The 115,343-nt window shown below is 72.3% G+C and carries 80 protein-coding genes, 3 rRNA genes and 1 pseudogene (2 of these 84 cut by a window edge); 51 read left to right on the top strand and 33 right to left on the bottom strand.

Annotation, left to right across the window (positions count from 1 at the left end; translation table 11 throughout):
• From PS271_RS10365 to PS271_RS10330, 8 genes and pseudogenes are all read right to left on the bottom strand, one after another.
• Positions 1–87, bottom strand: the 5' end (the start) of a protein-coding gene (locus tag PS271_RS10365; RefSeq protein ID WP_398386793.1) for a formimidoylglutamate deiminase. It extends 1,254 nt beyond the left edge of the window; the window shows 87 of its 1,341 coding nt (coding positions 1–87); the start codon lies at positions 85–87; its stop codon lies beyond the left edge, outside the window.
• Positions 84–1,283, bottom strand: coding sequence for an allantoate amidohydrolase (locus PS271_RS10360; RefSeq protein WP_398386792.1), 1,200 nt, complete (start codon positions 1,281–1,283; stop codon positions 84–86). Before PS271_RS10360 ends, PS271_RS10365 begins: the two co-directional genes overlap by 4 nt.
• A gap of 41 nt (positions 1,284–1,324) precedes the next feature.
• On the bottom strand, positions 1,325–2,983 hold the full coding sequence (hutU, locus tag PS271_RS10355; RefSeq protein ID WP_398381664.1) for a urocanate hydratase: 1,659 nt from the start codon (positions 2,981–2,983) through the stop codon (positions 1,325–1,327).
• Between the two features lie 88 nt (positions 2,984–3,071).
• A complete protein-coding gene (locus PS271_RS10350) occupies positions 3,072–4,646 on the bottom strand; it encodes an FAD-dependent oxidoreductase (RefSeq protein ID WP_398381663.1) in 1,575 nt (524 codons plus the stop codon).
• Between the two features lie 89 nt (positions 4,647–4,735).
• Positions 4,736–4,984 (bottom strand): annotated as a pseudogene (locus PS271_RS10345) ((2Fe-2S)-binding protein); the annotation flags it as partial.
• Between the two features lie 27 nt (positions 4,985–5,011).
• Entirely contained in the window at positions 5,012–6,235 is a 1,224-nt protein-coding gene (locus PS271_RS10340; RefSeq protein ID WP_398381662.1) for an NAD(P)/FAD-dependent oxidoreductase, read from the bottom strand.
• A gap of 118 nt (positions 6,236–6,353) precedes the next feature.
• Positions 6,354–6,587, bottom strand: a complete 234-nt coding sequence (locus tag PS271_RS10335; protein ID WP_398381661.1) for a hypothetical protein — start codon at positions 6,585–6,587, stop codon at positions 6,354–6,356.
• 79 nt (positions 6,588–6,666) lie between these two features.
• The gene (locus PS271_RS10330) at positions 6,667–7,848 is read right to left on the bottom strand and encodes a helix-turn-helix domain-containing protein (protein WP_398381660.1); all 1,182 of its coding nucleotides are present in this window, start codon (positions 7,846–7,848) and stop codon (positions 6,667–6,669) included.
• Between the two features lie 43 nt (positions 7,849–7,891).
• Between PS271_RS10330 and PS271_RS10325 the strand changes: the two genes are divergently transcribed.
• Positions 7,892–8,362, top strand: a complete 471-nt coding sequence (locus PS271_RS10325; RefSeq protein WP_398386790.1) for an NUDIX domain-containing protein — start codon at positions 7,892–7,894, stop codon at positions 8,360–8,362.
• A 24-nt stretch (positions 8,363–8,386) separates the two neighbouring features.
• Here the strand turns inward: PS271_RS10325 and PS271_RS10320 are convergent, their stop codons facing one another.
• Entirely contained in the window at positions 8,387–9,349 is a 963-nt protein-coding gene (locus PS271_RS10320; RefSeq protein ID WP_398381659.1) for a SigB/SigF/SigG family RNA polymerase sigma factor, read from the bottom strand.
• 216 nt (positions 9,350–9,565) lie between these two features.
• On the opposite strand from PS271_RS10320, the gene PS271_RS10315 reads away from it, so the two are divergent.
• From PS271_RS10315 to PS271_RS10300, 4 genes are all read left to right on the top strand, one after another.
• On the top strand, positions 9,566–9,940 hold the full coding sequence (locus PS271_RS10315) for an STAS domain-containing protein (protein ID WP_398381658.1): 375 nt from the start codon (positions 9,566–9,568) through the stop codon (positions 9,938–9,940).
• 246 nt (positions 9,941–10,186) lie between these two features.
• Entirely contained in the window at positions 10,187–10,831 is a 645-nt protein-coding gene (locus PS271_RS10310) for an ATP-binding protein (protein ID WP_398381657.1), read from the top strand.
• A gap of 171 nt (positions 10,832–11,002) precedes the next feature.
• Positions 11,003–11,857: an LPXTG cell wall anchor domain-containing protein gene (locus PS271_RS10305; RefSeq protein WP_398381656.1), complete on the top strand. Its 855-nt coding sequence runs from the start codon at positions 11,003–11,005 to the stop codon at positions 11,855–11,857.
• A gap of 10 nt (positions 11,858–11,867) precedes the next feature.
• Positions 11,868–13,781 carry a hypothetical protein gene (locus PS271_RS10300; RefSeq protein WP_398381655.1) on the top strand — a complete coding sequence of 638 codons (1,914 nt, stop codon included), beginning with the start codon at positions 11,868–11,870 and terminating at the stop codon, positions 13,779–13,781.
• Positions 13,782–13,847: 66 nt separating this feature from the next.
• Here the strand turns inward: PS271_RS10300 and PS271_RS10295 are convergent, their stop codons facing one another.
• Positions 13,848–15,386 carry a peptide MFS transporter gene (locus PS271_RS10295; RefSeq protein WP_398381654.1) on the bottom strand — a complete coding sequence of 513 codons (1,539 nt, stop codon included), beginning with the start codon at positions 15,384–15,386 and terminating at the stop codon, positions 13,848–13,850.
• 468 nt (positions 15,387–15,854) lie between these two features.
• Here PS271_RS10295 and PS271_RS10290 point away from each other — a divergent pair, with 468 nt between their 5' ends.
• Positions 15,855–16,535 carry a response regulator transcription factor gene (locus PS271_RS10290; RefSeq protein ID WP_030365213.1) on the top strand — a complete coding sequence of 227 codons (681 nt, stop codon included), beginning with the start codon at positions 15,855–15,857 and terminating at the stop codon, positions 16,533–16,535.
• A 76-nt stretch (positions 16,536–16,611) separates the two neighbouring features.
• Positions 16,612–17,865: a sensor histidine kinase gene (locus PS271_RS10285; protein ID WP_398381653.1), complete on the top strand. Its 1,254-nt coding sequence runs from the start codon at positions 16,612–16,614 to the stop codon at positions 17,863–17,865.
• A gap of 17 nt (positions 17,866–17,882) precedes the next feature.
• On the opposite strand, the gene PS271_RS10280 is transcribed toward PS271_RS10285, so the two are convergent.
• Positions 17,883–18,380 (bottom strand): GtrA family protein, encoded by a 498-nt coding sequence (locus PS271_RS10280; RefSeq protein WP_398381652.1) that lies wholly within the window; start codon positions 18,378–18,380, stop codon positions 17,883–17,885.
• Between the two features lie 149 nt (positions 18,381–18,529).
• On the opposite strand from PS271_RS10280, the gene PS271_RS10275 reads away from it, so the two are divergent.
• Genes PS271_RS10275 through PS271_RS10265 form a run of 3 tightly spaced genes read left to right on the top strand, consistent with a single transcriptional unit; the run spans position 18,530 to position 21,506 of the window.
• Positions 18,530–19,723 carry a 5-(carboxyamino)imidazole ribonucleotide synthase gene (locus PS271_RS10275; protein ID WP_398381651.1) on the top strand — a complete coding sequence of 398 codons (1,194 nt, stop codon included), beginning with the start codon at positions 18,530–18,532 and terminating at the stop codon, positions 19,721–19,723.
• Positions 19,720–20,259: a 5-(carboxyamino)imidazole ribonucleotide mutase gene (purE, locus tag PS271_RS10270; protein WP_398381650.1), complete on the top strand. Its 540-nt coding sequence runs from the start codon at positions 19,720–19,722 to the stop codon at positions 20,257–20,259. The genes PS271_RS10275 and purE overlap by 4 nt, the downstream gene beginning before the upstream one ends.
• 41 nt (positions 20,260–20,300) lie before the next feature.
• Positions 20,301–21,506 (top strand): dipeptidase, encoded by a 1,206-nt coding sequence (locus PS271_RS10265; RefSeq protein WP_398381649.1) that lies wholly within the window; start codon positions 20,301–20,303, stop codon positions 21,504–21,506.
• Positions 21,507–21,551: 45 nt separating this feature from the next.
• On the opposite strand, the gene PS271_RS10260 is transcribed toward PS271_RS10265, so the two are convergent.
• Positions 21,552–22,892: a UDP-glucose dehydrogenase family protein gene (locus PS271_RS10260; protein WP_398381648.1), complete on the bottom strand. Its 1,341-nt coding sequence runs from the start codon at positions 22,890–22,892 to the stop codon at positions 21,552–21,554.
• Positions 22,893–23,085: 193 nt separating this feature from the next.
• Here PS271_RS10260 and PS271_RS10255 point away from each other — a divergent pair, with 193 nt between their 5' ends.
• Both PS271_RS10255 and PS271_RS10250 read left to right on the top strand, forming a co-directional pair.
• Positions 23,086–24,246, top strand: a complete 1,161-nt coding sequence (locus PS271_RS10255; RefSeq protein ID WP_120759547.1) for an acyl-CoA dehydrogenase — start codon at positions 23,086–23,088, stop codon at positions 24,244–24,246.
• Positions 24,247–24,394: 148 nt separating this feature from the next.
• Entirely contained in the window at positions 24,395–25,195 is an 801-nt protein-coding gene (locus PS271_RS10250) for a VOC family protein (RefSeq protein WP_398381647.1), read from the top strand.
• A gap of 43 nt (positions 25,196–25,238) precedes the next feature.
• Here PS271_RS10250 and PS271_RS10245 read toward each other — a convergent pair whose 3' ends face one another.
• Positions 25,239–26,567, bottom strand: a complete 1,329-nt coding sequence (locus tag PS271_RS10245) for an LCP family protein (RefSeq protein WP_398381646.1) — start codon at positions 26,565–26,567, stop codon at positions 25,239–25,241.
• 118 nt (positions 26,568–26,685) lie between these two features.
• On the opposite strand from PS271_RS10245, the gene PS271_RS10240 reads away from it, so the two are divergent.
• Positions 26,686–27,231 (top strand): acyl-CoA thioesterase, encoded by a 546-nt coding sequence (locus tag PS271_RS10240; protein ID WP_356288925.1) that lies wholly within the window; start codon positions 26,686–26,688, stop codon positions 27,229–27,231.
• A 40-nt stretch (positions 27,232–27,271) separates the two neighbouring features.
• Here PS271_RS10240 and PS271_RS10235 read toward each other — a convergent pair whose 3' ends face one another.
• The gene (locus PS271_RS10235; RefSeq protein WP_398381645.1) at positions 27,272–28,789 is read right to left on the bottom strand and encodes an LCP family protein; all 1,518 of its coding nucleotides are present in this window, start codon (positions 28,787–28,789) and stop codon (positions 27,272–27,274) included.
• A 268-nt stretch (positions 28,790–29,057) separates the two neighbouring features.
• Between PS271_RS10235 and PS271_RS10230 the strand changes: the two genes are divergently transcribed.
• Complete coding sequence (locus PS271_RS10230; RefSeq protein ID WP_398381644.1) at positions 29,058–30,074, top strand: glycosyltransferase family 2 protein; 1,017 nt, start codon at positions 29,058–29,060, stop codon at positions 30,072–30,074.
• 66 nt (positions 30,075–30,140) lie between these two features.
• Here PS271_RS10230 and PS271_RS10225 read toward each other — a convergent pair whose 3' ends face one another.
• The 4 genes from PS271_RS10225 to PS271_RS10210 form a co-directional block, all read right to left on the bottom strand.
• The gene (locus PS271_RS10225; protein WP_398381643.1) at positions 30,141–31,973 is read right to left on the bottom strand and encodes an LCP family protein; all 1,833 of its coding nucleotides are present in this window, start codon (positions 31,971–31,973) and stop codon (positions 30,141–30,143) included.
• Positions 31,974–32,125: 152 nt separating this feature from the next.
• On the bottom strand, positions 32,126–33,982 hold the full coding sequence (locus tag PS271_RS10220; RefSeq protein ID WP_398381642.1) for an LCP family protein: 1,857 nt from the start codon (positions 33,980–33,982) through the stop codon (positions 32,126–32,128).
• A gap of 229 nt (positions 33,983–34,211) precedes the next feature.
• Positions 34,212–35,705 carry an LCP family protein gene (locus tag PS271_RS10215; RefSeq protein WP_398381641.1) on the bottom strand — a complete coding sequence of 498 codons (1,494 nt, stop codon included), beginning with the start codon at positions 35,703–35,705 and terminating at the stop codon, positions 34,212–34,214.
• A 176-nt stretch (positions 35,706–35,881) separates the two neighbouring features.
• A complete protein-coding gene (locus tag PS271_RS10210) occupies positions 35,882–36,634 on the bottom strand; it encodes a TIGR03089 family protein (RefSeq protein ID WP_398381640.1) in 753 nt (250 codons plus the stop codon).
• Positions 36,635–36,773: 139 nt separating this feature from the next.
• Between PS271_RS10210 and PS271_RS10205 the strand changes: the two genes are divergently transcribed.
• The 3 genes from PS271_RS10205 to PS271_RS10195 all read left to right on the top strand — a co-directional run bounded on the left by PS271_RS10205 (position 36,774) and on the right by PS271_RS10195 (position 40,374).
• Complete coding sequence (locus PS271_RS10205) at positions 36,774–38,240, top strand: peptidoglycan recognition protein family protein (RefSeq protein WP_398381639.1); 1,467 nt, start codon at positions 36,774–36,776, stop codon at positions 38,238–38,240.
• A gap of 81 nt (positions 38,241–38,321) precedes the next feature.
• Positions 38,322–39,422, top strand: a complete 1,101-nt coding sequence (manB, locus tag PS271_RS10200; protein ID WP_398381638.1) for a mannose-1-phosphate guanylyltransferase — start codon at positions 38,322–38,324, stop codon at positions 39,420–39,422.
• A gap of 49 nt (positions 39,423–39,471) precedes the next feature.
• On the top strand, positions 39,472–40,374 hold the full coding sequence (locus PS271_RS10195; protein WP_398381637.1) for a DNA-3-methyladenine glycosylase family protein: 903 nt from the start codon (positions 39,472–39,474) through the stop codon (positions 40,372–40,374).
• Positions 40,375–40,636: 262 nt separating this feature from the next.
• Here PS271_RS10195 and PS271_RS10190 read toward each other — a convergent pair whose 3' ends face one another.
• From PS271_RS10190 to PS271_RS10180, 3 genes are read right to left on the bottom strand one after another with little or no spacing between them, the layout of a single operon-like run.
• Positions 40,637–41,971 carry a coenzyme F420-0:L-glutamate ligase gene (locus PS271_RS10190; RefSeq protein ID WP_398381636.1) on the bottom strand — a complete coding sequence of 445 codons (1,335 nt, stop codon included), beginning with the start codon at positions 41,969–41,971 and terminating at the stop codon, positions 40,637–40,639.
• Positions 41,968–42,945, bottom strand: a complete 978-nt coding sequence (gene cofD / locus PS271_RS10185) for a 2-phospho-L-lactate transferase (protein ID WP_398381635.1) — start codon at positions 42,943–42,945, stop codon at positions 41,968–41,970. Before cofD ends, PS271_RS10190 begins: the two co-directional genes overlap by 4 nt.
• A gap of 13 nt (positions 42,946–42,958) precedes the next feature.
• Positions 42,959–43,486 carry a cysteine dioxygenase gene (locus PS271_RS10180; RefSeq protein WP_398381634.1) on the bottom strand — a complete coding sequence of 176 codons (528 nt, stop codon included), beginning with the start codon at positions 43,484–43,486 and terminating at the stop codon, positions 42,959–42,961.
• 695 nt (positions 43,487–44,181) lie between these two features.
• Here PS271_RS10180 and PS271_RS10175 point away from each other — a divergent pair.
• The 3 genes from PS271_RS10175 (at position 44,182) to PS271_RS10165 (ending at position 50,247) form a co-directional block, all read left to right on the top strand.
• Entirely contained in the window at positions 44,182–44,445 is a 264-nt protein-coding gene (locus PS271_RS10175) for a WhiB family transcriptional regulator (RefSeq protein ID WP_004952403.1), read from the top strand.
• Between the two features lie 409 nt (positions 44,446–44,854).
• Positions 44,855–48,667 carry a glycosyltransferase family 2 protein gene (locus tag PS271_RS10170; protein ID WP_398381633.1) on the top strand — a complete coding sequence of 1,271 codons (3,813 nt, stop codon included), beginning with the start codon at positions 44,855–44,857 and terminating at the stop codon, positions 48,665–48,667.
• Complete coding sequence (locus PS271_RS10165) at positions 48,664–50,247, top strand: DUF5719 family protein (protein ID WP_398381632.1); 1,584 nt, start codon at positions 48,664–48,666, stop codon at positions 50,245–50,247. Before PS271_RS10170 ends, PS271_RS10165 begins: the two co-directional genes overlap by 4 nt.
• Before the next feature lie 43 nt (positions 50,248–50,290).
• On the opposite strand, the gene PS271_RS10160 is transcribed toward PS271_RS10165, so the two are convergent.
• Positions 50,291–50,800 carry a metallopeptidase family protein gene (locus PS271_RS10160; RefSeq protein ID WP_398381631.1) on the bottom strand — a complete coding sequence of 170 codons (510 nt, stop codon included), beginning with the start codon at positions 50,798–50,800 and terminating at the stop codon, positions 50,291–50,293.
• Positions 50,801–51,071: 271 nt separating this feature from the next.
• On the opposite strand from PS271_RS10160, the gene PS271_RS10155 reads away from it, so the two are divergent.
• The 6 genes from PS271_RS10155 (at position 51,072) to PS271_RS10130 (ending at position 57,518) form a co-directional block, all read left to right on the top strand.
• Complete coding sequence (locus PS271_RS10155; protein WP_398381630.1) at positions 51,072–51,512, top strand: DUF3499 domain-containing protein; 441 nt, start codon at positions 51,072–51,074, stop codon at positions 51,510–51,512.
• Between the two features lie 118 nt (positions 51,513–51,630).
• Positions 51,631–52,989 carry a phosphomannomutase/phosphoglucomutase gene (locus PS271_RS10150; RefSeq protein WP_398381629.1) on the top strand — a complete coding sequence of 453 codons (1,359 nt, stop codon included), beginning with the start codon at positions 51,631–51,633 and terminating at the stop codon, positions 52,987–52,989.
• Positions 52,990–53,650: 661 nt separating this feature from the next.
• Positions 53,651–53,836: a Trm112 family protein gene (locus PS271_RS10145; protein WP_106677533.1), complete on the top strand. Its 186-nt coding sequence runs from the start codon at positions 53,651–53,653 to the stop codon at positions 53,834–53,836.
• A 109-nt stretch (positions 53,837–53,945) separates the two neighbouring features.
• Entirely contained in the window at positions 53,946–55,148 is a 1,203-nt protein-coding gene (locus tag PS271_RS10140) for an SIS domain-containing protein (RefSeq protein ID WP_398381628.1), read from the top strand.
• A 115-nt stretch (positions 55,149–55,263) separates the two neighbouring features.
• The gene (gene manA, locus PS271_RS10135; protein WP_398381627.1) at positions 55,264–56,475 is read left to right on the top strand and encodes a mannose-6-phosphate isomerase, class I; all 1,212 of its coding nucleotides are present in this window, start codon (positions 55,264–55,266) and stop codon (positions 56,473–56,475) included.
• Between the two features lie 74 nt (positions 56,476–56,549).
• Positions 56,550–57,518: a cation diffusion facilitator family transporter gene (locus PS271_RS10130; RefSeq protein WP_398381626.1), complete on the top strand. Its 969-nt coding sequence runs from the start codon at positions 56,550–56,552 to the stop codon at positions 57,516–57,518.
• 54 nt (positions 57,519–57,572) lie between these two features.
• Here the strand turns inward: PS271_RS10130 and PS271_RS10125 are convergent, their stop codons facing one another.
• The gene (locus PS271_RS10125) at positions 57,573–59,489 is read right to left on the bottom strand and encodes a fructose-specific PTS transporter subunit EIIC (RefSeq protein WP_398386788.1); all 1,917 of its coding nucleotides are present in this window, start codon (positions 59,487–59,489) and stop codon (positions 57,573–57,575) included.
• A 525-nt stretch (positions 59,490–60,014) separates the two neighbouring features.
• On the opposite strand from PS271_RS10125, the gene ahcY reads away from it, so the two are divergent.
• The 5 genes from ahcY to rrf all read left to right on the top strand — a co-directional run bounded on the left by ahcY (position 60,015) and on the right by rrf (position 67,956).
• Complete coding sequence (gene ahcY / locus PS271_RS10120; RefSeq protein WP_398381625.1) at positions 60,015–61,472, top strand: adenosylhomocysteinase; 1,458 nt, start codon at positions 60,015–60,017, stop codon at positions 61,470–61,472.
• Between the two features lie 126 nt (positions 61,473–61,598).
• Positions 61,599–62,216 (top strand): hypothetical protein, encoded by a 618-nt coding sequence (locus PS271_RS10115; protein ID WP_398381624.1) that lies wholly within the window; start codon positions 61,599–61,601, stop codon positions 62,214–62,216.
• 626 nt (positions 62,217–62,842) lie between these two features.
• Positions 62,843–64,366 (top strand): 16S ribosomal RNA (locus PS271_RS10110).
• Between the two features lie 277 nt (positions 64,367–64,643).
• A 23S ribosomal RNA gene (locus PS271_RS10105) occupies positions 64,644–67,764 on the top strand.
• Positions 67,765–67,839: 75 nt separating this feature from the next.
• Positions 67,840–67,956: ribosomal RNA gene (rrf, locus tag PS271_RS10100) — 5S ribosomal RNA — on the top strand.
• Together the 16S, 23S and 5S rRNA genes form the textbook arrangement of a ribosomal RNA operon.
• A gap of 118 nt (positions 67,957–68,074) precedes the next feature.
• On the opposite strand, the gene PS271_RS10095 is transcribed toward rrf, so the two are convergent.
• Entirely contained in the window at positions 68,075–69,352 is a 1,278-nt protein-coding gene (locus PS271_RS10095; RefSeq protein ID WP_398381623.1) for a glycerophosphoryl diester phosphodiesterase membrane domain-containing protein, read from the bottom strand.
• Between the two features lie 189 nt (positions 69,353–69,541).
• Here PS271_RS10095 and mtnA point away from each other — a divergent pair, with 189 nt between their 5' ends.
• The 7 genes from mtnA (at position 69,542) to PS271_RS10060 (ending at position 78,274) form a co-directional block, all read left to right on the top strand.
• On the top strand, positions 69,542–70,696 hold the full coding sequence (mtnA, locus tag PS271_RS10090) for an S-methyl-5-thioribose-1-phosphate isomerase (RefSeq protein WP_398381622.1): 1,155 nt from the start codon (positions 69,542–69,544) through the stop codon (positions 70,694–70,696).
• A 142-nt stretch (positions 70,697–70,838) separates the two neighbouring features.
• A complete protein-coding gene (mtrA, locus tag PS271_RS10085) occupies positions 70,839–71,516 on the top strand; it encodes a two-component system response regulator MtrA (protein ID WP_055539974.1) in 678 nt (225 codons plus the stop codon).
• A gap of 1 nt (position 71,517) precedes the next feature.
• A complete protein-coding gene (gene mtrB, locus PS271_RS10080) occupies positions 71,518–73,575 on the top strand; it encodes an MtrAB system histidine kinase MtrB (RefSeq protein ID WP_398381621.1) in 2,058 nt (685 codons plus the stop codon).
• On the top strand, positions 73,565–75,382 hold the full coding sequence (locus PS271_RS10075; RefSeq protein WP_398381620.1) for an LpqB family beta-propeller domain-containing protein: 1,818 nt from the start codon (positions 73,565–73,567) through the stop codon (positions 75,380–75,382). The genes mtrB and PS271_RS10075 overlap by 11 nt, the downstream gene beginning before the upstream one ends.
• 114 nt (positions 75,383–75,496) lie before the next feature.
• Positions 75,497–76,249: a ComF family protein gene (locus PS271_RS10070; protein WP_398381619.1), complete on the top strand. Its 753-nt coding sequence runs from the start codon at positions 75,497–75,499 to the stop codon at positions 76,247–76,249.
• Positions 76,250–76,565: 316 nt separating this feature from the next.
• Complete coding sequence (gene hpf / locus PS271_RS10065; RefSeq protein ID WP_391476051.1) at positions 76,566–77,255, top strand: ribosome hibernation-promoting factor, HPF/YfiA family; 690 nt, start codon at positions 76,566–76,568, stop codon at positions 77,253–77,255.
• Positions 77,256–77,530: 275 nt separating this feature from the next.
• Complete coding sequence (locus tag PS271_RS10060; RefSeq protein ID WP_106677980.1) at positions 77,531–78,274, top strand: response regulator; 744 nt, start codon at positions 77,531–77,533, stop codon at positions 78,272–78,274.
• A 67-nt stretch (positions 78,275–78,341) separates the two neighbouring features.
• Here the strand turns inward: PS271_RS10060 and PS271_RS10055 are convergent, their stop codons facing one another.
• Positions 78,342–79,541 carry a winged helix-turn-helix domain-containing protein gene (locus PS271_RS10055; RefSeq protein ID WP_398381618.1) on the bottom strand — a complete coding sequence of 400 codons (1,200 nt, stop codon included), beginning with the start codon at positions 79,539–79,541 and terminating at the stop codon, positions 78,342–78,344.
• A gap of 113 nt (positions 79,542–79,654) precedes the next feature.
• Entirely contained in the window at positions 79,655–80,245 is a 591-nt protein-coding gene (locus tag PS271_RS10050) for a GNAT family N-acetyltransferase (RefSeq protein WP_398381617.1), read from the bottom strand.
• Between the two features lie 235 nt (positions 80,246–80,480).
• Here PS271_RS10050 and secA point away from each other — a divergent pair, with 235 nt between their 5' ends.
• On the top strand, positions 80,481–83,297 hold the full coding sequence (gene secA, locus PS271_RS10045; RefSeq protein WP_398381616.1) for a preprotein translocase subunit SecA: 2,817 nt from the start codon (positions 80,481–80,483) through the stop codon (positions 83,295–83,297).
• 71 nt (positions 83,298–83,368) lie between these two features.
• Here the strand turns inward: secA and PS271_RS10040 are convergent, their stop codons facing one another.
• A complete protein-coding gene (locus PS271_RS10040; protein WP_398381615.1) occupies positions 83,369–83,857 on the bottom strand; it encodes an Rv3235 family protein in 489 nt (162 codons plus the stop codon).
• Between the two features lie 298 nt (positions 83,858–84,155).
• Here PS271_RS10040 and PS271_RS10035 point away from each other — a divergent pair, with 298 nt between their 5' ends.
• From PS271_RS10035 to PS271_RS10020, 4 genes are all read left to right on the top strand, one after another.
• Positions 84,156–84,659, top strand: coding sequence for a DUF6912 family protein (locus tag PS271_RS10035; protein ID WP_398381614.1), 504 nt, complete (start codon positions 84,156–84,158; stop codon positions 84,657–84,659).
• 76 nt (positions 84,660–84,735) lie between these two features.
• A complete protein-coding gene (locus tag PS271_RS10030) occupies positions 84,736–85,407 on the top strand; it encodes an HAD family hydrolase (RefSeq protein WP_398381613.1) in 672 nt (223 codons plus the stop codon).
• A 342-nt stretch (positions 85,408–85,749) separates the two neighbouring features.
• Positions 85,750–90,738 carry an NAD-glutamate dehydrogenase gene (locus tag PS271_RS10025; protein WP_398381612.1) on the top strand — a complete coding sequence of 1,663 codons (4,989 nt, stop codon included), beginning with the start codon at positions 85,750–85,752 and terminating at the stop codon, positions 90,736–90,738.
• A gap of 133 nt (positions 90,739–90,871) precedes the next feature.
• Complete coding sequence (locus PS271_RS10020) at positions 90,872–92,143, top strand: hypothetical protein (RefSeq protein WP_398381611.1); 1,272 nt, start codon at positions 90,872–90,874, stop codon at positions 92,141–92,143.
• Here PS271_RS10020 and PS271_RS10015 read toward each other — a convergent pair.
• Positions 92,071–92,658, bottom strand: a complete 588-nt coding sequence (locus PS271_RS10015; RefSeq protein ID WP_398381610.1) for a GtrA family protein — start codon at positions 92,656–92,658, stop codon at positions 92,071–92,073. The genes PS271_RS10020 and PS271_RS10015 overlap by 73 nt on opposite strands.
• A gap of 129 nt (positions 92,659–92,787) precedes the next feature.
• Between PS271_RS10015 and manB (PS271_RS10010) the strand changes: the two genes are divergently transcribed.
• The 6 genes from manB (PS271_RS10010) (at position 92,788) to PS271_RS09985 (ending at position 101,562) form a co-directional block, all read left to right on the top strand.
• Complete coding sequence (manB, locus tag PS271_RS10010; protein ID WP_398381609.1) at positions 92,788–93,867, top strand: mannose-1-phosphate guanylyltransferase; 1,080 nt, start codon at positions 92,788–92,790, stop codon at positions 93,865–93,867.
• Positions 93,868–93,950: 83 nt separating this feature from the next.
• Positions 93,951–94,760, top strand: coding sequence for a polyprenol monophosphomannose synthase (locus tag PS271_RS10005; protein ID WP_398381608.1), 810 nt, complete (start codon positions 93,951–93,953; stop codon positions 94,758–94,760).
• A complete protein-coding gene (locus PS271_RS10000; protein ID WP_398381607.1) occupies positions 94,735–96,273 on the top strand; it encodes a hypothetical protein in 1,539 nt (512 codons plus the stop codon). The genes PS271_RS10005 and PS271_RS10000 overlap by 26 nt, the downstream gene beginning before the upstream one ends.
• Complete coding sequence (locus tag PS271_RS09995; protein ID WP_398381606.1) at positions 96,270–97,568, top strand: glycosyltransferase family 87 protein; 1,299 nt, start codon at positions 96,270–96,272, stop codon at positions 97,566–97,568. The genes PS271_RS10000 and PS271_RS09995 overlap by 4 nt, the downstream gene beginning before the upstream one ends.
• 2 nt (positions 97,569–97,570) lie before the next feature.
• Positions 97,571–100,420: a bifunctional glycosyltransferase/CDP-glycerol:glycerophosphate glycerophosphotransferase gene (locus PS271_RS09990; protein WP_398381605.1), complete on the top strand. Its 2,850-nt coding sequence runs from the start codon at positions 97,571–97,573 to the stop codon at positions 100,418–100,420.
• Positions 100,417–101,562 (top strand): glycosyltransferase, encoded by a 1,146-nt coding sequence (locus PS271_RS09985; protein WP_398381604.1) that lies wholly within the window; start codon positions 100,417–100,419, stop codon positions 101,560–101,562. The genes PS271_RS09990 and PS271_RS09985 overlap by 4 nt, the downstream gene beginning before the upstream one ends.
• Positions 101,563–101,667: 105 nt before the next feature.
• Here PS271_RS09985 and PS271_RS09980 read toward each other — a convergent pair whose 3' ends face one another.
• Complete coding sequence (locus PS271_RS09980) at positions 101,668–103,278, bottom strand: glycosyltransferase (protein ID WP_398386786.1); 1,611 nt, start codon at positions 103,276–103,278, stop codon at positions 101,668–101,670.
• 106 nt (positions 103,279–103,384) lie between these two features.
• On the opposite strand from PS271_RS09980, the gene PS271_RS09975 reads away from it, so the two are divergent.
• Positions 103,385–104,983 (top strand): glycosyltransferase family 39 protein, encoded by a 1,599-nt coding sequence (locus tag PS271_RS09975; RefSeq protein WP_398381603.1) that lies wholly within the window; start codon positions 103,385–103,387, stop codon positions 104,981–104,983.
• Positions 104,984–105,019: 36 nt separating this feature from the next.
• Here the strand turns inward: PS271_RS09975 and PS271_RS09970 are convergent, their stop codons facing one another.
• From PS271_RS09970 to PS271_RS09955, 4 genes are all read right to left on the bottom strand, one after another.
• The gene (locus PS271_RS09970) at positions 105,020–105,901 is read right to left on the bottom strand and encodes a carbohydrate ABC transporter permease (RefSeq protein WP_398381602.1); all 882 of its coding nucleotides are present in this window, start codon (positions 105,899–105,901) and stop codon (positions 105,020–105,022) included.
• Positions 105,898–107,256 carry a carbohydrate ABC transporter permease gene (locus PS271_RS09965; RefSeq protein ID WP_398381601.1) on the bottom strand — a complete coding sequence of 453 codons (1,359 nt, stop codon included), beginning with the start codon at positions 107,254–107,256 and terminating at the stop codon, positions 105,898–105,900. The genes PS271_RS09970 and PS271_RS09965 overlap by 4 nt, the downstream gene beginning before the upstream one ends.
• Positions 107,257–107,271: 15 nt before the next feature.
• Positions 107,272–108,630 (bottom strand): ABC transporter substrate-binding protein, encoded by a 1,359-nt coding sequence (locus PS271_RS09960; protein WP_398381600.1) that lies wholly within the window; start codon positions 108,628–108,630, stop codon positions 107,272–107,274.
• A 569-nt stretch (positions 108,631–109,199) separates the two neighbouring features.
• On the bottom strand, positions 109,200–112,886 hold the full coding sequence (locus PS271_RS09955; RefSeq protein WP_398381599.1) for an FtsK/SpoIIIE domain-containing protein: 3,687 nt from the start codon (positions 112,884–112,886) through the stop codon (positions 109,200–109,202).
• Positions 112,887–113,508: 622 nt separating this feature from the next.
• On the opposite strand from PS271_RS09955, the gene PS271_RS09950 reads away from it, so the two are divergent.
• Positions 113,509–115,343: the 5' portion of a serine/threonine-protein kinase gene (locus tag PS271_RS09950; RefSeq protein WP_398381598.1), read on the top strand. It continues 31 nt past the right edge of the window; only the first 1,835 of its 1,866 coding nucleotides appear in the window; it begins with the start codon at positions 113,509–113,511; its stop codon lies beyond the right edge, outside the window.

Here is a 115,343-nt window from a genome sequence, read left to right as displayed (position 1 = left end):
GCCGTCCGGGCCGGACTCGATGACCACGCCCGGCTCGACGCCGGTGTCGAGAAGGGCGTGCTCCGCCCAGTAGGTCTGTGCCGTCAGCGACACGCCAGGCCCTCCAGTACGTCGGCGAGTGCGGTCACCCCGGCCAGGCAGTCGTCCTCGGAGGCCGTTTCGGCGGGTGAGTGCGAGACGCCTGTGGGGTTGCGTACGAACAGCATGGCGGTGGGGACGGCTCCGGAGAGGATTCCGGCGTCGTGTCCCGCGCCCGTACCGAGGACGGGGACGGCGGCGCCGCCCTTGCCCAGGATGCGGCCGAGCTCGTCGCGCAGGGCGTGCTCGAACTCGATGACGGGCGTGAACGACTCCCGCGTGATGCGGACGTCGATGCCGTCGCGCTCGCCGCGCTCCACGGCCGCCTTCTCGATCTCGGCGACCACGAGGTCGAGAGTCTGCTGGTCGGCGGCGCGCGAGTCCAGCCAGCCGCGCACGAGGGAGGGGATCGCGTTGACGCCGTTCGGCTCGACGCTGACCTTCCCGAAGGTCGCCAGGGCGCCGGCCAGCCGCGCCTTCTTGCGCGCGGCGAGGACGGTGTTGGCGTACGTCAGCATCGGATCCCGGCGGTCCTCGATGCGGGTCGTGCCGGCGTGGTTGGCCTCGCCGTGGAAGTCGAACCGCCAGCGGCCGTGCGGCCAGATGGCGGAGGCGATGCCGACGGCGTCGTCCGTGTCCGCGAGGGCCCGGCCCTGCTCGACGTGCAGCTCCACGAAGGCGCCGATGCGGGCGAGGCGCTCGGGATCCGGGCCTATGGCCTCCGGGTCGTAGCCCGCGCGCTCCATGGCCTGCGCGAGGGAGACCCCCTCGGCGTCCCGGAGCGCGTGCGCCTTGTCGGGGCCGAGCTGACCTGCGGTCAGGCGCGAGCCCACGCAGGCCAGGCCGAAGCGGGCGCCCTCCTCGTCGCCGAAGTTGACGATCGCGAGGGGGCGGGACGGCCGCGCGCCGCGGGCGCGGAGCTCGTCGAGCGCGGCGAACGACGAGACGACGCCGAGCGGGCCGTCGAAGGCGCCGCCGTCCGGGACGGAGTCCAGGTGCGAGCCGGTGACGACGGCGTCCCCGGCGGCGGGGTCGCCGAGCCAGGCCCACTGGTTGCCGTTGCGGTCGACCTCGTAGGCCAGCCCGCGGGCTTCCGCCTGGGCGCGGAACCAGGAGCGGCAGTCGGCGTCGGCGGGGGTCCAGGCGATGCGGCGGTATCCGCCGCTGTCCTTGTCCCGCCCGATGGCGCCGAGGTCACGCCACATCTCGTGGAAGCCGGCGCCACCGTTGGCGGGGGCAGGGCTGCTCACTCGCCCTCCCGCATGGGAACCCGCACGCCCCGCTCGGACGCGACCGACTCCGCGATGTCGTAGCCCGCGTCGACGTGGCGGATGACGCCCATCCCCGGGTCGTTCGTCAGGACGCGCCGGATCTTCTCGCCGGCCAGCGCCGTGCCGTCGGCCACCGTCACCTGGCCCGCGTGGATGGAGCGGCCCATTCCGACGCCGCCGCCGTGGTGGAGGGAGACCCACGACGCGCCCGAGGCGACGTTGACCATGGCGTTGAGCAGCGGCCAGTCGGCGATCGCGTCGGAGCCGTCGAGCATGGCCTCGGTCTCGCGGTAGGGCGAGGCCACCGAACCGCAGTCGAGGTGGTCGCGGCCGATGGCCAGCGGCGCGGCGAGCGTGCCGTCGGCGACCATGTCGTTGAAGCGCTCGCCGGCCTTGTCGCGCTCGCCGTAGCCGAGCCAGCAGATGCGGGCGGGCAGGCCCTGGAAGTGCACCCGCTCCCCGGCCATCTTGATCCAGCGGGCCAGGGACTCGTTCTCCGGGAAGAGGTCGAGCATCGCCTTGTCGGTCTTGTGGATGTCGGCCGGGTCGCCGGAGAGGGCCGCCCAGCGGAAGGGGCCCTTGCCCTCGCAGAAGAGGGGGCGGATGTAGGCCGGCACGAAGCCGGGGAAGTCGAAGGCGCGCGCGTAGCCCGCCAGCTGGGCCTCGCCGCGGATGGAGTTGCCGTAGTCGAAGACCTCGGCGCCCGCGTCCTGGAAGCCGACCATGGCCTCGACGTGCCGGGCCATGGACTCGCGCGCCCGGGTGGTGAAGTCGGCGGGCTTCTCGGCCGCGTACGTGGCCATCTCGTCGAAGGAGATGCCGACGGGCAGATAGGCGAGCGGGTCGTGGGCGGACGTCTGGTCCGTCACGATGTCGATGGGCGCGTTCATCGCGAGCAGCTGCGGGACGAGCTCGGCGGCGTTGCCGAGGACGCCGATGGACAGCGGGCGGCGGGCGTCGCGCGCCTCGACGGCCAGCTGGAGGGCGTGGTCGAGCGAGTCGGCCTTCACGTCCAGGTAGCGGTGCTCGATGCGGCGCTCGATCGCGCGCGGGTCGCAGTCGATGCAGATCGCGACACCGTCGTTCATGGTGACGGCGAGCGGCTGGGCGCCGCCCATGCCGCCGAGGCCGGCGGTCAGGGTGATCGTCCCGGCGAGCGTCCCGCCGAACTTCTTTGCGGCGACGGCGGCGAACGTCTCGTACGTGCCCTGGAGGATGCCCTGCGTGCCGATGTAGATCCACGAGCCGGCGGTCATCTGGCCGTACATGGTGAGGCCGAGGTGCTCCAGGCGGCGGAACTCCTCCCAGTTGGCCCAGTCGCCGACGAGGTTGGAGTTGGCGAGGAGGACGCGCGGCGCCCACTCGTGGGTCTGCATGACGCCGACCGGGCGGCCGGACTGGACGAGCATCGTCTCGTCCTGCTTGAGGGTCTGCAGGGTGCGGACCATGGCGTCGAACGAGCGCCAGTCGCGGGCGGCCTTGCCCGTGCCGCCGTAGACGACGAGCTTGTCGGGGTGCTCGGCCACCTCGGGGTCGAGGTTGTTCTGCAGCATGCGCAGGGCGGCTTCCTGCTGCCACCCCAGCGTGCTCAGCTGGTTGCCTCGCGGCGCTCGTACGGGTCGCGGTCCGGACATGGGGCCCTGCCTCCCTGGCGGCTGCTCTCGCTGCTCTGCCCTGCTCTGAATAGAACACTGCACATCTTGGGTGGCTGAATAGCTCTAGTCAACGGGTGCCGGGCGAAACCGGTGGGTCGGGGGTCACATCCCCGGGCTCGTCCGGCGGCCCGGCGCGAGCCTCGTCCGCCGCCGCCGCAGGGGGCTCGTCCGGGGGCCCCGCGAGGTCCCCGAGCCGTACCGGATGGGCCAGCGGCCGCCGGTCCATCGCGTACGGATCGGCGAGGGGGGAGCCCAGGAACGCCGCGGCGAGCTCGGCCGTACTGCGCCCGCACATCCGCCCCTGGCACGCGCCCAGCCCGGCGCGGCACGCGAGCCTGAGCGCCCGCATCCCGTCCGCGCCGCGCGCCACGACGGCGTCCCGCAGCTCCCCGTACGACACCTCCTCGCACCGGCACACCAGCGTGTCCTCGCGCAGCCAGGCGCGCCAGCCGCCGGGTACGGGGTGCGCCCGTGCGAGCGCCCGCCCGAACCGCTGCCCGGAGCGGACGCGGGCGGCGGCGGCCGCGACGCGGGCGGGAGGCGGGGGCGTGAGGCCCGCCCCGGCGCCCGGACCCCCGCCTGCCGCCGCCCGTGCGCGCTCCGCCAGGTCCGCCACCGCCGCCAGGCCCGCCAGCTCGCCCTCCGCCGCGGCGGCCTGCGCGCCCGCGATCCCGGTGAGCTCACCGGCCGCGTACACGCCCGGCACGGTCGTCGCCTGCCGCCCGTCGACGACCACGCGCCCGTCCCGTACGGCGCACCCCGCCGCCAGGGGCAGCTCCAGCTGCGGCGTGAACCCGTAGCCGACGCACACCGCGTCCACGCGCCCCAGGCGCCGCTCGCTGCCCGGGACCGGGTGCCAGCCCGCGTCCAGGCGGGCCACGGTGACGGCCTCGACGCGGTCCCGGCCGTGCGCCGCGACGACCGCGTGCCGGGTGCGGTACGGGACGCGCCCGCGGGCCAGCCCGGCGGCGTACGAGGCGAGCTCCGCGAGCCTGCGGGGGCCGCCGTCGCGCAGGGCGGCGACGGGGCTGCGCAGCCAGCGCGCCGGGTGCCCCGCCTCGTAGACGCCCAGGACCTGCGCCCCGACGTCCAGCAGGGACAGCGTGGCCGGCAGCAGGAACGGGCCGGTCCCCGACACCACCGCCCGCGCGCCGACCGCAGTCCGCTGCCCCTCCGCCAGTGCGCGGGCCGCGCCCGCCGTGACCACGCCCGGCAGCTCCCAGCCGGGGAACGGCAGCACGCGGTCGAAGGCGCCGGTGCACAGGACGAGCGCGTCGGCCGTGAGGGTGCGGGGCGGGCGGCCGCGGTCGTCCGCGGGGCCTTGGTGCAGGTGGACGAGGTGCCGGCCGGGCGCGGGGCCTGGTTCCAGCGCCCAGACGGTGGCGTGGGCCAGGTGCTCGATACGGGGCTGGGTGGCGACGGCGAGTTCCAGCGGGTGGGTGGCGGAGGCCATCACTCCGTCGGTGACGGCGGCGGGCTGCCGCCCGTACCGGCCGCCCACGCGCGCCTCGCTGTCGACGAGCACGACGCGTGCGCCGCACCGGGCGGCGCTCAGCGCGGCCCGGGAGCCGGCGGGGCCGGCGCCGACGACGACCACGAGAGGCGCGAGGGGAGGGGGAGGTAGGTGGGGAGGGCCGCTCATGCGACCTCGTCCGCCTGGTCCGCCTCGTCCGCTGCGCGCGGGGCCCGTACGGTGCCGGTGCCGGGCTCCGTGTCCGCGGGCAGGCGGGCGCCGCGCAGGGTCTCCACCCGGTCGCCGTCGCGCAGTTCGCGCAGGCACGCCCGGACGTCCGGGAGGCCGTTGACGACGAGCAGGCAGTCGTAGCAGACGCCGATGCCGCAGAAGACGCCGCGCGGGCGGCCGCCGAGGCGGGTCGTGCGCCAGGAGCGGCGGCCCGTCGCCAGGAGCAGGGCCGCCACGGTCTGGCCGGGCAGGGCGCGGTGCCGCTCGCCGTCGACGTACACCGTCATCAGTGCCATCCGTTCTCCTTCCGGATGCCGGGGGTGTCAGAGGGGAGGCCGGAAGGGCCGCGCGGACGCGAAGCGGTGGGCCCGGAACGGCTCCGGGTCCACGTGCGGCGGCTCGCCCGCCCAGAGCTCGGCGAGCAGCTCGCCGGTGGCGGGGGCCATGCCGATGCCGGCGCCCTCGTGGCCGGTCGCGTGCCACAGGCCGGGGCGGCGCGGGTCCTCGCCGACGACCGGCAGGTGATCGGGGGTGTACGGGCGGAAGCCGCCGTATGCGCGCATGACGGGCACGCCGCCGAGCACGGGGAAGAGGCGGGCCGCGCCGCGGGCCAGCGCGCGCAGCACGTCGGCGCGCAGCGTCGCGTCGAAGCCGGCGCGGCGGCGGCTGGAGCCGATGAGGACCGTGCCGGCCTGCGTCGCCTCGACCACGGTCGCCACGTGCAGCGCCGCGTCCGCGCTGCCGGCGGCGCGCGCGTACCCCGCGTCGTACACCGTGTGCCGCACCGTGCCGTGCGGGAGCGGCGCCGTGACGAGGACGGTGCCGCGGCGGGGCACGACGGGCAGGGGCGCCCCGGCGGCCGCGGCGAACTGCCCGGCCCACGGGCCGCAGGCGTTGATGACCGCGCCGCACGGGACGAGACCCTCCGACGTGCGCACGCCCACGATCCGGCGCCCGTCGCGGCCGGTCTCCACGCCCGTCACCTCCACGCCGGTACGGATGCGGCCGCCCCGCGCGCGGACGGCTGCCAGCAGCGAGGTCGTCGCCAGGACCGGCTGGAGCTGGGCGTCCTCCGGATAGTGCACGGCGGCGCGGACGCGGGGCGTGAGGTGCGGCTCGTACGCGGCGGCCTCGCCCGGGGCGAGCTCCCGGGCGTCCACGCCCGCGGCGCGCTGGGCCGCGGCGAACGCGCGCAGGGCGGAGCCGGAGTCGTCGTCCGTGGCGACCACGAGCCCGCCCTTCGCCTCGTACTCGCACTCCGCCCGCCCCGGACCGAGCTCCTCGCGGAGCGCGGCGAGCAGGCGCGGCCAGCGGCGCAGGGAGGCCTGAGCGAGGGCCAGCGCGGGGCCGGGGGCGCGGCCCGAGACCAGCAGGTTGCCTTCGCCGCACGCGGTCGTCCCGGCGGCCAGCGGGCCTCTGTCGAGCACAAGTACTTGTGCACCGCGCCGCGTCAGCGACTCGGCGCACGCCGCGCCGACGATGCCGCTGCCCACCACGACGACGTCCGCGCCGCCGTCCTCTTCCCGCTCTTTCCGCAGAACGCGCACGCCCGTCGCACCGCCGTTCCCCCAGAGGCCGCCGCGACGCTATTCGCCCCGCGGCGGGCGGGTCAACACCTCTGGCGCGGTACGGGCGCCCCATGTTCGTGCAGTGCGCTTCCCCTTGTCAGAGCCGCCGCTGCCGCTCGGCGTTGATGGCGGCCACGCGCGCCCGGAGCCGCTCTGCGACGGTGACGGGCTCGACGTCCTCAAGCCCTGCGATCCACTCGCGCCCTCCGCCGAACGCCCGCAGGAACACCATCGTCGGCGTCACTTCCATCACTTCACCGACCCGGTCACGGCGCTTGTCCAGCACCATCGATCCGACCGCGAGCCTGTTTGCGTTGTCGTTCCTCTGCATGGCACATGACGCTACGGAGGGGGCGTTTTGCCCGGCAATGGCACTCTGCGGCGGCGGCCGGCGGAAGTGCCACTGCGCGTCACATGGGCACGCCGATCGCGTCGGCCAGGGACCGCATGCCGGGCGTGAGGGTGCGCCTCCGGCTGATCACGCGGCCGAGGATGTCGTGGGCGTAGCGCTGGTTGGGCAGCCACTGGGGTGCCGCGGTGCGGATGCCGTGGAGGACGTCGATCGCCTCCGCGTACTGACGTGAGCGCACATGAGCCTCGGCCACGTCCAGGAGGTGACGGTTGCGGTTGTTGGACGTGGGGCGCATGCCGCGTACGGGCACGCGCTCGGCGAGCTCCAGGACGACGTCCGGCCGGTCGGCGAGCATGGCGTTCTCGGCGCGCTTGAGGGTGACGGTCACGGGCCCGAAGGCGCGCAGGAAGTCCTTGCCGGGGGCGAACTCCCGGCCCATGGCCACGGCCGCGGCGTGCGCCAGCCTCAGGGAGTCCTCCGCCTCGCCGGGCCGGTTGTCCCGGACGGCCGCGGCGGACAGGCGCAGGAGCAGCCATCCCCACGCGCTCAGCTCGGCGGCGGTGGCGCGAGACATCCGCGGCTCCATCTCGTCGGCCCACCGGGTCGCGAGCTCGCGCGCGTCGGCCAGCCGGCCCTGCCGGAGCAGCAGCCAGCACTGGGTGCTCACGGTGGCGGCCCCGTGCAGCCGGTCCGGCGAGCCGTCCAGGGACCGGTCGAGAGCGGAGTGCGCGGCGGCGAACTGCCGTGTCTGGGTCAGCAGCCACCCGGTGAGCTGGAGGACGCGAGCGCGCACCGCTCGCCCCTCGGAGTCCGCCGCGGCCAGGGCCTCGGCGTCGCGGATCAGCGTCGGCAGCAGCGTGCTCAGCTCGGCGTACCGGTCACCGGAGAACAGCGGCACCGCCGCATTGAGGGCCCCGAGGACTCCGGCGACCGTGGGCGGCTCCTCCGGCCCGCGCGTCGGCGCCTCCGCGGCCAGGGCCCGCCGCACGGCCTCCCACCGGTCCGCGGCAGGGAACTCGCCCCGCTCCTCCGCTTCCGCGAGGAGGCAACTGGTCGGCACGCCCAGCGCGACGGCGAGCTGCCGGGCCGTCTCCAAGTGGGTGTCGTTCCGCTCGCCCTGTTCGAGTTTGCGGATCAGAGAGAGCGAGACACCGGACACAGCGGCGAGTTCCCGCTGACTGAGACCCCGCCGCTTACGCACGTCCTGGAGCCGCTGACCGATCGTGGCACCCTTGGGCATGGAGCCGAGCGTACGCCCCTTTGAATACGGTGAGGTTGACGAAATCACCCGGACCGAGTTCTACGACGACCCGGCCGCGCCGGAGCCCAACAGTCTCGTCGTGGCCGCGTCGGCCGTCGTGACGGACGACGCCGGGCGGATCCTGATGCAGCGCCGGGCCGACAGCGGGCTGTGGGCGTTGCCCGGGGGCGGGATGGAGATGGGGGAGTCGCTCGTCGGGGCCGTCGTGCGGGAGGTGCGCGAGGAGACCGGGCTCGACGTCGAGGTCACCGGGCTCGTCGGCACGTACACCGATCCCCGCCACGTCATCGCGTACAGCGACGGTGAAGTGCGCCGGCAGTTCAACGTCTGCTTCACGGCGCGGGTCGTGGGCGGGGCGCTCGCCCTCTCGGACGAGTCGACCGAGCTGCGGTTCGTCCCCGCGGAGGGGCTCAGCACGCTGGACATGCACCACACGCAGCGGATGCGCGTACGGCATTACCTGGAGCGGCGCCCTCAGCCCTATCTGGGCTGAGGGCGGCATCCACACGGCGGGGCCTCACTCCTCGGTGAGCAGCCCCCTCCGGAGGCGGCGCAGCGTGCGGGAGAGGAGGCGGGAGACGTGCATCTGGGAGATGCCCAGTTCCTCGCCGATCTCCGACTGCGTCATGTTCGCCACGAACCGCAGGGACAGGATCTTCCGGTCCCGGTGCGGGAGTTCCGCGATCATCGGCTTGAGGGAGGCGACGTACTCGATGCCCTCGAGGTCGTGGTCCTCGTAGCCGATGCGCGCGGCGAGCGTGCTCTCGGCCTCCTCGTCCTGGGACTGGGCCGCCGCGTCCAGGGAGCTCGCCGAGTAGGCGTTGCTGGCGGCCATGCCCTCGACGACCTCGTCCTCGGTCAGGCCGAGTCGCGCGGCGAGCTCGCCGACGGTCGGGGCGCGGTCCAGGGACTGGGCGAGTTCGTCGCCGGCCTTGGCCAGGTCGATGCGCAGCTCCTGGAGCCGGCGCGGCACCCGCACCGACCAGCTGGTGTCGCGGAAGAACCGCTTGATCTCGCCGATGATCGTCGGCATCGCGAACGTCGGGAACTCGACGCCCCGGCTGAGCTCGAAGCGGTCGATCGCCTTGATGAGGCCGATCGTGCCGACCTGGACGATGTCCTCCATCGGCTCGCTGCGGGAGCGGAACCTGGCGGCGGCGAACCGCACGAGCGCGAGGTTCATCTCGACCAGCGTGTTCCGCACGTAGGCGTATTCGTGCGTGCCCTCTTCGAGCGTTTCGAGGCGGGCGAAGAGCGTCTTGGACAGGGCCCGGGCGTCCTGCGGGGCCAGCTCGCCGGGGGGCGTGGCGCCGAGGCCGAGGTCGATGTCGGGGTCGACATCGAGGGCTCCTGCGCCGTCGTAGTCGGGCAGGGGGTCGGGCTGGGGTGTCGACAACGCCGTACGAGCTGCCGTGCGCGCTTCCGTATGGGTGTCGTCGAGCCGGGGTGACATGGGGGTCTCCTCCATCGTTCTCGGCATATGGCTGCCGATGCCGTCGCGTCGTGCTGCGGTGAGCGGCGCCTCCAAAGCCGTTCGTGGTGGATGTCGTCTACTAGCCCTACCTGCCCTCACCCTCGCACCGCAAGTGCGTGATGTCCGGATATGTGCATAATGCCGGACCTTCCGCTTCCGGACGCCGTAGGGAAGGCGTAGTGTTCTCGAAGCGCCACGCAGGCACACCGAGAAGGGATGCGCATGGATCGCGGGATGGTCGGCAGCGCGAAGGGCCGGCTGAATGTAGCCGTCCGGCGGGACGGATCGAGCGCGATCGTGACGCCCGTGGGCGAGCTCGATCACCACACGGCGGATGTGCTGCGCGAGCCGCTCGAAGCGGCCATCGCCGACGGCGGCGTACGTGTCGTTCTGGACTGCTCCCGGCTGGACTTCTGCGATTCCACCGGTCTCAACGTGCTCCTCGGCGCCCGGCTCCAGGCCGAGGCCGTCGGCGGCGGAATCCACCTCGCTGCGATGCAGCCCGTGGTCGCCCGGGTCTTCGAGATCACCGGCGCGGAAGCCGTCTTCACCGTGCACGAGACCCTCGACGCGGCCCTCGCCGGACTCACCGGCTGACCCCCGGCGCCCGCGCCGCTTCGCACGCCCTCCCGGTTCACTCCTGTGTGTTACTCAAACGTTATCCGCGCCTGGCCCGGATCTACGTCCCGCAGTTGTATGCATCACAGGATCGATGCCGAAGAAGTGGGTGTTCTCACGAATCGGTCGGGCAGGAGTCTGCTGAATCTGCTCCGTCGGGTCTGTTCCGTCCATACGTTCGTTACGTTCCGTTCTGAATCGGTGAATCGGTGAGGTGAAGCGCTGATGAGCACCACCCGGCCGTGCCCTCCGCCGGGCGACCCCGGTCCGGGGGCGGGCGGCGCCGCCTCTTCCGGCACGTCCGGTATGCCTGGCGCTTCCGGTACGCCTGCTGCCGCCGGGGCGCCTGCCGTTTCCGGTGCGCCTGGTACGTCTGCTGCGCCTGCCGCTTCCGGTGCACCCGATACGCCCCGTACGCCTGGTGCATCGTCGCCCGAGGCGTCTTCGGCGTACGCGCCCCCCGGCAGCGTGCGCCGGCTGCACCTCGTCGGCGTCCCCGGCGCCGTGCCGATGTCCCGTGACTTCACCCGGCAGGCCCTCTACGACTGGGGCTGGCTGCCCGCCGCCGGCGCCGACCGCCGCGCCGCCGCGGAGGACGTCCTCCTCGTCGTCTCCGAGCTCGTCACCAACGCCTGCCTGCACGCCGACGGGCCGGAGGAACTGCGCGTCAGCTGCGCCGGCAAGGTGCTGCGCCTGGAGGTCGTCGACCTCGGCGCCGGCACGCCCGCCCCGCGCACGCCGCACCGCGGCGGGCGGCCCGGCGGCCACGGGATGTTCATCGTGCAGCGGCTCTGCCTGGACTGGGGGGTCGTGCGGAACGAGGGCGGGGCCGGGAAGACGGTGTGGGCGGAGCTGGCCGCGCCGGGTTAGGCCGGGGGCTCCTCCGTCTTCCCCCTTCCCTCTCCCTCTTCCTTTCCCTCTTTCCCTTCTCCCTCTTCTTCTCTTCCTTCCTCAAGGTCCCCGGCGTACTGTCTGCGCCCGATCTGATGTGCCGTCAGTAGTTCTTTCCGGCTACGGCACCGGACGAGAGGGGAACCAGAGGTGTCCCACATCCCACCCCGAACATCACCCCGAACGCCGCGCCGCGTCCTCGCAGCCGCCGTCACCCTCGCCGGCGGGGCCGTCCTGCTCGGCGCCCCGGCCGCGCACGCCGTCACCGTCGACGTCGCCTACGCCTGCAAGACCCCCATCGGCGACAAGAGCGCCGTCTCGCCCATCGACATCAAGGGCGTCGCGGACGGAAGCTCGTACAAGCTGACCATGTCCTTCGAGAAGGGCGTCTCCTCCAGCCCCATCGAGCTCGGCAAGGGCGCGATGAAGCCGAGCGCCGTCATCAAGCTGGGCGGCACGGACAGCGGCACGGTGGCCGTCTCCGGGCCGGCCAACGCGGAGCCGATACCCGCCAACACGCCGATCAAGATCAGCGACCTGTCCGGGACGTACACCCCGAAGAAGAGCGGCAGCGTCACCTTCACCGCCTCCACGCTGACCATTTCGGCGCTGGGGACGACCACGACCTGCACGCCTACGAACGATCCGAAGCCTTCGCTGACGTTGGAGATCAAGGGGGATGGGGGGTCCGGGTCCGGGGGGTCCGGGTCCGGGGGGTCCGGGTCCGGGGGGTCCGGGTCCGGGGGGTCCTCTTCCTCGGGTGGTTCTTCCACGGGTGGTTCTTCCGCCACGGGGGGTTCTTCCACGGGTGGTACTTCCGCCACGGGTGGTTCGTCCTCCACCGGTGGGTCTTCCGCTACGGGCGGGTCCAGTGGCGGTCAGCTGCCGCAGACCGGGCCCGCCGACTCCGCCATCGCCCTCGGCACCCTCGGCGGCACCGTCCTCCTCACCGGTATCGCCGGCACGCTCTGGCTGACGCGGCGTCGCCGCGTCGGCGTTCGCTGATGGAGTCGCCTTGCGGCGTCGTCTGCGTCGTCTGCTGACGGCTCCGGCCTCAGTGATCCTGTGCGTGGGCGCGTGTGCGTCCGGCGCCCCGGCCGCCTCCGCCGTCGCCGACGGCCCGCCCGCGGTCTGGTCGGCCGCGCCCGCCCCCGCCGGTACGGACGCGCCCGGACCGGACGACAGGACGTCGTTCTACCTGGAGGGCGCGGCGGGCGCGGTGCTCTCCGACAAGCTGGCCCTCGTCAATCCCGCCGACCGCGCGCGCTCCCTCGAACTCCGGGCGTCCGCGCCCTGGATCTCCCTCGCCGAACGGCAGGTACGGGTGCCCGCCCGTACGCGCGCCGACGTCCCGCTTTCCGTGACCGTCCCCGGCGACCGCTCAGGATCCGGTGACCTCTCCGGGGCCGTGGTCGTCAAGGGCGAGGGGCGGGAGGTACGGGTGCCCCTCGCGTTACGGGTGAGCGGCGCGCCCGCGCTGCCCGCGCTCGCCGTCGAGAACGTACGGGTGAGCGGCGCGGCGGACGGGCGCGGGGCGGTCATCCGGTATGCGGTCGTCAACCGCGGCAACACCGTTCTGGCGCCTCGTCTCGACATCCGTGCGGACGGCGTCTTCGGCTCGGTTCTGCGCCGTACGGTCCGTGACGCACCGGCCGCGTTGGCGCCCGGGCGGGCCGTGCAGCGGGTGGAGCGGTGGGCGGACGCGCCCCGGCTGGACTCGGTGACGGTACGGGTCACTGCCGCGGCGGAGGGCGGGGTGCGGGCCAGTGGGGCGGCGTCGTACACGCCGTGGCGGTGGGTGGTGCCGGTGCTGGGCGGGGGTGTGCTCGCTGTGGGCGGTGGGGTGGTGCTGGTGCGGCGCGTGTGGGTGCGGCGGCGCGTGCGGGTGCGGCGGCGCGTGGTGGGCCGGCGCCGGGGCCTCCGGGGCAGGGTCCTGGACCGTATATTTACGGCGCCCTCCCCCTCTGCGTGTTCGTGCCCCGCACTTGGCGCCACAAATACACGTCAGCGTCCAGGACCCTGCCCCTACGTCCCCGGCGCCTCCCTCGTCGCTCTTCTGCTGGCCGTCCTCGTGCTCTTCTCGTCCGCGGGTGCCGCCTCGGCTGATGGGTCCCCCAAGCTCTCCCTGGATCGGTCTGAGGCTGGAAAGGGCAGCGCGGTGGTCGTGAAAGGGGAAGGGTGGCGGCCGGGATCGCTGCTCACTCTGCTTGTGTGCGGGCAGAACATGGTGGGGGGTACCAACGACTGCGCCAATGCGGAGGGGCGGACTGTTACTACAGGGAGTGACGGGCGGTTCCGGAGGGAGCTTGTTGTTGCCGAGCCGCCTCGGCCTTGTCCCTGTGTGGTCCATGTCGCCACTGTGATGGGTGATGCCGAAAGCGCTGATGCTCCGCTTGTCGTCGCCGGGCATCCCGTCGCCCCCATGCCCTCCAGCGCCCGGCTGGGCGTCCTCGCGGCGCGGCTGGAGGGCTCCAGCGGGCTGCTCACGTGGTTCGGGGCCCCGCCCGAGCGGCGGCTCGTCGTGACCGTCGGCAACCTCGGCTCCGGCGCCGTCAAGGATCCCGTCTTTCGTGTGGGTACCGCGCGGGGCGTCCTTGCTCCTGTGTGGGAGGAGCGGAAGTGGCATGGGACTGTTCCGGCCGGGCAGCGCGCCCGCGTCGTTTTTGATGTGGAGCTTGGTGCGGGCGCTCACGGGCCCTACGAGGTTTCCCTGAAGTACGGGGAGAAGGTCCTTGTCACCGAGCCCTGGGACGTCGGGCGGCCCTGGGGTGTCGTGCTGTTCTGGGGGCTGCTGGGGTGCGTGGTGGCCGTCGGGCTCTTCCGGGCGGGGATGGTCGTTGTCGACCGGCTTCGGCCCCCGACGCCCGCGCCCGAAACTTCTACGGCTCTGCCCTGGTTTTCGCCCGGGACCCTGCCCCCTCCCGACTGATCCCACGCAAAAGGGCCCCCGGCGCATCATTGCGCCGGGGGCACCCTCACTGCTCAGCGGACCGCGTCAGCGGACGTCGCCCATGAGCGCCTCGATCTTCTTGCGGTACATCCATACCGCGAAGCCCGCGAGGACCGCGGCGGTGGCCTGTCCGAGGATCGCGCCGATGCCGTTGAGGTCGACACCGCCGACCTCGCGCAGCAGGGTCGTGGTGCAGTTGCCCGCGGTGACCGCGAGGAACCAGACACCCATCATCTGGCTGGCGTACTTCACCGGCGCCATCTTGGTGGTGAGCGACAGGCCGACCGGGGAGAGGCACAGCTCACCGATGGTCTGGATCATGTAGATCATCACCAGCCACATGGGGCCGGCCTTCGAGCCCTCCGAGGCCGCCGACATCGGGATCGCGAAGACGAAGAACGACGCGCCGATGAGGGCCATGGCCACCGAGAACTTCACCGTGGAGCTCGGCTCGCTGCCGCGGCGGGCCAGCCACAGCCACAGCCAGGCGATGACCGGGGCGATGGCCATGACCCAGATGGGGTTGATGGACTGGAACAGTACGGACGGGATCTGCCAGCCGAAGATGGTGTCGGAGGTCCTCTTCTCGGCGAAGGTCGACAACGTCGAGCCCGCCTGCTCGAAGATCATCCAGAACACGGCGGCGGCGACGAAGAACCAGATGTAGCCGGTGACCTTGGTCTGCTCGGTCGAGGTCAGTTCCTTGTCGCGCTTGATGCGGATCAGGACTGCGGCCGGGATGGCCACACCGAGCAGGGCGAGCGGGATGGTGGCCCACTTCTGGGTGAAGTGGCCGGTGCCTGCGACGGCGCCGTAGAAGACGGCGGCGATGCCGAACCACAGCAGGGCCTTCAGCAGGATGGAGTTGCGCTCGTCCGCCGGCAGCGGCTTCGGGACGACGCTGCTCTCGGGGCTGAGGAAGCGGGTGCCCAGCAGGAAGATGATCAGGCCGAGGGCCATGCCGATCGCCGCGATCGCGAAGCCCAGGTGCCAGCTGACCTTCTGACCGACGGTGCCGATGACGATCGGCGCGAGGCCGGCGCCGAGGTTGACGCCGATGTAGAAGATCGTGAAGCCGCCGTTGCGGCGCGGGTCCTGCGGGCCGTTGTAGAGGTGGCCGACCATGGTGGAGATGTTGGACTTCAGCAGGCCGGAGCCGATCGCGACCAGCGCGAGGCCGGCGAAGAAGGCCGGCTTGCCGGGCACGGCCAGGCACAGGTGACCGGCCACGATGACGCTCGCCGCGATGGTGACTGTCTTGCGCGGCCCCCAGATCCGGTCGCCGAACCAGCCGCCGGGCATCGCAAGCAGGTAGACCATGCCCACGTAGACGCCGTAGATGGCGACCGAATCGGCCTCGGGCATCGCCAGACCGCCGCCCTGGCTGCCGGGCTTCGCGTCCGGGCCGCCGGCGATCAGGTAGAGGACGAGGAGGGCGCGCATGCCGTAGTAGCTGAAGCGCTCCCACATCTCCGTCAGGAAGAGAGGTGCCAGGCCGAGGGGGTGGCCGAGCAAGGTCTTGCCGCCGTCGCCAGGAGAGGTCTTCTCCTGCTCGGCAGCACCCTTGGTCAGGCTGGACGCCATGGTCGATCCTTGTGTTCGCGGGACGCGCCGCTTGCAGCTGCTACGCGCCCGGGTGGGGGTTGGCCGGCACCGGTCACCGTGCCGCCCGCCCCACGTCCAAGGGGCTCGCTCTCTCCTCCAAGGGAGCGAAAGGGCAGCCGTCACCGGGATCCACGCCCTCGCGCACCTTCGCGCGACGGACCCGGCCGCCAGGTCATTCACTGCGGAACAAGACTGGGGTTTCCAGTCCTGCGCACAACAGAGGCCTTCGGCGCGCCGAGAACGATCCGAAAGGCCCCCTTGTAGCTACAGACGTCTGGTAACCATACGTCACACCCCGCCCGCAAACGGAAGGAGTTGAGACGCGGATCACAGGGCCTCGGGGAACCGTTTGGCCACCTCCAAAGGTCCGTACCGGGCTGTCAAGGGTTGCCGCGGGTAGCCGCCGGTACGCCTCTGACGTGGGCCCGCGCGGACTACCATCACTGCATGACCCGAGTACTGCTCGCCGAGGATGACGCGTCCATCTCGGAGCCGCTCGCACGCGCGCTGCGCCGCGAGGGGTATGAGGTGGAGGTGCGAGAAGACGGTCCCACGGCGCTGGACGCCGGGCTCAAGGGAGGGGTGGACCTGCTCGTCCTCGACCTCGGGCTGCCCGGCATGGACGGACTGGAGGTCTGCCGCCGGCTGCGCACCGAAGGCCACGGCTTCCCGGTCCTCGTACTGACGGCCCGCGCCGACGAGGTGGACACCGTCGTCGGCCTGGACGCCGGCGCCGACGACTACGTCACCAAGCCCTTCCGTCTCGCCGAACTGCTGGCCCGCGTCCGGGCCCTGCTGCGGCGCGGCACCGTGGAGGCCCACCAGCAGCCGCCCGCCACGCACGGCGTGCGCATCGACGTCGAGTCGCACCGCGCCTGGATGGGCGACGAGGAACTCCAGCTGACGGCGAAGGAGTTCGACCTGCTGCGGGTGCTCGTCCGGGACGCCGGACGCGTGGTCACCCGCGATCAGCTGATGCGCGAGGTCTGGGACACCACGTGGTGGTCCTCCACCAAGACGCTCGACATGCACATCTCCTGGCTGCGCAAGAAGCTCGGCGACGACGCGGCCAACCCCCGTTACATCGCCACCGTGCGGGGCGTCGGGTTCCGCTTCGAGAAGAGCTGAGCCCGGCCGCCGGGCGGGCCCTGCCGCCCGCCCGGCGGGAGCCAGCGTTCGTACCACCCGCCCCGGAGGGCAACCCGTGCGCCGCCGACTGATCAATTCCACGCTCGCCGTCGTTCTCGTCGTGATCGCCGTCTTCGGCATCTCGCTCGTCATCGTCGAGACCCGCACGATCGAGAGCAGCGCCCGGGAGAGCGTGCAGTCCGAGGCCGTACGGCTCGTCAGCATCGTCGACAGCCGGCTGGTCGGGGGCGAGCGGGTCGAATCCGGAGTGCTCAGTGAGCAGATCACCGCCGACCGGTACGCCCGGATCGAGATCCCCGGGCGCGCGCCGATCGAGATCGGCGACCGGCCCGAGGGCGGTGTCATCGCCAATACGCAGAAGGGCGACCACGGCGAGCTCGTCCGCGTCGAGGAGTCCCGCTCCACGGTCAGCCGCGAGGTCGGCCGCACGCTGCTGGTGATCCTCGCGGTGGCGCTGCTCGCCGTGGTCGCCGCCGTCTTCCTCGCCGTACGGCAGGCCAACCGGCTCACCGCCCCGCTCACCGACCTCGCCGAGACCGCCGAGCGGCTGGGCTCCGGCGACCCCAGGCCCCGCCACCGCCGCTACGGGGTGCCCGAGCTGGACCGGGTCGCCGACGTCCTGGACAGCAGCGCCGAGCGGATCGCGCGGATGCTCACCGCCGAGCGGCGGCTGGCCGCGGACGCCTCGCACCAGCTGCGGACGCCGCTGACGGCGCTGTCCATGCGGCTGGAGGAGATCACGCTCACCGACGAGCCGGAGACGGTCAAGGAGGAGGCGACGATCGCCCTCGCCCAGGTCGAGCGGCTCACCGACGTCGTCCAGCGGCTCCTCACCAATTCCCGCGACCCCAAGTCCAGCTCCGCCGTCACCTTCGACCTGGACGAGGTCATCAAGCAGCAGATCGAGGAGTGGCGGCCCGCCTCGCGCAGCGAGGGCCGCGCCATCGTGCGCTCGGGCAAGCAGGGGCTGCGGGCCGTCGGCACGCCGGGCGCGGTCGCCCAGGTCCTCGCCACCCTCATCGAGAACTCGCTGATGCACGGTGACGGCACGGTCGCCCTGCGGACGCGCGTCACCGGCAACCAGGCCGTCGTGGAGGTCACGGACGAGGGGCCGGGAGTGCCGCCGGACCTCGGCGCGCGGGTCTTCGAGCGCACCGTCAGCGGGCGGAACTCCACGGGGCTGGGGCTCGCGGTCGCCCGGGACCTCGCGGAGGCCGACGGCGGCCGCCTGGAGCTCCTCCAGGCGAACCCCCCGGTGTTCGCCCTCTTCCTCAGCCGCGAGTCGGAAGAGCCGGACGTCCAGGTCTGAGCCGGCCGTACGTGCTGCTACTTGCGCGCTTCCACGCGCGCCCCCGCATCCGCCGCCAGGAACGATTCCGCAGTCTCCACGGCCTGTGCGCGGAAGACCCACGTGCGGTAGGACCAGAAGCGGAAGACCGTTCCTATCCCGAGTCCGATCACATTCTTCGCGATGTTGTCCGCGAGCGGGGACGTCAGGCCGAGGCCGTAGTGCGAGAGCGCCAGGATGCCGTTCTCGATGATCAGCCCGGCGCCGCTGAACAGCAGGAACAGGCTCATCTCGCGGCTGCGCCGGCTCCGGTCGGCGTCGCGGTAGGTCCAGTACCGGTTGCCGACATAGTTCGTGGCGATGGCCACGGCCGTGGCGATCACGCCCGAGCGGACCACCGCGAGGTGGAACCCGTGGACGCAGATGTTGAACACGAGGAAATTGACCACGAACCCGATGGCCCCGACCGCGCCGAACTTCGCGATTTCGCGGGCCAGCCGCTCCAGCCGGGAACGCACTGCGCGCCGTTGACTCATGAGATCGTCAGGCTCCGTTTAATGGGCGTCGTGGGGGCGTGGGGCAGCTTTCATGCTAGCGAGCGGGCTCGGCGGCCGATGGGCGGAGTCGGTGAACGTGAGACGAACGCGAGTCATATCGGCCATCGGGGCAGACGCCGTCTTTTCGGATGATCCTCCGAACGCGGTCCGGGGTGGTTCCCTCGTACGGATACCCTGGGGGCGTGACGTTCCCGGTAGTCGGCATGGTCGGCGGCGGCCAGCTCGCCCGCATGACCCACGAGGCGGGCATCCCCCTCGGCATCAAGTTCAAGCTGCTCAGCGATACTCCGCAGGACTCGGCGGCCCAGGTGGTCAGCGATGTCGTCATCGGCGACTACCGCGACCTGGAAACCCTTCGTGCTTTCGCACAAGGGTGTGACGTGATCACCTTCGATCACGAGCACGTTCCGACCGAGCACCTCCGGGCCCTGGAAGCGGACGGCATCCCCGTCCGCCCCGGGCCCGACGCATTGGTGCATGCCCAGGACAAGGGCGTGATGCGGGCGAGGCTCGACGCGATCGGAGTGCCGTGCCCCCGGCACCGCCTCGTCGAGGACCCCGCCGATGTGGAGCGCTTCGCCGCCGAGGGCGACGGTTTCCCCGTCGTCCTGAAGACGGTGCGCGGCGGATACGACGGAAAGGGGGTGTGGATCGTCCGCAGCGCGGAAGAGGCGAGTGAGCCCTTCCGTGCCGGCGTCCCCGTCCTCGCGGAGGAAAAGGTCGCCTTCGTCCGCGAGCTCGCGGCCAACGTCGTCCGCTCCCCGCACGGCCAGGCCGTCTCGTACCCCGTCGTCGAGTCCATCCAGGTCGACGGCGTGTGCGACACGGTGATCGCCCCCGCGCCCGGCCTCTCCGCCGAGCTGTCCGCGCAGGCGCAGCAGCTCGCGCTCAAGGTCGCCAAGGAGCTCGGCGTCGTCGGGCACCTCGCCGTGGAGCTGTTCGAGACCGCCGACGGCCGCATCCTCGTCAACGAGCTCGCGATGCGCCCGCACAACTCCGGCCACTGGACCCAGGACGGCGCGGTCACCTCGCAGTTCGCCAACCACGTGCGCGCGGTGCTCGACCTGCCGCTCGGCGACCCCCGCCCGCGCGCCAAGTGGACCGTCATGGCCAACGTGCTCGGCGGCGACTATCCCGACATGTATTCCGCGTACCTCCATTGCATGGCGCGCGACCCGGGCCTGAAGATCCATATGTACGGAAAGGACGTCAAGCCCGGCCGCAAGGTCGGACACGTCAACACCTACGGCGACGACCTGGCGGATGTGCGCGAGCGCGCGAGCCACGCCGCCGGATATCTGCGAGGAACGATCACGGAATGACTGCCTCCCCCGTCGTCGGCCCCGTCGTCGGCATCGTCATGGGCTCCGACTCCGACTGGCCCGTCATGGAAGCCGCCGCCCAGGCCCTGGACGAGTTCGAGGTCCCCTACGAGGTCGACGTCGTCTCCGCGCACCGGATGCCGCGCGAGATGGTCGCCTACGGGGAGCGGGCCGCCGGCCGCGGCCTCAAGGCGATCATCGCGGGCGCGGGCGGCGCCGCCCACCTGCCCGGCATGCTGGCCTCCGTCACGCCCCTGCCGGTCATCGGCGTGCCCGTGCCGCTGAAGTACCTGGACGGCATGGACTCCCTGCTGTCCATCGTCCAGATGCCCGCCGGCGTGCCCGTCGCCACGGTCTCCGTCGCCGGCGCCCGCAACGCCGGCCTGCTGGCCGTCCGCATGCTCGCCGCGCACGACGGCGACCTGCTCGCCCGCATGCAGCACTTCCAGGAAGAGCTCAACGAACAGGCCACCGACAAGGGCCGGCGCCTGCGCGCGAAGGTGCAGGGCGGCGCGGGCTTCGGATTCCGCAAGTGACCACCGGGGACAGCACCGGGGGAGAGGGCCGGGGAGCGACGATGACGGAACAGCTGCTGGAACGCGCCCGCGAGCTCCTCGCCGCCCACCCCGTCGTCGACGGCCACAACGACCTGCCCTGGGCGCTGCGCAAGCAGGTCCGCTACGACCTCGACCAGCGCGACATCGCCGCGGACCAGAGCGCCACCGGGCTCCACACCGACCTGCCGCGGCTGCGGGCGGGCGGGGTCGGGGCCCAGTTCTGGTCGGTGTACGTCTCCACGGATCTGGCCGGGGACGAGGCCGTCAGCGCCACGCTCGAACAGATCGACGTCGTGCGGCAGCTCGCCGACCGCTACCCCGGCGACCTGCGGCTCGCCTTCACCGCCGACGACATGGAGGCGGCCCGTGCCGAAGGGCGCATCGCCTCCCTGATGGGCGCCGAGGGCGGGCACAGCATCAACTGCTCCCTGGCCACGCTGCGGGCGCTGCACCGGCTCGGCGTGCGCTACATGACCCTCACCCACAACGACAACGTCCCGTGGGCCGACTCCGCCACGGACGTCCCCGCGGTGGGCGGGCTGACGCGCTTCGGCGAGGAGGTCGTGCGCGAGATGAACCGCGTCGGCATGCTCGTCGACCTCTCGCACGTCTCCGCCGACACGATGCGGGACGCGCTGCGCGTCAGCGAGGCGCCGGTGATCTTCTCGCACTCGTCGGCGCGGGCCGTCTGCGACCACCCGCGCAACGTGCCGGACGACGTGCTCGGCGCGCTCGCCGCGAACGGGGGCGTGGCCATGGCCACGTTCGTCCCCAAGTTCATCCTGCCCGCGGCCGTCGCCTGGACGAAGGCCGCCGACGAGAACCTGCGCGCGCACGGCCTGCACCACCTGGACACCTCGCGGCGGGCGATGGAGCTCCACGGCGCCTTCGAGGCGGAGCACCCGCGGCCGCTCGCCACGGCGGCGACGGTCGCCGACCACCTCGACCACATGCGCGAGGTCGCCGGAGTCGATCACATCGGCATCGGCGGCGACTTCGACGGCACGGCCTTCACCCCGGCCGACCTCGCCGACGTCGCCGGCTACCCCAACCTCATCGCCGAGCTCCTCCGGCGCGGCTGGTCCGACGCGGACCTGGCCAAGCTGACGTGGCAGAACGCGGTACGGGTGCTGCGCGCCGCGGAGGACGTGGCGCGGGACGCCTCCGCGGTACGGGGCCCGTCGATCGCCACGATCGACGCGCTGGACGGCACGACGACGGCCTGAGCCGTTGCGGTTGAAGGCGTCGGCGCCTTCAACCGCCGGTAGCCGTTACGCCCGCGGCCGGCCCATCGCCCGGAACGTCCACCCCGCCGCGCGCCACGCGGCAGCGTCGAGCGCGTTGCGGCCGTCGATGAGGTGGCGTTCGGCGACGACGGCGCCGAACGCCTCCGGGTCGAGCTCCCGGAACTCGCCCCACTCCGTCAGGTGCAGCACGACCCGCGCTCCCCGGCACGCCTCCAGCGCGCTCGGCGCGTAGGCGAGGGTGGGGAAGAGACGGCGCGCGTTGTCCATGCCCTTCGGGTCGTAGACCGTGACCTGGCCGCCCTGGAGGTGGATCTGCCCGGCGACGTTGAGCGCGGGGGAGTCGCGGACGTCGTCCGAGTCCGGCTTGAACGTCGCACCGAGGACGGCGACCCGCTGTCCGAGGAAGCTGCCGCCGACCGCCTCGCGCGCCAGCTCCACCATGTGCGCGCGGCGGCGCATGTTGATGGAGTCGACCTCGCGGAGGAAGGTCAGCGCCTGGTCGGCGCCCAGCTCGCCGGCCCGTGCCATGAAGGCGCGGATGTCCTTGGGCAGGCAGCCGCCGCCGAAGCCGACGCCGGCGCGCAGGAACTTCTTGCCGATGCGGTCGTCGTGGCCGATGGCCTCGGCCAGCTTCACGACGTCGCCGTCGGCGGCCTCGCACACCTCGGCCATGGCGTTGATGAAGGAGATCTTCGTGGCGAGGAAGGAGTTCGCGGCGGTCTTGACCAGCTCGGCGGTCGGGTAGTCGGCGACGACGAACGGCGCGCCCTCCCCGATCGGCCCGGCGTACACCTCGCGCAGCAGCTTCTCGCCCCGCTCGCCGGCGACGCCGACCACGATGCGGTCGGGGTGCAGCGTGTCCTGGACGGCGAAGCCCTCGCGCAGGAACTCGGGGTTCCAGGCCAGCTCGACCTCCTCGCCGGCCGGGGCCAGCTCGGTGAGCAGCCGGGCGAGCCGGGCGGCGCTGCCGACCGGGACGGTGGACTTGCCGACGACGAGCGCGGGCCGGTGCAGCACGGCGGCCAGGGAGGTGACGGCGGCGTCGACGTAGGACATGTCGCACGCGTACTCGCCGTGCTTCTGCGGGGTGTTCACGCAGACGAAGTGGACGTCGCCGAACTCGCCGACCTCCTCCCAGGAGGTCGTGAAGCGCAGCCGCCCGGTCGAGCCGTCCAGCCCGGCGACGTGCTTCTTGAGCAGCTCCTCCAGGCCCGGCTCGTACATCGGGACCTTGCCGCGCCCGAGCGTCTCGATCTTCCCGGGGTCCACGTCGAGGCCCAGCACCTCGAAGCCGAGCTCGGCCATGGCCGCGGCATGCGTCGCGCCGAGGTAGCCGGTGCCGATCACGGTGATCCTGGGGGCCATGCGTGCTCCATGTGCTGACGGGCGGGACTGCGGTGCCCGAGCATAGTCGGGCCCCGAGCAGGGAAGGAGCGGGGTGAGGGCCGTAGCGGCAGGGGCCGTGCGGCGCTGTCGGCAAGCTCACGTAGTCCGTGTCCCGGGGCCGCCCCTAGAATCTGGGTTACTAAACGGTAGTTAACTCTCAGGGGAGTACGCCTTGGCGGGAAACACGGACTTCGACCTCTACCGGCCGTCCGAGGAGCACGACGAGCTGCGCAAGGTCGTGCGCCAGCTTGCCGAGGAGAAGATCGCCCCGCACGCCGCCGACGTGGACGAGCAGGCCCGCTTCCCCCAGGAGGCCCTGGACGCCCTCGTCGCCACCGACCTGCACGCGGTGCACGTCCCCGAGGAGTACGGCGGCGCCGGTGCCGACGCCCTCGCCACGGTGATCGTGATCGAGGAGGTCGCCCGCGTCTGCGTGTCGTCCTCGCTGATCCCCGCCGTGAACAAGCTCGGTTCGCTGCCGGTGATCCTCTCCGGCTCCGAGGAGCTGAAGAAGAAGTACATGGGCCCGCTCGCCAAGGGCGACGCGATGTTCTCGTACTGCCTCAGCGAGCCCGACGCCGGCTCGGACGCGGCCGGCATGAAGACCCGCGCCGTGCGCGACGGCGACTTCTGGGTGCTCAACGGCGTCAAGCGCTGGATCACCAACGCCGGCGTCTCCGACTACTACACGGTCATGGCCGTGACGGACCCCGAGAAGCGCTCCAAGGGCATCTCGGCCTTCGTCGTCGAGAAGAGCGACGAGGGCGTCTCCTTCGGCGCCCCGGAGAAGAAGCTCGGCATCAAGGGCTCCCCGACCCGCGAGGTCTACCTCGACAACGTCCGCATCCCCGCCGACCGCATGATCGGCGCGGAGGGCACGGGCTTCGCCACCGCGATGAAGACCCTGGACCACACCCGCATCACCATCGCCGCCCAGGCACTCGGTGTCGCCCAGGGCGCCCTCGACTACGCCAAGGGCTACGTCCAGGAGCGCAAGCAGTTCGGCAAGCCGATCGGCGACTTCCAGGGCGTCCAGTTCATGCTGGCCGACATGGCGATGAAGATCGAGGCCGCCCGCCAGCTGACCTACGCGGCCGCCGCCAAGTCCGAGCGCGGCGACGCCGACCTCACCTTCCAGGGCGCCGCCGCCAAGTGCTTCGCCTCGGACGTGGCCATGGAGGTCACCACCGACGCCGTCCAGCTCCTCGGCGGCTACGGCTACACGCGGGACTACCCGGTGGAGCGGATGATGCGCGACGCGAAGATCACGCAGATCTACGAGGGCACGAACCAGGTCCAGCGGATCGTCATGGCCCGCAACCTGCCGAAGTAGCAGGCGGTAACCCGCGGTCCGTACGGGGAGGGGAGGTGCCCGGCACCTTCCCTCCCCGTACGGCTGCACGCCGCTGGCGAGCCGGCCGGGCGCGGACGATCCTGTACGGGAGGACGTCCGTAACCGCCCGCTGCCTGGAGGCTCCGCCATGCCCGACGTCACCGGCCCGTACGCCCCCGGCACCCCCTGCTGGACGGACCTCATGGTTCCCGACCAGCAGGCGGCGCTCGACTTCTACCGCGACCTCTTCGGCTGGCAGGGGCAGGTCGGACCGCCGGAGACCGGCGGCTACGCGGTCTGCGAGCTGAACGGCAAGCCCGTGGCCGGGATCATGGCGGCGATGAACCCGGACGGCAGCAAGCCCGATCCGATGCCGCCGCCCGTGTGGACCACCTATCTGGCGACCGCCGACGCGGACGCCACGCAGTCCCGGATCGTCAGCAACGGCGGCACGGTGATGATGCCCGCCATGGACGTCATGAGCATCGGCCGGATGGCCGTGGCCGCCGACCCCACGGGCGCCGTCTTCGGGCTGTGGCAGGCGCGCGACTTCGCGGGCGCGCAGGTCGTCAACGAGCCCGGTGCCGTGATCTGGAACGAGCTCAACACCAGCGACACCGCCACCGCCTCCGGCTTCTACGCCAAGGCGCTCGGCATCAAGGCGGCCCCCATGGAAGGGGCCACCGGCTACTTCTCGCTGGAGGTCGACGGCCGCATGGTCGGCGGTCTGCAAGGGCTCGACAGCATCGAGGGCATCCCCGAGGGGACGCCCTCCCACTGGCTGACGTACTTCTCCGTGGACGACACCGACAGCACGGTCGACGCGGTGGTGCGCGCCGGCGGCACCGTCCTCAAGCCGCCGTTCGACATGATGGCGGGCCGCATGGCCGTCGTGCAGGACCCGCAGGGCGGCACGTTCGCCGTCATCAACGCCACGCAGCCCGAATGACGGGACGCGCCAGGCGCGACAGGAGACCGCCGCAGGCGGGGCGTCACTTGGCGGAGACGGTGACCTTCTGGTCCTTCTTCAGCTGCCCGAAGAGCTGATTGGCCTTGGCCATGTCCCACTTCACGGCCACGCCGTCGCTCGGGGTGGGCAGGTTCGCGGTGGCGATGGGCACGGTCATCTGCTGCCCGTCGCCGCCCGTGACGCCCTTCATCGCCCAGAACATGTCCATCAGGTCGAACAGCCCCATGTCCTTGTCGACGATGAGCGTGTCGAGGCCCGAGCCGATCACCGGGTAGAGGCGGAAGGGGTTGAGGACGGTCGAGGGCGAGGCGGCCTGCTTCGCGAGCGTGTTCAGGAACTTCTGCTGGTTGCGCATGCGGCCCAGGTCCTGGTCGGCCTCCTGGTGGCGCTGGCGGACGAACGCCAGCGACTGGGCGCCGTTCAGCTCCTGGCAGCCCGCCTTGAAGTCCGCGCCCGAGTCCCGGTCCTTCAGCGGCTTGTCCAGGCACATCTCCACGCCGCCCAGCGCGTCGACCAGGTTGCGGAAGCCGCCGAAGCCGATCTCCGCGTAGTGGTCGATGCGCAGGCCCGTGTTGAACTCGATCGTCTGCGCCAGCAGCTCCGGGCCGCCGTCCGAGTACGCCTGGTTGAGCTTGTGGGTGGACTTCGGGAACTGCTTGCCGGACTTCTGGCCCGTGAAGGCGGGGATGGTGACCCACGAGTCGCGCGGCAGGCTCAGCATCGTGGTGCCGTTGTCGCCCGTGTGCAGGATCATCATCGAGTCGGTGCGCTTGCCGTCCGCCGACCCCGTGTGCAGTTCCTTCTTGTCCTCGTCCGAGAGGCCCTCGCGGCTGTCGGAACCGACGATCAGGTAGTTCGTGCCCTCGCCGCCCGCCGGCCGCTCCTTGACCTTGCTCAGGTCCACCTCGGTGCGGAGCTTCGAATCGGCCCAGAAGTACGTGCCGACCGAGACCGCGAGCAGCACGGCGAGGAAGGTCACCAGGCCGACCGTGATGCGCTTGCGCCAGTTCGGGCGGGTGGTGCGCGGGGGGCGGCCGCCGGTGCCGGGACCGCCCGGGCCTCCCGGACCGCCCGGTCCGTTCGGGGCGCCGCGGCCGTAGACCTGTCCGGTGTTGTATCCGTCACCGTCGTGGCGGCCGTAGCCGTCACCGGGACCGCCCTGGCCGACGACGCGGTGACCGCCGGCGACCGGCGCCCCGTCGTAGCCCTGGGGCGGGCTGTACTGCTGCGGCGGCGCGGGACGCCGCCGCACGTGCGGCATGGCGCGCGCACCCTCGGGCTCCGCGCCCGCGCTGCCGCGCCCGTGCGCCTGCCGACGGTCCTCGCTCCGCCCACCGGGCCAATCGCTCATGCAGGAAGTGTGCCCCCTGGGCGAACGGACCGGCCGGTCGGCTACGTGTTCGGGGCGTGCCTGTTGCAGACCTGATGCAATCCTCCAGGCCGCACGCACCCGGCATACAGTGGTGGACATGACCATTCAGGACCGGAGCCCGGAGCAGATAGCCGGCAAGCCGACCTCCGCCGCCCGCACGACGCTCTCGCACATCATGACGGGCAGCGACACCAATCTGCTGGGCACCGTCCACGGCGGCGTGATCATGAAGCTGGTGGACGACGTCGCCGGCGCCGTCGCCGGCCGGCACTCCGGGGGCCCCGCGGTCACCGCCTCCATGGACGAGATGGCCTTCCTGGAGCCGGTCCGGGTGGGCGACCTCGTCCATGTGAAGGCCCAGGTGAACTGGACCGGGCGGTCCTCCATGGAGGTCGGCGTCCGGGTGCTCGCCGAGCGCTGGAACGAGTCGACGCCGGCGGTCCAGGTCGGCAGTGCGTACCTCGTCTTCGCGGCCGTCGACGAGAACGGGAAGCCGCGGGCCGTGCCGCCGGTGCTCCCCGAGACGGAGAAGGACCGGCGCCGCTACCAGGAGGCCCAGATCCGCCGCACGCACCGGCTGGCGCGCCGCCGGGCGATCAAGGAGCTGCGGGACGCGCGGGCCGCCGAGGGCATCGAGGACTGACCCCGCTCACGCCCCGCTCCCACCGCCGGTCACGCCCCGCTCACACCAGGCTCCTCTCCGGGCACAGCACCTTGTCCCCGGACACCGCCCCCGGGCGCGGGGCCTGCGGCTTCACCGGGCCTCCGGGGCTCACCGGGCTCACGGTCCTGAAGTCCGTCCCCACCGTCACCTTCATCAGCGGGCCCTGCCCCGCCACCGGCCGCAGCTCCGCGTCCGGCAGGGCCGACGCCAGCGTCCGGACCGCGTGGTCCCAGCGCGGGTCGTACTGGATCACCGTGCGCCGCACCGCCGGCCCCGGCGCGTCCGCGGGCTGCCCGGTCGTGGCGAAGCCCATGGCCCGCAGCGCGCGGTCCGTCTCCCCCGCGAGGCCCCGCCGGCCGGAGCCGTTGTAGACCTGGATGCGGATCTGCCCCGGCGCCGCCTGCGACGGCAACGGCGACGGCGCGGGGGAGGCCGGGAGCGCGGGCCCCGGTACGGGCGGCTTCGCGTCGTGGGCCTGCCGCTGCGGCCGGGCCGACAGCGGGAGGTCCTCCCGTACGGCTTCGAAGAGCCGCCCGGCCGCGGCGTCGTCCCACTTCACCGTCGAGCCGACCCGCGGCACGGGATGGTTCGCGGAGATCACCGGCACCGACACGAACTCCGCCGACGCCGGCGAGAGGTTCTTCATCGCCCGGCCGAGCCCGATCAGCGTTTCCCCGTCGAAGCCCCGGTCCGCCCGTACGGAGTCCAGCAGCGTCGCGGCGAGCTGCTGGAACTTCACGGGGTTCAGCAGCGCCCCGCCGTCCGTCGCCGTGTGCAGCAGCGCGGCCAGGAAGCGCTGCTGCCGCTGCATCCGGCCCAGGTCGGAGGCCCCGTCGAGGTGGCGGGAGCGGACGTACTGGAGGGCCTGCCCGCCGTTGAGGGTGCTCGTGCCGGGCGGCAGGTCGAGCCCGCTGTACGGGTCCTTCAGCGGCCGCGCCGAGCACACCTGCACGCCGCCCACCACGTCCACGGTCTTCATGAAGCTCGTGAAGTCGACCTCCAGGTAGTGATCCATGTGCACGCCGGTGAGCTGCTCCACGGTCCGTACGGTGAGCCCGGGCCCGCCCTCGGCGTAGGCGGCGTTCAGCTTCTGCGGGTGGGCGGGGCGCGGCCGGCCCGCCCGGTCGACGTGCGCGGGGATCTCGGCGTAGCTGTCGCGCGGCAGGCTGATCACGGAGACCCGGTCGCGGGCGGCGGACAGGTGCAGCAGCATCACCGTGTCCGTGCAGTGGCAGGCCGCACCGCCCAGGTGGTAGCGCTCCCGCTCCGCGGGGTCGATCCGGTCCCGGGCGTCGGTGCCCACGAGCAGGATGTTCATGCCCTTGCTGGCCGCGACGGGAGGCCGGTTCGACAGGCCGCGGAAGGGGTCCACCCGGTCGATGCGGTGGTCGATGCCCGTCACCACCACGTGCCCGAGGCCGCTCGCCGCCAGGACGACCGTCGCGCCGCACACGGCGAGGCGCAGCCCCCAGCGCGGCCGGCGGGGCGCGCCGTGGCGGGCCCGGCCGGGGGAGGTGCTCGGGTCCGGTGCGGTCATGGCGGGCCTCCACGGCGGACGACGGGGCGGGCAGGACGGGCAGGCGGCCGGAACCGGCGCCCGGGCCGGACCGGCCGGACGGGCCGGACAAGCCGGAACAGGGAGGGCAAACGTAGGTCAATACGATCAGCAGTCCGCGTGTCCACGCCGTCCGGAGGCCCGCTGCCACCCGGGCGGGAGCGTCCGTTCCGCCATTAGCGGTAACGTGACGGACGACTCCGTCGGCTTCCCCCATCCGTCCGGGGGGACCCCGTATCCCCGAGGAACCATGTCCGAACAGCAGCCGCCCGCCGTTTCCGTGATCATGCCGGTGCTCAATGAGGAGCGGCATCTGCGCACGTCAGTGCGGCACATCCTGGAGCAGGACTATGCCGGCGAGCTGGAGGTGGTGATCGCCCTCGGCCCGTCGACGGACCGTACGGACGAGATCGCCGCCGAGCTCGTGCGCGAAGACCCGCGGGTCCATACGGTGCCGAACCCCACCGGCCGGACGCCCGCCGCCCTCAATGCCGCGATCAAGGCGTCCCGCCACTCGATCGTGGTGCGCGTGGACGGTCACGGCATGCTGTCGCCGAACTACATCGCGACGGCCGTGCGCCTGCTCGAAGAGACGGGTGCGCAGAACGTCGGCGGCATCATGCACGCCGAGGGGGAGAACGCCTGGGAGCAGGCCGTCGCCGCGGCGATGACCTCGAAGATCGGCGTCGGCAACGCCGCGTTCCACACCGGTGGCGCCGCCGCCCCGGCCGAAACCGTGTATCTGGGCGTCTTCCGGCGCGAGGCGCTGGAGCAGCAGGGCGGCTACAACGAGGAGTTCATCCGCGCCCAGGACTGGGAGCTGAACTTCCGGATCCGTGAGGCGGGCGGGCTGATCTGGTTCTCGCCGGAGCTGAAGGTCTCCTACCGGCCGCGGCCGAGCGTGAGGGCGCTGGCCAAGCAGTACAAGAACTACGGCCGCTGGCGCCACGTCGTGGCCCGCTACCACCAGGGCTCGATCAACCTGCGCTACCTCGCCGCGCCGACCGCCGTCGTGGCCATCGCCGCGGGCGTCGTGGTGGGCGCCGCGGTCACCCCGTGGGGCCTGGTCGTGCCGGCCGGCTACCTGGCGGCGATCACCGCCGGTTCGGTGCCCGCGGGCAAGGGCCTGCCGCTGAAGGCGCGGGCGCAGATCCCGGTCGCGCTGGCCACGATGCACATGTCGTGGGGGTTCGGCTTCCTGACCAGCCCGCGGTCGCTGGCGAAGAAGGTCATCGCCAGCCGCCGGGAGCCGGTGCGCTCCGCCTGACCACGCTCCGCCGAAGGGCCGGACGCACCCGTCCGGCCCTTCACGCGCATCCAGCAGCGATGCGGCTCAGAAACGATTCAGCGAGTTCACCTTCATGCAGGCGGAGGTGTCGTTGCCGTTGAGCGGGTCCGAGCTCTCGGGGGCCTTGTCGTCGGCCTCCTTCTTCGGCTTGTCGTCCTTGGGGCCGTCCTCGCCCTGAGCCTTGTCGCCGCTGGGCTTCCCGGCCTTCGTGCCCTTGCCGTCCTTCGCGCCCTTGCCGTCCGACGCGGCGGTGTCCTCGGCCTTCGGGTACGTGGTCCCCTTGCGCCAGTCCCCGCCGATCACCAGCGTCAGCCCGTCGACCGCGGTGGACATCCGCACCGCCCGCTCCGGCAGCCCGAGGGCCTTGGCCAGCGCTTCGGCGTCGGCGCGCTGGGACGTCTTCGCGTAGCTGAGCGTCGTGTCGGCCTGGGCGCGCGGCGTCGAGTCCGAGGTGGCCTTGGTGAAGCCCTGCTCGACGAGCGCCGCGGCGATGTCGGCTCCCCGGCCGGTGACGACGGGCTGGGTGGCGGTGCCGGTGCCGTTGAAGACCGTCACCGCGATGGAGCCCTTGGGCGAGGCCGGCGCGGAGGGACCTGCGCCCTTGTCGTTCTTCTTCGGGTCCTTGCCGTCGAGCGCGATGTCCCGGCGGACGAGCGAGAACAGCTGCTCCGCGTCGCCCGGCTTGGGGATGACGTGCGCGTCCGGGTCCCACGGGTCGGACACCCACGGCATGGTGGTCATGGTGATCCGGCCGGACGGCACGCGCTTGATGTCGTCGGCGAGGTCGTAGAGCTTCTTGACCGAGCCGAGGTCCTTGTCGACGGTGAGCGCCTTGGTGGCGGCCTCGGCGAGGTCGGTGAGCTTGTCCGGGTCGCTGAGCTTGGTGCCGGCCTTGAGCTGGCGGACCATCGCGTTCATGTACATGTGCTGGGCGTGGGTGCGGCCGATGTCGCTGCCGTCCTCGAAGCCGTGGCGCGTGCGCAGCCACTGCAGGGCCTGCTCGCCCTTGACGTTGTGGGTGCCCTTCTCCAGGCGCAGCCCGGACAGCTTGTCGTAGACGTTGTTGTCCACGCAGACCGGGACGCCGCCGACGGCGTCGGCCATGCTCACCACACCCGAGAAGTCGATCATCATGAAGTGGTCGATGGGGACGCCGGTGAGCTCTTCCCAGGCGGCGACGGTGCAGCCGGGGCCGCCGTTCATCAGGCTGGTGTTGATGATCTGCCGGTTCGTCTCCTTGTAGACCGTTCCGTCCGCGGGGTCGGTGCACTTGGGGATCGTGACCCGGGTGTCGCGCGGGACGCTGATGACCGACATGTTGCTGCGGTCGGCCGAGACGTGGACGAGCATCTGCACGTCGGCGAGCGGCTTGCGGTCGGCGTCCTCGCGGGCGCCGCCGAGGGCGACGTTCTCCGGCGAGTTACGGCTGTCGGAGCCGAGGAGCAGGATGTTCAGCGGGCGCTGACCCGCGGCGTTGGCGGCGCTGCGGTCGAGCCGCTTGTCGCCGAGGTTGAGCGCGTCCTTCTTCAGGTTGCCGTTGAGGTGCTGGTAGTAGAGGTAGCCCGCGGCGGAGGTGCCGAGGACGAGGACCGCGAGGCAGAGCGCGGCCCAGCGGGCTATTCGGGCGGCGCGGGCCCGCCGCCCGAGCGGAGGCCTGGCCCCGGCGGCTTCTTCGCCCGGCTTCTCGTCCTTGCCGGGCTTCCCGCCTTTGCCGGCCTGCGCGCCCTTCCCGGCACTCCCGGCGTCCCCGGTCTCTTCTCTCCCCGCCTCCTCCGACGGGTCGGCCCCGTCGGAGGCAGGTGCGCCGGTGCCGTCCTTCTCGCGTGCCCCCGGCACGCTCTTGCGCGCCCGCGGCCCCCGCACACTGTTCTGCCGCATCAGGTCTCCCCTAGGTGGTGCGTCCGGCCCGATGGGCAGGCGTGTGGTCTCTCGTCTATCGGCGCGCGCCGACCGGCGCGCGCGGCAGGGCCGGCCTGCGGTTCAACAGGCCGGCCGTCCGATAGTGAGATGCATCTGGACGGTACCTGGGTTCACTTGGCGCAGATGTTCTTGTCGTCCGCTTCGACCCTTTGGATGTCCTCCGGCGCCTTTGCGGGCGCCTCGACGTGGACCGGGGTGCCCGCCGCCTTGAAGTCCGAGCCCAGCGTGAGGGTCATCTCGGCCGGGGCGGTGGTGGCGGAGCTCTGCTTGAGCGCGTCGGCGGACAGGCCCATCACGTCGGCGAGGCGGCGCGCCTGGTCGGCCTGGGCCGGCGCGAACTCCAGGACCGTCTTGTCGACCTTCTTGCCGCCGGGGGCGTTGCCGCCGTTGCTGCTGCGGACGACGCCCTTGCTGTTCTGCATCCAGCTGACGGCCTCCTGGGCCGCGCCCATCCGGCCGCTGCCGTTGAGCACCTTGACCCGGACGGCCGCGGGCGCCGAGCGCGGGCCCTGGAGCAGGGCGGCCTGCTTGGCGTCGGCCTGCTCCTGCTCCTTCTTCTCCTTCTCCTTCACCTCGGTGAGGGAGACGTCCTGACGGACCATCGCGAACAGCGGCTCGGCCTTCGGCTTGTCGAGGACGACGGTCTTGTGGTTCTTGCCCTCGGCGGGGTTGTCGACGACGGGGACGGTCGCGAAGGTGATGTTCTTGAGGTTGACCCGGCTGAGGTCCTTCGCCAGCCTGGTCAGGTCGCTGACGGACCCTATGCCGGAGTCGACGGTCAGTGACTTCGTCGCCGCGTCACCCAGGTTGTAGAGCTTCTTGGGGTTGGTGAAGGTGTCGTCCGACTTCATCTCGCGGATCATCGAGCTCAGGAACTGCTGCTGGAGCTTGATGCGGTCCAGGTCGCTCTCGAAGCCGACGCTGTGCCGGGTGCGGACGAACGCGAGCGCGTCCTCGCCCTCGATCTTGTGCCGGCCCTTGCTGAGCTTGAGGTGCGACTTGGGGTCGTTGATGTCCTTGGCCAGGCACACCTCGACGCCGCCGACCGCGGACGACATCTTCTTGACGGCGTTGAAGTCGGCCATCATGAAATGAGTGACCTTCAGGCCCGTGAGCTGCTCGACGGTCCGCCAGGTGCAGCCGGGGTCGCGCTCCTCCTGGCCCAGGCTCTCGTTGAAGCGGACGCCCTTCGAGCCGGGAATGCTCTTGGTCGTCCCGTCCTTCTTGGTGGTGCACTCCGGGATGTCGGTGATCATGTCGCGCGGGATGGAGAGCGCGGTGGCGTTCGACCGGTCCTCGGAGACGTGGAAGAGGAGCGTGGTGTCGGCGTGGCCGACGCTGCCCTCGTCGCCGTAGCCCTTGTTGCCGTCGCCGTCACGCTTGTCGGTGCCGATGACCAGGATGTTGACGGGGCCCTTGGTGACGGCGCCATTGTTGATGCCGACGTCAACCTTGTTGAGGTTGTTGTTGAAGTGCTCGTAGAGCAGATACGCGCCCAGCGAGCCGCCGACGAGGACGAAGGCGAGCGTGCCGCCGGTCCACAGCAGGACCTTCTTCTTCGTGGACTTCTTCGGCTTGGGCTTGCGCCGGCCCGTCGCGACGGCGGCCTTGGCGGCCGCCGCCCTGCTCCCGGCCTTGGCCCCGGCCTTGCCGTCCGCCGCGGCCCCCGGCTTGGCCGCGGGCGAGCCCCGGCGGCCGGTGGCGCGGGGCCCCGGCACCTCCCGGCGCCCGCCGGGCGCCGTCTTGGAGCGTGCGGCCGTGCCGGAAGAGGCCTTCGAGGACGGCACGAAGGAACTGGCGGAGCTGCCGGGTCCGGTGATCGCCGAAGGGGATGAGCCCGGCCCCGGGGCCGGCTCCGCCCCGTCGGCATGGTCGAGACGCAGCTCGTAGCTGCCGGTTTTGGGGTCGTAGACCCACTGGTCGGCGGGGTCGATACCGCCCGCCCGCCCACGGCCTTGCGCGTCCACGGTCGCTTGAATCCTCCGTCGGTGCCACGCGGCGCCTACCCCCCGAGGCGCTCGGTCACGTCGTCTGTGCAGTGCGCGGTCAGCCCGGCCGTGCGCACCGGATCGCTCACACTATCCGCCCAGTTCAGCGTCAAGCGACGCCGGTGACAAATTCCACTCCCCTACAACTGGGCAATCTGCTCAATCCCTTCGCGCGAACCGGGAAATCTGTTCGTGCGGTTTGAGCGATTCATCCACAGATGCCGCGTGCGGCCGTGGTCCCGTCGTACGTGGGGGGAGTGGTCGGCCGGGGCGAACCGGCGGAGGAGGCCGGTGCGCTCGCATTTGCCGAGAAATTACTACCAGGAGGCACGGCCGTACCGTTCTGCCCACCTGACCCGCGCGGCTCGCGGGGAACGCCCGGCGCTGCCGGACCTGCTGTCCCCCCGGCCCCCGGCATCCACGCCGACCCTCCTGTTCCCCCCGTGCTTCCGCTTCCCGTGGGCCCCTGCGGGCTGCCGGGCCCCTCCTGGCTCCCCTGCCCCGCAGGACCCTCCGTGCCGTCAGGTCCCTCCTCGGCCCCGGGCTTGCCGGCCCCCGGCCGCCCGCCGCCGGGCTTGGTGTCCCCCGGCTTGTTCTCCGCCGCCCGGACGTTCCCGTTCACCGACACCGGCCGGTCCTCGCGCAGTTGCTTGAAGAGCTGGTCGGCGTCCGGCTGCACCAGTTCGTCCCGGTTGGGGTTGTACGGGTACGGGCGGCGCGGCACCGTCAGGAACTGCGCCCGGTCGCTCGGGACGGTCCGCACGGTGCGCACCAGGTCGTACATCTTCCGCAGCGAGTCGAGCCCGGAGTCCGTGGTGAGCGAGGACGTGGCCGCGTCCAGCACCGGGTAGAGCCGGGTGGGGTTGAGCAGCACCCCGTCGCTCTTCATCTCCTTGAACAGGGCGCCCAGGAACTGCTGCTGCCGCCCCATCCGCTCGGTGTCGCTGCCGCCGCCGAGGCTGTAGCGCGCCCGTACGTAGCCCAGGGCCTGCTCGCCGTGCAGGGTCTGCCGGCCGGCGGGCAGTTTCAGTCGCGCCTCCTGGTCGTCGACCGGCTGCTTCAGACACAGCTCGACCCCGTCGACCGCGTCCACCAGCCGCTTGAACCCGTTGAAGTCCAGGATCACGTGGTGGTCGATGCGGATGCCGCTGATCTTCTCGACGGTACGGATCGTGCACGCCGCGCCCGCCTGCTCGTACGCCCAGTTGAACTGCGCGAAGCGCTCGTTCGTCTCCGTGCCGTCCGGCCGCCGGCAGCGCGGGATCATCGACATCAGGTCGCGCGGCAGGCTGACGGCCGTCGAGCTCTTCCGGTCGGCGGCGAGGTGCAGCAGGATCGTGGTGTCCGAGCGCTGGCTGCCCTTGTCCCCGCCGTACTGGCCGTTGCCCGTGCCGCTGCGCGTGTCGGAGCCGATGATCAGGATGTTCTGGGCGCCCTTCACCAGGGCTACGGGGCGCTCCTTCTCCCAGCGCCGCAGCTCGTCCGCCGTCGCCGTGTCCGTGGTGATGTTGCTGTTCAGCTGCTCGTAGAGGAACCAGCCCAGCGCCACCACGGCCAGCACCGTCAGCGCCGTGCCCAGGGCCAGCCAGCGCAGCCAGCGGCGGCGCCGCCGGGGCACGGGCGGCTGCTCGTCCGGCTCCTCGAAGAAGGCGGAGCAGGACGGGGAAGCCGGGGGGCCGGGCCTTCCTGGGCTGTGGGTCACGGCTGCGCTGCGTCCCTCCTGGGGGGAATCCGTACGGACGGCCGTACGGCCGGGGAAGGCCGTACGCCCGTGGCGGTACGGGTCGCGCGGCTCGCAGGCCGGTGGCCGTACGGGTCTCGCGGTCCGTACGGCCGATCATCGCCCGGATGCGGCGGCGCGGCAGCGCCAGAGGGCCGTCAGGGGGCCGTCACGGTGACGCGCTCACTCTCCCGGCGCTTTTCCAGGCCGCCGCCGGAGAGCCGGTCGAGGTGGCGGCACAGCACCACCGACCCGCCCGCGGCCAGCGGCGCGAACAGCCCGGCGGACAGCCCGTCCCAGGTGTCGTAGGGCAGGCCGGACAGCATCCGGGAGTCCGTGCCGAGCCCGTGCTGGAGGGCGTCCGTGCGCGCCCGCTCCACCAGCTCGGCGCCCGTCAGCTCCAGCCCGCCGACGGCGAGCGCGGGGGCGTCCGGGTCGACGGGGGCGTACGGGGCGAAGCGGTCGCCCTGGCTCGGCACCTCGACGGCGTAGTCGGCGAAGCCCGCGGGCGGCTGGGGGAACCGGCCGCCCAGGGGGCGCAGGGCCAGCGCCACGCGCTCGCCCGGGCACCTGCGCGCCTCCTCCAGCGTGTCCGGCCCGCTGACGACGAGGTCCGCGGCGGCCGGGTCGCCGCCGACGTCGGCCAGCACCCCGGCGGAGGAACAGGCCAGCAGCCAGACGGCCGTCTGCCAGTGGGCGGGCAGCAGCAGGGCGACCCGGTCGCCGGGCTCGGCGGCGAGCTCGCCCTGGAGCAGATTGGCGGTCTTCGCCACCCAATTGGCGAAGGTGGCCACGGACAATTCCACGCGCTCGCCGGTGGCGTCGTCGTAGAAGGTCACGAGCGGGCGGGCCGGATCCGCGGAGAGCGCGGATCGCAGCAGGTCGGCGGGGGTGCGATCGGTGGCGTTCATCCGCGTCAGCGTACGCGGCGGCACGGCGGCCGGTCAGCCGGACGGACGACGCCGAAGGGGTGGGTACGCGCACGCGGCGCAGCCCCGCCCCCACTTGACGAATGGACAGATTTATAGGCTTATGTCCAAGATTTTCGTTATGCGTGGAATCCTTGCCTCCTCGACCGTGACCGCCTGCGCCGCCGCCCTCACCCTGCCCTTCCTCGCCGGTCCCTCGGCCGCCACGTCGTCCACCCACGACCCGGACGTCACCGCGCGCTCCGTGCCCGGCAGCACCCAGTCGCTGCCGCTCGTCCCGCTCCGCGGCGCGCACCACGGCGGCGGCCACACCGCGAGCCACAGCAAGAAGCGCTCGTCCGGCCCCGAGCCCACCTCCGCGGAACAGGGCCTGCCCCAGCTGGAGGTCAAGCCGTTCTCGCTGGTCGGCATCGTCTGGGACGACGCCGGCACCGAGCTGCGCGGCCACGCCCAGGTGCGCACCCGCCCCATCGGCAGCAGGGACTGGGCGGACTGGCAGGAGGTCGTCACCCACGACGACGACCGGCCCGACACCGACTCCACCGAGGCCCGCGCCGGGCGGCTGCGCGGCTCCACCGCCCCCCTGTGGGTCGGCGCCTCCGACGCCATCCAGGTGCGCGTGCGCCCCGACGGCGCGAGCGGACGCACCCCCGGCGGCACCCTGCCCTCCGGGATGCGCCTCGAACTGGTCGACCCCGGCGCGGACCGCGCCCGCTCCGCGGCACCGCCCGTCCCCAGCGAGAACGAGCTCGCCGCCTCGGCCGCCAACGTCCCGCTCGCCCCCCTCGGCTCCACCGAGATCCCCGCCCTCGCCAAACCGGCCTCCGAGGGCGACGTCGAGTACACCGGGCCGGGCGACCAGCAGACCCCCGGCCCGGGCGAGCTGGAGACCGACGACGAGGAGGGCGGCTATCCGCTCGACGACTACGACACGGACACCCCCGACCGCCCCGACCGCCCCGGCTCCTCCGACGGCGGCCGCTACGTCGGCCCGCGCCCCCGCATCGTCACCCGCGCCGGCTGGGGCGCCGACGAATCGCTGCGCGAATCCGGCTTCGTCTACACCGGAGCCGTCCGCGCGGCCTTCGTCCACCACACGGCCTCCGGCAACCGCTACTCCTGCTCCCAGTCCGCGTCCGTCATCCGCGGTATCTACCGCTACCACGTTGTGAGCAGCGGCTGGCGGGACCTCGGCTACAACTTCCTCATCGACAAGTGCGGCACCATCTACGAGGGCCGCGCCGGCGGCGTGGCCAGGCCCGTCAAGGGTGCGCACACGCTCGGTTTCAACAGCAACAGCATGGGCATCGCCGTTCTCGGAACGTACGGAACCACCAACCCGTCCACGGCGGCGGTCGACGCGGTGGCGGACCTCACCGCATGGAAGCTCGGGCTGTTCGGCGCCAACCCCGCCGGCACGGCGAGCCTGGTGTCCGGAGGCGGGAATCTGTACAAGAAGGGCACCAAAGTCCGGCTCAAGGCGATCTCCGGGCACCGCGACGGCTTCTCCACGGAGTGCCCCGGCGACCGCCTCTACAGCAGGCTCGGCGGCGCCCGCTCCGTCGCGGCCCGCCTCCAGGGACGCTGACCGGGCGCGGCGGAACCCTCCGGTCTGCATACACTGGCCGCCGATCACGGCCCGGCCCCAGCAGGAAGCAGAGACGAATCCTTGACTAAGACGTCTTCTTCGCCAGAAGCGATCCTCCTGGTCGGCGGCAAGGGAACCCGGCTGCGTCCGCTCACGGTGAACACGCCCAAACCGATGGTGCCGGCGGCGGGCGTCCCCTTCCTGACACACCAGCTGGCGCGGGCCCGCGCGGCGGGCGTGGAGCACATCGTGCTCGCCACGTCCTACCTGGCGGAGGTCTTCGAGCCGTACTTCGGCGACGGCTCCGCCCTCGGCCTCCACCTCGAATACGTCACCGAGGAGGAGCCGCTCGGCACCGGCGGCGCCATCCGCAACGTCGCCTCCCGGCTGCACTCCGGGCCGGACGACCCCGTCCTGATCTTCAACGGGGACATCCTCACGGGCCTGGACATCGAGGCCCTGGTGCGCACGCACCGCACCGCGGACGCGGACGTCTCCCTGCACCTCACGCGGGTGGCGGACCCCCGGGCGTTCGGCCTGGTCCCCACCGACGGGACGGGCAGGGTGACAGCGTTCCTGGAGAAGCCCCAGACGCCCGAGGAGATCGTCACCGACCAGATCAACGCGGGCGCGTACGTCTTCAACCGCTCGGTGATCGACAGCATCCCCGCGGACCGCCCGGTCTCGGTCGAGCGCGAGACGTTCCCCGGCCTGCTGGCGGCGGGGGCGCACCTGCAGGGCATGGTCGACTCGACGTACTGGCTGGACCTCGGCACGCCGCAGGCCTTCGTCCGCGGCTCGGCCGACCTGGTCCTGGGCCGGGCCCCGTCGCCGGCGGTCCCCGGCCGCTGCGGCGACCGCCTGGTCCTGGACACGGCCGACGTCGCGCCGGACGCCAAGCTGACGGGCGGCACGGTCGTCGGCGCGGGCGCGCGCGTGGAGCCGGGCGCCCTCGTGGACGGCTCGACGGTCCTCGACGGCGCGGTCGTCGAGGCGGGCGCGCAGATCCGCGACTCGCTGGTGGGCGCGGGCGCGCGCATCGGGGCGCGCACGGTGCTGGACGGCGCGGTGATCGGCGACCGGGCGCACGTCGGGGCGGACAACGAGCTGCGGGCGGGAGCCCGCATCTGGTGCGAGGCGCGGATCCCGGCGGGAACGATCAGGTTCTCGTCGGACCAGTAAGGGACGAAGCGGCCCTAACCGGGCGGGTCGCCGGACGTACCCTGGCCTGATGGCGACCCGCACATGGACCCCACCGGCCCCGTACGACATGGGGCGCACCTTGGGCGTCCTCGCGCGCGGTCCGGGCGACCCCGCCTACCGCGTGGATCCGGACGGCTCCGTCTGGCGGGCCAGCCGTACGCCGGAGGGCCCCGGCACGCTCCACCTGACCAGCGGGCGGGGCCGCGTCCACGCGGAGGCGTGGGGCCCCGGCGCGGAGTGGCTCCTGGAGACGCTCCCGGCCCTCCTGGGCGCCGGCGACGACCCGGACGCCTTCACGCCCCGCCACCGCCTGGTCCACGAGGCGCACCGCCGCCACCAGGGCCTCAGGCTGACCCGTACGGGCCTGGTCCTGGAATCGCTGATCCCCTCGGTCCTGGAACAGAAGGTCACGGCCGACGAGGCGTACCGGGCCTGGCGCCTCCTCCTCCACCAGCACGGCGAACCGGCACCGGGCCCGGCCGCCCGGATGCGCGTGATGCCCAGTGCGCGTACCTGGGCGATGATCCCGTCCTGGGACTGGCACAAGGCGGGCGTGGACGGCAAACGGGCGGCGACGATCGTCCGGGCGGCCCGGGTGGCGGCACGTCTGGAGGAGGCGGCCGCCATGGACGACGCGCAAGCATCGAGACGCCTGCAAGCGGTCCCGGGCATCGGTCCGTGGACGGCGGCTGAGACGCTCCAGCGCAGCAACGGCTCACCGGACGCCGTCACGGTGGGCGACCTCCACCTCCCCAAGGTGATCGGCTACGCCCTGACGGGCGCCAGAGGCACGGACGACGAGGCCATGCTGGAACTCCTCACCCCGTACGAGGGCCAGCGCCACAGGGCGTGCCGCCTGATCCTCCTCACCAGCGTGAGACCACCCCGCAGGGCGCCACGCTTCGAGGTGAACGACATCAGGGCGCTCTGACAGGGCGGACGGCGGGGAGGCCGCCGACGCAGCAGCGCCCTGCGAGGAGAGCGCTGGGGCTGACGACGGCGGGAGGGGGCCGGGGGCGCAGGGGCAGGGTCCCTGGACGCTGACGTGTATTTGTGGCGCCAAGTGCGGGGCAAGGACACGCAGGGGCGAGGGGCGCCGTAAATATACGGTCCAGGGACCCTGCCCCGGAGCCGCCGGCACCCGGCCCCGAACGACGACCGCGCCCCGAACGACGACCGCGCCCCGAAACGAACTACCGCACCGAGATGAACGAGGACGCGACCCGAGCCGGCCGTTCCCGCGGCGGAGCCGCCGCGTGCCCCACCGCCACCGCCCCCATCGGATCCCACCCCTCCGGCAGCGCCAGCACCTCCCGCACCACATCGCGGCAGAACATCGTCGAAGAGATCCACGCCGACCCGAGCCGCTCCCCGGCCAGCGCCACGAGAAAGTTCTGCACGGCCGCGCCCGCCGCGACGACGAACATCTCCCGCTCGGAAGCGTTCCGCCGCGCGTCCCGGTACGTGTGGGACCCGTCCATCACCAGACAGGGCACCACCAGATAGGGCGCGTTCCGCAGCACATCCCCCCGCCGGACCCGCTTGGCGATGCTCTCCTCGCTGAACCCGTCCCCCCGCAGGTCGGCGATCCACGCCTCCCGCATCGCGTCGAGCAGCCGCACCCGCGCCTCCGCGGACTCCAGCAGCACGAACCGCCAGGGCGTCGTGTGATGCGGGGCAGGCGCGGTAATGGCAGCGGCGACGGCCCGCCGCACGGCGGCACCGTCAACGGGCTCGTCGGTGAACTCGCGCACGGTGCGCCTCAAGGTCACGGCTTCCCGTACGGCCTCGGAGGTCCCGAGCCGGAACATGTCGTCGGCGGCGGACCGCACCAGCGCACGCGCCCCGGAGCCGTCCTCACCCACTACGTGAGGCAACCCGCGCACCACAGCAACGGGCAGCCCGGAGACCTTCCCCTTCACAAGGTCCCCGGCAGCGGCAAGCTCGTCCGCCGTGGCGACGACGGTCACGTTCAGCGGATTGCCGTGCGCGTCGACACCGCCCCGCAGGTCGTCCAGCACCCGCACCCCGGCCGCGCCGATGGCGATGTCGGTGAGCCCGCTGCGCCAGGGCCGCCCGGACGTATCGGTCACCACGACGCCCACCTCGACACCGAGCGCCTCCCGCAGCCCTTCCCGCAGCGCGCGGGCGGACGCATCGGGGTCCTCGGGCAGCAGCAGCACCGTCCCGGCGGCGGTGTTGGACGCGTCGACGCCGGCAGCGGCCATCACCAGGCCCTGCCGGTTCTCGACGATGCGCAGGGTGCCGCGCCGTGCGACGACCCGTACGGTCTCGGCGTCTATGGCCGCCTCGCGGTCGTCGGCCCGGACGATCCGGCCTTCCGCCTTGCTGACGATCTTCGAGGTGACGAGGAGGACGTCGCCGTCGGCGAGGCCGGGCAGGCCCTCGCCCGTGACGGCCGTGGCGAGGATCTTGACGAGGTCGTCACCGGCCTGCACCTCGGGAATGCCGGGCACGGCCCAGACCCGGTACTCGGGGGACTCACCCCCGGCCGCCGCCGGGCTCACGCCCGCACCTCCTCGGCCAGCGCCAGCGCCTCCGCGGCCATGGCGGCCGTGGCCTCGGTGTCCGTCATCATCAGCGGCACGGCCCGGCACCGGATGCCCGCGGCCTCGACCTTCTCGACGGCGCCGGCGTCGACGGTGTCGACCAGCCAGCCGTCGAGCAACCCGGAGCCGTAGTGCCCGGCGACGGCCGCGGCGGTGGACTCCACGCCGACGGCGGCGAGCACCTTGTCGGCCATGCCGCGCACGGGCGCGTCCCCGACGATGGGGGAGAGGCCGACGACGGGCGCGGAGGCGCCGGCGACGGCCTCGCGGATCCCGGGCACGGCGAGCACGGTGCCGATGCTGACGACGGGGTTGGACGGCGGGAAGAGGATGACGTCGGCGGCGGCGATCGCCTCCAGGACGCCGGGCGCGGGCTTGGCCTGCTCGGCGCCTACGGGGATGATCGCGTGCGCGGGCACGCCGGCCCGCAGCCGCACCCAGTACTCCTGGAAGTGCACGGCCTTGCGCGAGGGAGCCCCGGCGTCGGGATCGTCGATCAGAACGTGCGTCTCGACCCGGTCGTCACTCATGGGAAGCAGCCGCACCCCGGGCTGCCACCGCTCGCACAGCGCCTCGGTCACGGCGCTCAGCGGATACCCGGCGCCGAGCATCTGCGTGCGGACGATGTGCGTGGCGAAGTCGCGGTCGCCGAGCCCGAACCACTCGGGCCCGACGCCGTACGCCGCGAGCTCTTCCTTGACGGCGAAGGTCTCACCGGCCCGGCCCCAGCCCTGCTCCTCGTGGATGCCGCCGCCGAGGGTGTACATGACGGTGTCGAGGTCGGGGCAGACCTTGAGGCCGAAGAGGTGGATGTCGTCGCCGGTGTTGCCGATGACGGTGATGTCGGCGTCGGGGACTGCTGACTTGAGGCCGCGGAGGAAGCGGGCGCCCCCGATTCCACCGGCCAGAACGACGATGCGCTGCGTAGGCATAGGCGACAGTCTGTCAGCTGGGTACGACACCCCTGACGGGGGTCACCGACACCGCAGCCCTCAAGCCCCCGGCCCGCATGGGCATCTCAGTGAGCCCCGGCGAGTACACGTGCAGACTGACCGCCGGCGCGAGGGAGTCGTTGACGATCTCATGAGCGTATCCGGGCGCGAAGACGCGCTGCGCTCCGGCGCGCAGCACCCGACGCGCGCCGCCGGACGTCGCGGCGCTTCCGGTGATCTCGGTCAGCTCACCCTCGAGGACGGTCAGCACCCCGGAGGAGGGGCCGTGGTCGTGGGCCCCGCTGCCCTGTCCGGGCACCCAGCTCAGGAGCCACACCTCGTAGCCGGGGCCGACGCGGAGGCGGTGGTACCAGCGGCTGGTGGCGTCGTACTGGACGAGGTGGGCCCAGGAGGCGCGGTCGGCGGCGACGGAGCGGGCGAGCCCGGCGAACTCGGCGACGGTGCGCGGGTGGGCGGGCGCGGGCGGCATGAGGTGGGGGATGGCGAGCGGGTCGCCGGCGATCTGGACGTCGCTGTTCATGTGCGGAGGTTCCTCGGCGGGAGTGAGGGGAGCGCGTGACGGGCGGAGCGTGGGCGCCCGGAGCTGGGGGTGGCGCAAGGGCGCGGTGCAGCGTGGGCGCACCGCGGACGGCCGGGATGTGGCCGCGCGGGGCGCGGAGAGGTTCAGCCGGAGCTCTGAGGCGTCGACGGCATCAACAGCTGGAACAGCGACAGCGAGCCTGCACGGCGCAGCGGGACCCGTAGCTACGGGTCAGGCTGAGGGCGGCGTTCACTGGCATGCCCACCACGGTGACGGGCCCGGACACGTTGTGTCAACCGCATGTCCCATTTGGGGGCAATGTTTCACCTCATCCGGTAACTGTGGGTGCTCCAAGGTTTGCGGGGGTGTGACCATGGACAGGTGGCGCTCCGACCGGGCCGCAAACATCGTTCGGCCGGACGGTGCAACGGGATTGCCGCGCGTGACGTCCTCTCCTTACGGGGGGAACGGGGTGGCCGTGGCCCGATGGAAGTGGCGCAGAGGGGTCTGTCCGGACTTGTAATCTTTTGGACACTTTCTGCTTGGCTTTGGTTCCGCAGAGTGAATAAGGGGCCCAATAGCAGATCTCGGCTTGACTGGCCCGGATCGGCACACTTGTAATTTCACCCGTGTCGTTCTGCCGTAGTTGATGAAGGCGGCGACGCGGGGACGTAAATGACAGACGAGGGGCGCACATGACCGAGCTGTTTCAGCAACTGCTGGTCGAGGAGGCGGACGAGGAGCTCGGCTGGCAAGAGCGCGCGCTGTGCGCTCAGACCGATCCCGAGTCCTTCTTCCCCGAGAAGGGCGGATCCACGCGGGAGGCGAAGAAGGTCTGCCTCGCCTGCGAAGTCCGCTCGGAATGCCTTGAATATGCCCTTGCCAATGACGAGCGCTTCGGCATCTGGGGCGGCCTGTCCGAGCGCGAGCGGCGCCGTCTCAAGAAGGCGGCGGTCTGAGCTTCCGATAGGCCTGCGTGGGGACTGCGAGCCCATAGAGCATACAGGTCGGACAATCACCTCTATTGGTTTCGGTGATTCCAGGGCCAGTGATTCCCCGGTGAATAGGGGAATTAGTAGGCCGATGATTACCGAAAGTTAAAAGCGAAGGCCTGGGCTTAGCTCGCCGTCGCTGGATCCTTCCCCCGGGAGGGCCCCCGGGAGGGAGCCCGTACGCACCGCGTACGGGACGTCCGGTCCGCCCGCCGCGCCACCGGCGCGAGGCGGACCGCTGTGTGCGCAGCCATTAGTGTGGTGGCCCGTCCGAGACGCACCGCCGCCCCGACGGGCGCACCCGCGGCAAGGCGCAGTCCAGCACAGCAGTCATCCGGGGCCCGCCCCGGACCCCGGCCGGAGGGCCCGTACCCCGATGTCCGTGCACAGCAATGCGGCGCACTCGAATATGGCGGCCCCGGCCGCCGCCCCCAACCGCCTGCCCGCGTTCGACCCGGCCGTCCCGCCGGCCTTCCCGCGCCACGTCGTCACCGCCGTGATCGTCAGCCACGACGGCGCCCGCTGGCTCCCCGACGCCCTGTCCGGCCTGCTCGGCCAGGAGCGGCCCGTGCAGAGCGCCGTCGGAGCAGACACCGGCAGCACCGACGACTCCGCCCAGCTCCTTGCCGACGCCCTCGGCCCGGACCGCGTCCTGCACCTCGCCCGCCGCGCCGGCTTCGGCACCGCCGTCGACGAGGCCCTGCGCGCCGTCCCCGCGCCCGACCCCGAGGACCTTCCCTACCTCAAGCGGTCCAGCGGCTGGGACCCCGTCAGCCGCACCTGGCGCGAGGACGGCTACGACCAGCCCGGCGACGGCCGCCGCCACGGCGACGCCGACCTCGAACCCGTCCAGTGGCTGTGGCTCCTGCACGACGACTGCGCGCCCGAGCCCGGCGCCCTCCACGAACTCCTGCGCGTCGCCGACTCCGAGCCCGGCGCCGCCGTCATCGGCCCCAAGCTGCGCGGCTGGTACGACCGCCGCCAGCTCCTGGAGACCGGCGTCTCCATCGCCCGCAGCGGCCGCCGCTGGACCGGCCTCGACCGCCGCGAGCAGGACCAGGGCCAGCACGACCAGATCCGCCCCGTGCTGTCCGTCTCCACCGCCGGCATGCTCGTCCGCCGCGACGTCTTCGAACAGCTCGGCGGCTTCGACCCCCGGCTGCCCCTCATGCGCGACGACGTCGACCTGTGCTGGCGCGCCCACGCCGCCGGCCACCGCGTCCTCGTCGCTCCCGACGCCGTCCTGCGGCACGCCGAGGCCGCCGCCCGCGAACGCCGCCCCGTGGACTGCGCCGGCCGCCGCCCGGTCAACCCGCACCGCGTCGACAAGGCCGGCGCCGTGCACACGCTCCTGGCCAACACCCGCGGCCCGGCCCTCGCCTACGTGCTGCTGCGGCTCGTCCTCAGCACCCTCCTGCGGACCGCCGGCTACCTCCTGGGCAAGGCCCCCGCGCAGGCCCTCGACGAACTCACCGGCCTCTTCCGCGTCCTCCTGCGGCCCGGCCGCATCCGCGCCGCCCGGGCGAAGCGCGGCGCCCCCGCCGTCGCACCCGGCGAACTGAGACCGCTGTTCCCGCCGGCCGGAGCCACCCTCCGGGCCACCGCCGAGCAACTGGCGAGCAGTGTCGGCGGCCGGCGGGACGACGGACCCTCCGCCGGCGGCCGCCACGGCGCCGTCGAGTCCGGGCCGACCGGCGAGGACGCCGACTTCCTGGAGATCGAGCAGTTCGCCCGCCTCAAGCGCGTCTTCCGCAAGCCCGCCCCCGTCCTCTTCGCCCTCCTGCTGCTCGTCTCCGTCGTCGCCTGCCGCGAGCTCTTCGGCACCGGCAGCCTCTCGGGCGGCGCCCTCCTGCCCGCCCCCGACGGCGCCACGGCCCTGTGGTCGCAGTACACGGACGCCTGGCACCCCGTCGGCGTGGGCAGCACCGGAAGCGCACCGCCCTACCTGGCGGTCCTCGCCACCCTCTCGACGCTCTTCCTCGGCTCCACGGGCTTCACCCTCACCCTGCTGCTCGTCTGCTCGGTGCCCCTGGCCGGGCTCAGCGCCTACTTCGCCTCCCGCCCCCTGGTCTCCTCGCGCCCCCTGCGCGCCTGGGCCGCCGTCGCCTACGCCTTCCTGCCCGCCGCGACCGGCGCCCTCGCCGCGGGCCGCCTCGGCACCGCCGTCCTGGCCGTCCTGCTGCCGCTCATGGCGCGCACCGCCGTCGCCGCGGCCGGCCTGCGCGTCCCGGGCGCCCGCCCCACCTGGCGCGCGTCCTGGGCGTACGCCCTCCTGCTCACCGTCACCACCGCCTTCACTCCGGTGGTGTGGCCGCTCGCCGTCGTCCTGGGCCTGGCCGCCCTGGCCTTCCACGGCGCCCAGGGCGGCCGCCCGCGGCTGGTGCTCCACGGCCCGCGCTTCCTCGCCGTCGTCCTGACCCCCGTCGCCGTCCTGGCCCCCTGGTCCCTGGGCCTGTTCGCGCACCCGGGCCGCTTCCTGACCGAAGCCGGCCTCGACCAAGGGGTCACCGGAGCGTCCTCCCCGCTGTACCTGCTCACGGCTGACCCGGGCGGCGCGAAGACCGTCGGCGGCGCACTGCTCGCGGGCCTAGTCCTGGCCGCGCTCGCCGCCCTGCTGCGCGCCGACCGGCAGCTGGCCGTCCGCGGCGCCTGGGCGACCGCCCTGGCGGCCCTCGCGGCCGCCGTCCTCTCCGCCCGCTCGGGCTGGGCCGGGCCGGCCACCCTCCTCTACGGGCTCGCCCTCATCGCCGCCGCCGTCGTCGGAGCGGAGGGCGCGCGGGCGCGCGTGGCCGCCCTCAGCTTCGGCTGGCGGCAGCCCGTGGCCGTGCTCATCGCCGTCGCCGCGGCCGCCGCCCCCCTGGTGGCGGCCGTGGGCTGGGCGGCCGGTGGCGCGGACGGCCCGTTGCAGCGGCGCAGCGACGCGCAGGTGCCGGCCTTCGTGGCCGAGGAGGCGGCCACCCGTGACCAGGCCCGCACCCTGGTGCTCGACGGCCGCGACGGCCGCGTCACGTACGCACTCGTCCGGGGGTCCGGCGCCCGGCTCGGCGACGGCGAGGCGGCCGCGGCCGCCGGGGCCGACCCGAAGCTCGACTCCGTCGTGGCGGGCCTCGTCGCGGGCTCCGGCGCCGACCAGGCGGGCCTCCTCGCCGACTACGCCGTCGGCTACGTCCTCGTCCGCGACAGTGCTCCCGCGGCCATGGGCCGCGCCCTGGACACCACCACCGGCCTGACGCGGCTCAGCCGCCAGGACCACGCCTCCCTGTGGCGCGTGGACCGCGAGGTTGCACGTATCACTGTCGTCGCCGCCGGGGCGCAGGGGAGCGGCAAGGGCGGCGGGGAGCAGTCCGCCCCCGTGCCGGTCGCCGCCGGGCCCGTCGAGTCCCACGCGAAGCTCCCCGCGGGCCCCGCGGGTCGGGTCCTGCGGATCGCCGACAAGGCGGACCCCGGCTGGCAGGCCACGCTCGACGGACGCTCCCTCAAGCGCACCACCGTCGACGGCTGGGCGCAGGGCTTCGAACTGCCGGCCGGGGGCGGGAAGCTGGCGCTCACGTACAAGGCGCCCGCCACGCACAGCACGTGGCTGTGGGTGCAGGGCCTCCTCGCGGCCGTCCTCGTGGTGCTCGCCCTTCCCGGGCGCAAGCGCCAGGTCGACGACGACCTCCCGGAGGACGAGAGCGCGCCTGCGGCCGTCGCCGCACCCGCCTCCGTACCGGCTCAGGCCGTCACCGGTGAGGGCCGCCGCGCGCGCAGGCTGCGGGCCGCGGCGGAAGCGGCCCGCCCGGACGCCGCCCCCGCGCCGGAAGTCTCTCCCGCCGAGCCTGTCGCCGACTCCTACGCCGATCCGTACGCGGCCCCGTATGCCGACGTGTACGCCGACTCCTACGCCGATCCGTACGGGCAGCAGCACGTGCAGCACCAAGGGCAGGAGTACGGGCAGGAGTACGGGCAGGAGATGCCCTACGGCACGTACGGCGAACAGCACTATCAGGGAAGCCAGGAAGGCACGTACGACGCCGCATACGGTGGCGCACAGCAGCAGGTCCCGTACCAGGGTCAGGGCCAGTACCCGGCGGAGCCGTACGCGAACGGGCAGACCGCGCCGTACGACCCGTACACCTACGGCGGAGCACACGACACGACGTACGGCGGCGGTGACCGGCACCACCGCGACGGGAGCGAGCAGCAGTGAAGCGCACCACCCTGTCCCTGTTCGCCGCGACCGCCGCCCTCGCGGCCCTGGGCGGCGGGGCCGCCCTCACCGCGCCGTCCGGCGCCAACAGCGGCGGCAGCGCTGCCCGTACGGCCGCGAAGGCGCCCGCCCGGCTGCCCGTCCAGCGCTCCATGGCCCTCTGCCCGGCCCCGACTTCGTCGGACGTGGGGGAGACGGCCTATACCGCCTTCACTCCCGCCGGCGGGGCGAAGGGCGCGAAGGCGGGCACGGCCGAGCTGCTGTCGGCGGCAGGCGGCGACAAGAAAGACGACAGCAACAAGCAGGACAAGAAGGGTGATAAGGGCGGCAAGGGGGGCAAAGACGGTAAGGACGGTAAGGACGGCAAGGGCCCCGCTCCCGCGGGCACTTCGGTGCTGTCCCTGAAGGAGCCCGGCAAGCCCGCCACGGCCACCACCGGCCGCTCCGACGCCCCCGCCCTCATCGGCAGCGCCGACGGGGCGCTCGCTCCCGGCTGGACCGTCCAGCAGACCACCGTGGTCGCGGCCGGCAGCGGCCGCGGGCTGCACGGGCTGACGTGTACGGCACCCGACACCTCGTTCTGGTTCCCGGGCGCGAGCACCGCCAAGGGCCGCCAGGACTACGTCCACCTGACCAACCCCGACAGCACGGCGGCCGTCGTCGACCTGGAGCTCTACGGCAAGGACGGCCGCATCAAGTCCGGGGCCGGGGAGGGCGTCACCGTCCCGCCGTGCTCCACCGTCCCGGTGCTGCTGTCCTCCCTGGCGGAGGCGCCCACGGAGGACGTCACGGTGCACGTGGCGGCCCGTTCGGGCCGCGTGGGGGCGGGCCTCCAGACGGCCGACGACAAGAAGGGCGGCGACTGGCTGCCGGCCTCCGCCGAACCGGCCGCCGACGCCGTCCTGCCGGGCATCCCGGGCGACGCGACGTCCGTACGGCTCGTCGTCTTCGCCCCCGGCTCGGACGACGCCGACCTCAAGGTGCGCTTCGCCGGCCCGAACGGCACGATCACCCCGGCCGGGCACGAGACCCTGCACGTCCGCAGCGGCATGACCGCCGCCGTCGACCTGGGGGACGTCGCCAAGGGCGAGGCGGGCTCGCTGCTGCTCACGGCGGACGGCAGGAGCGCGCCGGTCGTCGCCGCACTGCGCGTCACCCGCGGCAAGGACGACAAGCAGGAGACGGCGTACGTCCCCGCCGTGCAGCAGCTCGGCGGGCGGGCCACGGTGGCGGACAACCGCCCCAAGGGCAGCACGCTCGCGCTGGTCGCGCCCGGCAAGGAGGCGGCGCAGGTCAAGGTCGTCTCCTCGGCGGGCAGCGAGGGCGGCGAGCCGGCGGAGAAGACGTACACGGTGAAGCCGGGCACCACCCTGACCGTGGAGCCGCCCCAGCCGCCGGGCGCCAAGGGGTCGTTCGCGGTGACCGTGGAGAAGGTCTCCGGTGGGCCGGTGCACGCCTCGCGGATGCTGGCGCTGCCCAAGGACGGAGTCCCCATGTTCACGATCCAGCCGCTGGCGGACGACCGTTCGTCGGTGAAGGTGCCGGAGGCCGAGCAGGACTTGTCGATGCTCAACCGCTGAGCGGCGCCGCCGCCGTTACGGCACCTTCGGGCGGCCCCGGGCCTCAGTCCTGGCCGTAGCGGGGGTCGACCGACTCCGGGGCGAGCCCGAGGAGTTCGGCGACCTGCTCGACCACGACCTCGTGCACCAGCAGGGCGCGCTCCTCGCGGCCCTTGGCGCGGATCTCCACCGGGCGGCGGTAGATCACGATGCGGTCCGGGGCCTCGCCGTGGGCCGCCACGTAGCGGCCGAGGGGCACGGACTCGCCGTCGAAGTCGAAGGCGTCCAGCCCGTCCGGATCGCTCAGCGCACCCCCGGCGTCACTCCTGGCGACCGGCACCTCGCGGATCACGAAGTCGACGGAAGCGAGCTGCGGCCAGCGCCGCTCCAGCCGCTCCGCGGAGTCGTGCACCAGGTCGACGAACGCCTCGCCGCGGCTGACCGACAGCGGCACTTGGGGCGGCGCGATCGGCCCGCGCATGCCGCGCCCATGGCGGTCGCGGTGCCGGGGGCGCGGCCCGGAGCGGCTGGGGACACCTCCGGTGGTGGCCGGAGGAGGTACGCGGTTGTCCATCACTCTTGAGGGTATCTGTCGGCCGCCCCGTCGCACGTGGCAGTCACGCATCCCGGGAATGTCGCCTGATGAACATTCCGGTCAGGCCTGTGATCAATTATGGTCAGATACCGGACCGTCCGGTCTGCTTGGACGGCTCCGGGGAGGGGGCGGCGGTGTACGCACCCGCTCCTGGTGAGACCCTGTTCACCGGCCCCGCGCAGGTCAGCGGGGTGTCGAGAAGCAGGCGTCCACAGGACGAACCAGGACGACACGGAGGGGTGAGCCGGGGGTGAGTCGTCGCGGCCCGCTCAAGAGTGCGGTACCGTCCAACCTCGTGAGCCCTGTACGTCGCTGTTCGCGCACCGCGTGCGGCCGCCCGGCCGTCGCGACGCTGACGTACGTCTATGCCGACTCGACCGCCGTCCTCGGACCGCTCGCCACCTACGCCGAACCCCACTGCTACGACCTGTGCGCCGAGCACTCCGAGCGCCTGACCGCGCCCCGCGGCTGGGACGTCGTCCGGCTCGCCCTCGACAGCGGCCCCGCCCGCCCCAGCGGCGACGACCTCGAAGCACTCGCCAACGCCGTGCGTGAAGCGGCCCGTCCGCAGGAGCGCGCCGTTCAGCCCGGACCCCCGCCGGGCACGCCCGGCCCCGGCGGCCGCGAGGCCGATCCCATGGAGGTCGCCCGCCGAGGCCATCTCAGGGTCCTGCGCTCGCCCGACAACTGACACCGCGCCCGCCCTCGGTGCCGACGCCGCGGCGCTGCGCCCGGCCGCCCAGGACCCGGACTGTCACTTGCTCCCGGTAAGTTGTGTCTTCCCGTACCGGACCAGGAAGGCGTTGGCTGTGGCTGATCTGTCGCAGATCGTGAAGGCGTACGACGTACGCGGTGTGGTCCCGGACCAGTGGGACGAGAGCATGGCGGAGCTCTTCGGCGCCGCTTTCGCCGAAGTGACCGGCGCGACCGCCGTCGTGGTCGGCCATGACATGAGGCCCTCGTCGCCCGGTCTCTCGGGCGCCTTCGCCCGCGGCGCCGCCGCCCGCGGCGTGGATGTCACCGAGATCGGCCTCTGCTCCACCGACCAGCTCTACTTCGCGAGCGGTCACCTGGGGCTGCCCGGCGCGATGTTCACGGCCAGCCACAACCCCGCGCAGTACAACGGCATCAAGATGTGCCGCGCCGGCGCCGCCCCCGTCGGCCAGGACACCGGCCTCGGCGAGATCCGCGCCCTCGTCGAGGGCTGGCTCGAAACCGGCGCCCCCGAGCCCGCGGCCACCCCCGGCACCGTCACCCGCCGGGATGTCCTGGAGGACTACGCGGCCCACCTGCGCTCCCTCGTCGACCTCAGCGGCATCCGCCGCCTCAAGGTCGTCGTCGACGCCGGCAACGGCATGGGCGGGCACACCGTGCCCACCGTCTTCGCCGGCCTGCCCCTCGACGTCGACGCCCTGTACTTCGAGCTCGACGGCACTTTCCCCAACCACGAGGCCAACCCCCTCGACCCGAAGAACCTCGTCGACCTCCAGGCGCGCGTCCGCGAGGTCGGCGCCGACCTCGGCCTGGCCTTCGACGGCGACGCCGACCGCTGCTTCGTCATCGACGGCAACGGCGACCCCGTCTCCCCGTCCGCGATCACCGCGCTCGTCGCGGCGCGCGAGCTCGCCAAGCACCCCGGCGGCACGGTCATCCACAACCTGATCACCTCCTGGTCCGTGCCGGAGGTCGTCAAGGAGTGCGGCGGCACGCCCGTGCGCACGCGCGTGGGCCACTCCTTCATCAAGCAGGAGATGGCCGCCACCGGCGCCATCTTCGGCGGTGAGCACTCCGCGCACTACTACTTCCGCGACTTCTGGAACGCCGACACGGGCATGCTCGCCGCCATGCACGTCCTCGCCGCGCTCGGCGGGCAGAGCGGCCCGCTGTCCGAGCTGGTCGCCGAGTACGACCGGTACGCCGGCTCCGGCGAGATCAACAGCACCGTCGCCGACCAGGAGGGGCGGACGGCCGCCGTCCGCGCCGCGTACGAGAACGCGCCGGGCGCGGAGCTGGACGACCTCGACGGCCTCACCGTCACCACCCCCGACTGGTGGTTCAACCTCCGCGCCTCCAACACGGAGCCCCTCCTCCGCCTGAACGTCGAGGCGAGGGACGCGGAGACGGTGGAGCGCGTACGGGACGAGGTCCTGGCGATCGTCCGCGCGTAACACCCTCCGGGCGGGGAAGCCGACGAGGTCGCGGGGCTGGTACGGCACGGCCGCCGCGGCCGACCGCCGCTGCGGCGGGGCGGGGGGGGGGCTCCGGGCCCCCGAATCCGCCGCGATGGCGAGCATGCGAATCGGGCTGTTCCGGGGCGCCGCGGGGGAGGGAGATGCCGAGTCCCGGCGTGGCGGCCACGGGCTCAGCCCTCGAATCCGCCGGACGGCGAGCATGCGAATCCGGCCGTTCCGGGGCGCCGCGGCGGGATGCCGGTCCCGGGAGTCGTGTTCGCTCCCCCGGCCACCCGTTCCGCCGCAACGGCGAGCAAGCGAACTCGGCCATTCCGGCGGTGCCGTTCCCGCCTCGGCCGGCCCGGCACCGCCGGTCGGGCGTCATCGTGGCTGACCGCCGCGGCGGCGGGGGAGAGATGCCGGATCCCGGCACGGCGGACGCAGGGCCGGCCACGGAGTCCCCCGCGGCGGGAGAGCGCGCCGGGCGCCACCGTGCTGGACCGCGGCCCCGGCCGCCGGGATCCGCCGTGCGGGAGGGCGACTCCGGACCCCCGGAGCGACGGCCCCAGGCCGTCGCGACACCGCATGCCGCGCTCCCCCCGGCGGAGCGCGAGGGTACGCTGGCCGGACAGAGACGTACATCCCGAAGGGAACCCTCATGCCGCTCGAAGCCGGTCTCCTGGAGATCCTCGCCTGCCCGGCGTGCCACGCGCCCCTCCGCGACGAGTCCGCCTCCGAGGAGTCCCCCGAGCTGGTGTGCGAGGGCGACGGCTGCGGCCTGGCCTACCCCGTCCGGGACGGCATCCCCGTCCTGCTCGTGGACGAGGCCCGGCGCCCGGCCTGACACCGGCCCGCCCGGCCGAACCGCCCGCCCCGGCACCCGCCCGCCGGGAGGGCACACCGCACGGCGTACACCACGGCGTACACGACGGCGACCCGGAGGCTGATCCACGGTGTTCGACGAGTCACTCCTCGATGATCCCGACGCCCTGTCCCGCGCCGATCTCCACGGCCTCCTGCGCGGCGCCGCCGAGGCGGGCGCCCGGGTCCGCACGGCCGCCCGCAACGCGGCGGAAGCCGGCGTCACGACGCTCCGCCCGGACGGCCGCCCCCGCGCGGTGCTGGTCGCCGGGCCCGGCCCGGCCGCCGGCTGCACGGCGGACCTGCTCACCGCACTCGCCGGGGGCAGCGCCCCCGTCTCCCTGATCCGCCCGACGGGCGTGGCCCCCGCCCCCGGCGCCCTGCGCTGGGCGCTCCCCGGCTGGACCGGCCCCCTCGACCTGCTGCTCGTCGCCAGCCCGGACGGTACGGAACCCGGCCTCGCGATCCTCCTGGAGCAGGCGTACCGCCGGGGCTGCTCCGTCGTCTGCGTCACCCCCGCCGGCTCTCCCCTCGCCGACGCCACCGAACAGGCCCGCGGCCTCGCGGTCCCGCTGACGACGTCGCCGAGCGAGGCCCGCGAAGCCGGTGAGCCCGCCGCGGCCGGTGGCGAGGGCGGCGCGGAAGGCGGCGAGGACCAGCCGCCCGGCGAGCGCCCGGCCCTGCCCATCGGCCCGGGCCTCCTGTGGTCCCTGCTCACGCCCCTGCTCGTCCTCGCCGACCGCATAGGGCTGCTCGCGGCCGACCCGTCCGAGGTCGAGGCCCTCGCCGACCGCCTCGACCAGGTCGCCGAGCGCTGCGGACCGGCCATCGCCACGTACAGCAACCCCGCCAAGACCCTCGCGGCCGAACTGGCGGGCACCGTCCCCCTGATCTGGACGGAGGGCGCCCTGGCCGCCGCGGCCGGCCGGCACTTCGCGACGGTCCTCGCCGCCCTCGCCGGCCGCCCGGCCCTCGCCGCCGAGCTCCCCGAGGCCCTGACGGCCCACGGCACCCTCCTCTCGGGCGACTTCGCCGCCGGCGCCGACCCCGAGGACTTCTTCCGCGACCGCGTGGAGGAACCGGAGACCCTGCACGCCCGCGTCGTCCTCCTCCGCGAACAGGAGCCGGACGTCGCCTCGCCCGCCCCCGCCGCCCGCGAGCTCGCGCTCCAGCGCGAGACCTCCGTCAGCGAGCTGGAGCCCACGGACGCCGAGAGCCCCCTGCAGACCGCCGCCGAACTGCTGGCCATCACGGATTTCGCTGCCGTCTACCTGGCCCTCGCCTCGACCCCGTAGACATAGACGCAGACGCAGACGCAGACGCAGACCGGGACGCCGCCCCGTACACGCAGCGCACAGGCGGCGCCGAGAACGCCGTACGCACGCACGCAACAGTCAGGAAACCGCCCGCATGGACCGCCTCGTCAACACCGTGCGCCCCTACGCCTGGGGCTCCACCACCGCGATCCCCGAACTGCTGGGCGCCGCCCCCACCGGCGAGCCGCAGGCAGAACTGTGGATGGGCGCGCACCCCGGCGCACCCTCCCGCGTGGCGCGGGACGGCGACGGAGCGGCGCCGCGCCCCCTCTCCGAGGTCATCGCCGCCGACCCCGAGGGCGAGCTCGGCCCCCGGGCCGTGGAGCGCTTCGGCCCCCGGCTGCCCTTCCTGTTCAAAATCCTCGCGGCGGCGTCCCCGCTCTCCCTCCAGGTCCACCCCGACCGTGTCCAGGCCGAGGAGGGCCACGCCGCGGAGGAGGCCGCCGGCGTCCCCCACGACGCCCCCCACCGCAACTACAAGGACACCAACCACAAGCCCGAACTGCTCTGCGCCCTCACCCACTTCGAGGGCCTGTGCGGCTTCCGCGCCCCCGACGAGACCGCCGCCCTCCTCGCCGCGCTCGACGTCGACTCCCTCCAGCCGTACGCCGACCTCCTGCACGCCAAGCCGGAGGCGGACGCCCTGCGCGAGGTCCTCACCGCCGTCCTCGGCGCCGACCACGAGGACATGGCCCGCACCGTCGCCGAGACGGCCGCCGCCGCCGAACGCCTCGCCGCGCAGGAAGGCCCGCACCGCGACGTGTACGCCGCCTGCGCCTCCCTCGCCCGGCACTACCCCGGCGACCGCGGCGTCATCGCTGCCCTGCTCCTCAACCACGTGCGCCTCCAGCCCGGCGAAGCCCTCTACCTGGGCGCCGGCGTCCCGCACGCCTACCTCGACGGCCTCGGCGTCGAAATCATGGCGAACTCGGACAACGTGCTGCGCTGCGGCCTGACGCCCAAGCACGTCGACATCCCCGAACTCCTGCGCGTCGTCCGCTTCGAGAGCACCGCCCCCGCCGTCCTCCGCCCGGAGGCCGACGCCGGCGGCGAGGAGGTCTACGGCACCCCCGTCGAGGAGTTCCGCCTCTCCCGCTTCGACCTCGCGCCCGGCGCCGAGGCCACCCTGGCCACCGGCACCCCGCAGATCCTCCTGTGCACCTCCGGCACTGCGGTCCTCCGCAGGACGGACAGCGGCGAGGAGCTGCGCCTGAGCCGGGGAGAGTCCGCCTTCGTACGGGCAGCCGAGCCCGTCGCGCTCGCCGGTGACGACGCCCGGGTCTTCCGCGCCACGGTCGCCGTCTGAGCCCCCGCCCGCCCGGTGGCTGCAACAATGGCCCGCCGTAGAGGAAGCGCAGGCGGAAGGGATATCCCGCACAGATGAGTGCAACAGGCGGAACCAAGGCCATCGTCGCCGCGCTCGGCGCCAACATGGCCATCGCCGTGGCGAAGTTCGTCGCGTTCGCGTTCAGCGGCTCGTCGTCGATGCTCGCCGAAGGAGTGCACTCGGTCGCCGACTCCGGCAACCAGGCGCTGCTCCTGCTCGGCGGCAAGAAGGCCCAGCGCAAGGCCAGCGAGGAGCACCCCTTCGGCTACGGCCGCGAGCGCTATATCTACGGGTTCCTCGTCTCGATCGTCCTCTTCACCATCGGCGGCGTCTTCGCGCTCTACGAGGGCTACGAGAAGATCAAGGAACCGCACGCGCTCGACAACTGGTACTGGCCCGTCGGCGTCCTCGTCTTCGCCGTCGTCGCGGAGGGCTTCTCCTTCCGTACGGCCGTCAAGGAGTCCAACGCACTGCGCGGTAAGCAGTCCTGGGGCCAGTTCGTCCGCACCGCCAAGGCGCCCGAGCTGCCCGTCGTGCTCCTGGAGGACCTCGGCGCCCTCGTCGGCCTCGTCCTCGCCCTGGCCGGCGTCGGCCTCTCCATCGCCACAGGCGACGGCCTCTGGGACGGCATCGGCACCCTCTGCATCGGCACCCTGCTGGTCCTGATCGCCCTCGTCCTCGCCTCGGAGACCAAGTCCCTGCTGCTCGGCGAGGCCGCCGGCCCCGAGCAGGTCGCGAAGATCCGCGCCGCGGCCGTCGACGGCGAGACGGTCACCCGCGTCATCCACATGCGCACCCTCCACCTGGGCCCCGAGGAACTCCTCGTCGCCGCGAAGATCGCCGTCCAGCACGACGACACGGCGACGGAGGTCGCCGACGCGATCGACGCCGCCGAGGCCAGGATCCGCGAGGCGGTCCCGATCGCCCGCGTCATCTACCTGGAACCGGACATCTACCGCGAGGAAGCCGCCGCGGCGGGCGAAGACCCGGCAGCGACCCCGGGCGGCCCGGGCCACCACTGACGGACGGGCGGGTCCGGGGCGACGCAGCGTGTCACCCCGGACCCGCCCGCCCGGTCACTGCACCTCCCGCAGGACGTTCACCAGCGCGCCCGCCTCGCTCTCCGCCGAGAGCAGCCGCTCCCGGAACTCCGGGTCCATCAGCTTCCGCGACAGCATCGCCAGGATCCGCAGGTGCTCGTCGCCCGCGGCAGCGCTCGGAACGGCGATCATGAAGATCAACCGGGCCTTCGTCCCGTCGAGCGCGCCCCACTCGATCCCCTCGTCCGACCGGGCGAAGCCCACGACCGGCGCCGACACCGCGTCCGTCTTCGCATGCGGGATCGCGATCTCCTCCCCGAGACCGGTCGTCCCCAGCTCCTCCCGCGCGAGCGCCGCCGCGACCAAACCGTCGACGTCGGTCACCGCACCGCTCGCCGCCAGCAGCCCGGCCATCTCCCGGATCGCCGCCCCCTTCTCCCGCGCCGCGAGCCGCGGCCGTACGGTCCGGGCGGTGAGATGCCCGGAGAGCGCAGAACCGGTGGACGCGGCGGACGCGGGCTCGGTCTCCGCCACCCCTGCGTCCGACGCCGGCGCTACGGGAGTCGGCACTATGGGGGCCGGCGCCACGGACGCCCCCCTCCCGACCGTCATCAACGTGACAGTCGCCAGAGCCGTCACCACCGTCCCGATCGCGATGGCGACGAAGAACATCGGCACCCCGCCGACCGCCCCCAGAGCCGCCACCACCGGCCCCCCGTGCGGCACGTTGTCCTGCACCGCCGCCAGCCCGGCCACCGCCCCGGCCACCGCACCGCCGGCCATGTTCGCCGGAATGACCCGCGCCGGCCGCGCCGCGGCGAACGGAATCGCGCCCTCGGTGATGCCGAAGCACCCCATGAACAGGGCCGCCAACCCCGTCTCCCGCTCCTGCGCGCTGAACAGCCCCCGCCGCATCAGCGTCGCGAGCCCCTGCCCGAGCGGCGGCACGGGAATCGCGGCCGCGCACATGCCCATGATCTCCGGGTTCTTCGAGACCAGCCCCGCACCGAAGAGGAACGCCGTCTTGTTGACCGGCCCGCCCATGTCGAAGGCGATCATCAGCCCGAGCACCACACCGAGCAGGGCGGCACTCGTCCCGGTCAGCCCGCCCAGCCAGCTGGTGAGGTGCTCGAAGACCCAGGCGATCGGCCGGCCGATGACGTACACGAAGAACAGGCTGAGCGCCGTCGTGGCCACGACCGGGATCACGATGATCGGCATGATCGGCCGGACGAAGTCCGGCACCCTGACCTTCTTGATCCACAACACCAGATAGCCGGCCAGGAACCCCGTGGCGATCGCCCCGATGAACCCCGCCCCCGCCTTGCTGTCGTACAGCTCCCCATGGCTCGCGACCCAGCCGCCCACCATCCCCGGCACGAGAGCCGGGCGGTCCCCGATCGCGTAGGCGATGTAGCCGGAGAGAACGGGGATCATCAGCGTGAAGCCGATGACGCCGATGTCGTTGACGGACCGCCAGAACGAGCTGTCGAAGACGATCCCCTGCGGCGTGGTGCGCCCGCCGAGGGCGAGCGACACGGCGATCAGCAGACCGCCGACGACCACGAACGGAATCATGTACGAGACGCCGTTCATCAGCGCCTTGTAGACGGAGCCGCGCTCCTTCCCGCCGGCGCCGCCCGCACCGCCGAACAGATCGGCACCGCCCCCGCCGCCGGCCCCCGCTCCCGAGCCGCGGTGCACCGGAGCCGCCAGCACGTCCCGGATCAGCCGCTCCGGATGATGGATGCCCTCGGCCACCCCGACGGACAGCACCCGCTTCCCGGCGAAGCGGCTGAGGTCGACGTCCTTGTCGGCGGCGACGATGATGCCGTCGGCCTCCGCGACCTCGCGGTCGGACAGCACGTTCTCCGCCCCGATCGACCCCTGCGTCTCGACCTTCATCGCATAGCCGAGCTCCTGCGCGGCCTGGGCCAGCTTCTCCGCCGCCATGTACGTGTGCGCGATCCCGGTCGGGCAGGCGGTCACCGCGAGCAGCCTGTGCTCCTGACCGCCCCGTCCGTCCTGCCCCTCCCGTCCCTCCCCGCCGCTCTTCCCGGCGGGACCGGCTGCACTGGCTGGACTGGCCACGTGGGTCTCCTCACAACGGATCGCTCGCGGCGGCGTGCCGCATCCTCGCGCTGATCGCATCCTGCAACACCTGACCTGCACAGGAAACAAGGACGTTCCGGTGTCAGCAGCCCGGAGTTCGACGGAATCTGACGTTCCGGCGGATCGGGCGCCGGTGGGGCTGGGGTTCGACCGGCACCCCGGTGTAGATTCGTGGACGAGCCAGACGTCGCTGCTGATGGCGGTCGGGCGGCCCGCACGACGGACCGGCCGAGGGAGAGAGGGCCTCCGACGGACTGCGCTGCGGTCGGGGCACCGGTGCGTCCAGTGTGTCCAGCTGCTCAGGCAGCCCGACCGCATGCACGGCCGTGTCCACCCTCGCTCGCCCTTCACAGAGGAGCAGCCCGTATGACCACCACTTCCCCCGGCCAGGACTTCAAGGTCGCGGACCTCTCGCTGGCGGCCTTCGGCCGCAAGGAGATCACGCTGGCCGAGCACGAGATGCCCGGTCTGATGGCGATCCGCAAGGAGTACGCGGAGACCCAGCCGCTGGCGGGTGCGCGCATCACCGGCTCGCTGCACATGACGGTCCAGACGGCCGTGCTGATCGAGACCCTCGTGGCCCTCGGCGCGCAGGTCCGCTGGGCGTCCTGCAACATCTTCTCCACCCAGGACCACGCCGCCGCCGCCATCGCGGTCGGCCCGAACGGCACCCCGGAGAACCCGCAGGGCGTGCCGGTCTTCGCCTGGAAGGGCGAGACCCTGGAGGAGTACTGGTGGTGCACGGAGCAGGCCCTGACCTGGCCGAACACCGCCACCGGCGGCCCGAACATGATCCTGGACGACGGCGGTGACGCCACCCTCCTGGTCCACAAGGGTGTCGAGTTCGAGAAGGCCGGCAGCGCCCCGGACCCGTCGACGGCGGACAGTGAGGAGTTCGCCCAGATCCTCACCCTGCTGAACCGCACGCTGGGGGAGAGCCCCCAGAAGTGGACCCAGCTGGCGTCCGAGATCCGCGGCGTCACCGAGGAGACCACGACCGGCGTCCACCGTCTCTACGAGATGCAGCGCGACGGCACGCTCCTCTTCCCCGCGATCAACGTGAACGACGCGGTGACGAAGTCGAAGTTCGACAACAAGTACGGCTGCCGCCACTCCCTGATCGACGGCATCAACCGCGCCACGGACGTCCTGATCGGCGGCAAGGTCGCCGTCGTCTGCGGCTACGGCGACGTCGGCAAGGGCTGCGCCGAGTCGCTCCGCGGCCAGGGCGCCCGGGTCATCGTCACCGAGATCGACCCGATCAACGCGCTCCAGGCGGCGATGGACGGCTACCAGGTCACCACCCTGGACGAGGTCGTCGAGACCGCCGACATCTTCGTCACCACGACGGGCAACAAGGACATCATCATGGCCGCGGACATGGCCAAGATGAAGCACCAGGCCATCGTCGGCAACATCGGCCACTTCGACAACGAGATCGACATGGCCGGCCTGGCCAAGATCCCCGGCATCGTGAAGGACGAGGTCAAGCCGCAGGTCCACACCTGGACCTTCGAGGACGGCAAGGTCCTCATCGTGCTGTCCGAGGGCCGCCTGCTGAACCTCGGCAACGCGACCGGCCACCCGTCGTTCGTCATGTCCAACTCGTTCGCGGACCAGACGCTGGCCCAGATCGAGCTGTTCACGAAGCCGGAGTCCTACCCGACGGACGTCTACGTCCTGCCGAAGCAGCTGGACGAGAAGGTGGCCCGCCTCCACCTCGACGCGCTCGGCGTCAAGCTGACCACGCTCCGCCCGGAGCAGGCCGCCTACATTGGTGTCCCGGTGGAGGGCCCGTACAAGCCGGACCACTACCGCTACTGATACCGACGCAGCACGACCAGCAAGATCAGTACGTCCAGCAAGACGCACAGCAACACGAACAGCAGTCGGTAGCAGGCCCCTGCCGGGAAGGCAGGGGCCTGTCCCCGTTCTGTCGAGGACCCCACCATGCCCCGCGGCCGCTACTCGCTCCATGACCCGCACGACCACACCCCCCTCGGTGAAGAGCACTTCCACTGCGCCACCGGCCCCTCCGGCTGGCGCTACGTCTCGCAGCTCACCACTCCCGCCGGCGACCACACCGGCTCCGTCGACCTCACCCTCGACGACCTGGGCCGCCCCATCCGCCTACAGCTCCAGGCCGCGGACTGGCAGGTGCGCGGCGCGGCCCTCGACGGGGTGACCTGGGTCCGCACGGATCCGACCGGCGAGCACGCCACGGAGGGCAATGTCCCGGAGGCGCGCGCCTTCACCGGCGCGTCCCCCGCCTTCTACGTCGCCCTGGCCCGCGCACTGCGCCTGACACCCGGCGCAGGCGCCACGCGCATCCGGCTGGTCGGCTTCACCACCCCCGTCCTCGCCCCCCGGACCCTCGACCAGTCGTGGGCCCTGGTCAGCAGGACAGCACACGCCACTGACAACGGCCCCCTCCAAGTGGACGAGTACCAGGTCAGCGATCTGGAGACCGGCGAGCAGCACACGGTGAACCTGGCAGGCGACGTGGTCCTGTCGGCCCCCGGCATCGAGCTCGAGGAGCTGGACAGCCCGCCGTCGACGTTCACCTGAGGTTCAGGCCGGTGACTCGATGTGCGGAGGGGCTGGTCAGCCTGGTACTGTCCTCTTCGCCCCACAAGACCTGTTGACACGGGAGGAGTGGGGAGGTAGATTCGAACGGTTGCCGGGGGAGCTGGACAGGCTCCCACGCAGCGGTTAGTGTCTATAGCGCTCTGGTGGTGAACGAGATTCGCCCCGAGCACCTTGATTCCTTATCGGAAAGCAGAAAGCCGATTAGCTCGGCCGGAAAGCGTCTGATAAAGTCGGGATCACCGCCGGAAAGCGAAAGCTGAAAGGTGAAACCCCGCTCCAACAGGGGGCCGGAAAAGCGATTCGGACCGGAAACGGAACGGAAAACGGATCTGGTAAGGTTGGAAACAACGAAGGGAAGCGCCCGGAGGAAAGCCCGAGAGGGTGAGTACAAAGGAAGCGTCCGTTCCTTGAGAACTCAACAGCGTGCCAAAAGTCAACGCCAGACTATAAAATACCCCGTCTCCGGTCATCTTTGATCGGGACGCGGTTCCTTTGAAAAGTCCTTCCTCTAGAGGAAGGCACACAGCGAGGACGCTGTGAACGACCGGGATTATTCCTCCTGGTTGTTCCGCTCTCGTGGTGTATGACCCGATTACGGGTAAACATTCACGGAGAGTTTGATCCTGGCTCAGGACGAACGCTGGCGGCGTGCTTAACACATGCAAGTCGAACGATGAAGCCCTTCGGGGTGGATTAGTGGCGAACGGGTGAGTAACACGTGGGCAATCTGCCCTGCACTCTGGGACAAGCCCTGGAAACGGGGTCTAATACCGGATATGACCTTTGAGGGCATCTTCAAAGGTGGAAAGCTCCGGCGGTGCAGGATGAGCCCGCGGCCTATCAGCTTGTTGGTGGGGTGATGGCCTACCAAGGCGACGACGGGTAGCCGGCCTGAGAGGGCGACCGGCCACACTGGGACTGAGACACGGCCCAGACTCCTACGGGAGGCAGCAGTGGGGAATATTGCACAATGGGCGAAAGCCTGATGCAGCGACGCCGCGTGAGGGATGACGGCCTTCGGGTTGTAAACCTCTTTCAGCAGGGAAGAAGCGAAAGTGACGGTACCTGCAGAAGAAGCGCCGGCTAACTACGTGCCAGCAGCCGCGGTAATACGTAGGGCGCAAGCGTTGTCCGGAATTATTGGGCGTAAAGAGCTCGTAGGCGGCTTGTCACGTCGGATGTGAAAGCCCGGGGCTTAACCCCGGGTCTGCATTCGATACGGGCAGGCTAGAGTTCGGTAGGGGAGATCGGAATTCCTGGTGTAGCGGTGAAATGCGCAGATATCAGGAGGAACACCGGTGGCGAAGGCGGATCTCTGGGCCGATACTGACGCTGAGGAGCGAAAGCGTGGGGAGCGAACAGGATTAGATACCCTGGTAGTCCACGCCGTAAACGTTGGGAACTAGGTGTGGGCGACATTCCACGTCGTCCGTGCCGCAGCTAACGCATTAAGTTCCCCGCCTGGGGAGTACGGCCGCAAGGCTAAAACTCAAAGGAATTGACGGGGGCCCGCACAAGCAGCGGAGCATGTGGCTTAATTCGACGCAACGCGAAGAACCTTACCAAGGCTTGACATACACCGGAAACGGCCAGAGATGGTCGCCCCCTTGTGGTCGGTGTACAGGTGGTGCATGGCTGTCGTCAGCTCGTGTCGTGAGATGTTGGGTTAAGTCCCGCAACGAGCGCAACCCTTGTCCTGTGTTGCCAGCATGCCCTTCGGGGTGATGGGGACTCACAGGAGACTGCCGGGGTCAACTCGGAGGAAGGTGGGGACGACGTCAAGTCATCATGCCCCTTATGTCTTGGGCTGCACACGTGCTACAATGGCCGGTACAATGAGCTGCGATACCGTGAGGTGGAGCGAATCTCAAAAAGCCGGTCTCAGTTCGGATTGGGGTCTGCAACTCGACCCCATGAAGTTGGAGTTGCTAGTAATCGCAGATCAGCATTGCTGCGGTGAATACGTTCCCGGGCCTTGTACACACCGCCCGTCACGTCACGAAAGTCGGTAACACCCGAAGCCGGTGGCCCAACCCTTGTGGAGGGAGCCGTCGAAGGTGGGACTGGCGATTGGGACGAAGTCGTAACAAGGTAGCCGTACCGGAAGGTGCGGCTGGATCACCTCCTTTCTAAGGAGCATATAGCCGACTGCAAGCGAATGACTTGCACGGTTGCTCATGGGTGGAACGTTGACTATTCGGCACAGTTCAGGATCTCCCTGTTAGTACTGCTTCGGCGTGGAACACAGAGAGTGAGTGGCTGGGCCGGGCACGCTGTTGGGTGTCTGAGGGTACGAGCGTTGCTCGTCCTTCTTGACGCCGGCCCCAGTGAACTCCGGGTTTTGGTCCGGGGGTGATGGGTGGCTGGTCGTTGCTTGAGAACTGCACAGTGGACGCGAGCATCTGTGGCCAAGTTTTTAAGGGCGCACGGTGGATGCCTTGGCACCAGGAACCGATGAAGGACGTGGGAGGCCGCGATAGGCCCCGGGGAGCTGTCAACCGAGCTTTGATCCGGGGGTGTCCGAATGGGGAAACCCGGCAGTCGTCATGGGCTGTCACCCGCTGCTGAACACATAGGCAGTGTGGAGGGAACGCGGGGAAGTGAAACATCTCAGTACCCGCAGGAAGAGAAAACAACCGTGATTCCGGGAGTAGTGGCGAGCGAAACCGGATGAGGCCAAACCGTATGTGTGTGATACCCGGCAGGGGTTGCGCATGCGGGGTTGTGGGATCTCTTTTTCATAGTCTGCCGGCTGTGAGACGAGTCAGAAACCGTATGGATAGGCGAAGGACATGCGAAAGGTCCGGCGTAGAGGGTAAGACCCCCGTAGCTGAAATCTATGCGGCTCGTTTAAGAGACACCCAAGTAGCACGGGGCCCGAGAAATCCCGTGTGAATCTGGCGGGACCACCCGTTAAGCCTAAATATTCCCTGGTGACCGATAGCGGATAGTACCGTGAGGGAATGGTGAAAAGTACCGCGGGAGCGGAGTGAAATAGTACCTGAAACCGTGTGCCTACAAGCCGTGGGAGCGTCGCTTGCAAGCTTGCTTGCAAGTCGTGACTGCGTGCCTTTTGAAGAATGAGCCTGCGAGTTTGCGGTGTGTTGCGAGGTTAACCCGTGTGGGGAAGCCGTAGCGAAAGCGAGTCCGAATAGGGCGATTGAGTAGCGCGCCCAAGACCCGAAGCGGAGTGATCTAGCCATGGGCAGGTTGAAGCGGAGGTAAGACTTCGTGGAGGACCGAACCCACCAGGGTTGAAAACCTGGGGGATGACCTGTGGTTAGGGGTGAAAGGCCAATCAAACTCCGTGATAGCTGGTTCTCCCCGAAATGCATTTAGGTGCAGCGTCGTGTGTTTCTTGCCGGAGGTAGAGCACTGGATAGGCGATGGGCCCTACCGGGTTACTGACCTTAGCCAAACTCCGAATGCCGGTAAGTGAGAGCGCGGCAGTGAGACTGTGGGGGATAAGCTCCATGGTCGAGAGGGAAACAGCCCAGAGCATCGACTAAGGCCCCTAAGCGTACGCTAAGTGGGAAAGGATGTGGAGTCGCAGAGACAACCAGGAGGTTGGCTTAGAAGCAGCCACCCTTGAAAGAGTGCGTAATAGCTCACTGGTCAAGTGATTCCGCGCCGACAATGTAGCGGGGCTCAAGCGTACCGCCGAAGTCGTGTCATTGCAGCAATACTCCCAACGGAGGCTGTGATGGGTAGGGGAGCGTCGTGTGCCGGGTGAAGCAGCCGCGGAAGCGAGTTGTGGACGGTTCACGAGTGAGAATGCAGGCATGAGTAGCGATACACACGTGGGAAACGTGTGCGCCGATTGACTAAGGGTTCCTGGGTCAAGCTGATCTGCCCAGGGTAAGTCGGGACCTAAGGCGAGGCCGACAGGCGTAGTCGATGGACAACCGGTTGATATTCCGGTACCCGCTTTGAAACGCCCAATATCGAATCCATTAATGCTAAGGCCGTGAAGCCGCCCTGGACCCTTCGGGGAAAGGGGAGTGGTGGAGCCGCTGACCCAAGGTGGTAGTAGGTAAGCGATGGGGTGACGCAGGAAGGTAGTCCAGCCCGGGCGGTGGTAGTCCCGGGGTAAGGGTGTAGGGCGCTGTCCAGGCAAATCCGGACAGCATGAAGCCTGAGACCTGATGCCGAGCCGATTGTGGTGAAGTGGATGATCCTATGCTGTCGAGAAAAGCCTCTAGCGAGTTTCATGGCGGCCCGTACCCTAAACCGACTCAGGTGGTCAGGTAGAGAATACCGAGGCGTTCGGGTGAACTATGGTTAAGGAACTCGGCAAAATGCCCCCGTAACTTCGGGAGAAGGGGGGCCACAACCGGTGATCGGATTTACTCCGTGAGCTGGGGGTGGCCGCAGAGACCAGCGAGAAGCGACTGTTTACTAAAAACACAGGTCCGTGCGAAGCCGTAAGGCGATGTATACGGACTGACGCCTGCCCGGTGCTGGAACGTTAAGGGGACCGGTTAGCTCCATTTCGGTGGGGCGAAGCTGAGAACTTAAGCGCCAGTAAACGGCGGTGGTAACTATAACCATCCTAAGGTAGCGAAATTCCTTGTCGGGTAAGTTCCGACCTGCACGAATGGCGTAACGACTTCTCGACTGTCTCAACCATAGGCCCGGTGAAATTGCACTACGAGTAAAGATGCTCGTTTCGCGCAGCAGGACGGAAAGACCCCGGGACCTTTACTATAGCTTGATATTGGTGTTCGGTTCGGCTTGTGTAGGATAGGTGGGAGACTGTGAAGTCATGGCGCCAGCCATGGTGGAGTCGTCGTTGAAATACCACTCTGGTCGTGCTGGATGTCTAACCTGGGTCCGTGATCCGGATCAGGGACAGTGTCTGGTGGGTAGTTTAACTGGGGCGGTTGCCTCCTAAAGAGTAACGGAGGCGCCCAAAGGTTCCCTCAGCCTGGTTGGCAATCAGGTGTTGAGTGTAAGTGCACAAGGGAGCTTGACTGTGAGACCGACGGGTCGAGCAGGGACGAAAGTCGGGACTAGTGATCCGGCGGTGGCTTGTGGAAGCGCCGTCGCTCAACGGATAAAAGGTACCCCGGGGATAACAGGCTGATCTTCCCCAAGAGTCCATATCGACGGGATGGTTTGGCACCTCGATGTCGGCTCGTCGCATCCTGGGGCTGGAGTCGGTCCCAAGGGTTGGGCTGTTCGCCCATTAAAGCGGTACGCGAGCTGGGTTTAGAACGTCGTGAGACAGTTCGGTCCCTATCCGCTGTGCGCGTAGGAGTCTTGAGAAGGGCTGTCCCTAGTACGAGAGGACCGGGACGGACGAACCTCTGGTGTGCCAGTTGTCCTGCCAAGGGCATGGCTGGTTGGCTACGTTCGGGAGGGATAACCGCTGAAAGCATCTAAGCGGGAAGCCTGCTTCGAGATGAGGACTCCCACCCACTTGATGGGGTAAGGCTCCCAGTAGACGACTGGGTTGATAGGCCAGGTGTGGAAGACCGGTAACGGTTGGAGCTGACTGGTACTAATAGGCCGAGGGCTTGTCCTCAGTTGCTCGCGTCCACTGTGTTAGTTCTGAAGTAACGACCTGTGAAAACAGCCGGGTTGGTTAACTTCATAGTGTTTCGGTGGTCATAGCGTTAGGGAAACGCCCGGTTACATTCCGAACCCGGAAGCTAAGCCTTTCAGCGCCGATGGTACTGCATGGGGGACCGTGTGGGAGAGTAGGACGCCGCCGAACAATTATTCAGCCTCAGGCCTGGGATATTTATCCCAGGCCTGAGGCTTTTTTGCGTTCCGGAGCATTTCCCCGGCCCGCTCGGCCGCTTTCCTTACCGGAAAGCAGCCGAGCGGAACAGCTACTTGTCCCCGCCCGCCGACCGCACGAGCTCGACATCAAGGGACTCGCGCCGGATGCGCTGGTCCATGTACAGCAGGGCCGTCATGCCGGCCGAAACCGGCAACGTAAGAGTCGAGCTGACTACCGCCGCAATACCGATCTCGATCAGCGACGCCCAGTCAGTGGCATCAGCCACCGACTGGCCCCCGGGTCCATGGACAAAGACGTCGAAGACGAGAACGACAGCCTGGGCCATCAAACCCACCAGCGCCGTCAGCAGGATGGAGATGAGCTGGATGCCGAAGACGCGCCACCACGAGCCCCGCACCAGCTTCGCCGACCGCCGCATCGCTGCCGCAACGCCCTGCTTCTCCAGCATCAGCGCCGGCGCCGCGAGGCTGTAGCGGATCCACAGCCAGGTGGCCACGACCATCGCCACCAGCCCGCCCAGTGCCGTCAGCGACATTCCTACCTGCTCCGCCCCTGCTGCCGCCGCCAGGAGCCCCCAGACGATGCCGACAGCGAACACGCCGATCAGCAGCATCGGCACCAGGATCATGAGGCCGGCCATGCGACCCAGCTGCGGCCTCGCGCTCCGCCACGCCTCCCGGGCGGTGACCGGGCGCCCCAGGACCGCCCGGCTGACGATCACCGTCAGGAGAGCCGCTGCCGTGATGGAACCGACCAGGCTGAGCAGCCAGACCACGCCGATCCCGCCCATGCCGTTGCCTATGGCCTCGACCAGCTCCTGCGGGGTCTCCGGGGTCGCTCCACCGAGCGGGTCGAGCTCGGGCGTCCCCCGGTCCCACAGCCGGTCGACCACCGTCGCCACGGCCTGAGTGCCGACCGCGACCGTCAGCGAAATGCCGAGGACAGCCCGCCAGTGGATGCGCATCGTGCGTACCGCGCCCTCCACGATCTCGCCGGCCTGCAACGGGCGCAGCGGGATCACCCCGGGCTGCGGCGCCTGCGGCCGTCCCCACGGGGGCCGCCCTGCCTGCTGCCAGCCCGGCTGCGGCCCCGGCTGCCCCGGCACGCCGCCCTGGCCGCCTCCCTGGCCCGGGCCGGGGTACGAATGAGCCCGGGCTCTCTCGCGCCCGGCCCGGCGCTGCCGCGGCGGGCCCTGGGAGGAAGCCGACCAGTCACCCGGCGGCGGCTGCTCCTGTGCCCACTGCACGGGAAGCCCCTCCTGAGCGGCCTTGTCGGCCTTGCCGGCCGCATCGGCCGGGCCGGTGGCCTTGTCGGTCTCGTCGGACGGGGAGGATCCGGGCGAGGTCCGGCCCGGAGAGTCAGTCATGTGCGTCTCGCTCCTTCTCGGTGCCCGCCCGTCCGCCGGTGCGGCGGCGAGCGGCTGCCAGCAATCGTGTCACGGGCTCTTCAACGCTCCGCGAGGCGCAGAGGCGCCCGGGACGGCTCGTCAGCTCGTACGGGGGAGGAATCCGCAGGCGACCTTTCCCTGCCCGGGCGTCCGGGCCAGACTGGTCAGATGGCTGATCAGTTCGCGGCATCCATGGCGTCCGTCGAGCCCGGCTCCGTTCCTTCGCTCAGATGGGAGGAACGGCCGGAGGGGCCCGTGCTCGTGCTCCTGGACCAGCGCAGACTTCCCGCGGAGGAGGTCGAGCTGGTGTGCACGGACGTACCGGCGCTGGTCGACGCGATCCGCTCGCTCGCCGTGCGCGGCGCCCCGCTGCTGGGGATCGCCGGGGCGTACGGGATGGCGCTGGCGGCCGTGCGCGGCTTCGACGTGGCGGATGCCGCCGAGCTGCTCGCGCACGCGCGCCCCACGGCTGTGAACCTCGCCTACGGGGTGCAGCGTGCGCGGGCGGCGTACGAGAAGGCTCTTCACGAACGGCTGGGCCGCGAGCAGGCCGCCGCGGTCACCCTCGCCGAGGCGCGTGCCCTGCACCGTGAGGACGCGGAGGCCAGCGCGCGCATGGCGGAGCACGGGCTGGCCCTGCTGGAGGAGCTCGTGCCCGGCGGCGGGTTCCGGGTGCTCACCCACTGCAATACGGGGGCGCTGGTCTCCGGCGGCGAGGGCACGGCCCTCGCCGTGGCGGGTGCCGCGCATCGCGTGGGGCAGCTGAGGCGCCTGTGGGTGGATGAGACGCGGCCGCTGCTCCAGGGGGCGCGGCTGACGGCGTACGAGGCGGCCCGGGCCGGTATGGCGTACACGTTGCTGACCGACAACGCCGCGGGGTCGCTGTTCGCCGCGGGCGAGGTGGACGCGGTGCTGATCGGTGCGGACCGGATAGCCGCCGACGGCTCGGTGGCGAATAAGGTGGGCAGCTATCCGCTGGCGGTGCTGGCCCGCTATCACCACGTGCCGTTCGTGGTCGTGGCCCCGGTGAGCACCGTGGATCTCGCGACGCCCGCGGGCTCGGCGATCGAGGTGGAGCAGCGCGCGGGGCACGAGGTGACGGAGTTTACTGTCGTGCCCCCGGGGGCAGGCGCGGAACCGGGGACGGGTGTGCCGGTGGCCCCGCTGGGGACCACGGCGTACAACCCTGCGTTCGATGTCACACCGCCCGAGCTGGTGACCGCGATCGTCACGGAGAACGGCGTGGTGTCGCCGGTGACCCGGGCCGGCCTGGCGGAGCTCTGTGCCGGGCCGCAGCAGGGATCCGGGAGTGAGCCGGGCTGATCCGCACGTGTACTGTCCACCCCTGGCGGCGAACGCGATCGGGGTCCCAGGTCAACGGGACACACCGGAATGTGTCAGTCGCGCCAGGTGAGCTCCGTCACCCGGCTCTATGGACCGGATGCGAAAATGGGATGATGTCGATATGAAGGGACGCGTCCTTGTCGTCGACGACGACACCGCACTGGCCGAGATGCTCGGCATTGTGCTGCGTGGTGAGGGTTTCGAGCCGTCGTTCGTTGCGGACGGCGACAAGGCACTTGCTGCTTTTCGTGAGGTAAAGCCCGATCTTGTCCTGCTCGACCTGATGCTGCCCGGCCGGGACGGCATCGAGGTGTGCCGGCTCATCCGCGCCGAGTCCGGTGTGCCGATCGTGATGCTGACCGCGAAGAGCGACACGGTCGACGTGGTCGTCGGCCTGGAGTCGGGGGCGGACGACTACATCGTCAAGCCGTTCAAGCCGAAGGAGCTGGTGGCGCGGATCCGCGCCCGCCTGCGCCGCTCGGAGGAGCCCGCGCCGGAGCAGCTGGCGATAGGTGACCTGGTCATCGACGTGGCCGGGCACTCGGTCAAGCGCGACGGCCAGTCGATCGCGCTGACGCCGCTCGAGTTCGACCTGCTGGTCGCGCTCGCCCGCAAGCCGTGGCAGGTCTTCACCCGCGAGGTGCTCCTGGAGCAGGTGTGGGGCTACCGCCACGCGGCCGACACCCGCCTCGTCAACGTGCACGTCCAGCGGCTGCGCTCCAAGGTCGAGAAGGACCCGGAGCGGCCGGAGATCGTGGTGACCGTTCGTGGTGTGGGCTACAAGGCCGGGCCGAGCTGACATGTCGGGCAACGGTGCCGCCCCGGAGCGGGGCGTGGGGCGGCCCGTCGAGACGGCGGGCGGCATATCCCTTCTCCGGCGGCTGTGGCGGGCGGGGCGGATGCTGTCCGACGGCGCGGCCGCGGGACCGGTCCACCCCGTCCTGAGGCTGTACGTGCGCTGGGTGCGGCGACCGCTGCTGCCCGCGATGCGGCTGTGGCGGCGCAACATCCAGCTGCGCGTGGTCGCGACCACGCTGCTGATGTCGGTGGGCGTGGTGCTGCTGCTCGGCGTCGTCGTCATCGGGCAGGTCCGCAACGGCCTGCTGGAGGCCAAGCGGCACGCGTCGCTGAGCCAGGCCGAGGGCGGTTTCAAGGCGGCGCGGGACGCCGCCGACGCCGCGGGCGACACCCGCGGGCAGGACGCGCAGTCCGGCAGTCGCAGCGCCACTGATCCCGGGGCGTGGCTGACGGCCCAGGTGCAGCAGCTGTCCAGCGGCGGGCAGGGCGTCTACCACGTGGTGGCGCTCAGCTCGGGGAGCGGCGACCTCGCGTACGGCGATTCCGGCTACGGCGACGTCTCGTCCGCCGGCGCGCGCGGCCCGCGTGCCTCCGGTGACATCGACCCCGAGGCCAGCATCCCCGCGGACCTGCGGAAACAGCTGGACGTCAAGACCGGTGCGCTGTGGAAGTCCGCGTCGGTCAAGCACAACGCCTCCGACGAGGGCGAGCCCGCGCTGGTCGTAGGCAAGCGCATGTACGACCCCAACGGCAAGGCGTACCAGCTGTACTACCTCTTCCCGTACACCCAGGAGGAGAAGTCGCTGGGCCTGGTCAGGGGCACGCTCGCGACCGCCGGGGTGTTCGTGGTCGTGCTGCTCGGGGCCATCGCCTGGCTCGTGGTGCGGCAGATCGTCACGCCCGTACGGATGGCCGCCGGCATCTCCGAGCGGCTCGCGGCGGGCGTGCTGCAAGAACGTATGAAGGTCACCGGCGAGGACGACATCGCCCGTCTCGGTGAAGCCTTCAACAAGATGGCGCAGAACCTCCAGGTCAAGATCCAGCAGCTGGAGCAGCTGTCGCGGATGCAGCGGCGCTTCGTCTCGGACGTCTCGCACGAGCTGCGGACGCCGCTGACGACCGTCCGCATGGCCGCCGAGGTCATCCACGAGGCCCGCGAGGACTTCGACCCGGTCACGGCGCGCTCGGCGGAGCTGCTGTACGGGCAGGTCGACCGCTTCGAGTCGCTGCTGGCCGACCTGCTGGAGATCAGCCGTTTCGACGCGGGCGCCGCGGCCCTGGAGGCCGAGCCGGTCGACCTGCGGGACGTCGTCAACCGCGTGATCGAGGGCGCCCTGCCGCTCGCGGAACGCAAGGGCAGCCTGCTGCTGGTGCAGGGCGCCGAGCAGCCGGTGATGGCCGAGGCCGACGCGCGGCGCGTGGAGCGCGTGCTGCGCAACCTCGTGGTCAACGCCGTGGAGCACGGCGAGGGCCGGGACGTGGTCGTGCGGCTGGCGGCGGCCGGCGGCGCGGTCGCGGTCGCGGTACGGGACTACGGCGTCGGGCTCAAGCCCGGCGAGGCGACGCGGGTGTTCAACCGCTTCTGGCGTGCCGACCCGGCGCGTGCCCGCACCACCGGCGGCACGGGCCTGGGCCTGTCGATCGCCGTGGAGGACGCGCGGCTGCACGGCGGCTGGCTGCAGGCGTGGGGCGAGCCGGGCGGCGGTTCGCAGTTCCGGCTGACCCTGCCCGCCACGGCGGGCGACACGCTGCGCGGCTCGCCCATTCCGCTGGAGCCGGAGGACTCGCGGCGCAACCGCGGGCTGAACGACGCCGGAGCGCCGCCGGCCGTCGCCGGCCGGGCCGGGAGCGTGCCGCCGCAGGGCGGCGGCCTGAAGCCCGTACCGCCGCAGGCGAGGAACGTGCCCGCCGTGGACCCGGCGGCGCTGCCGGGCAGCGGTGCCCGCGTGGTGGCCCGGGCGGGCGGCCAGGGCAATGGGCAGCAGGACGGTGGCAAGCCCGCGGCCGGTGCCGCGGAGGAACGTGCGGGAGAACGCGAAGGGCGGGCGCGTGGGCGCTGAACGCAATCGCCGCTGGCGGACCGCCGGGTTCGGCGCGCTCGTCGTCAGCGGTGTGCTGCTGGCCGGGTGCGCCTCGATGCCCGACAGCGGTGAGGTGCGGCCGGTCGACTCGTCGCAGCGCGCCGACGCGGACTCGCAGGTGCGGGTCTACGGCGTGGCGCCGCACAAGGGCGAGCGCCCGCAGGAGCTGGTGACGGGCTTCCTGGAGGCCACCACCAGCGACGACCCGGACTACGGCACGGCGCGCATGTACCTGGCCAAGAGCAAGCAGCGGTCGTGGAACCCGGCCGGCGGCACGGTGGTGCTGGCCGAGCCGCCGCAGGTGCACGTGGAGCGCGCCGACGACCGCGAGCAGGACTACACCGTCACGCTGATCGGCAAGCAGGTCGCCAGGATTGACGCCAAGCACGCGTACAAGCCGGAAGAGGGCACGTACAAGGAGCGGATCCACGTCACGCGCGAGGGCGGCGAGTGGCGCATCGACGACCTGCCGTCCGGCCTGGTGCTCGGCGTCGCCGACTTCCAGCGCATCTACCGCTCCGTCAACAAGTACTACTTCGCGGAGCTGGGTTCGTCCGGGCCGGTCAAGGGGCGGGCGATCCTCGTCGCCGACCCCGTCTACCTCCGCAAGCGCATAGACCCCGTGACCTCCACGGTCAACGCGGTGCTGGACGGGCCGACCAACTGGCTGGACCCGGTGGCCGCGACGGCCTTCCCGACCGGCACCAAGGTCGTGGACCAGCACCTGTCCGTGGACGACTCCAACGCCCTGAAGATCCGCCTCAACGGGAAGGCCGCGGGCACCAACGAGGGGCAGTGCCGGCGCATGGCCGCGCAGCTCCTCTACACCGTGCAGGACCAGTCGGCGAAGGTCTCCGAGGTGGTGCTCCAGCGGGAGAACGGCTCGCAGCTGTGCTCGCTGGGGCGGGAGGAGGCGCGCAAGTACGCCCCTGACCAGGCCGCCGGCCGCGGCGCCGACCAGCAGTACTTCGTGGACGCGCAGCACCGGATGGTGAGCCTGGCCGACGGCGACGAGGAGCCGCGCCGGGTGCCGGGCCCGTTCGGGTCCGACGGTGCCTTGCAGCTGCGGTCGGTCGCCGTGGACCGCGGGGAGCGGCACGCCGCGGGCGTGGCGAACAACGGGCAGGCGCTGTACGTCACCGGCCTGGAGGCGGGTGCGTCGCTGGGTGAGCCGCGGGTGACCGCGCGCGGCGGGGTGAAGTCGGGGCTGACGGCCCCGAGTTGGGACGGGCTCGGCGATCTGTGGGTCGCCGACCAGGACCCGGACCGGCCGCGGCTGCTGCGGCTGCCGGGCGGCACGGGCACCCCGGAGGAGGTCCAGGTGCCGCGGCTCGACGGGCGCATCACCGGGCTGCGGGTCGCGGCCGACGGGGTGCGGATCGCGCTGCTGGTGACCAAGGGCGACCGGACGAGCCTGAAGCTGGGCCGGGTCGAGCGGCACGGGAGCGCGGGGCGGCTGAACCTGTCGGTGCAGGAACTGCAGTCCGTGGCGCCGCGGTTGGAGCAGGTCGACGCGGTGTCGTGGGCGGGCGGGAGCCGGCTGCTGGTCGCGGGCAACGAGCAGGGCGGGTTGCAGCAGTTGCAGTACATCGACACGGACGGCTCGCTGTCGAACGCCTCCGCGCTGCCCGGGATCACGGGCGTGCGCGGCGTCGCGGCGTCGGAGAGCACCACCAAGGCGCCGGCGCTGGTGGCGGAGCGGGACGGCGGGATCGTCCGGCTGCTGCCGGACAGCAACTGGAAGCTGGTGACCAAGGAAGGCTCGGCGCCGGTCTATCCGGGATAGCGGGAGGTCCGCCGGGGCGAGGCTCCGGGAGTGCGCCGGGGGCGTGCCGCGAGGTCTCCCCGGGAGTTTTCCACAGGGGTGGCGGGGCGCCGCGGCCGGCGGGACAGTGGATCTGTGCGCGGGTGGTGGCAGGAGATCGCCGGGCTGGTGCTGCCGGGCGAGTGCGCGGGTTGCGGGCGGCCGCGGTCCGTGCTGTGCGAAGTGTGCCGGGCGGCGCTGGGCGGGAGCGGCGCGTGGCGCGCCAGGCCGGATCCGGAGCCGGCCGGGCTGCCGCCGGTCCATGCCGCCGCCCTGTACGAGGGCCCGGTGCGCTCGGCGCTGCTCGCGCACAAGGAGCGCGGGGCCCTGGGGCTGGCGGGTCCGCTGGGGGCTGCCCTGGCGGGCGCGGTGCGCTGCGCGGCCAGTAGCCCGGGTGGTGGCGGGTGGGGCGGGGGAGGGGCCCTGGAGGCCGGTGAAAGGCCCTTGCTGCTCGTCCCCGTCCCCTCCGCCCGCCGTGCCGTCGCCGCCCGGGGCCACGACGCGGGCCGGCGGCTCGCTCTCGGCGCCGCGCGGGCCCTTCGCGCGGGCGGGCTTCCGGTTGCCGTGGCGGCCGTGCTGCGGCAGTGCAGGGTCGTCGCCGATCAGGCCGGGCTCGGCGCCCGGCAGCGCAGGGCGAATGTCGCCGGTGCACTAGGGGTACGTATGGGAGCAGAGAGGCTGTTGATGCGCGAAGGGCCGGTGGTGCTGGTAGACGACCTGATGACCACCGGGTCCTCGCTGGCCGAGGCGGCCCGTGCCGTCTCGCTCGCGGGCGGGTGCGTAGTGGGCGCCGCCGTCGTGGCCGCGTCCGGTGCCGACCCGCGCTCGGCTGAAAAGAACCGGAACTGAAGGCCAATGTCATTCGTTGCTGATGGTAACGGCAAGCAAACACCTGAATGGAGGTACGTCCCGGTAGGGGCTACCGACAGGCGTCCGAGCGAGATATGTTCGGTTGTGAGGAATGGCAGGGGCTATGCCTCGCATTTCCGAATGGCGCGCTTTGCTCGCTTTCGCGGAAGCTTGAAGTCGATGGGGTGCAGACCTTGCCGATGGGGGAGGAGGAGGTGAAAACCGCCAAGTCGGTGGCTCCGGGTATCCCCGGAGTCTGATGCAAGAGGGATGCGCTCCGCACCTTCGGCGGGGCGATCCGGGAACGGAGTTCTGCGTGGACATCGTCGTCAAAGGCCGCAAGACCGAGGTGCCCGAGCGCTTTCGCAAGCACGTGGCCGAGAAGCTGAAGCTGGACAAGATCCAGAAGCTCGACGGCAAGGTGATCAGCCTCGACGTCGAGGTGTCCAAGGAGCCCAACCCCAGGCAGGCCGACCGCTCCGACCGGGTGGAGATCACGGTGCGTTCCCGTGGCCCGGTGATCCGCGCGGAGGCCGCAGCAACCGATCCGTACGTCGCACTGGACCTGGCCACCAGCAAGCTCGAAGCACGACTGCGCAAGCAGAACGACAAGCGCCACACCCGGCGGGGTAACGGCCGCATCCCCGCGAGCGATGTCGCATCGACCGTCATCGGCGCCGCCGAGCTCACCGACAGCGGTGAACTGGCCACCGATCAGGCGGCGGACGGGGTGCCGGTCACCCGCATGGGATCCCTGGAGATCCGCGGCGAGGGCCCCTTGGTGGTCCGCGAGAAGACCCACTCCGCAGCGCCCATGACCCTCGACCAGGCGCTCTACGAAATGGAGTTGGTCGGGCACGACTTCTATCTGTTCGTCGACTCCGACACCAAGCAACCCAGTGTCGTCTACCGGCGGCACGCCTACGACTACGGCGTCATCCACCTCAATGCCGACCCGCTCTTCGAAGGAGAGCCCGGTGGTGCGGGCGGGGAGCTGGGCGGCTGAGCCGGGAGGCCCGGGCCTCCCGCGTCCATCGCCGTAGTCCACCCGAAGCCAGGTGCCCTCGGAGCGCGCCCCCCGCGCTCCCGGGGCACCGGCGTGCGACGACGGGGCGCCGTGAAGAGCAGGGAAAGCGCGTCCCGGCGTCCCGGCATGAAATCATGACCCCGGCAGCCAACCACCGGCACCGGCGAACCGGTTGGGCGGCGCAGCACGCAGCATGCAGCACGGTGCAACCGCGAGGGGCTCTGGGCCTTCAGGGGTCTTCAGGGGGAGGAACAATGGCGGACAGGTTCGGGCCCGTACTCGAGCCCGGCGAGGACGACGACGAAGGCTCCTGCACGGACAGGGGCGCGGCGCGCGAGGAGCCCATCCGGGTCCTGGTCGTGGACGACCACGCGCTCTTCCGTCGCGGCCTGGAGATCGTGCTGGCCCAGGAGGAGGACATCCAGGTCGTCGGCGAGGCCGGGGACGGCGCGGAGGCGGTGGACAAGGCCGCGGATCTGCTGCCCGACATCGTGCTGATGGACGTCCGCATGCCCAAGCGCGGCGGCATCGAGGCCTGCACCTCCATCAAGGAGGTGGCCCCCAGCGCGAAGATCATCATGCTGACGATCAGCGATGAGGAGGCCGACCTCTACGACGCCATCAAGGCGGGGGCCACCGGCTATCTCCTCAAGGAGATCTCCACCGACGAGGTCGCGACGGCGATCCGGGCGGTGGCGGACGGGCAGTCGCAGATCAGCCCCTCGATGGCTTCCAAGCTCCTCACCGAGTTCAAGTCGATGATCCAGCGCACGGACGAGCGGCGGCTGGTGCCGGCGCCCCGGCTGACCGACCGCGAGCTGGAGGTCCTCAAGCTGGTGGCCACGGGGATGAACAACCGCGACATCGCCAAGGAGTTGTTCATCTCCGAGAACACCGTCAAGAACCACGTGCGGAACATCCTGGAGAAGCTCCAGCTGCACTCCAGGATGGAGGCGGTGGTGTACGCGATGCGGGAGAAGATCCTGGAGATCAGGTAGCCGCGGCACGGGGGCCCGTGGAGCCGGGGGGGGGGCGGCTCGGGCCGGGGCGCTCGGATCAGGGTGCTCAGGCCAGGGACTTCACCAGCTCCGCCGCGAGCTTCGCGTCGTCGCAGCGCTCGATCCGTACGGCGTGGCAGCCCACCCACTCCGCCGCCTCCCGGAGCGCCTCGGCCATGGGCGCCACGGCCTTGGGCCCGTCGAGGGAGACCTGCCGGGCCACCAGCGTGCCGCCGTCGCGCGCCGGGTCCACACGGCCCAGCAGCCTGCCGCCCGTCAGCAGGGGCATCGCGAAATAGCCGTGTATGCGCTTGGACTTCGGCACGTACGCCTCCAGGCGGTGGGTGAAGCCGAAGATCCGCTCGGTGCGGGGACGGTCCCACACCAGCGAGTCGAACGGCGACAGCAGCGTCGTGCGGTGCCGGCCGCGCGGCGGTGCCGCCAGGGCCTCCGGGTCGGCCCAGGCGGGCTTCGACCAGCCCGCCACCTCGACCGGCACCAGGCCGGTCTCCTCGATGACCGCGTCCACCTGCTCGCCCTTGAGGCGGTGGTAGTCGGCGAGGTCCGCCCTGGTCGCCACGCCCATCGCGGCGCCGGCCTGCGCCACCAGGCGCCGGGTGCACGCCGCGTCGTCCAGGTCGTCGTGGAAGAGCTCGTCCGGGACGGCGCGCTCGGCCAGGTCGTACACGCGCTTCCAGCCGCGCCGCCGGGTGCAGACCACCTCACCGGTGTCCAGCAGCCACTCCACCGCGATCTTCGTCTCGGACCAGTCGTACCACTCGCCGCCGTTCTTGGCGCCGCCCAGCTCCGTGGCCGTCAGCGGGCCCTCGGCCTTCAGCCGCTCGCGGACGGCGGCGCACGAGCGCTCGGCGTCCTCCATCACGTGCCAGCGGTGGCCGCGGGCCTGGAAGGCCCGGCGCCGGAAGGCGAACAGCGGCCACTCCTCGACGGGCAGGATGCACGCGGCGTGCGACCAGTACTCGAAGGCGTGATCGCCCGACCAGTAGGCCGCCTCGACCGTGTCCCGCCCGACCGCGCCCAGCCGCGCGTACGGCACCAGCTCGTGCGAGCGGGCGAGCACCGAGATCGTGTCCAGCTGGACGGCCCCCAGCCGGCGCAGCACGCCGCGCGTGCCCGCCCGCCGGTCCGGGGCGCCGAGCAGGCCCTGCGCGCGCAGGGCCAGCCGGCGGGCGTCATCGGCCGACAGGTGGTGCTCGGGCTTGCGGGCTCCGGGCTTACGGGCCTTGGCGGAGGCGGCAGTTGTCATGCCGATCACCTTAGGCGGGGGCACTGACAACGCCCCCGGCCGCGGCCCGTCACCCCCAGGCCCCGGCCCGTCACCCCCCCGGTCCGGCCCGGCCCGTCGCCCCCCGGCGCCGGTCAGCCGCGCCCGGGGAAGGGCAGGTAGGGGGCGATGGAGGTCAGTCCCAGGTCGGAGGGGAGCAGGGAGCCGGTCCACGCGTCGCGGCGCGTGCCCGCGTGGGCGATCTTCGCCCGCAAGGTGCCCTCCATCGTGAAGCCCGCCTTCAGGGCCACGGCGCGTGAGCCCTCGTTGCCGGCCTCCGCGTACCACTCCAGGCGTTCGATGCCGAGGCGCTCGAAGGCCCACCGGGCCGCCTCGCGGGCGGCTTCGGCGGTGTATCCGCGGCCGCGCTGCTCCTTGGCGGTCCAGTAGCCGATCTCGGCCTGGCGCTCACGGGAGGGCTGCGGGAGCGGCACCACGCTCATGGAGCCGGCCAGCCGTCCCCCCTCACGAGTGAACACGCCCCACGTATAGACGGAGTCGTCGCGCCAGCCGGCCGGGCAGGTCTCGCCGATGAAGGCCCGGGCGTCCTCGGGGGCGTACGGAGAGGGCACGCTCGTGTACCGCGGGATGTCCGGATCCTGGCAGGCGGCGTGCAGCGCGGGCGCGTCGGCGGCGGTGAAGGGGCGCAGCAGCAGGCGCTCGGTGGTGAGGCTCGTGGGCTCCATGGGCGGAGTGTAAGAAGCCGTGGCGGGGCACTCCCGGGGCGGTTCGCTCGTTCCATGGACGGGTGACACCGCGGGTGACACCCGGCCCGGGTGATGACGGACCTCCCGGCGCGGCGGGGTCCTCGCTTACGATGGCCGTTGCGGCGGGGACTGTCCCGTCGTGCCCGCGTACCCGCCCCCTGCCCACGGCGGGGGAGAACCGGTGCCAGGCCCGACCGGCAAGGAGCTAGCCTACGTGTCCGTCTTCGGCAAGATCATGCGTGCAGGAGAAGGCAAGATCCTGCGCAAGCTGCACCGCATCGCGGACCAGGTCAATTCCATCGAAGAGGACTTCCTGACCCTCTCCGACGCCGAGCTGCGCGCCCTGACCGACGAGTACAAGCAGCGCTATGCCGACGGGGAGAGCCTGGACGACCTCCTTCCCGAGGCGTTCGCGACCGTCCGCGAGGCGGCCAAGCGCGTCCTCGGCCAGCGTCACTACGACGTCCAGCTCATGGGCGGTGCCGCCCTGCACCTGGGGTACGTGGCCGAGATGAAGACCGGTGAGGGCAAGACCCTCGTCGGCACCCTCCCGGCGTATCTGAACGCCCTCTCGGGCGAGGGCGTCCACCTGATCACCGTCAACGACTACCTGGCCGAGCGCGACTCCGAGATGATGGGCCGGGTCCACAAGTTCCTGGGCCTGAGCGTCGGCTGCATCCTGGCGAACATGACGCCGGCGCAGCGCCGCGAGCAGTACGGCTGCGACATCACGTACGGCACGAACAACGAGTTCGGCTTCGACTACCTGCGCGACAACATGGCCTGGTCGCAGGACGAGCTGGTCCAGCGCGGGCACAACTTCGCCGTGGTCGACGAGGTCGACTCGATCCTCGTCGACGAGGCCCGTACGCCGCTGATCATCTCGGGCCCGGCCGACCAGGCCACCAAGTGGTACGGGGACTTCGCCAAGCTGGTCACCCGCCTCACCAAGGGCGAGCCGGCCAACCCGCAGAAGGGCGTCGAGGAGACCGGCGACTACGAGGTCGACGAGAAGAAGCGCACGGTCGCCATCCACGAGGCCGGTGTCTCCAAGGTCGAGGACTGGCTGGGCATCGACAACCTCTACGAGTCGGTCAACACCCCTCTTGTGGGCTACCTCAACAACGCCATCAAGGCGAAGGAGCTCTTCAAGAAGGACAAGGACTACGTCGTCATGGACGGCGAAGTCATGATCGTCGACGAGCACACGGGCCGTATCCTCGCCGGCCGCCGCTACAACGAGGGCATGCACCAGGCCATCGAGGCGAAGGAAGGGGTGGACATCAAGGACGAGAACCAGACGCTCGCCACGATCACCCTGCAGAACTTCTTCCGCCTCTACAACAAGCTGTCCGGCATGACCGGTACGGCCATGACCGAGGCCGCCGAGTTCCACCAGATCTACAAGCTCGGGGTGGTGCCGATCCCGACCAACCGGCCGATGGTCCGCAAGGACCAGTCCGACCTCATCTACCGCACCGAGGTCGCCAAGTTCGACGCCGTGGTCAAGGACATCGCCGAGAAGCACGAGAAGGGGCAGCCGATCCTGGTCGGCACCACCTCCGTGGAGAAGTCCGAGTACCTCTCGCAGCAGCTCGCCAAGCGCGGCATCCAGCACGAGGTCCTCAACGCCAAGCACCACGAGCGCGAGGCCTCGATCGTCGCGCAGGCGGGCCGCAAGGGCGCCGTCACCGTCGCCACGAACATGGCCGGCCGCGGTACGGACATCAAGCTGGGCGGCAATCCGGACGACCTCGCCGAGGCGGAGCTGCGCCAGATGGGCCTCGACCCGGTGGAGCACGTCGAGGAGTGGGCGGCCGCGCTGCCCGGCGCTCTGGAGCGCGCCGAGGCCGCGGTGAAGGCCGAGTTCGAGGAGGTCAAGGAGCTCGGCGGCCTCTACGTGCTCGGCACGGAGCGCCACGAGTCCCGCCGCATCGACAACCAGCTCCGCGGCCGTTCCGGCCGCCAGGGCGACCCGGGCGAGTCCCGCTTCTACCTGTCGCTGGGCGATGACCTGATGCGCCTGTTCAAGGCCCAGATGGTCGAGCGCGTGATGGCCATGGCCAACGTCCCCGACGACGTGCCGATCGAGAACAAGATGGTCACCCGGGCCATCGCCTCCGCGCAGTCCCAGGTCGAGCAGCAGAACTTCGAGACGCGTAAGAACGTCCTGAAGTACGACGAGGTGCTCAACCGCCAGCGCGAGGTCATCTACGGCGAGCGCCGCCGCGTCCTGGAGGGCGAGGATCTCAAGGAGCAGATCCAGCACTTCATGGACGACACCATCGACGACTACATCCGCCAGGAGACCGTCGAGGGCTTCGCCGAGGAGTGGGACCTGGAGCGGCTGTGGAGCGCCTTCAAGCAGCTCTACCCGGTGAAGGTCACCATCGAGGAGCTGGAGGAGGCGGCGGGCGACCGCGCGGGCATCACGGCCGAGTTCATCGCCGAGTCCATCAAGGACGACATCAACGAGCAGTACGCGGCGCGCGAGGAGCAGCTGGGCTCCGACATCATGCGTGAGCTGGAGCGGCGCGTGGTCCTGTCGGTACTGGACCGCAAGTGGCGCGAGCACCTCTACGAGATGGACTACCTCCAGGAGGGCATCGGCCTGCGGGCCATGGCCCAGAAGGACCCGCTGGTGGAGTACCAGCGCGAGGGCTTCGACATGTTCCAGGCCATGATGGAGGGCATCAAGGAGGAGTCCGTCGGCTACCTGTTCAACCTGGAGGTCCAGGTCGACCAGCAGCTGGAGGAGGTGCCGGTCGAGGAGTCCGCGCCGTCCCTGGACAAGGTGCAGGACACCATCCCCGCCGCCCGGCCCGAGATCCGGGCGAAGGGCCTCGCACAGCCGCAGCGGCCGGACCGGCTGCACTTCTCCGCGCCGACGGTGGACGGTGCGGGCGGCACGATCGAGACCGACTACGCGAGCGACGAGACCGGCGAGTTCCGCTCCGCGGCGGACGGCATGACCCGTGCCGAGCGCCGCAAGGCGCAGAAGAACAGCGGTGGGCGGCGCCGTAAGAAGTGAACCCGGCTACGGGTGGTGAGGCGGGGCGGGACCTCCTGGTGATCCGGGGGGCCCGCCCCGCCTTTCGTGTGTCAGCGCCGGGCGCCGCCGAGTTCGACGGCGGAGCAGCGCCACCGCTGGTCGGTGCAGCGCTCCAGGCGGAAGGCGAGGGCGAGCAGCCGGTCTCCCGCCGTGATCCTGGCGAAGGCCTCGATGACGCCGGGGGAGGGCCGGAACTCGTCGCAGTGCCGTACGGCCGGGCTGCGGCCCGGCGGGGCGGGCAGCAGGGGCGCGTAGGGGGCCAGGGCGGCCAGCTGGTCGTACGCGGCGCCCAGGGTGTGGCCGAGCATCCAGTGGACGGGGCGCTGGCCGCTGAGGGTGAGCAGGAGCCGTTCGGCGAACCAGTAGCGCGGGAGGCGCTCGCGGTCGCGGCGGCGTGCGGCGGCGGGGGCCGCGTGGGGCGGGCGCCGGGCGTCGGTGCGGCGCGGGGGCGCGGTTCCGGCCGGCCTGGTGCTGCGGGTGGCCGGCCTGCTCCCGGCCGGCCTGCTGCCGGTGATCCTGCTTCCGGTCGCCCTGTTCATGGTGATCGCCCCCTGTGCCGCCGGGCCCGGTGGATTACCGGGCAGTAGCTTCCGTCGGTGATCTTCTATCGAGGGGGCCGGGGGCCATCAAGGACGGCGGACCGGGCCGCACGGCCCGTCGGCGGTTCACCTATTCGGGGGGCTCGCGGGGAGTACGGGGCGGCCGGGCGGCACGCGCCGTGACCCGGGGCGCCGCGGAGCCGCCCGCACGCGCCTCACCTGCACTTCGAAGGGGGACCCTCGCCCGTATGCTGATCACGCAGTCGAAAATCCCCGGAACCGAAGGAAAGCGGCGGTCATGCGCGTCTACGTCCCCTTGACCCTCCCCGGTCTCGCCGAGGCGCACAAGGCGGGAGCGCTGGGCCCGGCCCCGCTGGACGCCTTCGCCGTCACCCCGGCCCTGCGCGAGTGGTACCGCTCCGACGACGTCGAGGAGCTGGAGTACGCGGCCCTGGGCCGCGCCGCCGAGGGCTCGCTGCGCCTGCTCGCCGCCGACCCGGAGGCACCGCGCCGCCGCGTGGTCGTCGCCGTCGACGTGCCCGAGGGCGCCGTGGCCACCGACCCCGAGCGCGGGCTGGACCAGGCCGCCTACGGCGAGGTGCGGCTCTCGGCCCCCGTGCCGCTGTCGAAGGCCGCCGCCGTGCACGTCGACTCCGGCGACGCCGAGGAGGACGTCGCGGCGGCCGCCGCCGCGCTGGGTGCCGCGGACCGCGGCGACGACGACGCGCGGTTCACGGTCGACGGGGCCGAGGACCACGACCTCATGTGGTTCGGCGTGCAGGAGATCCCCAACCTGGTCTAGCGCCCGCGGCGCCCGCCGGCAGTGGGCGGAGCCGCAGGTCAGGGGCTTTGTCACAGGGGACCCGTACAGTTTTCGCATGGGGAAGCACGGGGCGCGCGGGGCGCACATCGTCTGGGACTGGAACGGCACGCTCTTCCACGACATCGACGCGGTCATGGCGGCGACGAACGCGGCCTTCGCGGAGATAGGGCTGGAGCCGATCTCCCTGGAGCGGTACCGCGAGCTGTACTGCGTCCCCATCCCGCGCTTCTACGAGCGGCTGATGGGCCGGCTGCCCACCGAGGCCGAGTGGGAGCACATGGACGGGGTCTTCCAGCGGCACTACCACGATCACCACCTGCGCTGCCGCCTCGCGGAGGGCGCCGAGTCGCTGCTGGAGCGCTGGCAGGACGGCGGCGGCACCCAGTCGATCATGTCCATGTACGGGCACGAGGACCTGCTGCCGCTCGTGCGCACCTTCGGCATCGAGCGCAGATTCGTCCGGGTCGACGGCCGCACGGGCCCCTCGGGCGGCAGCAAGGCCGAGCACATGGCGCGCCACCTCGCCGGCCTGGAGGGCATACCCGCCGGGCGCACGGTCGTCATCGGCGACGCGCTGGACGACGCGGTGGCGGCGGCTCACGTAGGGGCGCACGCCGTGCTGTACACCGGAGGTTCGCACCACCGCGCCGGGCTCGTCGGGGCCGGGGTGCCCGTCGTGGACACGCTGGTGGAGGCCGTCGCCGAGGCGGAGCGACTCGTCGGCTGATGCGCGCTGTGCAGAGTGTCAAAGTTCGGGTCCGGGTTTTGTACACAAACGGCTCATGACGTCTCCCACGGGAAGAGCGATAGCCTTACCAGGTGATCAGCGCGATATCCAGCAGGGGCGACGGCGCCCCTGTCCTGCGCCCGGAGTGCTACGGCACCCGGGGAGCCGCTGTTCGCTCGGGCGGGGCGCGTCCCATGGTGGTCACTCCCATGAAGTTGGCCACGAACGTCCCTGTCACCCCTCATTCCGGCATACCGTCGAAGACGACCGGAGACCCCGTGTCGCGGCGTGATGCCTTCACCACCTATGTCACGCAACGGCGCGCGACAGGAGCCAGAGGACATGCAGACCAAGCTGGACGAAGCCAAGGCAGAGCTGCTGGAGCGGGCGGCCCGCGTCGCTGAGAACAGCCCGGCCGGGGGGCAGCAACCGACGGGGCGGAAGAGCGAGGCGGGGCTCGACCCGGAGACGCTGACCGCGTACCTCCAGCGCTACTACCTGCACACCGCGCCGGAGGACCTGGCCGGTCGCGACCCGGTCGACGTCTACGGCGCGGCGGTCTCCCACTACCGCCTCGCCGAGACGCGCCCCCAGGGCACGGCCAACGTCAGGGTGCACACCCCGACCGTCGAGGAGAACGGCTGGCAGTGCAGCCACTCCGTGGTCGAGGTCGTCACCGACGACATGCCCTTCCTGGTCGACTCGGTGACGAACGAGCTCTCCCGCCAGGGCCGCGGCATCCACGTCGTGATCCACCCGCAGATGGTCGTGCGCCGTGACGTCACCGGCCGCCTCCTGGAGGTCCTCGGATCCAGCTGCGACGCCCACGGCAGCGGCAAGGACGCCGTGCTGCCGCACGACGCCGTCACCGAGTCCTGGATCCACGTCGAGATCGACCGCGAGACCGACCGCGGCGACCTCAAGCAGATCGCCGCCGACCTGCTGCGCGTCCTCTCCGACGTCCGCGAGGCCGTCGAGGACTGGTCCAAGATGCGCGACGCGGCCCTGCGCATCGCCGACGCCCTGCCCGAGGAGCCCGCCCCGGCGGACGTCCCCTCCTCGGAGACCACCGAGGCCCGCGAGCTGCTGCGCTGGCTCGCCGCCGACCACTTCACCTTCCTCGGCTACCGCGAGTACGAGCTGACGAAGGTCGCCACCGACGGCACCGAGGAGGACGTGCTCAGCGCCGTCCCCGGCACCGGCCTCGGCATCCTGCGCTCCGACCCCTCGCACCACGACGAGGACCACCACGGCCCGCACTCGCACCTGCCGCGCCCGGCGTCCCCGTCGTTCAACCGGCTGCCCGCCGACGCCCGGGCCAAGGCCCGCGAGCACAAGCGGCTCGTCCTGACCAAGGCCAACAGCCGCGCCACGGTCCACCGGCCCTCCTACCTCGACTACGTGGGCGTCAAGAAGTTCGACGCCGACGGCAACGTGACCGGCGAGCGCCGCTTCCTCGGCCTGTTCTCCTCCGCCGCCTACACCGAGTCCGTGCGCCGCGTCCCGGTGATCCGCCGCAAGGTCCAGAAGGTCCTCTCCGACGCCGGCTTCACGCCCGACAGCCACGACGGCCGCGACCTGCTCCAGATCCTGGAGACCTACCCGCGCGACGAGCTCTTCCAGATCGACTCCGACCAGCTGCGCTCCATCGCCACCAGCGTGCTCTACCTCCAGGAGCGCCGCCGGCTGCGGCTGTACCTGCGCCAGGAGGAGTACGGGCGCTACTACTCGGCGCTGGTCTACCTCCCGCGCGACCGCTACACCACCGGCGTGCGGCTGCGCCTGATCGACATCCTCAAGGAGGAGCTCGGCGGCAGCAGCGTCGACTTCACCGCCTGGAACACCGAGTCGGTCCTCTCCCGGCTGCACTTCGTCATCCGCGTCGCCCCGGGCGCCACCCTCCCCGACCTCACCGACGCCGACGCCGACCGCATCGAGGCCCGCCTCGTCGAGGCCGCCCGCTCCTGGGCGGACGGCTTCGCGGAGACGCTGACCGCCGAGGCCGGCGAGGAGCGCGCCGCCGAGCTGCTGCGCCGCTACGGGCAGGCCTTCCCCGAGGGCTACAAGGCCGACCACACCCCCCGCGCCGCCGTCGCGGACCTCGGCCACCTGGAGAAGCTGACCACCGCCGGCGGTGACCGCGACTTCGAGCTCAGCCTCTACGAGCCGGTCGGCGCGGCCCCCGGCGAGCGCCGCTTCAAGATCTACCGCACGGGCGAGCCGGTCTCCCTCTCCGCCGTCCTGCCGGTCCTCCAGCGCCTCGGCGTCGAGGTCGTCGACGAGCGCCCGTACGAGCTGCGCTGCTCGGACCGGACCACCGCCTGGATCTACGACTTCGGGCTGCGCATGCCCGAGCGGATCGAGGGCGACGACGCCCGCACCCGCTTCCAGGAGGCCTTCGCGGCCGTGTGGACCGGCGCCGCGGAGAACGACAACTTCAACAACCTGGTGCTGCGGGCCGGTCTCGACTGGCGGCAGGCCATGGTGCTCCGCGCCTACGCCAAGTACTTGCGGCAGGCCGCCTGGCCGTTCAGCCAGGCGTACATGGAGGACACCCTCAGCAACAACGTCCACACCACCCGCCTGCTGGTCAACCTCTTCGAGGCCCGGATGTCGCCCGCGCTCCAGCGCGCCGGCAACGAGCTCATCGACGGCCTGATGGAGGAGCTGGACGGCGCCCTGGACCAGGTCGCGAGCCTGGACGAGGACCGCATCCTGCGGGCCTTCCTCACCGTCATCAAGGCCACGCTGCGCACCAACCACTTCCAGCGCGACGCGGACGGCCTGCCCCGCCCGTACCTGTCCGTCAAGCTCGACCCGCAGGCCATCCCCGAGCTGCCGGCGCCCCGCCCGGCCTTCGAGATCTGGGTGTACTCGCCGCGCGTCGAGGGCGTGCACCTGCGCTTCGGCAAGGTCGCCCGCGGCGGCCTGCGCTGGTCCGACCGCCGCGAGGACTTCCGCACGGAGATCCTCGGCCTGGTCAAGGCCCAGATGGTGAAGAACACCGTCATCGTGCCGGTGGGCGCCAAGGGCGGCTTCGTCGGCAAGCGCCTGCCCGACCCGTCCGTGGACCGCGACGCGTGGCTGGCCGAGGGCATCGCCTCGTACAAGACCTTCATCTCCGGCCTCCTCGACATCACCGACAACATGGTCGGCGGCGAGGTCGTGCCCCCCAAGGACGTCGTCCGCCACGACGAGGACGACACCTACCTCGTCGTCGCCGCCGACAAGGGCACCGCGACGTTCTCGGACATCGCCAACGAGGTCGCCCAGTCCTACGGCTTCTGGCTCGGCGACGCCTTCGCCTCCGGCGGCTCGGCCGGTTACGACCACAAGGGCATGGGCATCACCGCCCGCGGCGCCTGGGAGTCGGTCAAGCGCCACTTCCGCGAGCTGGGCCACAACACCCAGACCGAGGACTTCACGGTCGTCGGCGTCGGCGACATGTCCGGTGACGTCTTCGGCAACGGCATGCTGCTCTCCGAGCACATCCGCCTGGTCGCCGCCTTCGACCACCGGCACATCTTCATCGACCCCACGCCGGACGCGGCCGTCTCCTACGCCGAGCGCCGCCGCCTGTTCGAGCTGCCCCGCTCGTCCTGGGCCGACTACAACAAGGATCTGCTGTCCGCGGGCGGCGGCATCCACCCGCGCAGCGCGAAGTCGATCCCGGTCAACGCGCACGTGCGGGCGGCCCTCGGCATCGAGGCGGGCGTCACCAAGATGACCCCCGCCGAGCTGATGAAGGCCATCCTGCGCGCGCCGGTCGACCTGCTGTGGAACGGCGGCATCGGCACGTACGCCAAGGCCTCCACCGAGTCCCACGCGGACGTCGGCGACAAGGCCAACGACGCCATCCGCGTCGACGGCCAGGACCTGCGCGTCAAGGTCGTCGGCGAGGGCGGCAACCTGGGCCTGACCCAGCTCGGCCGGATCGAGTTCGCCTCGAACGGCGGCCGGATCAACACCGACGCGATCGACAACAGCGCCGGCGTGGACACCTCCGACCACGAGGTGAACATCAAGATCCTGCTCAACGCGCTCGTCACCGACGGCGACATGACCGTCAAGCAGCGCAACAAGCTCCTCGCCGAGATGACCGACGAGGTCGGCGAGCTCGTCCTGCGCAACAACTACGCGCAGAACGTGGCCCTGGCCAACGCCGTGGAGCAGGCCCCCAGCCTGCTCCACGCCCACCAGCGGATCATGCGCCGGCTCGGCCGGGACGGTCACCTGGACCGGGCCCTGGAGTTCCTGCCCACCGACCGGCAGATCCGCGAGCGGCTCTCCGCGGGCCGCGGCCTGACCCAGCCGGAGCTGGCCGTCCTCCTCGCCTACATCAAGATCACCACGGCCGAGGAGCTGCTCGCCACCGGGCTGCCCGACGACCCGTACCTGGAGCGGCTGCTGCACGCCTACTTCCCGCAGCCGCTGACCACGGGCTGCCGCGAGCAGGTCGACGCGCACGCCCTGCGCCGGGAGATCATCACGACCGTCCTGGTCAACGACACCGTCAACAGCGGCGGCTCCACCTTCCTGCACCGCCTCCGGGAGGAGACCGGGGCCTCGCTGGAGGAGATCATCCGGGCGCAGACGGCCGCCCGCGCCATCTTCGAGCTGGGCTCCGTGTGGGACGCCGTCGAGGCGCTGGACAACGTGGTCCCGGCCGACGTGCAGACCCGGATCCGGCTGCACTCGCGGCGCCTGGTCGAGCGCGGCACCCGCTGGCTGCTCAACAACCGGCCGCAGCCGCTGGAGCTGGCGGGGACGATCGAGTTCTTCCACGACGGCGTCGCCAAGGTCTGGGACGAGCTGCCCAAGCTGCTCAAGGGCGCCGACATCGAGTGGTGGCAGGGCATCCACGACGAGCTGGTGGCGGCCGGGGTGCCGGACGAGCTGGCCGTGCGCGTGGCGGGCTTCTCCTCCGTCTTCCCGGCGCTGGACGTCGTCGCGGTCGCCGACCGCGCCGGCAAGGAGCCGCTGGACGTGGCCGAGGTCTACTACGACCTCGCCGACCGGCTGCACATCACCCAGCTGATGGACCGGATCATCGAGCTGCCGCGGGCCGACCGCTGGCAGTCCATGGCCCGCGCCTCCATCCGCGAGGACCTGTACGCGGCGCACGCCGCGCTCACCGCGGACATCCTCTCGGTGGGCAACGGCTCCTCGACGCCGGAGCAGCGCTTCGCCTCCTGGGAGGAGAAGAACGCGGCGATCCTCGGCCGGGCGCGCACCACGCTCGACGAGATCCGCGGGTCGGACGCCTTCGACCTGGCGAACCTGTCGGTCGCCATGCGGACGATGCGCACCCTACTGCGGACGCACAGCTGACGGGTCCGCGGTTCCGCGCGCCGGCGCGCGGAACCGCAGAAGAAATGACGCACCGCTGACGCCGGAGTGAACAAGGGACGGCCCCGGGGACAAATCCCCCGGGGTCGTCCTTTTGCCGTGCTATGAGGGACGGATGAAGGCCGTTTTCCGGTTGACGTCCGACCCCTCGGGGTCCGCGTCCCCCTCCTCAGCAGCCCTTTCCGTCTCCGCTCCCGCCCTCGCCGGGAAGCCTGCCGCCGGGAGCCCCGCCCGGCCGGGCCCACCGGCGTACGCCCGCTACCGGACCGCCCGTGCGGTGGCCCTCTACCTGGTGGTGGCGGCCGTCGGCTTCACGGTCATGCTGCTGGTCAGCCGGCACTTCGGGCGGACCCCGGAGATGGTGCTGCGCCGCTGGGACAGCGGCCACTACCTGCACATCGCGCAGCACGGCTATCCGGGGGAGATTCCCTACGGCCCGGACGGTGAGCCCAAGTTCAGCAGGCTGGCGTTCTTCCCGCTCGTGCCCGCGCTGATCCGGGCGGTGCACGTGGTGACGGCGCTGCCCATGGTGTGGGCCGGGGTGGTGGTGTCGTGGGCGGCGGCGTCCGTGGCGGCTGCGGGCGTCTTCCGGCTGGTGCGGGCGGTCGGCGGGCGGCCGGGCGCCGGGTACGCGTGCGTGGCGCTGTGGGCGTGCTCGCCGTACGCGTTCGCGCTGTGGGTGCCCTACTCGGAGGCCGTCTTCAGCGCCGCGCTGATCTGGACGCTGCTGGCGGTGCTGGAGCGCCGCTGGCTGGCGGCGGCGGCGCTGTGCGCCGTGGCGGGGGCGGTGCGGCCGTCCGCGTCGGTGCTGGTGGGCACGGTGGGGCTGGCGGCCGGGTGGGAGCTGATCCAGCAGCGGGGCGCCCGGCGTGCCTGGCGGGCCTGGGTGGCCGTGCTGACGGCCCCGCTGGGGATACTCGCGAGCTGGCTGTTCCTGGGGAGCAAGGTGGGGCGCGTCGACGGCTGGTTCGAGGCCGAGCGCGCGTGGGGACAGTCGTTCGACTTCGGCGCGGGAACGGCGCACGTGCTGAAGGACATGCTGCTGTACCGGCACGCCGGGCGGATGGCGGACCTGCGGACCGCCGCGGTGATCGCGGTGCTGGTGCTGGGCGCGGTCGGGGTGTGGGCGCTGGTCCGGGACCGGCGGGTGCCGTGGCCGCTGGTGGCGACGGTCGCGCTGGCGTGGGTGCTGATAGTGGGAACGCCGGGTTCGCCGCTGTCCAAGCCACGCTTCATGCTGCCGTTCCTGCCGGTTCTGCTGCTGTTGGCGGCGAGGCCGCTCGCGCGTGCTCCGCTAGGGGTGCGGGTGTGTCTCTACGGTGGAGGTGCGGTGGTCTCGGGGTGGTACGCGGCGGGGTTGCTCGTGTTGTTCGAGGGATCGCCGTGATCCGTGGGACCGCTGGAGTCGCCAGGGTCGCCGGAGTCGCCGGATTTTCCGGAGCCGCCGGAGCCGTCGGGGAGCAGCGCTCTGAACACCCACGCCCGGTAGGACCAGAAGCGGAAGAGCGTGGCGGCGCCGATGCCCAGGAACTTGAAGAGGTTGTTCTGGAACGGGGTGTCCCAGCCGAACGTGTACGTGGCCGCGTAGAGCACCCCGTTCTCGATCACCAGCCCGACGGCGCTGAACGCGGCGAAGAGGGCGACCTGGCGGCTGCGCCGGCTCCTGTCGCGGTCCCGGTAGGCGAAGTGACGCAGCCCCAGGTAGTTGAAGGCGATGGCGACCACCGTGGCGATCACGCTGCAGCGCACGACCGGCAGCCCGGTGACCGTGCGGCAGAGGTTGAAGACCGCGAGGTTGACGACGATGCCGAGGCCGCCCACGGTGCCGAACTTGGCGAATTCCCGGCCGAGGGCCGCGAGCCCCGGTGCTGCTGCTGGTCGCAAGGAACGCAGGGGTCGCAAGGGCCTCTCCCATTACGGTCGTCCCGGTATGGCCGCCACGCAAAGCAGACATTTGTCGTAGAGAACCGATTGTAGTGTAAATTGCCGCAAAAACTGACACAGTGCGATGACGACGGCGAGGACAGTGGCATGACAGAGGCGGTACTGCTCGTCGGCGGCAAGGGAACCCGGCTCCAGCCGCTCACCCTCAACACGCCGAAGCCGATGGTCCCGGCCGCCGGGGTGCCCTTCATCGCCCACCAGCTCGCCCGCGCCCGGGCCGCAGGCGTCCGCCACGTCGTCCTGGCCACCTCCTACCTCGCCGAGGTCTTCGAGCCCTACTTCGGTGACGGCTCCGCCCACGGCCTGCGCCTGACCTACGTCACCGAGAAGGAGCCGCTCGGCACCGGCGGCGCCATCCGCAGCGCGGCGGACGCCCTCACCACCGGCCCCGCCGGCCCCGTCTTCGTCTTCAACGGCGACATCCTCACCGGGCTCGACATCAGAGGCCTGCTGCGCCGCCACGAACGGGCGCAGGCCGACGTCACCCTGCACCTGACCCGGGTGGCCGACCCCAGGGCCTTCGGGCTCGTCCCCACCGACGCCGACGGGCGCGTCCTGGCCTTCACGGAGAAGCCGCGCCGCCCCGAGGAGATCGTCACCGACCAGATCAACGCCGGGGCGTACGTCTTCCGGCGCGACGTCATCGACACCATCCCCACCGGCCGCCCGGTCTCCGTCGAACGCGAGACCTTCCCCGGCCTGCTGGCCTCCGGTGCGCTGCTGCACGGCGTGGTCGACGCCTCGTACTGGCTGGACCTCGGCCGCCCCGCCTCCTTCGTGCAGGCGTCGGCCGACCTCGTCCGGGGCGTCGTGCGCTCGCCCGCCGTCCCCGGGGAGCCGGGCGAGCACCTGCTGCTGCCCGGGGCCCGCGTCGAGCCCGGCGCCGTGCTGACCGGCGGCACGGTCGTCGGCGCGGGCGCGCACGTCGCGGCGGGCGCCGAGGTCGACGGGTCCGTCGTCCTGGACGGCGCCCGCATCGGGGCCGGCGCCCGGATCCGCGCGAGCATGATCGGCCAGGGGGCCCGGGTCGGCCCGCGCACCGCCCTCGACGGCGTGGTGATCGGCGACCACGCGGAGGTCGGCGCCGACAACGAGCTGTGCGACGGTGCCCGCATCTGGTGCGGCACGGCCATCCCCGACGCGGCCATCCGCTTCTCCGCCGCCTGAGCCCTTCCCACCCTTCTCTTCCTGCCCCTCCTTGCTGTCCGCGGTGCTTTCCCCGCCGCCCGACGAACCCCGAGGACCAGCCCATGAGCGCACCCCGTACCCCCGCCCCGGCGCCCCCGCTGCCCGCGGAGTGGGGCCGCACCGCGACGACCGTCGTCATGCCCACGTACAACGAGGCGGCGAACCTCGCCACCATGGCCGAGGCGCTCATGGCCCTGCCCCTGGAGGGCCTGCGGCTGCTCGTCGTCGACGACAACAGCCCCGACGGCACCGGCAAGATCGCCGAACAGCTGGCCGAGAAGTACAACGAGCCCGGCCGCACCCGCATGGGCGTCCTGCACCGCACCACCAAGGACGGCCTCGGCCGCGCCTACGCCGCGGGCATGGCCCGGGCCGTCACCGAAGGCGCGGCCTACGTCCTCCAGATGGACGCCGACGGCAGCCACCCCGCGGCGAAGATCCCCGAGATGCTCGGGGTCGCCCTCGCGACCGGCGCGGACGTCGTCGTCGGCAGCCGGTACGTGCCCGGCGGCTCCCTCTCGGACGCCTGGAAGGTCCACCGCAAGCTGCTCTCCCGCTGGGCCAACGCCTACGCCAGCACCGTCCTGGGCACCCGCGTCCGGGACATCACCGGCGGCTTCAACCTGTGGTCCGCCGCCGCCCTCGACGCCATCGACCTGGAGACCGTCGACAGCGCCGGCTACAGCTTCCAGGTGGAGATGAAGTACCGGGCGCTGAAGGCCGGGTACACCGTCATGGAGGTGCCCATCCACTTCGAGGACCGCGCCGCCGGGGAGTCGAAGATGAACCTGGCCGTCCAGCTCGAATCGGTGGTCATGCCGTGGCGGCTGCGCACGAGGCCGGCCCGTGCTGCCGGTCGCCGCGCCCGCTGAACCGGCGGCCCCGCCCGGGGCCGCCCCGCACGGCCGCACATCAGGCGCCCACCTGCCCGTCTCGGCCTGCGTCCTGCTGCTGGCCGTCCTCCTGCTGCTCATGACCGTACGGCTGCCCTGGTCGGGGGACCTCGGCATGCACGCGGCCGTCCTCGAACGGCTGCGCGCCGACCTGTTCCACCCCGGCAACCCCCTGGTCGACGCCGCCACCCCGAGCCCGTACTACTCGCCCTGGGCGGTCCTGCTCGCGCTCACCGGATCGGCGACCGGCTGGGGAACCTTCACCGTGCTGCGCCTGGGCGCGCTCGTCGCCCTGGTGCTGCTCGGCACCGGCGTGCACGCCTTCGTACGGACGTTCACTCGCAGCAGGGCGGCGGTGCCGCTGGCGGTCCTCTGCTTGCTCCTGCTGTACGGAGTGAGGCTTTTCGCGTGGAGCGGCTTCCCGGGCCTCACGTCGATGTCGCTCACTCTCGCCTACCCGAGCACGTTCGCCTTCGCTCTGGCCTTCCATCTGTGGGCAATGCTGCGGCGCGCCCTGGCCGCCACTTGGGGGACCGCGGCCTTCCTGGGGCTCGGCCTGCTGCTCGCCGGGATCCTGCTCGTCCATCAGTTCACCGGGGCCGTCGCGGCGCTGGGCTGCGCCGCGATGCTCCTGGGAGCCCGCCCCTGGCCCGCGCGCGCGGTGCGGCTGCGGGTGGCCGCGGCGGGCGCCCTGGCCGCGGCCGTGCCCGCCTGCTGGCCGTACTACGGCTTCTACTCCCTGCTCGGCACGGGCAGCGGCCTGGACGACATCCACCGGCCGCTCTACGACCACCTCGCGACGAAGTTCTGCCTGACCGCGCTCGGCGCGGCCGCCCTGGTGCTGCGCGCGCGGCGCGACCGCCGCGACCCGCTGGTGCTCTTCTTCGTGCTCGGGCTCGCCGTCTTCGCCGCCGGAGGGCTGAGCGGGCATCAGGCGTGGGGCAGGGTCCTGCCCGCCGTCCTCGTGCCGGCGCAGCTCGCGCTCGCCCTGGAGACGGCGGGCGGCGGGCGCCGGGTGCGGGCCGTCCTCGCCCCGCTGACCGCCGTCGCCCTGCTGGCCGGCGCCTGGGCGCAGGCCGGGGTGCTCGGCTACGTCCTGCGGCCCCAGGCCGTCCCGCCCGCCCTCCGCCACATCCACACCGTGGCGCTCTGGCCACGGTTCACGTGGGCGGCGCGCGAAGTGCCCGCCCGGCAGACGGTGATGACCGACAACTACTACGCGCTGCGCATGCTCCCCGCGTACGGGCCGTACACCGTCGCCCCCGCCTATCCCGACGTCTTCCTCCCCGACGCGGCGCGCCGCCGCGCCGCGACCCGCCGCTACTTCGCCCGGGACGCCTCCCGGGCCGAGCGGCTCGGCATTCTCAAGGAGTACCGCGTGCGCTGGGTGCTACAGCAGAACGGCGGCCCGGGCCTGGACCGGGAGGACCCGGCCGTGCGGCGGACCGTCCGCGGCCCGGCCGGGTTCGTCCTGTCCGAGGTCACGCCGTGAGCGCCGTGAACAGCGGGAGGGCCGACCGCACCGGGAGGGCCGACCGTACGGATCTCTTCGGGCGCTGGCTGCGTGGGCGGGCGCCGTGGCCGGTGCTGCTCGCCGCGCTGCTGGTCCTCGCGCTGGACGTCGTGCGCGTGGTGCAGGGCCCCCGGACGCCCGGGATCGACAACGCGGTCGTGGTGCGGGCGGCGCGGGCCCTGCTCGACGGCGGCTCCCCGTACGCGGACAAGCGCTTCCTCTACCTCCCGGGCGCGGTCTTCGCGGCGCTCCCGCAGACCCTGGCCGACGCGGACGTGTTGGCCACGGCGGTGCCCGTGGCCGCCGCGCTGTTCGTCCTTGCCGGGGTGGTGCTCGCCCTGCGGGTCTTCGGGGTGCGGCCCGACAGCCGGCTCGCGGCGGGCGTCACCGCCGCGCTCGGCGTCTTCGAGCCCTTCCACGGCGTCGTTTTCCTCGGCAACTGGACGGTCCTGTCGGCCGTCGCCCTCCCCGCCGCCCTCCTGTTCGCGCGCGGCGGGCGCTGGTGCGCTGCCGGGGGAGTGGTGGGCGCGGCGCTGGCGCTGAAGCCGATGCTCGTACCGCTCCTGCTGCTGTTCGTGCTGGCCCGCCGCTGGCGGGGGCTGGCCTGGGCCGTGGGCGTCCCCGCGGCGGTGTCCCTGGCGTCGGCGCTCGCGATGCCCCGGCCGGGGCTGTTCTTCACCCGGACGCTGCCGTTCCTGATGCACGGCCAGGACGCGTACGCCCGCCCGTTCGACGCCGCCTGGCCGTCGGTGCTGCCGCGCCTCGGGGTGCCGGCGCCGCTCGCGCTCGTCCTCGCGGCCGGCGCGGCGGTGGCGGTGCTGCTGTGCGCGCGGTGGCGGTGGCGGGCCGGCGGCGATCCGGCCCTGCGGCTGGTGGAGTGCGCGGCACTGCTGATGCTCGCGGCGTTCCTGGTCTCGCGGCCCTCGTTCCAGCACTACATGCTCGTCGTCCTGCCCTCGCTCGCCGCGTCGCTGGTGGTGCGTGCCGCGGCGGCGCGCTCGGTGTGGCTGTGGCTGCCGCTGCTCCCTGAGGTCGCCGGGGTGTCCTGGCCGTATCTGGAGACCGCCCGGAGGCATGCCTTCCGCGATGTCGTCCTGATCACCGGGGTGACCGCGGCCCTCGCCCTGCACGCCTGGCGCACCCGCTCGGACCCCTCGCGGGAGGTGACTGTCAGTGCTCGCATCTACGCTTTGGGTAATCGCGAATCCGCCCGCGCGGATGGCGGGCCGCCCGAGCGTGCCCGCGATGCGCCGGACCGCACCGAGACGAGGTGACCGTGACCGCCGCACATCCCGCCCCCGGCCCCGATGTCAGTGTCGTCGTGATCGTCCACAACGACGCCGAACGCCTGCCGCGTGCCGTGCGGTCGGTCCTCGCCCAGTCCCTGCGCAACCTCGAAGTGATCATCGTCGACGACTGCTCGACGGACGGCACCTTCGCCGCCGCCGAGCGGCTGACCACCGCCGACCCCCGGGTCCGGCTCATCCGGCTGCCGGCCAACAGCGGCGGCTGCGGCGCCCCGCGCAACGCCGGCATCGACGCGGCCCGCGCCCCCCACCTGATGTTCCTCGACAGCGACGACGAACTGCCCTACCACGCCTGCAAGTCCCTGCTGCTCACCGCCGAGGAGACCGGCGCCGACCTCGTCACCGGCGAGGTCACCCGGCTCTTCGAGGAGTCCCGCACCACCGGCCTGTGGTATCCGGAGCTGTTCGAGGACGTCCGCGTCGTCCACGGCATCCGCTCCGCCCCCGAGTTCTTCCTCGACCACCTCTCCACCAACAAGCTCTACCGCGCGGACTTCCTCGCCCGCCACGGCCTCCGCTTCCCCGAGGACATGCACTACGAGGACCAGCTCTTCACCGCCCGCGCCCTCACCCTCGCCCGCACCTTCGCCGTCGTCCCCTGGCCCGTCTACACCTGGCGCCTCGCCGCCGACCCCGCCACCCTCTCCATCTCCTCCAGCCGCCACAAACTGCGCAACGCCGTCGACCGCATCAAGGCCGCCCGCCTCATCGACGCCTTCCTGGAGGAGTCCGGCAACGCCGCCCTGCGCCCCGCGAAGGACGAGAAGTTCCTCCGCCACGACTTCCGCCTCTACCTGGGCGACCTGCCCTTCCGTGACACCGAGTGGATCGCCGGCTTCGCCGCCGCCGTCACCCCGTATCTCGCGGAGACCGCCCCCGAGGCGCTCGCCGCCATGCCCCGCGAACAGCAGATCTGCCAGTTCCTGCTGTGCTCCGGGCGGTACGAGGAGGCCGCCGAGTGCGCCCGCACCCTCGACCGGCCCCGGCTCGCCCCCCGCCACGTCGTCCGCGAGGACGGCCGCATGTACTGGGGCCCCGCCCTGCCGCGCGACGCCGAGGAGGCCGCCGGCCTCGACATCACCTCCTGGCGCCTGGACGACCAGCCCTTCGCCGCCGGCCCCCTGCGCCACGAAGTGGCGGACATCGCCGCCGACGGCCCCCTGCTGCGCATCCGGCTCCACACCTACGACCCCGCCTTGCTGCTCACCGCACCCGGCCCCGTCACCGGCGAGCTGCGCATCGCCACCACCGGAGAGCCGCTCGCCGTGCCCTTCACGTACGAGCCGGCCCCGCCCGGCGAGGACGGCCCCCGCGCCCGCCGCACCGCCGAGGCCGTCCTCGACCCCCGCCGCGTCCCCCTCGGCCCCAAGGGCTTCCGCGGCCGCCGCCACCCCGTCGTCGTCCTCGAACGCCTCGGCCTCACCCGCTCGGACCCGCTGCTGGCCCCCGCCGGCCTCACCCCGCTGCGGGCACGGATCCCCCAGTGCGGCCCCCTCGCCGCCCACACCGTCCGGGTGGCCTGCGAGGGGCACGGCGCCGGGCGGCTGGAGCTGTCCTGGGAGCGCGCCGGAGCCCTCGGCCGCGCCGAGGCCGCCGCCGGGCAGGCCGAGCCCGTCCGCCGTAGCCTCCAGCGGCTCACCCGCCGCGTCACCGGCCCCCGCATCAAAGCCCTCACCTACCACGAGCTCCAGAAGCTGCCCGTCGACGACGGCCTCGTCGTCTTCGAAGCCCTGGAGGGCCGCGGCTACGCCGACAGCCCCCGCGCCATCCACGAGGAGCTCCAGCGGCGCGGCCTGCCGCTGCGCGCCGTCTGGTCGTACGCCGGCAACCGCTCCTCCTACCCCGAAGGGCTGCCGCTCGTGCGCCGCGGCAGCTGGGAGTACGTGCGCGCCCTCGCCCGCGCCCGCTACTGGGTCGACTCCCACGGCTTCCCCACGCTCTACGGCAAGCGGCCCGCCACCCGCTATCTCCAGACCTGGCACGGGCAGGCGTTCAAGCACATGGGCTTCGACGTGCCCGAGCTGCGGCTGGCGAGCGCCGAGCGGCAGCGGCGGCACCGCGAGACCATCGCCCGCTGGGACGCCCTCATCGCCCCCAGCGAGGAGTTCGAGCGCACCTTCGTCCGCGCCAACGGCTACGAGGGCGAGCTCCTGCGCACCGGTCTGCCCCGCAACGACGACCTCGTCCGCTGGGACGACCCCGCCCGCCGCGAGCGCGCCGCCGCCACCCGCGAGCGCCTCCAGATCTCCGACGGCCGGAGCGTCCTGCTGTACGCCCCCACGTTCCGCGACGGGGCGCGCGGCAGCGGCGACTCCGTCCGCGCCGACCTCGCCGAGCTCGTGCGCCACCTCGGCGAGGACTGGACGATCGTCGTCCGCCCGCACTACTACGAGCGGTACACCGTCCCCCGCGAGCTGGGCCACGCGGTCCGCGACGGCCGGGAGTTCCCCGACCTCAACGACCTGCTGCTCGCCTCCGACGCCCTCCTCACGGACTACTCCTCCCTGATGTTCGACTACGCCAACCTCGGCCGGCCGATCCTCTTCTTCACCGACGACTACGAGCACTACCGCGCCACCGCCCGCGGCACGTACTACGACCTGCCCGACATCGCCCCCGGCCCGATGCTCACCACGACCGGCGAGCTGATCGCCGCCTTGCGCGACCTGAAAGCGGTCCAGGAGGAGTGGGCCGGGGCCTACGCCCGCTTCCGGGAGCGCTTCAACCCCTACGAGACGGGCCGGTCGAGCGAGGCCGTGGTGGACCTGTTCTTCGGCGCCGCCGCCGTCCGGGCCGGGGCGGGGGGTGGGCGGCGGTGAAGCGGCGCAACCTCTTCCTCGTCGGGATCGACGTCGACTCCATGGGCGGCTCGCAGCGCGTCCTGCACACCCTCGCCCAGGGCTTCGCGGAGCGCGGCCACCGCGTCGAGCTCATCGGGATCCGCCCCAGCCCCGAGCCCCACGCGTACGTCGCCGACCCCGCCTACCGGCACCTCACCCTCTACCGCACTCCCGCCCCGCCGCCCTGGCGGGCCGTCTCCTTCGCGGAGCGGCTGAGCCCCGCGCGGCTGAGGGCGGCGCGCGCCGAGCGGCGGGAGCGGGAGCGGGCCCGGCAGCGGCTCGCCCGGCGGTTCGGGGCCGTCCGCGACGGCATGGTCGTCATCGGCTCGCCCTGGGCGGCGGCGTGGCTGGAGCCGGTCGAGTGGTCCCACCTGCGGGGCATCGGGCAGTACCACGAGTCCTTCCACCAGGCGCGCACGTCCGAGAACCTCCAGTTGATCCTGCGTCACTATCCGGTGCTGGACAAGGCGCTGTTCCTCAGCGAGCCGGACGCCGCGGAGTTCCGGCGGCGCCGGCTGCCCAACGCGGGCGTCCTGCCCAATCCGCTGCCGTTCGCCCCTGCGGGGCGGGCTGCCGCGCTGGATACGCGGCGCGTCGGCGCGGTCGGGCGGCTGGAGGCCGTCAAGCGGCTGGACCGGTTGCTGGATGCGTTCGCCGCGGCCGCCGTGTCGTGTCCCGGGTGGGAACTGCATCTCTTCGGGGACGGGCCGATGGAGCCCGAGCTGCGGGCCCGGGCCGAGCGGCTGGGCATCGCCGCGCGGGTCCGCTTCCGCGGGAGCGTGCGGGACATGGCCGCGGCTTACGCCGAGCTGTCCGTCGTCGCGCTCACGAGTGAGCGGGAAGGCCGGCCCATGGCGCTCGCCGAGGCGTCCGCCGCCGGGGTGCCGTGTGTGAGCTTCGACCTGTCGGGCGGCGTTCGTGAGCTGGTCCGGCACGGCCGTACGGGGACGCTGGTGCCTCCTGGAGAGGTGGAGGCCTTCGCCGCGGCGCTCGGGGAGCTCATGGAGGACGGGGCGCTGCGGGAGCGGTACGGGGCCGCTGCGCGGGAGCACGTTGTGCCGTTGGCGCTGCCGGCTGTGCTTGATCGGTGGGAAGCGTTGTTCGCGGAGATCGACCGCTAGGGGGTGGCAGGGGGGATGAGCGTGGAGCTTGACTGCGGGTTGTCGGTGGCTGAGCGCGCAGTTCCTCGCGCCCCTTTCGGGGCGGGGTGTTGGGCCGGGAGCGTTCTATCCGCGGCGGGTTACCGCCCACGCTCCCCGTACGCCCGTCGCCAGGCGCAAGGCCAGGGAGCCGTTCACCGTGGCGTAGGGGCGGGCCAGGAGGATGCCGTGGCGGAGGCTCGGGAGGGCCGCGCGGTGCAGGCCGCGGCCCACGGCCCGCACGGTCGTGCGGAAGGCGCCGCCCGCGCACTGCACCCGGACGCGCACGTCCCACGTCTGCGGCGGGGCGGCGCCGTCGCGCCGGTCGCGGGCCGCGAGGACGGACAGCGGCAGGACGACGCGCGCGGTCCACGCCTCGCCCTCGTCGGTCAGTGGCACGGCCCGCCGCAGCACGGGCCCTCCGTCCCGGTGCCGCAGTTCGACCTCCGCGGCCTCCGGCCGGATCGTGGCGAGGCGCCCGTAGAGGTCGTGGACGCGCAGGCGCAGCCGGGCGCGGGCGCGGGCCGTGAGGCGCAGTTCGGCGTCCACGGTCACCGGCAGGTGGTGCGGCGGCACGGCGCCCGGCCCGAGGACGCCGTCCAGGGCCGCCCGGGTCAGGTCCGCCGACCAGACGGGCGCGGCGGCCGCGTCCTGGGCGTAGGGCGGCAGGAGCCGGGCCGGCCGGGCGGCGAGCTGGGCCAGCCGCTCCAGGTCGCGCGGGGCCTCCGCGGCCAGGACGACGCGGGCGATCCAGCGGGCCGGCGGCCGGGCCGCGCTCAGCTCGGCCTCGTCGAAGCCGGCGAGGTAGCCGCGGGTGACGCGCCACCAGGCGTGCCGGTAGCCGGCGCTGCGGGCGGGCAGCTCGCGGACGTACATCCGCAGGTCGTGGTCGAGGAACTTCACCCGCGCGGCGCGGGCCAGCGGCTTGCTGCCCGCGTCGAGGAAGACGTCGACGCTGCTGCGGTGCGCGGCGACGCGCGCCTGCCAGTTGGCGATGCGCTCGCGGTCCAGGGAGATCGAGGGCGCGGCGGCGTCGCGCCGCACGTGCCAGATGTAGACGGTGTCGGGCACCGTCGCCACGCGCGGCGCGGCGGCCATCACCCGGGCGGTGAAGACGAAGTCTTCGTAGATGAAGCGTCCTTCGGGGAAGACGATGTCGTGCTCGGTGAGGAAGTCCCGTGCGTAGAGCTTGTTGACGCACAGGGTGTCGCGCAGGAGCGCGGGCCGGGCCTCGGGACCGGCGTAGACGGCCGGCCGCCGGTAGAGGGCGGGCTGCCAGCCGGTGTCGCGCCGCTGGGGGAGCTCGCGGCGTACGCACAGCCCGGCCGCCACGGGGGCGCGGTGGCGCAGGGCCGCGCCGAGGAGGGCGCCGGCGGCGCCGTCGGGCAGCGTGTCGTCGCTGTCGAGGAACATCACATACGGCGCGGTCGCGGCCCGTACGCCGTCGTTGCGGGGCGTGCCGCAGCCGCCGCTGTTGGCCGCGCGGTGGATGACGCGCAGGCGCGGATCGGTGCCGGCCAGTTCGTCGAGGATCGCGGCCGTGCCGTCCGTGGAGGCGTCGTCGACGGCGATGACCTCGGCGACGGCCGGGCCCTGGGCGAGCGCGGAGCGGACGGCGTCGCGGATGTGGGCGGCGTCGTTGAACCCGATGACGATGACGCCGACCTGCGCGGCGGGCAGGGTTCCGCTCCCGTTCACTGTCACGAAAGACAGTTTTACCGATGAATCTGTATAAAGCGGCGCATTGGGAAGTCCGGTGTGGCCGGGTGTCCGGGTCCGTCAGGACCGGGGAGGGGACGGAGCGATGGGGCTGACAGAGCTGGAGCAGCCCGGAGCGGCCGCGCCGGAGGAGGCGGCGGCGCAGCCCCCTCCGGTCCGCGCCCGCCCGACGCGCGGCGCCGTCCTCGCCGTGGCCGTTCCCGCCGCCGTCATGCTCGTCCTCGGGCTGTGGGGCCTGGACCGGGGGACGATGTGGCGGGACGAGAGCGCCACGTTCCAGGTGGCGCGCCGGTCCCTGCCGGAGATGCGGCACGTGCTGGGCACGATCGACGCCGTCCACGGCCTGTACTACCTGCTGATGCACGCCGTCCTCGCGGTGCGCCCCGACGAGATAGCGCTGCGGCTGCCGTCCGTCGCCGCGTCCGCCGCCACCGCCGCGCTCGTCGGCGCCCTGGGGTGCCGGCTCGCCCGGCCGCGCGTCGGCCTGTGGGCCGGGCTGCTCTACGCGGTCACGCCGTTCGTCAGCCACTACGCGCAGGAGGGCCGCTCGTACGCCCTCGTCGCCGCGGGCGCCGCGTTCGGCACGTGGTTGCTGGTGCGCGCCGCCGAGCACGGCTCGTACGGGCGGTGGGCCGGCTACGGCGCGGTGATGGCCGGCACGGCGCTCCTGCACGAGTTCGCCGTCCTGCTCCTCGCGGCGCACGCCGCGACGCTGGTGCTCTCCCGGGCGCCGTGGCGGACCTGGCGGCGCTGGGGGTGCGCCGCGGCGGCCACCTGCCTGCTGCTGATACCGCTGGTGATCGTCTCCCGAGGGCAGAGCGCGCAGGTCTCCTGGATCCGCACCCCGGGGCTGACCGAGGCCGAGGCGCTGGTGAAGGCGTTCGCCGGTCCGGAGCGGGCCGTCCTGGGCGCGGTGCTCGTGCTGGCCGCGGTCGCCGTCCTCGCACCGGTGTCCGGCCTGCGCGGGCCCCGTTTCCGTAGGTCGGCGCCGTCGCCCTCGCCCCGCGGCGGTGCCGCCCTCGGGCTCACCGCGGTCGCCCTGCCCTGGGCGGTCGTCCCGCCCGTCCTGCTCTACGCCGCCGCCCAGTTCCAGCCGCTGTTCCTCGACCGCTACCTGCTGTTCTGCCTGGCCGGCGTGCCGCTGCTCGCCGCGGCCGGCGCCGAGCGGATCCTGGGCCTCGTGCCGTGGCGGCGGACCGTGACGGCGCTCGGTGCCGCCGCCGTGCTGGCCGCCTTCGCCGTACAGCTGCCGCTGCACGAGCGCGAGCGCCTGCCCACCAGCCGGGGCGACGCCCTGGCCCCCGTCGCCGCGACGGCCGGCCGCCTGGCGCGGCCGGGGGACGCGGTGCTGTTCCTGCCGCAGTACGAGCGGCGCGTGGCCCTCGCCTATCCGCGCGACTTCACCGGCTTGTACGACCTCACCCTGAAGAGGTCACCGGCCGCGTCCGGCACGCTCTTCGGTACCGAGGTCGGTGCGGGCGAACTGCGCGACCGGCTGGCCCGGCTGCCGTCCGGGAGCCGGGTGTGGGTCGTGGGCGACACCAACACGGTGGGCACCCGGTGGTTCCGGGGGCAGCGGGCGGAGTCGGCGAAGGCGGAGGCGCTGGCGGAGTTCTGCCAGGAGGAGAGGCAGGCGGCAGTGTTCGTACGCGGGGGTGTGGTGGCTTTGTACGTACGGAAGTAGGGGGGTGGCCGGCCGGGATGACATCAAGGGTGGCGGTCACTTCACCGCCCCCGCCATCACCCCGCTCACGAACTGCCGCTGGAAGGCGAAGAACACCGCTAGCGGCACCGCCATTGACAGGAACGCGCCCGAGGCCAGGATGTCGATGTTGTCGCCGAACTGCCGCACCTGCTGCTGCAAGGCGACCGTGACCGGCGGGTGCCCGCTGTCCGCGAAGATCAGTGCGATCAGCATGTCGTTCCACACCCACAGGAACTGGAAGATCCCCAGCGAGGCGATGGCCGGCCCGCCCAGCGGCAGGACCACCCGCAGGAACAGCCGCAGTTCGCCCGCCCCGTCCAGCCGGGCGGCCTCCAGCAGCTCCCGCGGGATCTCCGCGAAGAAGTTCCGCAGCAGGAAGACCGCGAAGGGCAGGCCGAAGGCCGTGTGGAAGAGCACCACGCCGGGCGTGCTCTCGAAGATGCCGAGCGTGTTGAAGAGCTTGGCCACCGGGATCAGGGCCACCTGCACCGGCACCACCAGCAGCCCCACCACCGCCATGAACCACCAGTCGCGGCCCGGGAAGTCGAGCCAGGCGAAGGCGTAACCGGCGAGCGCGCCGACGAGGATCACCAGCACCGTCGCGGGCACGGTGATCAGGGCCGTGGTGCCGAGGGACTGCATCACCGTGTCGTTGTGGAAGAGCTTGCTGTAGCTGTCGGTGGTCAGCTGCGCCGGGTGGGAGAAGACCTGCCACCAGCCCGACGCCGCGATGTCCCGCTTGTCCCGCAGCGAGGACAGCAGCAGCCCCACCGTGGGCGTCAGCCAGAACAGCCCGACGGCGACGAGGAAGAGCCGCATCACCCCGCCGCCCAGCCGCGCGGCGACCCGCGCGGGAAGCGACTGCCTGGCCCGTACGGCCGTGTCCAGCGTGGTCATCGCCGCCGCTCCCTTCGGATCCGCCGGAGGTTGACGTACATCACCGGCAGGACGAGCACCAGCAGGAAGACCGCGATCGCGCTGCCCACGCCCTGGTTGACGTCCGTGCCGAAGGAGGACTGGTACAGCTGGAGGGCCAGCACGTTCGCCTTGTCCAGGCTGGCCCCCGGCGCGATGATGTAGACGAGGTCGAAGATCTTCAGCACGTTGATCATCAGCGTGATCAGTACGACGGCGAGCACCGGCGCCAGCAGCGGCACCGTCACCCGGCGGAAGACCTGCCACTCGTTCGCGCCGTCGACCCGCGCCGCCTCCAGCAGCTCCCGCGGCACGCTCGCGAGGCCCGCCGCGATCAGCACCATCGCGAAGCCCGCCCACATCCAGATGTACGCGCCGATGATGGCCGGGGTGACGAGCGAGGGGCCCAGCCAGTCGACGCCGTTGTAGGGCGCGGCGAAGTTCGAGGCGGGCAGGCGCAGCTGGGCGCCGTCCGCCGTGCCGGGCAGGGTGAAGGTGCCGTCGGCGGCCGAGGTGGCCGAGGCGACGGTCCGGCCGTCCTTGACCGCCTCCACCGTCACGCCCTCCAGGGCCTTCTCGTCCTGGTCGATCTTCCCCGGGGAGCCACCGCCGCCGCGCGTGAAGTCCCGCCACACCGTGCCGGTGACCTTCCCGGCGACGTCCCGCGCCGGGATGGCGTCCTTGGCGCCCTTCATGTCGGCGGGCTTGGCACCCACCAGCGGCAGTGCGGTCGCGCTGCCGGCCTTCACGACCGCCCTGGTCGTGAACGCGCCGTGGCTCTCCGTCAGCAGCGCGTCGCCCCTGGGGTGCGCGCCGGGGAAGGGCGCGGGCGGCGAGAACGTGTCGTGGATGCCCACCCACACCGCGTTCGCCACGCCGCGGTCCGGGTTCTGCTCGTACACCAGCCGGAAGATGATGCCCGAGGCCAGCATCGAGATCGCCATCGGCATGAAGACGACGAGCTTGAACGCGGTGCCCCAGCGCACCCGTTCGGTGAGCACGGCGAAGATCAGGCCGAGGGCGGTGGCCACGGACGGCGCCACGACGACCCAGATGACGTTGTTCTTCAGTGCCGTACGGATCCGGTCGTCCGTGAACACCTCGTGGTAGTTGTCCACGCCCACGAACCCGTTGCCGCTCGCGTCGAAGAGGCTGCGCCACACGGAGTAGCCGATGGGGTAGACGACGAGCGCGCCGAGCAGTGCCAGCGCGGGCAGCAGGAAGAGGGCGGCCACCCAGAGGCGGGTGCCCTGCATGCTCCTGCGTTTTTTGGTGGGGTTCGCCGTGGGGCGGGGCGGCCCGGGGGCCGCAGCGCCGCCCGCGGTTGCGGTCGACATCGTGCGGGCCTCCCGTCAGCTCTTGAACGCCTTGGCCGCGTCGGACTCCAGCTTCCGCTGGGTGCCCGCCACGTCACCGGGGTCCTTCAGGAAATCCTGGAGGTGCTTCCACTCGCCCTGGCCCGGCTTGCCGCCGAAGGAGGCGGGCGCCAGGTCGGACATGTCGAAGCGGAAGCCGTCGCCCGCCGCGATCACGGCCCGCGCGATGGAGCGGAGCGTGTCGTCGGGGTAGGCGGCGAGGTCCAGGTTCTTGTTGGCGGACAGGAAGCCGCCCTGCCCGGCCCACACCTGCGCCGCGTCGGCCGAGGCGAGGAACGTCAGCAGGGCCTGCGCCGCCGGGCCGTCCTTCAGCGCCACGCCCACGTCGCCGCCGGTCACCACCGGGGCCTTCGCCCCCACCGCGGGGAACGCGAAGACCCTGGCATCCTTGCCGATCCGCGCCCCCGCCCCGATGACGTTCGCCGCCGCGAAGTCGCCCTCGAAGACCATGGCCGCCTTCGGCTCCTCCCCGCCCGTGAACGTCTGCGTGACCGACGTGGGGAACTGCGTCTGGAGCGCCCCGTCGTTGCCGTCCGCCAGCAGGCCCTTCCCGCCGAAGAGCCGCCCGAGCGCCGTCAGGGCGTCCTTCACGGACGGGTCCGTCCACGGGATCCGGTGCTGCGCCAGCAGGTCGTACTTCTCCGGGCCCGCCTGCGAGAGGTAGACGTTCTCGAACCAGTCGGTGAGCGTCCAGCCGTCCGCCCCGCCCACCGAGACCGGCGGGATGCCGTAGTCGGCGATCAGTTGCGCGGTGCTCAGGAACTCCGGCCAGGTCTTCGGCTCCTTCGCCCCGGCCCCCTCGAAGACCTTCGTGTTGTACCAGACCAGGGACTTGTTGCTGACCTTGAAGTAGACGCCGTAGCGCTTCCCCTCGTACGAGCCGAGGTCCTGCCAGCCCTTGGTGAAGTTCTTGTCCAGCTCCGCCGACGCCTCGCTGCCGAGGGGCTTGAGCCAGCCCTTCTGTGCGAACTCGCGCAACGCCCCGGGCTGTTGCAGCATCGCCACGTCCGGAGGGTCGCCGCCCGCGATCTTCGAGCCGACGAAGGCGGACATGTCGTCGCCGCTGGGCACGTAGGCGACTTCGGCGCCCGTGCGCCGGGAGAACTCCTCCAGGACCTTCGTGAAGCCCTTCTGCTCGGCGCCCGTCCAGACCGCGGTCACCTTCAGCTTCTGCCCGCTGAGCTTCGGGAGCTGGACCGTGTGCCGGATGGCGCCCGGCGGGGCGCCGTCGTTGCCGCTGTCGCCGCACCCCGCGGCCGACAGGGCCAGGGCCCCGGCCGCGAGGAGCGCGAGCGCGCTGCGCGCCCCGCGCACCGAACGAAGCGAAGTCCGCATTGCCGCCCCTCCCGTACGAGCTCCCCGCCGGCGGCCGCCGCACGTCGGCCCCCGCATCCGCGCTCGCCTCCCGTGCGACAGTCCTACGCCCGCCCGGGGGCCGCCGCAATACCACCATCGAGCGCAATTCACTGATCGTGACCGTGCTGTGATACGGCGTCACCTGCGGTGGGCGGTGCGGGGGCGGTGCCCGGGCCGGGGCAAGAGCGAGCCGAATTGGCGCGCGCCGCGTCCCCGCCGCGATGCAGTCCGGCGGTGCCCGGCTGTCCTCAGTCTCGGGCTAGGGCGCCCGTGGCCCCAGGCCCAGGGGCCGGGCTTGTCGGCCGGTGTACGCCGCACCACGCACCCCCGCCGCGACGGTGATGCACCCCCACGCAGCAGCCCGGCGGTGCCCGGCTGTCCTCAGCCCCGGGCGGCCGGGGTTGTCGGCCGGCGTGCCACCGCGCTGAGTCGACGAGCCGGCCCTTGCACGGTGCCGCGCACTGCTCACCCCCGCCGCGACGGCGATCTACCCCCGCGTCGCAGGCCGGCCGTGCCCGCCCCCCGCCGCCGGGCGCCGCCGTGCAGCGTCAGAGCAGGGGCGGTGCCGCCTCCGCTGCCGCGGATTGGGCGGCGCGCTGGAGGGCGCTGGCGAGGAGCGCCAGGTCCGTCGGGCCGTTGCCCAGTTCGCGGAGGGGGCGGCGGGTCGGGGGGTCGCCCATGCGCTGCCAGTCGATGGGGACGACCGTCGGCCGCAGCGTCGCCGTCCGCGGGATGCGGCCCGTCACCCGGCCCGCCTGGAACGGCGTCGTCACGTCGTCGTCCGGCCGCATCAGCCGCCCGCGGCCCGGAGCCGGCTCGCCCGCGCCGCTGCCGTCGCCCGGCGTGCCGTCCGCCGACGGCGGGGCGATCTCCAGCGTCGCGCGCAGCCCCGCCCGCTCGACGGCCGCCGTGTCGGCCGTCCGGTCCGGGCGGCCGGACGCCGCCACCAGATGCACGCCGAGCCGCTCCCCGTCCCGGGCCACGGCCTCCAGCGCCCGGACCACCGAACCCGCCGACGGCCGCCCCGTACTGCCCAGGGCCGGGGCCACCAGCGCGTCGAAGTCGTCCACCAGGACCACCAGGCGCGGCAGCGCCGTGCGGGCCGTGAGCGACGGACCGTCCTTCTGCGTGCGCAGCTTGAGCGTCCCCGTGGGTACGGACTCCAGGTCGCCCGAGCCGTCCGCCGCCCGCCGCGGCGCGACCACCTGCGCGGCGGACGCGGCCGCGTGCTGCGTGTGCCACGCCGTGAAGTCGAGCCGGCCCAGCAGCTCCGCGCGCCGCTTGAGCTCCGACGTCAGCGCCTGGGCGAACTCCCGCATCCGTACGGGGTCCGCGGCCGCCAGGTACGTCGACACGTGCGGCAGGTCCGTGCACAGCCGCAGCCCCTCGCCGCGCTCCGCGCCCCCGCCGTCCACCAGGACCAGCGAGAGCCGGTCGGGCCGGTCCGCCGCCGCCAGCGACGCGGCGAGCGAGCGCAGCAGCTCCGTCTTGCCGCTGCCCGCGCACCCCTCCACCAGCAGGTGCGGGCCGTCCGCCGCCAGGTCCACGGCCAGCGGCCCGTGCGGGCCCGCGCCCAGCACCGCCACCGCCCGGCCGCCGGGCCGCGAACCGCGGTCCGTGGCCGCCGCCCAGCGGGCCGTCAGGGACGCCGGGGTCGCCCGGGCCAGCCCCAGCTCGTCCAGCAGGCGCGCACTGCGCGGCAGCGCCGCCGCCACGCGCGCGGCCGCCCCGCCCGCCACGCCGTCCGCCATCCGCAGCGGCGCCAGCGCCCGCGCGAACCGCTCCGCCCACGCCCGCGACACCGCGTCCACGGCCGCGATCACGGCAGGGCCGGACGGCGCCTCGCCCTCGGGGCCGCCGAGGGCGCCGCCGTCCGGCGCGGGCGCGCGGTGGATCACCTGCACCACCGTGGCCACATCACCGCTGAGCAGCGCCACCGCGCCGCAGTACGGGAACGCCGGGGCCGCCGTACGGGCCGTCGCCAGCGTCGACACCACCGGCGACGCCGGCGTGGTCGCCGGAGCGTCCGCCAGGCACACGAGGTGGATGCCCGCCGCGGCGCCGCCCACCGCCAGCCGCGACACCGTCTCCCGCAGCTCCGCCGAACCGGGGTCCCCGTCCACGATCACCACCGTGTACGGGCCGGAGTGACGCTCCGCCGCGGCCGCCACCGCCGCCGGGGCGGCCGCCGCCCAGTGCGGGCCCAGCGGGCCCTCGTCCAGGCGCCGCACCAGCTCCGCCGTGCGGGCCGCGGCCTGCTCGCGGTCGTACGCCACCAGCAGCCGGCAGTCCTGCCCGCGCACCGGGCGCAGCTGCGGCAGCCAGCCCAGCCACGACCACTCGGCCAGGCGCTCCTCGACCGGGCGCGCGCGGTCCGCACTGATCAGCACGAACTCCAGGCACGCCGGGGCGTGCAGCGCCGCCAGCTGTGCCAGCACCGAGCGGGCCAGGGCCGACAGCCGGGCCCGCGGGCCCGCGAGCCCCAGCGAACCGGCTTCGCGCAGCGCGACCGTCACCGGTACCGAGGGCAGCAGCGCGCCGCTCCCGGCCGAATGCCGGTCGGCCGTGCCCAGTCGTACGGTCAGCCGGTCGGGGTGGCCCGGGCCGCGCTCCCACAGCCGGGGGCCGGGGCCGAGCGCGGTGAGCAGCGTCTCCGCGGGGTCGGGCCAGCGCTCGCGCAGCGCGGCGGCTTCGGCGCGGGCCCGTTCCTCGTCGCCCGCGTCGTCCTCCGGGCCGCCCCACGGGTCCGTGTCGGTGCCCCGGCCGGTGCGTCCGCCGGTCAGCCGCCGGGCCCACGCGCCTATCCCGCGCCCGCGCGTCCGCTTGCCGGCTTCGCCGGCGGGGGCGGGCTCGGAGGAGCCGGGGGCTTCGCCGGGCTGACCCGGCTGACCCGTTCCGGCGGAGTGTGCGGAGTGAGGGGCGTCGGCGGGTCTGCCGGCGTAGCCGTCCGGCTGACCGGCGTGTCCGTACTGGCCGTCCAGGCCACCGGGCCCGCCGCCCGTCCCCGCCTGACCGGCCGCGCCACCCGGACCGTACGGGTCCGCACCGCTCTTCTGGCCGGGCAGGACGCTGCCGGGCTGTGCCACCCAGCGCGCAGAACCCGTTCCGCTTGCCGTTGTTCTGTACGGGTCCGGGCCGCCGTCCGTCCCCGCCTGACCGGCCGTTCCGGACCCGCCCCCCGCCCCGTACGCGTCCGCCCCACCGTCCTGACCGGACACCCCGCCGCCGAAGCCCCCCGCCCGGCCCACCGACCCCGTCCCGTAGGAGGTCGTGCCCCTCTCCTGGGCGGACGCGCCCGGCTGGGCCGGGACGCGGACCGACAGGCCGCCGGGGGCCGCGTCCCGCAGGGGGAAGCCGCGGCCGCCGTGCGTCGCCGAGTCGTGGCCGGAGGCGGCCGGGCCGCCGAAGTCGGAGCCCGCCGCCAGGCCCGTCGAGCCCGTGCCCCCCGCACCCGCGCCCGTCACACCCGTCGGCGCGCCCAGCCACGCGCCGCGCGCCGGCGGGGCGACCGCGCCCGCGGGGGACGCGCCGGGGGCGCTGCCGCCCACGCGCAGGTGGCCCTCGCCGTCGGGCGCGGCCGGCAGGACGCGCGGGGCGGAGTCGTCGGCGGCGTGCAGGCTCAGCACCGACTCGCCCACCCGCAGCAGCTCCCCGGCGGGCAGCCGCACCGGCTCCGCGCCGACCGGCTCGCCCGCGAGCACGGTCCCGTTCGTGGAGCCCAGGTCCCGCAGCGTGATCGTGCCGTCGTCGTGGAGGACGACCGCGCAGTGCAGCCGGGAGACGTCGGGGTCGTCCAGCGGGATGTCCGCCGTCGCGGAGCGCCCCACGTGCACCTCGCCGCCGTGCAGCAGGTGCACGCCGCCCGCGTCCGGCCCGGAGACGACGTGGAGCCGGGCCGCGGCCTCCGGCACGCCGGACATGAGCACGCCCGCGTGCCGCTCGGGGTCGGCCGGGGCGGAGAGGGAGAGGACGGCGCCGTCGATCAGCGGGGGCTCGCCCAGCGCGCTGCGCTGGGGGTCGAGCCGCTCGGCCCCGGCGTAGACCACGACGGCCCCGGTGCCCAGGTCGCAGCCGGCCGCCGCCGCGGCCGTGGCGAGGCCGCTGGCCACGCCGGCCAGGGCGGTCCCCGCGGGGGCGGTCACCAGCACGTCGCAGGCGCAGGTCGCCGCGGGCACGGCGGGCGCAGTGGTGTGGTGGCCGCTGAGCGGCCCGAGGACGGTCAGCCTGATCTGCATCGCCGTCAACGGTCCCTTCTGCCCCGGTGCACGTACAGGTCACCACGGCGCGCGGAACGTACCGGAAGCACCGGCCCCGCCCCTCCGCATCGTGCTGCGAGCATCCTCGCACCTGCCGGGAGCGACGCGCCCGGCGACGGCCAATTCGTGATCTTGAACGACCGCGGGAGGGTGCGAAGAAAGCGGAAGGTGATCGAATCCTTCCGGGAGCACCTCATGATCGGTTCGGTTGCCGCCCATGACGGGTCTCTTTTCGAACAAGTCGTACAGATTTTCTTTCGCTCGGGAGTGGGCCGCGGACGGGGCGGGGACCGGCTCCGGGCCGGGCGCGGAGCCCCCGCCGAGGGCTTCCGTTCACGCCGCGCGCGCACCGCCCGGGCGCCTTCCGCGCGCCGCGCGGCAACCAACGGCCCGCGACCCGCGTCTTCCCCTCAGCCCCGCGGATTCGGCAAACCGCCGGCAAACCGGAGGTCCGCGGGACGGCACTACAGTGGGCGGAAGGCCGGTCGCGAAAGCCGGCTACGAAGGCCGGTCGCGAAAGCCGGGTACGAAGGCCGGGCACGAAAGAGGCCATCGCAGAGCATGACGACGATGACGAGATGACGACCAGGGAGCGCATGACGTGCGGCCGGTAGGCAGCAAGTACTTGCTTGAGGAGGTGCTCGGGCGCGGCGCGACCGGCACCGTCTGGCGAGCACGCCAGCGGGAGACCGCGGGCGCCGAGGCGGCCGTGTCCGGCCGGCCCGGCGAGACCGTCGCGATCAAGGTGCTCAAGGAGGAGCTGGCCTCCGACGCGGACGTCGTGATGCGCTTCCTGCGCGAGCGCTCCGTGCTCCTCCGGCTCACCCACCCCAACATCGTCCGCACCCGCGACCTCGTCGTCGAGGGCGATCTGCTCGCCCTCGTCATGGACCTCGTCGACGGCCCGGACCTGCACCACTACCTGCGTGACAACGGCCCCTTCACGCCCGTCGCCGCCTCCCTCCTCACGGCCCAGATCGCCGACGCGCTCGCCGCCAGCCACGCCGACGGCATCGTCCACCGGGACCTCAAGCCCGCCAACGTCCTCCTGCGGAGCGACGGCGGCCGGATGCACCCGATGCTCACCGACTTCGGCATCGCGCGCCTCGCGGACTCCCCGGGCCTGACCCGTACCCACGAGTTCGTCGGCACGCCCGCCTACGTGGCGCCCGAGTCCGCCGAGGGCCGCCCGCAGACCTCCGCCGTCGACATCTACGGCGCCGGCATCCTGCTCTACGAGCTGGTCACCGGCCGGCCGCCGTTCGCGGGCGCGACCGCCCTCGAAGTGCTCCACCAGCACCTCAGCTCCGAGCCGCGCCGGCCCACCACCGTCCCCGAGCCCCTCTGGACGGTCATAGAGCGCTGCCTGCGCAAGCGGCCCGAGGAGCGCCCCAGCGCGGAGAACCTGGCGCGGGCGCTGCGCGTCGTCGCCGCGGGCGTCGGCGTGCACGCCTCCCCGGAGCAGGCCGAGGCCGCCCTCGGTGTCGCCGGGCTGCTCGCGCCCGACCCGGAGCCGGCCGTCGTGCCCGGCACCGGCCAGGGCGCCGGCCCCGGATCCGGTCCCGGCGCGGGTGACGCCGACCCCACGCAGGTGCTGCCGTCGACGGCGGGTTCGCCGGGCGCCCCGGGCTCCTACGACCCCAACGCCGCCACCAGCTTCCTGCCGAGCACCTCCGCCGGCGGCCACGGCCCCGGCTCGGGCCCCGGCTCCGACGCCACGCGCGTCATGCCGGCCGGCTCCGGCCCCGGCAGCTCCGCCGACCCGACCCGCGCCATGCCGCCCGTACCGCCGCTGCCCCCGGAGGGCGACGGCGCGCACCCCTGGCAGACCCAGATGCGGGCCGCCCGCGACCGCAACGACCAGACCCAGGTGCAGTACCTCGACCCGAGCGAGGACCCGCTGCGCCGCCGGCCCCAGCGGCGGGCCGGGCAGCAGCAGCCTCAGCAGCAGCCGCCGCAGGGCTACGGCGGTCAGCAGGGGTACCAGCAGCAGGGCTACGGGCAGCAGCAGTACGCCCCTCAGCAGCCCCAGGGACACCGGCCGCCGCCCCCGCAGCACTACACGCCGCAGCCGCAGCCGTACGCCCCGCAGCAGCCGCAGCCCGCGCCGCCGTCCCGCCGGCAGCAGCGCCGCCAGGAGCCGCGCTACCAGCAGCCCCCGGCGCCGCCGCAGCCCCAGCCGTACGCCCCGGAGCCGCCCGCGCGCCGTGAGCCGCGGCCGCCGCGGCAGCGCAGCGCGAATCCGATGCGGATTCCCGGGCTGGGCTGCCTCAAGGGCTGCCTGTTCATGATCGTCATCCTGGTCATCGGAGCGTGGCTCGTCTGGGAGTTCACCCCTCTGAAGGACTGGGTCGCCGACGGCAAGAGCTTCTGGGACGCCGCCTGGGACTGGGTCACGGACGTCAAGGACTGGATCGCCGGGCTCACCTCGAACTC

It is taken from the genome of Streptomyces sp. SCA2-17 (genome assembly GCF_044336695.1).
The sequence above is the reverse complement of the archived record's forward strand: the minus strand, read 5'-3'. Positions and strand labels throughout refer to the sequence as shown.

What these genes read in the sequence shown, in the direction of transcription:
- PS271_RS10230 (WP_398381644.1), top strand. Translation starts at nt 29,058, where the DNA reads ATGTCCGAACAGCAGCCGCCCGCCGTTTCCGTGATCATGCCGGTGCTC.
- PS271_RS10160 (WP_398381631.1), bottom strand. Translation starts at nt 50,800, where the DNA reads ATGGACAACCGCGTACCTCCTCCGGCCACCACCGGAGGTGTCCCCAGC.
- PS271_RS10125 (WP_398386788.1), bottom strand. Translation starts at nt 59,489, where the DNA reads ATGGCGGCGGAGAAGCTGGCCCAGGCCGCGCAGGAGCTCGGCTATGCG.
- PS271_RS09960 (WP_398381600.1), bottom strand. Translation starts at nt 108,630, where the DNA reads ATGCGGACTTCGCTTCGTTCGGTGCGCGGGGCGCGCAGCGCGCTCGCG.
- PS271_RS10175 (WP_004952403.1), top strand. Translation starts at nt 44,182, where the DNA reads ATGACCGAGCTGTTTCAGCAACTGCTGGTCGAGGAGGCGGACGAGGAG.
- PS271_RS10310 (WP_398381657.1), top strand. Translation starts at nt 10,187, where the DNA reads ATGAGCACCACCCGGCCGTGCCCTCCGCCGGGCGACCCCGGTCCGGGG.
- PS271_RS10055 (WP_398381618.1), bottom strand. Translation starts at nt 79,541, where the DNA reads ATGACAACTGCCGCCTCCGCCAAGGCCCGTAAGCCCGGAGCCCGCAAG.
- PS271_RS10050 (WP_398381617.1), bottom strand. Translation starts at nt 80,245, where the DNA reads ATGGAGCCCACGAGCCTCACCACCGAGCGCCTGCTGCTGCGCCCCTTC.
- PS271_RS10060 (WP_106677980.1), top strand. Translation starts at nt 77,531, where the DNA reads ATGGCGGACAGGTTCGGGCCCGTACTCGAGCCCGGCGAGGACGACGAC.
- PS271_RS10035 (WP_398381614.1), top strand. Translation starts at nt 84,156, where the DNA reads ATGCGCGTCTACGTCCCCTTGACCCTCCCCGGTCTCGCCGAGGCGCAC.
- PS271_RS10250 (WP_398381647.1), top strand. Translation starts at nt 24,395, where the DNA reads ATGCCCGACGTCACCGGCCCGTACGCCCCCGGCACCCCCTGCTGGACG.
- PS271_RS10350 (WP_398381663.1), bottom strand. Translation starts at nt 4,646, where the DNA reads ATGAGCGGCCCTCCCCACCTACCTCCCCCTCCCCTCGCGCCTCTCGTG.
- PS271_RS10260 (WP_398381648.1), bottom strand. Translation starts at nt 22,892, where the DNA reads ATGGCCCCCAGGATCACCGTGATCGGCACCGGCTACCTCGGCGCGACG.
- PS271_RS10005 (WP_398381608.1), top strand. Translation starts at nt 93,951, where the DNA reads ATGAGCGCACCCCGTACCCCCGCCCCGGCGCCCCCGCTGCCCGCGGAG.
- manA (WP_398381627.1), top strand. Translation starts at nt 55,264, where the DNA reads ATGGACCGCCTCGTCAACACCGTGCGCCCCTACGCCTGGGGCTCCACC.
- PS271_RS10225 (WP_398381643.1), bottom strand. Translation starts at nt 31,973, where the DNA reads ATGCGGCAGAACAGTGTGCGGGGGCCGCGGGCGCGCAAGAGCGTGCCG.
- PS271_RS09955 (WP_398381599.1), bottom strand. Translation starts at nt 112,886, where the DNA reads ATGCAGATCAGGCTGACCGTCCTCGGGCCGCTCAGCGGCCACCACACC.
- PS271_RS10115 (WP_398381624.1), top strand. Translation starts at nt 61,599, where the DNA reads ATGCCCCGCGGCCGCTACTCGCTCCATGACCCGCACGACCACACCCCC.
- PS271_RS10330 (WP_398381660.1), bottom strand. Translation starts at nt 7,848, where the DNA reads ATGCCCAAGGGTGCCACGATCGGTCAGCGGCTCCAGGACGTGCGTAAG.
- hutU (WP_398381664.1), bottom strand. Translation starts at nt 2,983, where the DNA reads ATGTCCGGACCGCGACCCGTACGAGCGCCGCGAGGCAACCAGCTGAGC.
- PS271_RS10280 (WP_398381652.1), bottom strand. Translation starts at nt 18,380, where the DNA reads ATGAGTCAACGGCGCGCAGTGCGTTCCCGGCTGGAGCGGCTGGCCCGC.
- PS271_RS10040 (WP_398381615.1), bottom strand. Translation starts at nt 83,857, where the DNA reads ATGAACAGGGCGACCGGAAGCAGGATCACCGGCAGCAGGCCGGCCGGG.
- PS271_RS10240 (WP_356288925.1), top strand. Translation starts at nt 26,686, where the DNA reads ATGACCATTCAGGACCGGAGCCCGGAGCAGATAGCCGGCAAGCCGACC.
- PS271_RS10180 (WP_398381634.1), bottom strand. Translation starts at nt 43,486, where the DNA reads ATGAACAGCGACGTCCAGATCGCCGGCGACCCGCTCGCCATCCCCCAC.
- manB (WP_398381609.1), top strand. Translation starts at nt 92,788, where the DNA reads ATGACAGAGGCGGTACTGCTCGTCGGCGGCAAGGGAACCCGGCTCCAG.
- cofD (WP_398381635.1), bottom strand. Translation starts at nt 42,945, where the DNA reads ATGCCTACGCAGCGCATCGTCGTTCTGGCCGGTGGAATCGGGGGCGCC.
- PS271_RS10290 (WP_030365213.1), top strand. Translation starts at nt 15,855, where the DNA reads ATGACCCGAGTACTGCTCGCCGAGGATGACGCGTCCATCTCGGAGCCG.
- PS271_RS10145 (WP_106677533.1), top strand. Translation starts at nt 53,651, where the DNA reads ATGCCGCTCGAAGCCGGTCTCCTGGAGATCCTCGCCTGCCCGGCGTGC.
- PS271_RS10265 (WP_398381649.1), top strand. Translation starts at nt 20,301, where the DNA reads ATGACGGAACAGCTGCTGGAACGCGCCCGCGAGCTCCTCGCCGCCCAC.
- PS271_RS10360 (WP_398386792.1), bottom strand. Translation starts at nt 1,283, where the DNA reads ATGTGGCGTGACCTCGGCGCCATCGGGCGGGACAAGGACAGCGGCGGA.
- PS271_RS09965 (WP_398381601.1), bottom strand. Translation starts at nt 107,256, where the DNA reads ATGTCGACCGCAACCGCGGGCGGCGCTGCGGCCCCCGGGCCGCCCCGC.
- PS271_RS09970 (WP_398381602.1), bottom strand. Translation starts at nt 105,901, where the DNA reads ATGACCACGCTGGACACGGCCGTACGGGCCAGGCAGTCGCTTCCCGCG.
- PS271_RS09975 (WP_398381603.1), top strand. Translation starts at nt 103,385, where the DNA reads ATGGGGCTGACAGAGCTGGAGCAGCCCGGAGCGGCCGCGCCGGAGGAG.
- PS271_RS10095 (WP_398381623.1), bottom strand. Translation starts at nt 69,352, where the DNA reads ATGACTGACTCTCCGGGCCGGACCTCGCCCGGATCCTCCCCGTCCGAC.
- PS271_RS10205 (WP_398381639.1), top strand. Translation starts at nt 36,774, where the DNA reads ATGCGTGGAATCCTTGCCTCCTCGACCGTGACCGCCTGCGCCGCCGCC.
- PS271_RS10170 (WP_398381633.1), top strand. Translation starts at nt 44,855, where the DNA reads ATGTCCGTGCACAGCAATGCGGCGCACTCGAATATGGCGGCCCCGGCC.
- PS271_RS10235 (WP_398381645.1), bottom strand. Translation starts at nt 28,789, where the DNA reads ATGACCGCACCGGACCCGAGCACCTCCCCCGGCCGGGCCCGCCACGGC.
- mtrA (WP_055539974.1), top strand. Translation starts at nt 70,839, where the DNA reads ATGAAGGGACGCGTCCTTGTCGTCGACGACGACACCGCACTGGCCGAG.
- PS271_RS10245 (WP_398381646.1), bottom strand. Translation starts at nt 26,567, where the DNA reads ATGAGCGATTGGCCCGGTGGGCGGAGCGAGGACCGTCGGCAGGCGCAC.
- mtrB (WP_398381621.1), top strand. Translation starts at nt 71,518, where the DNA reads ATGTCGGGCAACGGTGCCGCCCCGGAGCGGGGCGTGGGGCGGCCCGTC.
- PS271_RS10130 (WP_398381626.1), top strand. Translation starts at nt 56,550, where the DNA reads ATGAGTGCAACAGGCGGAACCAAGGCCATCGTCGCCGCGCTCGGCGCC.
- PS271_RS10315 (WP_398381658.1), top strand. Translation starts at nt 9,566, where the DNA reads ATGGATCGCGGGATGGTCGGCAGCGCGAAGGGCCGGCTGAATGTAGCC.
- PS271_RS10295 (WP_398381654.1), bottom strand. Translation starts at nt 15,386, where the DNA reads ATGGCGTCCAGCCTGACCAAGGGTGCTGCCGAGCAGGAGAAGACCTCT.
- PS271_RS10320 (WP_398381659.1), bottom strand. Translation starts at nt 9,349, where the DNA reads ATGCCGAGAACGATGGAGGAGACCCCCATGTCACCCCGGCTCGACGAC.
- PS271_RS10030 (WP_398381613.1), top strand. Translation starts at nt 84,736, where the DNA reads ATGGGGAAGCACGGGGCGCGCGGGGCGCACATCGTCTGGGACTGGAAC.
- PS271_RS10335 (WP_398381661.1), bottom strand. Translation starts at nt 6,587, where the DNA reads ATGCAGAGGAACGACAACGCAAACAGGCTCGCGGTCGGATCGATGGTG.
- PS271_RS10025 (WP_398381612.1), top strand. Translation starts at nt 85,750, where the DNA reads ATGCAGACCAAGCTGGACGAAGCCAAGGCAGAGCTGCTGGAGCGGGCG.
- PS271_RS10020 (WP_398381611.1), top strand. Translation starts at nt 90,872, where the DNA reads ATGAAGGCCGTTTTCCGGTTGACGTCCGACCCCTCGGGGTCCGCGTCC.
- PS271_RS10195 (WP_398381637.1), top strand. Translation starts at nt 39,472, where the DNA reads ATGGCGACCCGCACATGGACCCCACCGGCCCCGTACGACATGGGGCGC.
- PS271_RS10210 (WP_398381640.1), bottom strand. Translation starts at nt 36,634, where the DNA reads ATGAACGCCACCGATCGCACCCCCGCCGACCTGCTGCGATCCGCGCTC.
- PS271_RS10275 (WP_398381651.1), top strand. Translation starts at nt 18,530, where the DNA reads ATGATCCTCCGAACGCGGTCCGGGGTGGTTCCCTCGTACGGATACCCT.
- mtnA (WP_398381622.1), top strand. Translation starts at nt 69,542, where the DNA reads ATGGCTGATCAGTTCGCGGCATCCATGGCGTCCGTCGAGCCCGGCTCC.
- ahcY (WP_398381625.1), top strand. Translation starts at nt 60,015, where the DNA reads ATGACCACCACTTCCCCCGGCCAGGACTTCAAGGTCGCGGACCTCTCG.
- purE (WP_398381650.1), top strand. Translation starts at nt 19,720, where the DNA reads ATGACTGCCTCCCCCGTCGTCGGCCCCGTCGTCGGCATCGTCATGGGC.